Raw genomic sequence first — 111463 nt, 5'->3', positions numbered from 1 at the left:
TTGCTGCAGTCTCGAGTGCCCGAACGGCATCCGGTTTGCTCTCGCTGTCGATCCACGGTCGGATTCGGCCACGGGGAATTTCCAGCGCGCTCGAGACGGCGTAGGAGCCTTTGTTTGGGTGTTCGCTGGCGTAGCGCATCACCGCCTGGTAGTCGAGCACGGCGGCCCAGCCGTCCTCGTATGCCCCACCGTCGTAGGTGCGCGCTAACGCGCGCCGATCAACGAGTCCGGTCCGGTCGTTTATATCAGATTGTTTTTTCGAGAGTTAATAACAATTTCTCCAAACATGGCAAAATAAGGAATCGCAAGACGGCGTTGCTTCAAGCGGGTGCTGTAGGTGTTCTGTCCGTCCCTGATTATCATTGGTGAAACCCTTTTCAGATAGTGAGACAGACACGATCCCTTATCTATAAGTATTCCCGGTTATCTGGTAAGTATCAGCACCAAAGGGAACGGAAAGGAAGAAAGACGCACAGGGGCTGCGGTTCCAATCCCCCACTGGCGTCACTTCACGGGTATCAGATCTCGAAGAATAACTCTTCCGGCCGTTCAGGGGTGCGTGCATACAATGGATATCGAAAAATACGGTAAGAAACTCATCGGAAACGATGAGGAACGGGCAGTATCGCCAGTTATTGGAGTCATCCTGATGGTTGCGATAACCGTCATTCTCGCGGCTGTGATCGCAGCGTTCGTGCTGGATCTTGGACAGCAAAGTGAACCTGCACAGGCAGCCGTTGATGTTGATGGTGCGGGCGACGATGCTACAATAACTGTCAGTAATGCAGACAGAGTTGATGATATCGTGGAGGGAGGTGCCTCAGAATGTGACTTCAGTGATATTTCAGAGCCGGAAGTTGGAGAGTCTGAGGATATCGGCTCTTGTTCTGATGATAACCGCCTCGTTGTCGTTGCCGAATATAATGGAAATAGTGAAATTATTCTTGACACGGAGATCTAATAAATGAATACAAATACGGAGGACAAACGTGCTGTTTCGCCAGTAATCGGCGTGATTCTGATGGTTGCGATAACAGTCATTCTCGCGGCTGTGATTGCAGCGTTTGTGCTGGACATTGGACAACAAAGTGAACCACCTCAAGCGAATATTGATATCTCCGAGGACGAGGGAGACCTTGATATTACCGTCCAAAACGCAGATCGTGTAGATGATATTGAGGTGCGAGGCTGTGAGCAAGATACCTTCTCACTTGTTGACGGCTCGATATATGAGTCCTTATCTTCGGATTTTGATGTTGGCTCTTCGGCAACAATAGCTAATGACGATGGTCCTGGAGATATTGATCAGTTTGACGATGATCCGAGCGATGAAGGTTGTGCTGGTGAAGACCTGAATTTTGTCGCGACGCATAACGGACAAGATCAAATCATTACCACCTTCGAGTACGAAGGCTAAGGTAGTTTCTTTTCATCAAATTTCTTTCAGAATATGATAACCAGTGCTCGAGCCCTCGAGACGACGTATCTTCCACAGAATCTCGAGCACTGCGACGGGTAGATCAGTCAATCGCGGCGGTGCTCAAGAGGCAATCAAACTGCTCGAGAAGGCCACCCACCGAGCGCTCACAGATCGAACTTGAGGACATCAATACGGTTCACGACCGAAGCCAGCCGTGAGCTGCAGCAAAATCACATCGAGCATTGCAGGCGCACAAGCGATTGCTGTACAATATTGTCGAGGGCGCGATTGGCGTGACCGAACTGCACGCGACGTACGAAGAGCGCGCCAGCAAGCCGAAACCCGCCCGAACGCGACGGCGCTATCTGTCGACGCTCGTCGAAAAGTACGGCATTCTCGAGACTCCGCAGCTGGGAACGGTCTCGAGATTCCGGATTCAGAGACGGTGAACGGGAACCAAGGGGTGAAACCGATGGCGGGCTCGGTAGACAGTACTGCTCAGTTTGTCCCTGCCGTATCATCGTCAGACGAGGGGTCAATCTCAACAGACCTGGATATTTTAGAAAACTCCGTTCCACCGCATCGACATCCATCTGGCGTTCCAATTGGGACAATAGTCCCATCGGGATGCTCGAGAGCCGCGTACACAGTTCCACATGCGATGCAGGTAGCAAGAAAACGTGTCTGCTCGTCACAACCAGTCATCAATGAAACGGAGTCAAAATGAACTCATGAAATTGTTGTGGTCCTCAGAGTGACAATAACCACGAATACGTTTACTGCTGGTGCTGACCATGATTGGTCATGGTAGTCGCGAAAAACGACGGATACGGTTACTTCATTAAAACGGTCGCCTGTGATCGGAGTCTCCTTGTGCCCGAATTATATCCCTCCCGTCACTCTCACCTCCACTGTTCGAGAAAGTCACCCATTGCATGACTCGAGGCTGGCGCACACAGATCACGGGTATTATGCTACCACCACCGAAATCCGCTCTCTATGACGGTCGTCCTCGCGGGTGTCGGTGCAGATAGTACGAACCTCGGCACGCTCGGGCCGCTGTACGATAATGGGCGTTTCGAGTACATTCCGATCCCTGAGAAAACCCACGAGACGAACGAGTCCGAAACGCTTGGGACATGGACACTGAGTGCGAGCGACGGGACGGCAGCGGATCTGACAAATCGAATCGAACCACAGCCAGTCCGTGGCGAGCAAGAGTCCGTGACCGGCGACGACCTCGAGACGTGGCCGCTTCACCGGGATCCGAATTTCGAGGCGCTCACATATGGCGAGCACCGCACCAGTGGCTACGTTTCTCGGCTTCGAGCGCTCGAGGCCGGTGACGTCGTCGGCTTTTATGCCGGATTACGCCGACCGGACGGTGACCGTGCTCACCGGTATCTGATTGGCTATTTCACTGTTGGTCGCGTCGACGTGGTCACCCCTGACCAGCCTCTTGACGAGTGCGAGTCGATCTTTGAAGCCCATCCTGAAAACGCACATACGAAGCGCGCTCGAGCGGGACGACCCTACCTCGAGAAGCCGGTCGTCATGATCGATGGGCGCGAGCCGGGTGGACTTTTCGACCGGCATCCGATCAGGCTGAGTGAGTACTACGTCAAGTCGGGAAACGAACGAGCACAGTACTATCTGCGCGACGAGATTAGCGAGACGTGGGACGTTCGTGAGGGTAGCAAGAACATGATGTACAAACCAGCGTACCGGTGTGGTCTCTCGGGTGAAGCGTTCCGTGACCGTGTTGGTCCGCTCGAGGGGCGTACCGAGAGTGATGCAGTCATCTGAGCACTGTCTGGAGGGGGTGTTCTCGAGTCAATTGTCGACGGCGATACCTGCGTGGGACCGGTCGGTTTCTTGTACTAATCGGTCGAATTGGTGGGTGTGACTGACGACAGCTCTCGCGCCCGCCACGACCGGATTACGCGCCACGGGACACCGGGTGCTCGTAACTCGCTTGCGTTCTGGACGGACGCAAAACACCCGCTTCGGATTGCGATCAACTACATCTTCGTCTGGCTCGCCCGAATTTCACCGAGCTTGCAGGCCAGACGCTGGTTCCTCCGACGAATCGGCGTGACGGTTGGGACAGGCGTCTCGTGGGGACTCGAGGCGACCCCGGATGTGTTCTGGCCGGAACTAATCACGCTCGAGGACCACGCAATCGTCGGCTACGATGCGACCATTCTCTGTCACGAGTTTCTGCAGGACGAGTACCGCACGGGCGAAGTCGTGATTGGCGAGCGAGCGATGATCGGAGCGGGCGCGATCATCCTTCCGGGCGTCGAGATCGGGGCGGATGCAAGCGTTGCGGCGAACTCGCTGGTGACGACCGACGTCGAACCGGGGGCGACAGTTGCGGGTGTGCCGGCTGAGCCGATGAGGAGCGACTCGAGCAATCGTGGGGTTCCTGACGACACAGTCGACGCTGACGAGGAGTAGCCGGGAGAGCAGAGAGAAAGTGCAGTCGGTCGCTTAGATTACAGCGACGACCAGGACTTGCGGGCCGTGTTCACCGAAGTGATGCTGGCGATCCACTTAGCGGCGATCATCTTTTTGAGATTCTGTGCGGCAAAGCCGCCGAAGGTATCGACGGGCAGAGACATGCCGAGAGCCGGCTTGACTTGGTGGGCAACGGCTTTGTCACCGACGGAGACGACGGTCCCTTTGTCCTCGTATTCCCAGGTCTTGAGCGGACGGTTCTCGATTGCACGGGCGATGTTCTCACCGGCGACGTCTGCGGCTTGCCAGGCAGCCTGTGCGGTTGGCGGGGCTGGCTGGTCACCCTGATCGACGATTGCGGAGTCACCCACTGCAAAAACGCGTTCGTTCGACGTCTGGAAGTTCGCTTCCGTCGTGACGCGGTTGTGTTCGTTCTCGAGGTCGACGTCGTCCATTGCCTCGCGGCCGGTAATGCCGCCGGTCCAGACGAGCACGTCGTGCTCGAGTGGCTCACCTTCGTCGAACTCGATTGCGTCTTCGTTTGCTTCGGTGATTGGGTCGTCCGTGTGGATCTGGACGCCGGCGTCCTCGAGCAGGTCGCGAAGGGCCTGCTGGATCTCGGGGTCGTTGCCGGGGAAGATCTCCTCGAGTGCTTCGACGAGGTGAATGTCGATTGGGGCGCGGTGTTCGTCGCGGAACTCCGCGATTTCGCCGGCGGTCTGAATACCGGAGAGGCCAGCGCCACCGATGACGACCTGTGCGGGTTCGCCGCGGGTCGCCGCTTGGCTGGCGTCTGCGATGGCTTCGTGAATCTCGAGGGCGTCGTCGAGGCTCTTGAGCGTCAGGGAGTGGTCCTCGAGGCCGGGGATGCCGTAGTAGGCGGTCTGGGTGCCGAGTGCAACGAGGACGTAGTCGTAGTCGACACTGTCGCTGTCTGCGAGTTCGACGACCTGTTCATCGACATCGACTCCGACGACGTCGTCCTGGATGAACCGTGTCGAGGGGTCAGCGATGTCGCTGACGGGGAACGTAATGTCCGAGCGAACGTCGGGATCACGAATCGCGCGGTGGGATTCGTGAAGAACAAGGTGATAATCAACGTCGGCGATCCACGTGAGTCGGGCGTTGTCGTCGAGTTCCGACTGCAGTTTCGATATCGCACCAGCACCAGCGTATCCGGCACCGAGTACGACGACGTTCTCAGTCATACTGTATAGTCCGAAACCCTCCGATACAAAGGTGTTGGAACCGGTCACGAACGGTCCATGTTAGCACAAGGCACGTAGTTTGTACGCCTTCCGATGAATAGGGTGACCCCGCGAACCGCGTACTGGGCCTCGCTCACACTACAGAATCCGCTTTCCAAATGCACTTGCGGTCAGTTCGGCAGCCACCGTCGCCGTTTCGTTCGCTTCGTCGAGAATGGGGTTTACCTCGACGACATCCATCGATCGTACCACGCCGTCTCGGTCGTGACGTTTCGAGACAGTCTCGAGTGCGCTGTGGGCTTCCCGGTAGGTGACGCCGCCGCGGACGGGTGTGCCAACGCCGGGGGCTTCCTTGGGATCGATCCAGTCGAGGTCGAGGCTGACATGAATGCCATCAGTCTTCTCAGTCGCAACCTCGAGGGCGTCTTCGACGACAGCGGTGATCCCGCGTTCGTCGATATCAGACATCGTGAAGGCAGTCATCTCGCTGTCACGGACCAGTTCGCGCTCGCGCTCGTCAATACTTCGGAGGCCAACGTAGGCGATGGACTCCTCACGGATGCGGGGTGCGTGTGCCCACTCGAGGTCGCCGAAGACGCCGCGTCCGAGAACAGCGCCGAGTGGCATTCCATGGACGTTTCCGCTCGGTGAGGTCGCAGGCGTATTGAGGTCTGCGTGAGCATCGAACCAGATCGCCCCGAGGTCGGCGGTCTGTGCTGAGCCAGTCATCGACCCGATGGCAATCGAGTGGTCGCCACCCAGTACGAGCGGAAACTCGCCGTCGGCGAGTGTCTGTGCAACGCGGTCAGCGAGACGCGTACTGGCATCTTCGATTGCCGGCAGGAACTTTGCGTTCGTGACGCCTGCCGTATCGTCGTCGGGATCGAGTTCTTCGGCTCGAGAAAGCTGGATATCGCCACTATCGACCGGGACGACACCCGCTTCCTCGAGTTCGTCACTGAGGCCCGCGTATCGGATCGCGGATGGCCCCATGTCGACGCCACGCCGGTTTGCCCCATAGTCCATTGGTGCGCCAATAATTCGGAGACGATCAGTCATACCATAGACTATGGGGCCGGCCGCTTTGGTCGTGGTGGTCCCCTCACCGCTACGACCGTTTGCTGTGATAGACGACAGATTTAGGGTTAGACAGGGCTAAACATCGGCTATGATGCTGAGCGACGTGATGGAGGATTACCTCAAAATCATCTATCAGCTCCAGCGGTCCACAGACGACCGCATCAAAACCTCCGAAATCGCCGAGGAACTGGATGTCACGTCGCCCACCGTGACCAGCATGCTCGACAAACTCGAGGAGCGTGGCCTCGTCGACCGCGAAAAGTATCGCGGCGTCACGCTCACTGACGAGGGCGAAACCGTTGCCCTCGAGGTTGTTCGTCACCACCGCCTGCTTGAGGCCTATCTTACTGAACACTTAGATTACGACTGGTCGGAGGTCCACGACGAAGCCGATCGACTCGAACACCACATTAGCGAGAACTTCGAGGCTCGCGTGGCCGATGCGCTCGATCAGACCGAGGTCGATCCACACGGCGCGCCGATTCCGAGCGCTGATCTCGAGCCACCTGAGCGAACAGAGGGTGCGTCACTGATGGAATTTACCGCCGGCGAGACGGTCGTCGTCGAGGAAGTCGCCGACCACGATGCGGATGTCCTCTCGTATCTCGCTGACCACGGCGTCGAACCGGGCGTCACACTCGAGATTGTCGAAGTGGCCCCATTTGGGATGCTAACAGCACGAGCACTCGACCACGACGAATCCGTGTCGCTCCCCGAGGACGTCGCCCACCACGTTCGCGTCTCCCGAGCCAACGAACTCGAGCACTAACTTTCGGGATTCGACAGTTGTGTTCTCTTTCGACAGAACGTAACGTTTAGACTCAATCTAACCGAAAATCGGTTGAAAAGGTATATGTTTAGCACCGTCTAAACTACTCGCAATGAGTACTCGAGGAATTATCACTCGAGGTGTCCGCGTCGATGGCTGATCAGTGGCTAGACCGGATACCACGATGGCTGTTGGCGCTCGGTCCGGTGGCTATCCTTGCAGTCGTTTTTACGCTTCTGTATTATGTAACACCGTTTGACGCGTTAGCAGCCGGCGATGCGAGCACCGCGGAGATCCTGTTGATGCTTACGGTTATCGGCGCAATTGCGGGCATCATCCCCGTCGCCATCGGCATGCTCTGGTTCCCGTTCATCCGCGATCTCGATGCACGGTACTTGCACGCGTTCATGGCGCTTGCGGGCGGTGTCCTCGCGTTCATTGCCTTCGAAATGACCGAAGACGCCCTCGAGCACGCCGTCGATTCACAGCACACGACGGCCGCACTCGGTCTCGTCGTTGTCGGCATCGGTGCAACGTTCGCGGTTATGTACGGCGCGAGCAGGTGGCGACAGCGAACGATGGCCGCAACTGAAAAGAGCGGCCTCGAGGTCGCGTATCTCGTTGCCCTCGCGCTCGGCCTACACAGTATCGGTGAAGGCCTGGGGATTGGGACCTACTTCGTCCTCGATGAGCCAGTACAGGTCTTGCTCTTGATGCTCGCGTTTATCATGCACAACGTGATGGAAGGGCCAACAGTCGTCGCTGCAGTCGCTCGCGACCATGAGACCCCGCCGCTTCGACATTTCGCCGCGATGGGCGCTATCGCTGGCGGCCCGGTCATCCTCGGTGGCTGGATCGGCAGTTTCGCACAGTCGAATCTCCTTGCAGCCCTGTTTTTCGCCATCGCAATCGGAGCCATCTTGCAGGTGCTCATCGAAGTCGCCGACCTCATCCGCTTCGATGCTGAAGCCGTCCTCACACGGATCAACGCTGCCACGTTCGCCGTCGGCTTTGCCCTCATGTTCATCCTCGAGGATGTTCTCACTGAGATTATTCTCGAGGGCTGGCTGTTCCCAGCGTAACCAGCCGACTGCATGTGGTTCTCACCCAATCAGAACGAAAAGAAACACCTTACTATTCCCGCTTCCGATATCACAATCCGAACCGTAACTCGGCTTCACCCGTCGGGTTTAAGGAAATCAAATACGAATAATTCACCATGTCATCAATTGAACTGACGCCGAGTCAGAAGAAAATCCTCCGCGCACTCACAAATCTACACAAGGAGTCCGAGGACGCGATCAAAGGGGAGGATATCGCAGAACAGGTCGACCGAAACCCCGGGACGATCCGCAACCAGATGCAGAGTCTGAAAGCCCTCCAACTCGTCGAGGGTGTCCCCGGCCCCAAAGGTGGCTACAAACCAACCGCCGCCGCCTACGAAGCCCTCGAGATCCAGCAGATGGACGACCCAGCATCCGTCCCACTCGAGCACGAAGGCGAATCCGTCGACGACGTCATCGTCGAAGAGATCGACCTCTCGAGCGTCCATCACCCCGAACTCTGTCGCGCAGAGATTCACATTCAGGGCACAATCGACGGTATCTCCGAAGACGACGCCGTCGTCGTTGGCCCAACGCCACTGTCGAAACTCGTCATCGAGGGACGACTCGATGGCAAGGATGACACAAACAACATCCTCATCCTTCGAATTGAGGATATGATCGCCCCCGGTCCAGGCGAAACCCCAGACCACTGATCGCGTCGGAGAGATTCGACTCGGACTTACCGAAGTTTAGATTCGTCTCTCTAACTCTTTCTGAATCGGTCGTATTCGAATGCCCCTCGAGAAACGCAGTCTAGCTATACGTATCTGAACGACGCGCAGGTAGTCACTGCGTGGCAGTGACTACTCGTCGCTGTCGTCTGTGTCCCCAGTCTCGCCGTCACTGTCAGCGTCAGCCATCGACGCCGCAGGGATAACGTCGACGCTCGAGACCGCATCGCCAGCCTCGACGTCCATGACGATCACGCCCATCGTGTTCCGGCCGACCGTCGAAATTTCGTCGACTCGCGTGCGGACGATCTGGCCACTCTCGCTCATCATCACGAGCTGGTCGTCGTCGTCGACGGCTTTGACGGCCGTGACGGGTCCGTTTCGCTCGCCTGTCTTGATGTCGATCAGTCCCTTGCCGTATCGTGACTGGGTGCGGTACTCGGTGAGGCGGGTCCGTTTGCCGTAGCCGTTCTGCGTGACGGTTAACAGCGCCTGCCCGTCGTCCTCGTCGGTCGCGACGAGGCCGGCAACGGCGTCGTCATCCTGGAGTTTGATTCCGTTGACACCGCGGGCGGTTCGGCCCATCGACCGCACCTCGTCTTCGTCAAAGCGGATCGTCATCCCGTGTTCGGTGCCGATGACGAGGTCTTTCGATCCGTCTGTCACGTCGACGTCGACGAGTTCGTCTCCCTCCTCGAGATCGGAGGCGATAATCCCCGTTGTTCGGATGTTCTCGAACTCCTCGCCAGCGGTTCGCTTGACGTAGCCGTTGCGGGTGACCATCGTCACGAACTCATCGGACTCGAGGGCGTCGGTGTCGACGATGGCGGTGATGTCCTCGCCAGCGTCAAGGTCAAGGATGTTGACAGCCGATTTCCCGCGGGCAGTTCGGCCCATCTCGGGAATTTCGTAGGTCTTGAGCTGGTAGACTTTGCCCTGGTTGGTAAAGCAAAGCAGGTAGTCGTGGGTGTTCGCTCGGAACACCGTGGTGACCCGATCGCCCTCTTTGACGTCCGCGCCGATGATGCCTTTGCCGCCTCGACCCTGGGGGTCGAAGGCCTCGATTGGCATCCGCTTGACGTAGTCGTCTTCGGTCATGACGACGAAGACCTCCTCTTCTGGGATGAGGTCTTCGTGGGTGACCGTCCCCTGATCTTCGATAATCGAGGTTCTGCGGTCGTCGTCGTACTCGTCTTTGATCTCGCGGAGTTCGTCTTTGATGACCGAGAGCAACTCCTGCTCGCTCCCGAGAATCGCGTTCAGGCGCTCGATTTCGGCCTGAACCTCGTCGTACTCGTCTTCGATTTCGGCGGTCTCCATCGACGTGAGGCTGCCCAGTTGCATCCGGACGATGTGTTCTGCTTGGGCCTGCGAGAAGTCATAGGCTGCTTTCAGTGCGTCTTTCGCATCAGAGCGTGTCTCGCTGTTGCGAATCAACTCGACCACGTCGTCAGCGTTCTCGACGGCCTTCAGACGTCCCTCGAGGATGTGTGCGCGGTCTTCGGCTTCACTGAGATCGTACTCGCTGCGTCGGCGGACGACTTCGCGCCGGTGGGAAACGTACTCTGCGAGTGTTTCCTTGAGCGAGAGCACCTGTGGCTGGCCATCGACCAGCGCGAGGTTGATGACGCCGAAGGTTCGCTCGAGATGGTTCTCGAGCAGTTTGTTCTTGACGACCTCGACGTTTGCCCCGCGGGTACACTCGACGACGATACGGACGCCGTCGCGGTCGGATTCGTCGCGCAGGTCGGAGATGCCCTCGATTTCGCCGTCGTTAACGTCTTCGGCGATGCGCTCGACGAGGCGAGCCTTATTCGACTGGTAGGGCAGTTCCGTGATGACAATGCGCTCGCGGCCGTTTTTCCACTCTTCGACTTCGAACTCGGCGCGCACGCGGATGCGTCCACGGCCGGTCTTGTACGCGGAGTAGATGGCGTCGCGGCCGACGATGTTCGCGCCAGTTGGGAAGTCGGGACCCTTGACGTGGTCCATCAGATCCTCGACGGTCGCGTCGGGGTCGTCGATCAACTCGATGGTCGCGTCGATGACCTCGCCTAAGTTGTGCGGCGGGATGTTCGTCGACATCCCGACAGCGATCCCCGAGGAGCCGTTTACGAGGAGGTTCGGAAACGCCGATGGAAGCACGTCAGGCTCCTGCAGGCGGTCGTCGTAGTTCGCCGAGAAGTCAACGGTATCCTTGTCGATATCCTCGAGTAGTTCCTCGGAGATGGCCGACATTCGCGCCTCAGTGTATCGCTGGGCGGCTGCCGGATCGCCGTCCATCGAGCCGAAGTTCCCCTGGCCATCCACGAGCGGATAGCGCATTGAGAACTCTTGGGCCATGCGCACGAGCGTGTCGTAGATTGCGCTGTCGCCGTGTGGGTGGTAATCACCCATCGTCTCCCCGACAATCGAGGAGGACTTGCGGTGACTCGAGCCACTCGAGACACCCATCTCGTGCATCGCATAGAGGATACGCCGGTGAACGGGTTTGAGACCGTCCTCCACGCGCGGGAGCGCACGACCCGCAATGACGGACATCGCGTAGTCGATGTAGCTCTGTTCCATCTCATCTTCGATGCGGACGTTTTCGACCGCTCGAGCCTCTACATCTGTCGGATCGGGTACGTCTGAACTCATGTACTCACCTCACTCATATGTCAATCCACTCTGCTTCGGGTGCGTTCTCTTTGATGAACTGTTTTCGTGGCTCGACGGCGTCTCCCATCAGCACGGAGAACATCTTGTCCGCCGCGGCCGCGTCCTCGATTGTGATCTGCTTGAGGATGCGGTTGTCCGGGTTCATCGTCGTCTCCCAGAGCTGTTCGGGGTTCATCTCGCCAAGTCCCTTGAATCGCTGGACCTGTGTCGGATTGCCGTCGCATTTCTCTTCGACGATCTCGTCGCGTTCGGCGTCAGTCATCGCATCGTAGGTTTTCCCACGGTAGCGAATGCGGTACAGGGGCGGCTGAGTCGCATAGACGTAGCCACCCTCGAGCAGTGGGCGCATATGCCGATAGAAGAACGTGAGCATGAGCGTTCGGATATGTGCCCCGTCAACGTCGGCGTCAGTCGCCATCACGATCTTCTTGTAGCGGACGTCTTCGACATCGAACTCATCGCCGATCCCCGCACCGATTGCGGTGATCATGTTGCGAATCTCCTCGTTCTCGAGGATGCGATCCAGTCGGTGTTTCTCGACGTTCAGAATCTTCCCTTTGATCGGGAGGACGGCCTGGAACTCCGGATTGCGGGCCTGTTTGGCGCTGCCACCGGCGGAGTCACCCTCTGCGATGAAAATCTCTGCTTCGTCGGGATCTTTGGTCTGACAGTCTGCAAGTTTGCCCGGCAGGGAGGTCGAATCGAGTGCCGACTTTCGGCGTGTCAGTTCCTCTGCTTTCTGGGCAGCCATGCGGGCCTTTGCCGCCTCGACGGCCTTCATAACGATGGCCTGGGCGGTGTCTGGGTGTTCCTCGAAGTACGTCCCAAGTCCCTCGTGCATCGTACTCTCGACGATGCCACGAACTTCCGAGTTGCCGAGTTTCGTCTTCGTCTGCCCCTCAAACTGCGGGTCCGGATGTTTGATCGAGATGACCGCAGTGAGCCCCTCGCGGATGTCCTCGCCTTTGAGGTTATCCTCGAGGTCAGAGAGCAAGTCGTTCTCGCCGGCGTAATCGTTGATAGTCCGTGTGAGGGCGGTTTTAAAGCCGGTGAGGTGGGTCCCACCCTCGCGTGTGTTGATGTTGTTTGCGAAGGCGTGAATCGAGCCCTGCAGTTCCTCGGTGGCCTGCAGTGCGACCTCGACCTGGATGTTCTGGTCTTCGCCTTCGAAGTAGATGATGTCGTCGTGCATCGCCGAGCGCGTCTCGTTTAAATACTCGACGAACTCGCGGATGCCGCCGTTGTACTCGTAGGTCTCCGAGACGAACTCGCCCTCGTCGGTCGTCTCGCGTTCGTCACAAAGTGTGATCCGAACGCCAGAGTTGAGGAAGGCAAGTTCGCGAAGCCGGTTCGACAGCGTCGAGAACGAGAACTCGTCGGCCTCGAAGATTCCGTCGTCGGGCCAGAAACGAATCTCGGTGCCGGTACCTTCGTCGGCATCTAGCGATCCAACTTGTTCCATATCGCCAACGGGTTCGCCCGCCTCGAAGGCGTGATTGTAGATCGCCCCGTTGCGTTTGACTTGTGTCTCAAGTCGTTCCGAGAGCGCGTTGACAACACTCACGCCGACGCCGTGGAGGCCGCCGGAAACCTGGTAGGACTTGTTGTCGAATTTCCCACCAGCGTGGAGGACCGTCAGGATCACCTCGAGCGCCGGGCGGTCGTACTCTTCGTGGGTGTCGACGGGAATCCCACGGCCATCGTCTGTGACGCTCACCGACTCGTCCTCGTGGATTGTGACGGTGATTTCGTCGCAGTAGCCAGCCAGTGCCTCGTCAATCGAGTTGTCCACCACTTCGTAGACGAGATGGTGGAGTCCTCGAGAATCGGTAGAACCGATGTACATCGCCGGCCGTTTCCGAACGGCTTCCAGGCCTTCCAGGACCTGGATTTGTCCGGCGCCGTACTCGCTATCCTGGGACATACAAAACCTGTATCCGGGTAGTCGCTACCCACCTATAAAGGTTCGCGTGTACGCGCGAGCGCGCGAACCGCCAGCGCCAGATAGAACTCATCGTAGCGGTTGCAAGGGTAACAACAGACTGGGAAGGCCTGTTCCGTTCGACTACACATACGTAACTGTTGTGGATAGTCCAGTCACTTCACAATTCTCGCCCGCTTTAGGGGATGGTGGCGAGTGCGCTTGACTAGAGGCGAATTTCAATGGCAACTGGAAGTGGTCGACAACCGGCAGAACGCACGCTCGATGCGAACCTCCTCGGCAGCAACGTCTCGTTCAACTACTCCGAAACCTGGCTGGCGTACTCCATCTTTGGACTTCGACTCGTCATGGCCTGGGTCTTCCTGCAAGCCGGCCTCGAGAAGTGGGCCGAAGGCGGCTGGGGCGACCCACTGGCGTGGTCGTCAGCCGGCTTCCTGAACAACGCAGTCGCCGATGCAAACCCGCTTGCCGGGCTGTTCACCTGGTTCGGCGAGTTTGCAACCATCGTTGATCCAATGGTGATCTTCGGACAGATCTTGATTGGGCTGGCGCTCCTGTTCGGACTCTTCTTCCGATTTGCCGCGCTGATGGGTGCCGTTCAGATGCTGTTTTTCTGGACTGCTGCCTGGCAGGGCGGCCTCATGGACGGCTTCCCGGTCGACAACGGCTTCTTCATTGACAGCTCGTTTGTCTACATGCTGTTGCTGTTCGGACTCGCTGCCTGGGGTGCCGGTCGAATCCTTGGCATCGATGCAACGCTCGAGCAGTCCGATATCGTTCAGCAGAACCCGTGGCTGCGCTACCTGTTAGGGTAAGTGCTGGTCACGCTTTCGTGAGAGACAGTCGAATTCGGACATCCCAATGTGGTTTGGCGTCACTGCTATGGATAAGCCACCACTACGGATAGATGCGGCAGGACGTCACATCATCACTGCGCCATACACGCATTCTGTCCTGCCACCGACTTACTCGCCCTCGAGCAACAGCGACTCACAGAGGGCGTCCGGGCCCTCTTCCTCGAGTAGCCGTCGCTGTTTCTCGGCCCCGCTGTCGCGTTCGTAGACGTCTTTGATGCCGTCGATACCGAGGCGCTCACACTCTCGGTCGACGAGTTCGCCCAACTCGAGTGTGCCCTCCATCTCGCGGTCGAGCAGGGCTGCGTCGTGGCCGTAGCGGATGGCTCGCCACTTGTGTTCGTCGAGCAGTTCTCTGCGGTGGGTCTGAGCATAGCCCGACGCGCCGTCTTCGTAGTCCTCGGCGAGCGCCTCAACCAGTGCGTGGGCGTACTCGACGAACGCCATCACAATGTCGGGGTCTGCCTGTCCATCAGGCGTGCGCAGTTCGACTGTGCCGTGGGCCGTATGCGGGCGCACGTCGTACCAGAGTTCGCCCCGGTCGTTGATCGACTCTGTCTCGAGCATGCGACGTTCGAACCGGTCGAACGCGTCGAAATCCTCGAAATAGGTCGGCATGCCAGTGTTCGGTAAGGCCTCGAAAATCTTCGCGCGGGCGGACTCGAGACCAGTGTCGAACCCGTTCCAGTACGGTGAGTTGGCCGACAGCGCGAGCATGATCGGGACGTACCACCGCAGTTCGTTGGCGATCCAGACCGCCTTATCGGCGTCATCAACGCCGACGTGGACGTGGACGCCCGCGGTCGTGTTCCGGTGCTGTGGGTACTGAATCCGGTCGAGTTGTGCCCGGTAGCGTGGTTTTTCGGCGTGCTCGAGTTCGCGCCACTTCGCAAGTGGGTGCAAGCCGGCGGCCGCGATATCGTAGCCGTGGTCGTGGGCGTGTGTGAGCAACGCCTGTCGGATCTCGAGCAGTGCGTCGCGGGCGTTCTGTGGGTCTTCGATCAGAGGTGTCTGGGTCTCGATGACGAATTTAAACAGTTCGTGATCGAGTTTGCCCTCGAGGATTTCGGGTGGGTCGTGTTCGTAGACGAGTTCGTCGGTGCCGCTCGTGGGGCGGCCGCGCTCGTCGACGATAAAACACTCCTCTTCGATGCCCAGCGTCCCCATGCGCGTAAACGATTCTCGAGACCCGCGTTCCATCAGTACGGGCTTTCGTCGCCGGGAGTAAATACGGTTTGGAGTCGGCAGCGTGAGAGTGCACGCTCGGAACGTGCACCCACGGACTTATCCGCCGCTCTCGAGTAGACTATCAGACAGATGTCGAGAGATCGCGCTCCCGGCCGGCAGACGGGGCCAGCCACCAGTACGACCAGACGCACCTGGTACGGCTACGGGAAACTCTCTCGCACCGAAAAGAGCGGATTCGGACGATTTCTCCACGACTGCTCGTCGATCTTCGGTGATATCTCGATGCCGGCCCTGCCGATGTTGCTGGTCGTCTTGCTGAATCCCGATCCGAGCGGCTTCGGGCCGGTCGGCGCTGCAATCGTCACCTGGGCGACGCTGATTCTCGTCGGCACGCTGATCCGTGGCGGCTGGATCAAACCGTTCGCAACCGACACGCTCGGCTGGGTTTCAATCACACCAGTGCTCGTCCTCGTCAGAATCGTCTATTTCAATTCGGCCATCGCACTGGCCGTCTTCGGGAGTACGTCGCTCGCAGCGGCGCTCGGAATCGAACCACTTGTGCTCGTTTTCGCTGCCCTCATCAGCGCCGTCGCGGCACTCGCGTTTCCTCGAGTCGGCGAGTCAGTGTACCGTCGCGTTCGCGATTGAGCGTAGCGTGTTGTTGAACCGGCGAATTCACCAGTGCCCAGGTACGGACAGCAACTCCGATCAGTCGTCGGCCGGCTCCGGCGCACTCGAGGCAGCCGGCTGGAACGTACCGAGCATCTCGCGCAGGTCGGCTTCGGGCTCGCCGATTGGCTGCAGGCCGAACTCGGCGGTGAGCATGGACACGATTTCGGGGGTGAGGAACTCGGGGACTGTTGGGCCGAGGCGGATGTCTTCGACGCCGAGGCTGAGCAGGCCGAGCAGGACGGCGATAGCTTTCTGTTCGAACCACGAGAGCACGACGTTCAGCGGCAGGTCGTTGACTTCGCAGTCGAAGGCATCGGCGAGTTCGAGTGCGATCTTCACCGTCGAAATCGAGTTGTTACACTGCCCGAGGTCGATATAGCGCGGAATCTCTGTGCCGGGGACGGTCCCCATCTCGAGGTCGTTAAATCGGAACTTACCACACGAGGTCGTCATGACGACGCAGTCTTCGGGGATCATCCGAACCAGTTCGCGGTAGTAGTCCCGGCCGGGCGTTGGGCCGTCACAGCCCGCGACGACGAAGAAGTGACGCAGTTTGCCCGATTCGACGGCGTCGACGATGTCGTCGAGTTGATCGAGGACGGGTTCGTGGTGGAAGCCAGTCGTCACCGTGCCCTCTTGGTCCCAGTCGGCCGATGGGAGCGAGATGGCTTTCTCGATGACTGGTTCGAAGTCGTAGCCCTCGAGGGCGTCGACGCCCTCGAGGCCGGTGAGCCCGGTGGTGAAAAAGCGGTCGCGGTACTCCTCTCGAGGTGGCTGGACGCAGTTGGTCGTGCCGACGATTGCGCCGGGGAAGTCCGCAAAGAGTATTCGCTGGTCGTGCCAAGCACCGCCGACGTTGCCCTTCAGGCTGTCGTAGTCGGCGAGTTCGGGGTAGCCGTGGGCAGGCAGCATTTCGGAGTGCGTGTAGACGTTGATTTCCTCGGGGTCGTCTCGCTGTTCGATCTGCTCGAGCAGTTGTTTCAGCCCGTAGAGGTCGTGACCAGTGACGAGAATGGATTTCCCAGAGACGTTGTTCTGTGGCACCTCGACCGGCGCAGGTGTGCCGAGTTCCTGCGTGTGAGCCTCGTCTAACAGTTCCATTACGTCGACGGCGGCGTCGCCGGCCCGCAGCGCGAGGTCAACGTGGTCGTCCATGCTGAAGTTGACGTTCGTCAGCGTCGAGTACAGCGCCTCGTGGACGTAGCCGTCGACGCCGGGGTCGCGATAGCCCATATCGCGGGCGTGGGTTGCATACGCCGAGATGCCTTTCAGTCCGTAGATAACGAGTTCCTGCATTCCGTTGAGGTCTGGTTCCTTGCCACAGACACCAACGGTCGTACAGCCGCCGTCGGGGGTTTGTTCGCACTGATTGCAGTCCATACTCGAACGCTGACCCGGTTATAAATCAAGGGAGTCAGCGATTCCCACGACGCAGTAGCACCCGGGAAGACGTTCGCCCACGAGTATTTATACCACCGTGTCATGACCGGTGTTCACATAGGCCATAATATGCAGTACGGCCGTGATTTTGGCTCTCGAGACGCCCTCTTTCTCACCCTATCGCGGTCGCGCGACGATCCCCAGGTGGTCCGCATGGTAGGCCCCGAGGCGTTCCGACTCGAGGATTCCGTAGCCATCCGCGCTCTCAAGTTCGTCCCGTACTTCGGCGAAAATCTCGCTCGGATCACGCGTGACGTCCTCGCTGCGGGCTTTGACGGCGAGCAGGAGTCGGCCATCCTCGGCCAGGAACTGCTTGTTCTCGAGGGCGACGCGTGCCTGTCCGCGGGTCGCGACGTCCTGGATGAGGACGTCGACGTCGGATTCGACGACGTGCGCGTAGCTCTCGGGTTTCCGGGCGTCTTTGAGCAGCGGGAAGAGCCGTGGGCGTGAGTCAGCCGCCTCGAGCAAGTCCCGTGCGGGCCGGGCAGCGAACTCGACGGCGTACGTCGGGCCGGCGAAGTCCGCGACGTGGCTCACTGTCGTGCCGCTGGCCGCACCGAGGTAGAGGACTGTCTCTTCGTCGCCACCCTCGAGTCCGGTGTCCATCCCCAACTCGAGCATCGCGCCGAGTTTGGAGCGGTTCGGATTCCAGGCGCGCCACTCGCCATCGGTCGGCTCGCCATACACTGGTTCCCCGCGGGTTGCGAGTCGTTCCCTGCCGTCGATATCGCGGCGTTCGACACCCTCGGGAAGTACAGGCTCACTCATCGGACTCACCTCCCTCGGCACCGCTTTCACCTACTGTTCGGGCCTGAATCGTCTCGATTCGGTCGATGAGTTCGCCCTCGATTTCGGGCTTCAACTCGCCTGAGTAGTGGTCGACGCGGGCGGCGATGGTGAGTTTGCCCGCGACCGCTCGCGCCGCCGAGCCACGGTTTTCGGGGTGAGTGCCCCGAACGGCGTCGTGCATGTAGATAATCCCGTGTTTCGGCGAGGGTGCGTGCCCTCGAAGATGCGCGAACAGTGCGTCTTCCGCGCCAAGCACCTGCACCGTCCCGCTTGGCTTCTTCGCGAGTTCTTCGAGGCCGCCGGCCAGCGAGAGGAGTCGCGCGCCAAGTACGGGATCCGCGAGCGCGGTGAGATTCGGCGCGACGCTTGGCATCTGTTGTTCGACGTACTCGCGAACGTCGTCGGCTTCGTCTGCGAGAGCAACGATGCGCTCGGCCAGCGAGACGAGTCGCGCCTGTTCGGGCGGAACGTCGTCTCGAGCGGCCAGTTCCCGGGCGTACTCGATACCCGTTCCGGCCTCGCTGTCGACGCTGCCGCCCCACTCGGCGAGGCGCTCGGCGAGTTCGTTCGCGGTGCGCTCGCAGTCGTCCATCGTTCGGACCGCGTGGACGATCTGGCGGTCGTCCGCCCCTTCGCGCTCGCGAACAGTAGCGCGCGTTGCTGCCGTTGTCGCCGCTTTCAACTGCTCGTAGTACTCGTCCTCGTCGGCTGCAACACCCGACTCGAGGGCGTGTGCGGGCCAGTTCTCGGGGCTCGGACTCGAGCCATCTCGGACCGCCATCGCGGCGGCATCTCGGGCACTGTCGCTCGAGGGATCGCCATCAATCGCTGCGAACCAGCCCGCATCGGCGGGCGTCTGCTTGGTCATACCTCGGGTGTAGTCACCCGGCTGGTATATGCGTTCCCGAACGGAGAAGCGGTCGTGTCGATGGGTGGGTCAGCGACCGAACAGGCGCTCCCAGAGGGACCGCGAGGTCGGGCGCTCGGCCATAATCACCGAACTATCGACCTCGTTGACCACGTCGTAGGCGAGCGTGCCGCGGAACAGCCGCGAGAGCAGTCCGCGTTCGGTCGCACCGATAACGAGCAGTGTGTGCTCCTCGGCGGCGGCGGCGATTGCATCCTCTACGTCGCCGGAGGTGTCGATCCGGATCGACGCATCCTCGAGGTCGTGCTCGTCAGCCCATTCCTCGAGGAACGCTCGCCCTGCCTCGCCATCGGCGTCGGTGTCGACGACGTGCAAGAGCGTAATCTCGGAGCCGACCTGATCGCGCAGGTGGCGCGCCAGTTCGGCGCTCAGATCGGAGTCGGGACCGCCCGCAGTCGGAACCAGCACGCGCTCGGTCTCGAGGCCGCGGTCGTTGAACACGAGGAAGTCACACGGCAGGTCGTGTGCGAGTTCGTCGAACGCACCTTCGACGCGGCCGGCGGACCACGAACGGCCTGGTCCCCAGCCCATGACAACGGTGTCTGCGTTCTCACGGCGTGCAACGTCGAACACTTCCTCGACGGAGCGGTGTGAGACGACCGTTCGAATGTCGACCGGTACGTCCATCGTTTCCGTGCTCTCTTGGACTTGCGACATCAGTTTCTGGGACTCGGCGTCGATGCGCTGGATGTGTTCAGAGCCTTCCTGTAGCGGCGTCTGGTCGGGGACTTCCACGATGTGGACTGCCTGTACGCGGCCGTCGTTGGCTTTCGCGAGGACGCTTGCAAGCGAGAGCAGCGTTGACTCAGTTCGCGGGTTCGAAACGGGAACGACGACCGTGTACTCGTCGTTCCCCTCGGGTTTGACGGCGCTTGCCGCCGATACGGCAACATCCGGCATCTCTTCCGAGCGATCCAGAATGTAGGTGCCGAGGATTCCCGACAGTTCGGTTTCGGAGCGTGCGTACGCGAAGTACCAGATGACTGCAAAGACGACGAACGCGCCGGCGATGAGCGTCGGGGTGTTGTCCATGAAGTAGATCAGCGCAAGCGAGAGGATGAATCCCGCAATCGGCAGATACGGATAGAACGGCACCTCGAAATCAGGGTCGTACTCCGGCGGATTCGTCTCCCGGAAGACGATCAGCGAGGCGTTGATCAGCGCGTAGACGACCAGATGTAACACGCTCGCCGCACTCGAGAGAATTTCGACGGTTTCGCCGAGGCCGATGATGAAGACGATGATCATGGCACCGGTGACCGCAATCGAGCGGTACGGCGTCGCGAATTTCGGGTGAATCTCGTTGAGCGAATCCGTGACGATCTTGTCCCGGCCCATCGCGAAGTTGATCCGGGCTGATGCCAGAATCGAGGCGTTCGCACTCGAGGCGGTCGCAAGAAGCGCGGCGAGCGTGATCGAGGTAACCCCAACGCCAAGCAGTGGGAGTTCGAACCCAAAGATCGGGAGCTGGTAGTCGAAGACGATCTCCGCAGCGTAGGACATCGGCGCGTCTTCGACGGTATCGAGGAAGAAGTCCTCGTGGGGAATCAGGCCGAGCAGGATGGTGACGAGAATCGCGTAGATGGCCATCACGATAGCGACGCTGCCGATGATGGCGATTGGGAGGTTGCGGCCGGGGTTTTTGAGTTCCTCGCCGATTGTTGCGATTTTTGCATAGCCCAGATAGGAGACGAACACGAGGGCCGCGCCGGGGAGAATCTCGCCGACGCCTTCAGGTGCGTAGCCGTCCTCGGCGGCAACGGTGGCCCAGTCGAACGAGAAGAAGCCAACGATGGCGAAGATCGTGAGCAGGCCGAGCAGGATAGTCACAATCGCGGTTTGGATTCCGCCGGTCTCTTTCGCGCCGATGTAGTTGACGCCGACGAACACGGTGCCTGCGATGATGGCGCCAATCTGGATTTCGGTGAGTGCGAACGGACCGAGTGCAATCGTTGGGAGCAATGCGAGTTCGCCGATCCCAGGAACCGAGACCACGACGCCGTCTAGCATGTCGGCGAGGTAGCCACCGAATCCGATGCAGTAGAACGCCGAGGCGAACGCGAGTCCGATCCAGTCGCCCATTCCGGAAATCGAACCAAATAGTGGTCCGAGCGCTCGATTGATGTAGTAGTACGCGCCGCCGGCTTTCGGCATTGCCGTCCCGAGTTCGCTCACCGAGAAGGCGTTGATCATGGCGATCATGCCGCCGATAATGAACGAAATGACGACGACTGGTCCGGCCTCTTGGGCAGCGATACCGGGCAAGACGAAAATACCCGCCCCGATCATCGTCCCGATACCAATCGCGAGCGCCGAAACCAATCCAAGGTCTTTGGCGAGGTCTTCGTCGCTCATACTGTTCTCCATCCCGTCTGCTGACCTATTACTGACACTTGTGTCCCTTTCATACTAATATGGTAGACGATTGACTCACGGTTCGGTCTGTATATCAAACCGAAACGGGACCTCCCCCTTAACTGGTTTGTTTATCGCTCGAGAGAGTATTCTTCTCCACGACAGGTTTCAATTCGAATGTCTGGTGTAGGAGATAGGATTGGTTCCTGTCGGTGTTAGTGAACGAATTCGAGGAACCGTTTAGTCGCATCGCCGCTTCCCGAGATGATAAAGATGTCATCCTCCCGGATTTCAGATGCTGGGCCGAGATTGATCACCAACTCACCACCACACTCGGTGGTTCTACCTCGAGTGTCTCGTGGCCTATCGGAACAGCAAACAGCGAGAGGGCAAGAGATCCGTGGCTGCTATCGTGACGTGGAGAACGGCTTCCGGGGCGATCCCAATCCGTTGAGTACACCATTCACGGAAGGACCAATCTCTCGGGGTTGTCGAGGAAGAAGACCTCGATAACGCTTTCTAGGTGTTTAATGTTAAGTCGTATTAGACTGGTCGGTCGGTCGCGGGAGCACGATGACCGGAACGCTGTTCGTTGAGACGAGTTTCTTCGTCTTGTTTCCGGTCAAGAGCCGCGTGAAGGTCCCGCTTGGCCGCGGGATGAACGTGATCGCCGTCGCATCCCGTTCCTCGACGGCGGCGATGATTTCGTCAGTGATGTTCGTCGCGTAGCGAAGGTCAGTCACCAGGTCGTACTCAGTTTCTTCGAATGTGTCTTCGGCGATTGCGAAGATTTGCTGGGCCTGCTCTTGCCGCGCCTCGAGCGGTGCCTTGTCGGGTGCACCGCTGCCCTTCTCAATGATGTGGACGACGTAGAGCGTTGTCGCGTCGTCGTCAAAGTGCGAACAGATCGCGCCGCAGGTAGCGCGGGCGTCGTCTTCGTTTGCGACTGGGACGATCACTCGGTGGAGCAGCGAAGCGGGCATCCAATCACCCAGTCTGCTCCGTTTGCGAACGGTTCGGTGCTCGAGGTAGTACGGATTGTTCGATTCGATGCTCCTTGCCGAAGTTATTATAGTCCATATGATAGTATATGGGATAATGCAATAAATAGGTTTGCAAATTTCGAAATCAAAAAATATAGTTGAGATGAATTTTGAAACCCTATGGAAAGATCGATAGCAGCCAGTGGAGGAGCGCCAGTTAGAGCAAGCGTACGAACGATTCGACTCTCTCACATGAGAGTCAACAGATTTAAATTAGAGCCTAGGTCAGTAAGAGAGTATATGAACGCTCTTTCGAAATCGAAATTAGAATCGTGTTATTTACGGTTCTGTTCGATCCCTTGTCCTGGGGTGAGTGAACGTGTCTGATCAGGAACTCGCTCGAGACCTTGGTTTTCTCGAGGCGTACACGCTCGGGCTGGGAACGATGATCGGGGCGGGAATCTTTGTGCTTCCGGGTATCGTCGCCGAGAGCGCCGGCCCGGCGAGTATGGTTTCGTTCATGATCGGCGGCGTCGTTGCCCTGCTTGCGGCGCTCTCGTTGTCGGAGCTGGCGACAGGAATGCCTCGAGCCGGCGGCAGTTATTATTACATCAACCACGCACTGGGCAGTTTCTTCGGAACGATCGTCGGCTGGGGTATGTGGGCTGGCCTGATGTTCGCAACGGCGTTCTACATGCTCGGATTCGGCCAATACCTGCTGGACCAGCCTTCGGACGCGCTCGCGGTCGTGCTCGCTGGACTGGTGATGGCGTCGCTGCTTGTCGCCATCAACTACCGCGGAGTCAAGGAGACGGGATCGCTCCAGAACGTTATCGTGATCGTCCTCGTCGGGCTCATTCTCGCGTTCATCCTCATCGGGCTTCTGAACATCGACACCAGTCTGCTCGATCCGTTCGTCCGCGAGGGTGAAGGATGGCCCGTCGTTGCTGCGACTGCCGGCACCGTCTTCGTCACGTTCATCGGCTTCGAAGTGATCGCGACCAGCGCCGAGGAGATCAAAAATCCCGGTCGCAACCTCCCGCTGTCGATGATCGCCGCGGTCGTTACGCCGACGATCCTCTACGTGCTCGTCATGCTCGTAAGTACTGGAACCCTTCCAGTACCAGAGCTGGCCGCCTCGGACGTCCCGGTTGCCGACGTCGCCGCGACGGCAGCGAGCGCGTTTGGATCGCTGACGGTCGCCAACTACACTGTCGAGTTCGCTACCGTCGGCTCGGTCGTTATGATCACCGGCGCGATTCTGGCGACAATCTCGTCAGCGAACGCGTCCATCCTCTCGGCGGCCCGGGTCAACTTCGCGATGGGTCGGGACAAGATCCTGGCGAACTGGCTCAATCAGATCCACGAGCGGTATCGGACGCCGTATCGGGCGATCCTCACGACAGGCGTCGTCATCCTCGTGCTCATCGCGAGTCCGCTGCCGATCGACACGCTCGCTGATGTGGCGAGTTTCATGTTCCTCATTACGTACGCACTCGTCCATGTCGCCGTTGTCGTTCTACGGCGTGCGGATCCCGACGAGTACGAACCCGACTTTCGGATCCCGTCTGTCCTCTACCCAATCGTGCCGATCCTCGGCTTTATCGCCTGCCTGGCGGTCATGACCCAGATGACGCTGACGGTCCAGGTAATCGGCGCCGGCGTCGTTCTCGTCGGCGCGGGCTGGTACCAGTTCTACGCGAAGGACAGAGCTATCTCAACGACGCTCATCGGCGAGGCCGTTGCGCCCATTGAATCCGACATCCCCGAGAACAACGTCTACCGTGTCGTCGTTCCCGTTTCGAATCCCGAAACCGAACGAACGCTGATCAGGTACGCCGCGGCGAGCGCTGCGAGCCAGAATCGACCCGGCGAAATCGTCGCCGTCAACGTCCTCGAGGTGCCGCCCCAGACCTCACCTGCCCAGATCGAACTCGAGGAGGAACGCGTCGACAATCAGCAGACGTTGTTGGAGAACGCCCGCGACGTGGCCACGGATCTTGATGTCGGTGTGCGGACTCGCGCTATCGTCGGTCGGGACGCCGGCGACACGCTGCTGTCCGTTCTCGAAGAGGAGGATGCCGATCACGCGTTGCTCGGGTGGGCCGGCGAACGTCGCCGTCGCGACGTGCTCTTTGGGTCGACGATTGATCCGCTGCTCGAGCGGGCTCCCTGCGACGTGACGTTGGTCAAACAACCAACGGAATCGCCGGGGGACATCGTCACGCTCGCCGGCAGCGGACCGAACGCGCCACTCTCTGCACGACGCGCTCGAGAACTGTCTCGGGCGTTCCCCGAGAGTACGCTTACGCTGTTGAACGTTCAGGCCCCGCCGGACGACGACGGGATCGATCCAGCGGCTATCGGCGAGCAAGCAATTGAGGCCGTCGCAGACAACGCGGGACTTGAGGCTGGAGACTACGAGCCGCGCGTAATCATCGCTGGCGATGGTGAAGATGTCCGCGAGCGACTGATTAGCGAGGCTGCATCCTACGATACGGTCTGTGTCGGGGCGACGGGGACCAGCCCCGTTGCACAGGCGCTGTACGGAACGATTCCAGAACGAATCGTTGATGCGAGCGACGGGACAGTGTTGATGGCTCGTGGCGAACACCGTTCGCCGCGGACGCTCCGACAGGCCGTCGTCGCGCGTTTAGAGGGGTAAGTTGATGGACAAATATTGTAGACTTACAAGGTGGCAACCCGTGAAGAACAAACGATGCGTGTAGTCATCGTCGGGGCAGGCGAAGTCGGGCGCGCAATTGCACATAACCTCGAGGAGGCCCACGATGTCGTCGTCATTGACCGCGACTCGACTCTCGTCGAGGACCTCACCTACTCGCTCGACGTCCTTGCCCTTCAGGGCGATGGAACCGAACGCGAAACACTCGAGGAGGCAGGCGTCGACCGTGCGGACCTCGTTATCGCCTGTACGGACCACGACGAGGCAAACGTCGTCGTCTGTGGAACCGCAAAAACGATCAGCGACGCGTTTACGATCGCTCGCGTCAGGCAACGAACGCTGCTCGAGACCTGGGAAGGTTCACAGGGGGCGTTCGGTGTCGACTTCATGGTCTGTACGGATCTGCTGACCGCTCGAGCGATTACACGGATTACGGACTTGCCGGCAACACAGGATGTCGATACGTTTGTCGGCGGACTCGTCCGAATGGCGGAGTTCGAAATCGACGCCGAGAGCCCGGTTGCAGGGTCGACAGTCCACGAAGCCGACCAGTACGACTCGTTGACATTCGCCGGCGTCTTCCGCGGGGAGGAGATGATCGTCGCGACTGGCGATACCGTCCTCCAACCGGGAGATCGCGTCGTTGTCATCGGAAGTGCGAGTGCCGTGACCGAGTTTGCCAGAGATATCGTCCCGGCGACGGCAGACAACGGAAACGAGATCGTCATCGTCGGTGCCAGCGAAATCGGCTTTCAGGCGGCCCGCGAGTTCGAAGAACACGGGTACCAGCCACGGCTCATCGAGCAAGACTCCGACCGTGCCAGAACGGTCGCAGAGAAACTCCCGAATACGATGGTACTCGAGAGTGACGCGACCGATGTCGAGTTTCTCGCTCGAGAGCACATCGATGAGGCCGATCTGGTCATTTCGGCACTCGACGGCGACGAGAAGAATTTGTTGGTGTCGTTGCTCGCACGCCGACTCGGTGTCGGTCGAACCGTCGCCGTTATCGAGAACCTCGAGTATGCGGAACTGTTCGAAACCGTCGGCGTCGACGTGGCGATCAACCCACGAGAGGAAACTGCCGAAGAGATCGTTCGGTTTACGCGTGCCGACCACACGGAGAAAGTCGCCATGCTCGAGCACGACCGGGCAGAGGTCATCGAGTTCGAAGTGCACAACGAGAGCGTGCTTGCTGGAACGCCGATTGTTGAGGCCGTGACTGACCTTCCGGACGGCGTCGTCATCGGGGCGATTTCTCGACGAGGGAAACTCATCACGCCTCGTGGGGGAACCGTGGTTCAGCCAGGCGACCACATTGTCGTCTTCGTTGATGCAGCCGTTCTCGAGGACGTCATTGAGGCGATCTGAGTGCGACGACACTTACACGTCGACTGGCGGGCCGGGCTGAGCCTCGTCGGAACGCTACTGGCGTTGCTCTCGCTCGCGTTCGTCGTTCCGATTCTGGTTGCGCTCATCTATGGTGAAGCGGATCTGTGGGTGTTCATCAGTTCGATGGCCGTCACTGCCGGATTCGGTCTCCTCCTTCGGCAACTCGATTCGGAACCGAACCCGGGTGCTCGAGAAGCGTTTCTCGTCGTGGCGCTGACCTGGCTGTTTGCAGCCATTTTCGGCGCACTGCCGTATATCCTCGCGGGAAATGGGGCTATCGCTCATCCCATCAATGCGCTCTTCGAGAGTATGAGCGGCTTTACGACGACTGGCGCGACTGTGATGGATGACATTTCCTTCGACACCCACTCGCGGTCGATTATGATGTGGCGCCAGCTCACCCAGTGGCTCGGCGGCATGGGGATCATTGTCCTCGCAGTCGCGATTCTCTCGCAGATGGCCGTCGGTGGGGCGCAGTTGATGGAAGCTGAAACGCCGGGACCGGGCGTCTCGAAACTCACGCCGCATATCGCCGAAACCGCTCGCGTGCTCTGGATCGCCTACCTCGCGCTGACGGTGATATACATGGCGTTGCTGTACGGTCTCCATCTGCTTGGCTACGCGCCGAATATGGACCTCTACAACGCCATCGCGCACGGCTTTACAACCCTTCCAACAGGCGGGTTCTCGCCGGAGGCACGCAGCATGGAAGCGTTCTCACCGATAGTGCAGTGGCTCGTGATTCCGTTCATGTTCGCCGCGGGCGTCAACTTCGTTCTCTGGTGGCACGTCATCTCCGGCGATGCGCGAACGCTCTTGCGAGACAACGAGTTCCGACTCTATCTCGGAGCGACCTCCGTGCTGACCATCATCACGACCGTTGTCCTGTTTGTCTCCGCTCTCGAGACGCCTGAGACTGGACAGATTGGCGGCAACCTCGAGCGGTCTGCACGATACGCGGCGTTTCAGATCGCGTCGCTGATCAACTCGACAGGGTACGCAAACATGGACTTCGATGCCTGGAGTGGCCCTGCGAAGGGGCTGTTGTTGTTTGCGATGTTTATCGGCGGCTCGGCGGGATCGACCGGCGGCGGGATCAAGATCCTCCGCTGGCTGGTGATCCTCAAGTCACTCCGGCGTGAGATGTTTACGTCGATTCATCCCGAGGCAGTTCGACCGGTTCGGATGAACGGACACGTCCTCGATGAAGATGCAATTCGTGGAATTTACGCGTTCACGCTGTTGTACTTCGTGATCTTCTTCGTTGGCGTTGGACTATTCGCTGCGGACGCCGCACGGGTCGGACTCGACCTCGAGTTACTGGACGTGATCAGCGCATCGATTGCGACACTTGGAAATATCGGACCGGGACTCGGTGAAGTCACCGGTCCGATGGGTGGCTACGGTGAGTTCCCGGTGACCTCAAAGCTTCTCATGATTGGTCTCATGTGGATTGGCCGGCTCGAACTCTTCCCGGTGCTCGTGTTGCTGACAAAAGCCTACTGGACGGACTGAGTGCCGTCTTCGTCGCTCGTTTCACCAAACTGTCGTCCGACCAAGTGCCAAAAAGAGAGTTGAATCGCTCGAGTCGCAGTTAGACGCCGAACGTGGCCCGAAGCATATCCCGCGTTCCGGGGCCGAGCCCGACGGCGACGACGGTAATCATGAGCAAGATTGCATATCGCGGGCTATCCTCGAAGACCTCCTCGTTGAAGATCCAGATGACGACGACAGCAGCCGCGAGCTTGACGAACAGGAACGGCCACGCTTCACCGGTGATGTCGACGATTTCCGGTGGCAGAGCCGAGCCCGTAATGTCGACGATTGCCGCGTTGACCGGATGCTTGGGAACGAGGTTGTTCGCATGTCCGAACGCAACTGCCCAATCGAGGCCAATCACGTTCGCGACCCCGTCGACGGCGTGTGCCCAGATAACGACGAATCCCATGAACTGCGTCCCGCGGTTGAGGCCGGGCGCGAATGTGACGATTAGGTACCAGACGATCACCGTCGAGAGCGTCGCCCCGACGAGTGTCGTCAACAGCAGGTACGGGTAGAAGGTTGCGTACTCGTGGACGGCAGCGAGGTAGCCGAGGTAGCCAACCGTCACTGTGAGCAACACTGTGCCAATCCCAAACAGCGGGTACTCATAGCCAGAGACGTACTCCTCGCGCTCGAGCCAGACCGAGACGGTGACGGCGATTGCCGCGATGATGAAGACGACGAAGTAGATCAGCGGGCTGATCAGGAAGCCAGACCACGGGAGTTCGATTGCGAGATCACCTGTGGCACGGTAGGCCGCGACGTTTGCATCTTCGACGACGCGGAGTGCTCCGCCAAAGAGCATGAACGGGAACAGCCCGTAGAAGCCGGCACGGTAGCGCTCGATTCCGAGACGCTTGATGAGGAAGATGATCCCGATAACACCGAGGATCAGCGTCGGGATGTACCCCGCATAGGAGACAAACGTGTAGCCGGGCTCGGCGAACGGTCCGTCGTCGGGACCGGCCTCGGCGGCGTTGATCTGTTCGCCGCCAGCCCAGGCGACTTCGCCCCAGCCATGGGCGTCTGCGACGACCGGTCCCCAGTAATACTGCCAGATGAGATCGACGTACACTCGATCTGGGAATGCAGCCGCTGCAAGCGTTACTCCCACAACGAGCACGAGGACGGCGGCGGCCCAGACACGCTCCGGGCCGTACCGCTCGATATACTCGTACATGATCGATAGGCGGAACGGTGGCTGCTTACCGTTTCCGGTTTCCTGCAGTTTTCGAGACTACGTTGTCGATTCGATTTCCTGCGCTGCTTCGAGTACGTCCTCGTGAATCGCGCCGTTCGAGGCCACTAAGCCGTGGCTATCGTGTTGCCAGCGCTCGCCCTCGAGATCGGTCACGCGGCCGCCCGCTTCCCGAATCAAGGCCACGCCTGCGACCGTATCCCACGGGTTCGCCTGCTTGTTCGTGACGACGCCTTCGAGTGCGCCCGCCGCGAGGAGGCCAAGCTCGAGTTGGGCACAGCCGTAGCGCCGGATATCGCCGAAGCGTTCGACGAGCGCGCGCGTTGCGGCGGCGTACTCGTCGCGGTCGTCGAAGTTCCACCAGAAGGTCGGACAGACGTGGGCAGCCTCCGGGTCCGTACAGTCACTCACTGCAAGCGAGTCACCGTTTCGGAACACGCCTTCGGGACCCACTCGATACGTATCGGACAGCGCCGGACAGACCGTCGCCGCCGCGACCGGTTCGGCGTCGACGACGGCTGCGACGGCCGTTCCAAACGCTCGCACGCCGTCGACGTAGTTGTTCGTGCCGTCGATGGGGTCGACGATCCAGGCCGGTCCCTCTGCGGGCACCTGCTTCAGTGCATCTTCTTCCTCACCGACGACCGGATCGTCCGGGAACGTCTCGCCGAGAATCTCGATGACGCGCTCCTGTGCATCCCGGTCGCTCTGGGTGACGACGTCCGTTTTCCCGTCTTTGTAGTCGATATCCAACTCGCCCCGGAATGAGTCGAGTGCGATTTCGGCACCCGCTTCGGCCGCCTCGAGTGCGACGGTCGCCCGTCGCGTCGCGTCGTCGTGTTCGCTCATGGCACAACTGCGAGTCCGGGGCGAAAAGACCTAGCGATTCGCGATGTGAACGGTTAGCACGCATACTCGAGACGCGCATCATGCTCGAGGTCGCCAGTCGGCCCGTCGGCGTCGACCGGCTGCTCGAGTTTGTAGACGGTCACTGATTCGGCTGACTCGCCGTCCGCCGCCACCTGCTCGCAATAGTACGCAGCCAATGGCTCGTACTGTGATGCGGGCGCATAGCGCAGTTCCGAGCCGTAGCGTTTCCAGAGCACGGACGGGTCCCGGTCGGCGGCGTCCGGTGGTCGATCGATCGCACCCGACTCGTCGGTGAGTGTTCCAACCGTCTCGCCGGATTCGAGGTCTGCCTCCCAGGCGTACCACCAGTAGCCCTCCGGTGGATTCGGCGCGAAAAACGCCCAGCTTGCGCCCTCGATATCGTCGTCGATTGCTGCCGTAACAGGTTCCGGCGTCTCGAGAAAGCCAAGCGCAATTGCCTGCCAGCCCACCACGGCGACGAGTCCACAGACGAGCGCCATGGCCACAGCGATACGCCCGGTGCGACGGAGTGTTGCTGGCACGTGCTCTGCAATCGTCGGTTTCGCCGTCGTCGGTGTGGACTCGAGCGCGCGATAGCGCGCCGGAACGTGTGCCTCGAGTGTGTCCTCGAAGCGGTCCCAGACGTCCGGTGGAAGATACAACAGCAGGATGGCGACCATCACGAACGGGAACGCGCCGAGACGCATCGTCACGCCGAGCCCGAGTTGGGCACCGATGAACGCGCCCGCGAGCGCGAGGCGAAGCCGCCCTGTGGTCAGTAGCAGCAGCGGTGAGACAGTTAAAAGCGCGACCCAGGCCCAGTTTGCCGCCGTGAGCAGCGCCGAGAAGTCTGTGAGGAACGGACCGAGGAGGACAACGTACTGCTCGAGATGGAAAATCCGCTGGACAGCGGTGCCGGTCATCCACGCCTCACTGCGGAACTTGAGAATCCCATTTACTGCGTAGATGCCGACGAAATGGACGAGGATGACTGCGGTTGCGACGGTACAGATGCGGCTACTCTCAGGCTCGGTTTGCCGGTCTCCGCGCCGACAGGCGTCCACCGACCAACGAGCCCCAAGCGGAAGGAAAAGGCCCAGCAGCAACACAGAGAGCATGATCGTATCGCCGCCGTTGAGCACGTACGGGTTGCGCGCGAACACCGACGCGAGCAAGACCGCAGAAATTGCCGTCGCGAGGCGGGTTCGATACCCCACCAGCAAACAGCCAGCCGCGACTGCGGCTATTCCGATTAGCAGCCCTTGCACCCAGAGCGACCCCGACAGCGCGTGCAGTGACAGCGCCTCGAACGTCGGAAACGACTGCGCGAGCGCATCTCGAGGCAACGTTCCCTGATCAGTGTAGAACGTCCGCAGTCCGGGCAGTCGAATCAACAGTAAATCCGCGAGGACGATTGCCCCGAGTGCAATGCGGAACGCAGCGAGGGCGCGCAGGTCGATTCCGAGACGGGCGCGGACGGCAGACCGGAGTGAGTGAGCCGCCGCTCGAGCGGGAGTCGGCGGTGTTTCATTTGCAGTGTCTGCTTGCCCAGCCGTCATGTGAACCTACGTCCAGCGTATTCGCGTTGCTGGCGGCGTTCTCACTGTCTGAGTATATGTTTTCTCCTCGAGTGGCGAGCCTCTGACTATGGGGTTGTGCTGTGAGAATTTGCGAGGGAAGATCGCATCGTGCTGATCTTCCGCATCTTTGACGGCGTGGTTTCGCCGTATACGATGCGAGGGGAGGGAATCGAACTACCTCCGGGAACCTGCGCGAAGCGCAGAACCCCGGCGTCATTCGATCCCTCCGTGCATTTTCGTTCGGCGCGGTATGCGCCTCACTGCAATGCGAGGGGAGGGAATCGAACCCACGAACGTCTACACGAGCGGATCTTGAGTCCGCCGCCGTTGGCCGCTTGGCTACCCTCGCACGCGAGTAGTGATTGGAGGTAATTGCTTGAATACTCTGCGATTTTCCGTCGGGTCCGTCACCGGTTACGCCGACGAAACACGCTGCCACACTCGAGTCCTGTGCGCTCGTAGCGCCGGTCACAGTTGAGACACTGATAGTCGCCCGCGATGTGTTCGTACAGGCGCTCGCCACACGTTCGACAGTTGCCGTCGGGATGGTGCATTCACTCGAGGACCGAGTGCGCGCTGGCGTAGTGGTTGCCCTGCACTGGTGCTCGCGTTATATACTCCTCAAGCGGCGAGCGCCACGATTCGGCCAGACAGCGAACAGTATACCCGTCAGGCACCACAACGGTCAGGTATGGACGACCACACCAGCGACCCAAGCGTCAACCCACCACCGCGGGGGCAGACGCCCGCAGGGTGGCTCGAGGCTGACGAGCGCTGGACACACGCAACACTCCGACAGGCAATCGTCCACGGCGTCAGGCTGTTTAACGACGGCGCATACCACGAGAGCCACGACTGCTTCGAACTCGAGTGGTACAATTATGGCCGCGGCAGCGAGGAAAGCGCCTTCCTCCATGGCATGGTCCAGGTCGCCGCGGGCGCGTACAAACGGGTCGACTTCGAGAATAGCGCGGAACGAAGTTCCGCGGACCGTCCGAGCGGGCAACGCCCGCGAGGAGACGACGCCGGCATGCGCTCGCTGTTCGAAACAGCCTTGCAGTACTTTCAGGGCGTACCCACGGACTACTACGGCGTCGACGTTCTCGAGGTTCGCACGACACTCACGAACGCCCTCGAAGAACCCGAACGCGTCGACGGGTGGCAGATTCCACTCGATGGCGAGCGCCCCACAGCTCGCTCAGTCGACTACGACTACATTCACGCACTCGAGGAGTGAGCATCTCGCTGCCCAATTCGTGCGAGACATCAACACACAACCTTTCCTGACGGTGTGAGAAACCGAACGGCCTTTTGCGTCGCAGGCCGTTGTGCTGTCTATGAAAGTTGCACAGCTCGGGTCAGGAACGCCGGAACTCGCGGTCGTCGCTGGCATTCACGGCGACGAACCCTGTGGCGTTCGCGCCGTCAAGCGGCTGTTAGACGAACGGCCAACTGTCGAACGACCGGTCAAACTCGTCATTGCAAACGAGAAAGCCCTCGAGCGACAGGTCCGGTTCGTCGACGAAGACTTGAATCGTGCGTTCCCGGGCGATCCCACTGCACAGACACACGAAGGTGAGCTTGCACATCGACTCGTCGAAGAACTCGAGGGCTGTCACACGTTTTCGATGCACTCAACGCAGAGTCACGCCGAGCCCTTTGCCATCGTCAACGGGGTCAGCCAGACTGCGAAACGGATCGTCCCGCAGCTTCCGGTTGCGGCGATGGTCGAAACCAGTGACTTCGCCGAAGGCCGACTCTTCACTGAAATCAACACCATCGAAGTCGAGTGTGGCTTGCAAGGCTCGGAGACGGCCGCCCAGAACGCGGACCGACTCACTCGAGCGTTCCTGACGGCGGTCGGTGCACTTCCCGGTGATACGATGCGGCGCGATCTGCCCGTGTTTCGGCTGACCGATGTGATCCGCAAAGCCGACGCTGACACGTACGAAGTGTTCGTTGACAACTTCGCTAAGGTCGCCCCCGGCGATCCGTTCGCTGCAGCCGACGGCGAGAAACAGGTCGCCCAGGAGGCGTTTTACCCCATTCTCATGTCCTCACACGGCTACAGCGAGGTCTTTGGCTATGCCGCCGAGAAACTCGAGGTTCTGACGTCGCCAACAGCGGCTGACTGAGCTGACCCACTAATTTGTCTCCGAGATACGCACAAGTTTCCCCGCGTGGGGAGCATTGATAGGCAGACGATTCCTTCTCGTGTATAATGACTGCAACACTGCAGCTCTCACTGTTCGTCGGAATGGTGGCGGAGCTGTTCCCCAATGGGGTGAGCCACTACGCGATCGGTGGCCTGCTGGTTGGACTGGGAACCGCCGTTATCTATTTCGGCACAGGTATCGCCGCTGGCGCAAGTACGTTCCTCGAGTCGACACTCTCGTACGGCTCGAGTCTTTCGCGCTTCCAACAGTATCGTCCCTCGCGTGACTGGCGCGTCGTCTTTACGCTCGGCATCGTCGCCGGTGCGGCCGTCTATGCGCTGACCTTCCAGTCTGGACTTGTCTCGAGCGGACTCCACCAGTCCGCCACGACGGGGCAACTGTACGATGTCGGCGGAATCACGCTCTGGTTGACCGACGTCGATCCCTGGCGGCTGTTCCTCGGCGGAATTCTGATCGGAATCGGCACCCGCGTCGGGAAGGGCTGTACCTCCGGCCACGGCGTCTGTGGCGTCGGCTCGGCCTCGAGTGCGTCGTTCGTCGGCGTTGCGACCTTCCTGTTGGTGGCAATCGGCGTCGCCCAACTGGTTGCAGCACTGGGGGTGAGTCCATGAGCGGGATTCGAGCCGCGCGAGAATCCCGGCACAGCGAGCGGGGAGTGAACGCGAGAATGAGCGAGCGACCCGCGAGCCGCGAACACCGACAGGAACGGAGGCGTGAGCGATGAGCGCCGAGCACGAGCAGCATCCGCTGTTCATGCCGCTGGTGTTCGTCGGCGGCTTGATCTTCGGCTTCGGTCTCGGCTTTAGTCACATGGCCCAACCCGAGGTCGTGCTCAACTTCCTGCAGTTCGAGGACTTCGGCCTGCTGTTCGTCATGGGCGGCGCGGCGGTCATCACGGGAATTACTTTCTTCGGCATCGGATTTGTCCGGGGTACGGCCCCGCTGACCGGCAGCACCTACGCCCGTCGGCTGAAGACCCTCGACAGGAACGTCGTCCTCGGCGGCGGCATCTTCGGCGTTGGCTGGGGCCTGTCGGGCATCTGCCCCGGCGCAGCCTACGCGAGCCTCGGCGTCGGAAACATCTTCATCCTCTATGGCATCGCCGGCATGTTCGTCGGCGCGTACATCCAAGGGTTCGTCCGCTCGACTCGAGCCGATGACGAGGCCCCGGCGACGGCAGCCGACTGACCGGACGGCTTTTTGCTGCGACTGATAATCAACTGGTGAATGGACTTCGAGACGTACAAGAAACACCTCCGCACTCGAGTCCTCCTTCTTTGCCTGCTAGCCGTCGCCATCGTCGGTGCTCGCTGGCTTGGGCTGCTCGAGGGAACGGGATCGCGTTTACCGGGTCCTGGGGCCGGTGCACCAGTGCTGGCGGCCCTGACGGTCGCGGGCTGGCTCGTCATCGCCGGTATCGGTGCAGTTGGGCTGTATCGATGGCTCCGGTCATAGCGCTGAGTCTACAGTAGATCAGTGCACAGGTCGTTGTTCAGTATTATTCGCGATACTCGCCAAGTAATACATGTTGACATATAGAAGTTCTCTCTGCCTCCATGCGGAAACGCTAGAGGTGTAGATCAAACGAATAGTTAGAGAATGTCGGTGATTTCGCGCATCGATGAAAGACGAAATGTCGGTTCTGGGTTCGGATTCGAAGACACATCTTTCTCCGGCACCCATGCAGTCTGCATCCCGGCACGTTGGGGACCAACAACATCACGATCATGCTGATTCCCCACGTAGATAGATCGTTCAAAGGAAATTCCGAGTTCGTCTAGAGCAATCTCGAATGGTTCTGGATCAGGCTTCGATTTGATTCCAGTCCCGGGCCCGCAGCAGACAGTAACGTCAAAGGCATCCTGGATACCAAGCGTCTCTACTTTTGCGAGTTGTGTCTCTTCGGAACCGGCAGTGATGAGTCCAACAGCATACGTTTCTTGGACATACTCCAATACCTTGTTTGCACCGTCTCGGAACGAGACAGCGGTCGGATCAAGTACCTCGAGCGTCGCCTCAGCAAGTGTGGGCGCATAACTCGGATCAGCACTGATGTTCCGACAAATAGCGCGATAGACATGTTCATACTGTTCTCTATCGGAGTTAGCTTTTGGAAGTGAGCTGTAATCGACTGCATAAACATCATCTAAATCAAAAAACGCTGGAGCCTCTACCCGGTCAAATACTGCTTTATAGACCTCTTCATCGGACTGGTCTCTCACACAAAGCGTTCCATCGAGGTCGAAACAGACGGCCTTAATATCGCCCATCACCCCAAACATCAATAAGATAGAATCTAAATCCACTGGATCGCTGATGGACTACTCACAGATCAAGTGAACGAATGGCTCGTTCGCGTGCTGTGCATTCAGTTTGCACATTATACTAGTACACACACGGCATAAACTCCTAACAGGCTGGTTCCCGAACAGATCGTATGGTCGACAAAAACGTCGTCCGTCGGGGTTACGACGGTCTGGCGGAAACCTACGCCACCGAGCGCGATCCCGATGACCGAGAAGGCGAGCTACTCGAGACCCTCCTCGAGCGCCTCCCTGACGCTGCTCGGCTTCTCGACGTTGGCTGCGGACAGGGTGATCCGGTACTCCGTCGGGTAAACAGTGAGCCAGATCTCGAGACGGTTGGGATCGATCTGTCACGCGAACAGTTACGATTCGCACGCGACGGTGCGCCCACCGTGGCGCTCTCGCGTGGCGACATGACAGCGCTGCCGGTCCAACCAAACGCGTTCGATGCCGTGACGGCCTTCCACTCGGTGATACACGTCCCGGAGGACGACCATCAAGCGGTGATCGACGAGTTCGCGCGCGTGTTGCGCCCCGGCGGATTCCTGCTGCTGACCGAGGGAACCAACGACTGGCAGGGCTCGAATCCGGACTGGCTCGCAAGCGGCGTCGAAATGCAGTGGCATATCGCTGGTGCGGAGCGGACGCGCGAGCAGCTACGGAACGCCGGGTTCGAGATCCGTGATGAGTGGCTCGTCGGTGACGAACTCGCCGACGAGGACGCAAACTGGACGGTGTTTCTCGCGCGACTCGAGGACTCCTGACTGGCTCACGCGTACCGATGCGAGACACCCGATGGTGAGACGACGCAAAGTCTATCCCTCTGACGTCCATACAGATGGGCATGGACTTCCCACCGAATCAGGGTCTCGACCAGGACGAAGTCACCGAAGAAGTCGAACAGGTTCTCGAGGAGAACGACGTTGTCCTCTTCATGAAAGGCACTGCGCTGATGCCTCAGTGTGGCTACTCGCGCAAGGCACTCGGCCTGATCGATCACCACCGCGACGACTACGAGACGGTCGACGTCCTCGAGTCGCTCGATGAGTATCGAACGGCACTCAACGAACACAGCGGCTGGGAGACGATTCCACAGACCTACGTCGACGGCGAGTTCGTCGGGGGGTCTGACATTCTCGAGGAACTCGAGGAGCGAGACGAACTCGCGGCGACGCTGAACGCGGAGTAGCCCGCGCGCAATTGAACGGTTTCTCGCGATTATACAGTCACACGGTCGGTTCGATCCTGGATTTCAATGACCCCAATATCGCTTGCGTAGCTGGTATTCCGCCTCGAGAGGAAAACGCACTCTAATTAGTGACTTAAATTTATCCGGGGTGGAGGGCAACGCATTTAATAGCAGATCATATAAGTCACGCCCACGTATTCAGAACCAAGCGACCGTCGCCGCAACCTTCCCACTATGTCAACAGAGGAATCCAGACACGTTTATCGGCTGCATTCGACGCTCGAACTGCCCCTCGAAGACCTTCGAGAGCATATCGACGAGGCGAGTTATCCAGAGGGAATCGACGACGTGGAACTCACGCGGCGAAACAACACCCTCATCTTGAAAGCCGTCGCCGAAGACCAATCGGTTAGCAAGTACACACCAACGGCACAGCTGAAGGCTAGCGTCACCGAAAACCGGGTCTATGAGGAAGACCCAGACGAGCGACGCCAGTCCTTTAGCTGGGATGAAGAGGAAGAAGAGGAAATCGAGTCCGAACTCGTCGAGTTCGCCGCGTTCAAAGGCGACCGCGAGACCGTCCTCCAGAACTCCTTGCTCCAGTACGAGATGTTCCTCGTGCTCTGTACCATCGCGGAGGCCGCTGAAAAGGGCACGCTGACCGCCATTTCGGAACACGGCGGCACGCTCGAGGCGACCCGAATCGTCGACGGCGAACCGCGCCCGGCAGACATCGAGGTCGTCGAGGGGCCACGCGACCACGGCTCAGGAGACGGCGGTGTCAACTGGCGCGACAACAAGTTCATCAGCGACTAACACCGCATAGACCGGTTCTGGTGTCTCTCCGGACACCACACTACTTCGTATTTCGAGTCACAACACTAATTCTTGATCACCGGCCTGAAGAGAGCTCACATCGGCTCGAGAATACGGTCGTAAACGGCCGGATACTCGCGGAGTCGTGCGTGACTGATGAGTACGTAGCAGTATGCTTGCACTCGCTCGCGCCACGCACTCCAGTTGTCGCTGTCCCAGGAGTCGCGACGAATCGTCGCGACCCGTAGATCCATGATTCCCCGCTCGGCCAGTTCAGCGAGAAGTGGGCTGGGATCTGACCCGATCTCCGATTGGTAGGTCGACCGCGCACGGCGTTTTCCGTCGAAGACGTGGCCAGGATCGAACGACGATTGCCCCGGCTCGATCACGAGATCGTCGGCTGCGAACTCGTGGGCACGCCAGTTGACGAGCGCCTGTGCCAGTTCGAGTGTGATGAGCGTTCGGGATTCTGAACGGAGTCGCTCCCATGGTGGGGAGACGCTCGGAAAAGACCAGTGTGCAAGCTCACTGTGTGCGTATTCATAGGGGCCGTACGTCTCGATATCGTCATCAACGTACCGCGACTCGACGTCGGCCTCGAGATCGGCGGCGAGCGTCCGCAGGTGATCGCCGTACTCGCTGCCGGCATCGCCAATCTCGTCTGCCAGCAGGTCGTGGTAGCGCTCGGCGGTTTCGATGGCGAGTTCTGCCTGTCGTACCCCAGCCGTAATATCACCAATTTCGCGCGGCTCGTACGCTGTACTGTCTGGTGGATCTGCATCTTCATCATCACGAAACGCCTCGAGGTCGGCCCAACTGACGTGATGCTCGCTCAACTGCAGTTCCGCTTCGATTTCGGCGTACCACGCCAGATCGCGTTCGGGGTCGACGACAGGGTAGGGCTCGAGCGCCTCGAAGACGGCGTCGATCCGATCGTACACGGCGAACGAGCGTTCCGCGAGTGCCTCGAGGTCCGCTTCGTCGCGTATTGCTCGTGCTTTCCCCAGTTCCTCAGCGGCGAACTGCATGCTGTAGGTGACCTCGGACAGGGCGTCGTGGGCGTTTCCATCCTCGAGTGACTCGGTGGCGCGCTCGACGCCGGCGCCGATGCCGCGGAGGTGGTACTCGTCGCTATCGATTCCCTCGCGAAGCGTCGTCGTTTCCTCGACGGTCTCCTCGAGCAGCGAAATCGCGTCACGAGCATGGTCGTCGGTTACTGGGGGGTGCCAATGTGAATTCGCCGGTGGCGGCGTTGGGTATGCGTTTGTTGCCCAGTCAGCAACCACATTTGGGAGGGCAGTCGGGCGCAGGAGGCCAACGGCGACGGTACCACCGCTGCCGAGGATGCCGGCACCGGCAACGCCGCCGAGAAGTTGTCGGCGAGTTGGTGAGGGAGGAGTGGGGACCATCACCACTGACTCATCAGCCCGGTGTAATGTGCGTTTCGCTGTCGTCTATCGATCACAGCAGTGTCGTACGTCTGTACTACAACTGGGCAAGCGAGAGTAGTGAGTTGCAACAGGGAGGTAGCAGTCTCTTTCGACTGTAAGCTGACCCAACGCGGTATTTAGGGAGTGAACTACCGCGACAATCCGACCGTTACGTAGCGAAAAACTGGCCGCCGTTGTCCGCTCTCGAGCGGTATGCTGCCCCCGATAGCAGTAGCACGCTGATAACGATATAGCGCGTTTTGGAAGGGATAGATGTCATGAGCTACGAGGTGATACGACGTGCGCTGTCTCTTCTTTAATAACACGCCGGCACACGTCCATCTGTACAAACACACGGTCACTCAACTCGAGGATGATGGACACGATGTACTCGTTCTCGCGCGTAACGACGAGTTCACCGAAACCCTGCTCTCGTATCACGACGTGCCCTACGAGACCTACGGTGATCGCTCGGAGTCGCTGCACTCGCTGGCCTGGGAACTGCCGGCGCATCTGGCCACAATCGGCACGCAAGCCCGCCAGTTCGATCCGGACGTGATCTTTGGAATCGGCCCGTATGCGGCCTACACGGGGACGATCACGCGAACGCCGGCGATTGCCGTGCTCGACTCCGAGCCCTCGCTTGATCACGTCGTCTCCCGGCCGTTCGTCCAGGCGTTTCTGACGCCGGCTGCGTTCCAGAAGGATCTCGGGGCGAAACACTACGAGTTCGAGGGGTTCAAAGAATCCGCGTATCTCCACCCTGACGTGTTCGAGGCGGACAAGTCGGTCCGTGACGATCTGGGCGTCGATCAAGACGAATCCTACGCTATCGTCCGATTCAACGCCTTCAACGGCCACCACGACGTTGGGCGACAGGGCTTTTCGATCGAACAGCGCCGTGAGTTGCTCTCGGAACTTGCCGACCACGCCACGATTTTCGTCTCCGATGAAGGCGGTGACCTCGAGTTCGAGGACTTGCCGGCGCGGAAATTCGATCTCCACCCGGCGCGGATGCACGACGCGCTCAACGAGGCCGCTCTGCTGGTCGCGGATACGCAGACGATGATCACGGAGGCGGCGCTCCTTGGGACGCCCGCGCTCCGGTCGAACTCTTTCGTCGGCGAGGACGATATGGGCAATTTCCTCGAACTCGAGAAGCAGGGGCTCGTCGAAAATATCGGTGAGTTCGAGGCGGTCCTCGAGCGCTCACAGGAACTGCTTGCGGATGAGTCAGCTCCCGAGCGGTGGGAGCAGCGGCGAAACGACTACGTCGAAGACATGGTGAATCTCACGGACGTTATTTCGGACGTTGCACTGGCGTACAGCGACACGAACACTGAGCCGGTTCAAGTCAACCTCTCACCACGGGGGGTCAACTGATGCGGGTCTGTTCGGTCGTCGGCGCGCGCCCGCAGTTCATCAAGGCCGCCACAGTGTCTCGAAAGATCCGCGACGTCGGTGAGGAGGTGCTGGTTCACACCGGCCAGCACTACGACAAGGAGATGTCCGACGTCTTCTTCGACGAACTCGACATCCCCGAACCAGAGTACAACCTCGGCGTCGAATCCGACACCCACGGCCGACAGACGGCGCGGATGATCGCCGAACTCGAGCCGGTGATTGAAGAAACCGATCCCGACGCTATCTTGCTGTACGGCGACACCAACTCGACGCTCGCCGGGGCAATCGTCGGCTCGAAACGCGATGTCGCAGTCGCTCACGTCGAGGCAGGACTGCGAAGCGGTAACCGCGATATGCCCGAGGAGATCAACCGGATTCTGACGGACCATGCCTCCGACATGTGCTTCGCGCCGAGCGAGGACGCTGTCGGGACGCTCGCAAACGAGGGGATCGTCGATGGCGTCCACTGGACGGGTGACGTGATGTACGATGCAATCCTCGCCGCACGCGAGCGCGCCCGTGATAGTTCCTCCATTCTCGAGGATCTCGGCCTCGAGGAGGACGAGTTCATCCTAACGACAGTCCACCGGGCGAGCAACACGGACGACCGGGGCAATCTCGAGGCGATTCTGGACGGGCTTGCGAGCGCACCCGTCCCGGTCGTGTTCCCGGCACACCCGCGAACGGTTGACCGGCTTGAGACCTACGGCCTCTGGGAGCGCGCGAACGAGGACCTCGAGATTATCGAGCCACAGGGGTATCTCGACTTCGTGCGCCTGCTCGATGGGGCTGAACGGATCGTGACCGACTCCGGCGGCGTCCAGAAGGAAGCCTTCTTCCTGGAGACGCGCTGTGTCACGATGCGCGAGGAAACCGAGTGGACTGAAACGGTTGACTGTGGCTGGAACCAGCTTGTTGGCCCGAATGCAGACCTGATCCGTGAGGCACTCGTGACTGACTGGAAACTCGACGCGCGCCCACAGCCCTACGGCGACGGGTCCGCCAGCGAGCGCATCGTGGCCCTGCTGCAGGAGGCACTCGAGACTGACGACGCAGACCAGCAGATCGAAGCCCCGTCGCTCGATTGAGGAAACTCGAGTCAGGTCGCCCCATCATTGGCAGCCATGAAGTTGTGGTGTGCCCCAATATTGCCGCCTCTGTTGTCCGCGTGAGAACGGTGAGTCCCTCGACAGTGACGCGAGTCTCTGTTCGCTGTGTTATACACTATCGTCACACACGAACGCTCGATTAGGCACCAGAGAACCCGCTGTAGTGCAAAAGGAATGAACTCGAGTTCGCGATTCAGGGTACGTCTTTCGCCGAGTGAGAACAACCACCACCGTTTTCGTCCCGTCTCAAATTCCGTCAGAGGTTTCCGCTCCCCCAAACGGTTTAAGTGTGGTAATTATATCTAATTACACGAAATGACCGAGAACTTCCCCGACTACGTCGACGTCGACTACGACGATGGCACCGGCGAAGATCCCGCGGACTATCCGCATATCAACGATAAAATCGAGAAGGCGATCGAGGTCACCCGCCAGGGTCTCGAGCAGTACGAGAACCCGGCCGTGATGTGGACCGGCGGGAAGGACTCGACGCTCGTGCTGTACTTCGTGACGCAGGTCGCCGAGCGCTTCGATCTCGAGGTTCCGCCCGCAATCTTCATCGACCACTACCAGCACTTCGACGACATTCACGACTTCGTCGACTCCTGGGCTGACGAATGGGGTCTCGAGGTCGTCTACGCGCGCAACGAGGACATCGGCCAGTACGTCGAGGCCAACGACTTAGAGCCGGGCGACGACATCCCAATCGACGAACTCTCCGACCACAACCAGCACCACGTCGAGAACATCCTCGAGTACGAAGAGGACACGTTCCCGTTCCTGCTCGACACCTACGCGGGCAACCACCTGCTGAAGACCGTCGCGCTCAACGACGCACTCGAGGAGCACGACATCGACGGCATTCTCTCGGGCGTCCGCTGGGATGAACAGGAGGCTCGCGCCGACGAGACGTTCTTCTCGGAGCGCCACGACCCGGACATCTACCCGCCACACGACCGTGTCCAGCCCATCCTGCAGTTCGACGAGGCTGCGGTCTGGGAGGCCTTCTGGGACTTCGTCGTCCCGGACACCGTCGACGAGTTCCCAGACGAGGGCTACGTCCCCGAAGGCAAAGACGACCTGCCGGATGACCTCGAGCCTGCGGACACCCCAGTCTCGCCGAAGTACTGGGAAGGCTTCCGCTCGCTCGGCAGCGAGATCAGTACCGAAAAGACCGAAGAAGACCCTGCATGGTTGCAGAACCTCGAGGAGACGACCGAGCGCGCAGGCCGCGCCCAGGACAAAGAGGACCTGATGGAGCGTCTGCGCGACCTCGGCTACATGTAGACTCGAGGCGGTACGGCCTCACTGAGTACCTCGACAGGGTTTGATTTTCGCGCCAGCACAGGTAGCAAGCGTTTCTGATGGACGATTACCGACAGCTATTACGCATTCCGTTCAGACACATTTCGTGTGTACCGAAGACTGTTCGTGGCGACGATACTACTTGGCTTTTTCGTGCGTCTCGGCGAGGTTATCGTCGCGCTCGGTCCGTCGAACCCGTTCTGGAACTGGCTCGAGGCCAGTTGGACCGTTGCTTGGCTCAGTGTTCTTGTCGTGGGCCTCTGGTGTTATCGAGCCGATGATCGGATCACGTTCGATGGGGGCATTCGCACGCGATCTACATTTATCGGTGCACTCTTCTGTGGAACAACTATTGGCTACAGCGTCGGTGCGGCGCTGCTCATTGGTTTGGGCTTCGAAGGGCTGATACCTGTCGGTGAGGTGATTACGGGTGCATTTCTCGGCGGGTACATCACACTTGCTGGCATGGCTGGCGTGACCGCCCACGCTGTGGCGAACGATGTCCCTTTTATTGGTTCTCGGTTTCTAACCTTCAGCGGCATTCTCGCGCTCATTGCGGCGATCTCGACGGTGTTTGGCTACGGGCAGGGGTGGTCAGACACCTGGTCGACACTCCTTTTCAGTGTGTACATGTTCAGTCTCGTCCGGCTGCAACGACAGAGTGAATCCAGCGACTCGAGGCGTCAGCGCCTCAGTGATTGACTCACGCAGGTTTGCGTTTTTGCGTTCACACTGGTAGTCAGCGCCAGCCGTTTCACGAATCGACAGCTACTATACATTACGTTCCGACAGTTCGTGCGTGTACCGAAGGTTGTTCGTGGCGACGGCGCTGCTCGCGTTTGTCGTGCGTCTCGGTGAAGCCGCTGTTGCGCTCGGCTCGGGCCACCCGGTCTGGCACTGGCTCGAGGCCAGTTGGACCGTCGCCTGGATCGGCGTCGGCTCCGTGGGTGTCGGGTGCTATTGTGTCGGGGATCGGATCGACCTCGAGGCGGGCCGACGGACTGCTCTCGTTTTCATCGGTGCGTTCATCGGCGGGCCAATCATCGGCTACGGTGTCGGTTCAGCGCTGCTCATTGGTGTGGGTCTCGAGGGAGCGCTGACGCCGGTTGGAGCACTGATTACCGGTGTATTCCTCGGGTTGTACGTTCTGTTCGGCGGAATGGCTGGCGTAACTGCTCGCAACGTCATGAACGGCGACCACGTCGTCAATGCACGCCTTCTAACCAGCGCTGGCGTTCTCATGTTCATCGTGGCGGCGGCAACGATGTCCGAGTACGGCTACGGAACGTGGGCTGACGCCTGGTTTTTCATCCTCTTGAGTTCGTACCTGCTCGGGCTTGCCGGGCTGCAACGTCACAGCAGAACCGTCGACTCGAGCCCACAGTAACACGCTAGCCCACGCCACAAAAAGAATCGCAGTCGCTAGTTCGTCGCGCGGTACTCGCCGTGTTTGACGCCGATTGCGAGCATGATCGCACCGAAGATTGCCATCGACGGCAGGACCATCATCATGATCGTGTCCGTCGTCATCGGTGCCATCGGCGTCAGTTCCGGCAGCGCAAACAACGTGCCGACGCCGACGACCAGTACTGCAACGAACGCCGCGATCGTTTTCGGGAGGTCAAGTGCCATAGCAGACGCTTGGGCGTCCTCGAGTAATTATGTTCGGAAAACAGACGCTCTCGAGACCGAACGTCTTCGGTTAGTTCGACGGGCGAACCAGATTCGCCAGCGAGACGAGGATACCGAGGAACCAGCCCAGCGCGAACGAGAAGCCGAGCCACATCGCTGCGTACGCTGCGCCCTCGAGTTCGAAGTTTGCCCAGAGGAATTCGTTGATACCACCAATGGCGAGCGGGTTCGCAAGCAGCCAGGCGGCGAACTGATAGCTCGGCTCTAAGACGTAGGGCTCGAGAGCGGGCGTGACGAGCGCGGCGACGACCGGCGGGAGGAACAGCGCGGTCATCCCGAATGGGTACGCAAAGACGACGGTCGTGATGCGCCCGCCGACTTTGGCGAACATGGAGGCGATGGCGGCCGACAGTGTTGCGACACCGCTTGCGGCGGCGACGGCGATGACGGATTCGATCGGAATATCGACTTGCTCTATGTAGGCCATCGCGCCCCAGATAAGCGTGAGCAGCCCCCAGCCAACCAGTGCCATGCCAGTGACGCCGGCGATACCGAGTCGCGTCCGCGTCGAATCGAGTTTCGATGCGTAGTAACGCGTTCCCAGCCCGACGACGGTCAGGGGATACATGAGTAGCAGTCCAATCGTTCCAAGGATACTCCAGAGACGGTAACCGATTTTCTGTGGAAGCGTCTCAGGCTCCCATTTGCCCATGACGGAGTGGCCGCGGCCGCGTTGCCTGGGGAAGACGATCTCCATCCAAGCACCGTGTAACCGCTGTAAGTCGGTCTTAACCGCGCCGACGATCCCACCACCGCCACGATTCCGTGTGCGGGTGGACATACGCAAGCCAAACTGCCGGTGTACCGTAAACTTTCCTTCTCTTTCAGCACCGACAACACGTTGACGAATCGATCTCGAGAACCGAGTAATCAGGGATTAGCGGCTGATTCAGGGGGTAGTTCAGTTCCAGGGAGCAAACGACGGGTCGACTTCGCGGCTGGTCTCATCAATCGCGTCGATCCGGTTGATGTCATCTTGCTCGAGGTCGAGCGTCAGGGATCGCCAGTTGTCTCGGATGTGCTCCGGCGTGACCGACTTTGGGATGGCAGTCACTCCCTTCTCGTGCAGCCAGGCGAGACTGACCTGCGTTTCGGTGACGTTGTGTTTGGCCGCGATCTCTTGAATCTCAGGCTGGTCGACGATCGACCCGCGGGCAAGCGGGCTGTAGGCCACGACCTCAATATCGTAGTTCGCACAGGCGTCGCGGATGTGTTCCTGTGGCAACAACGGATGACACTCGACCTGATTCGCCAGAATCGGCGCATCACAGAGAGCAACTGCCTGCTCGATCTGTTCAGGTTCGAAGTTACTGATGCCAACGTTTTCGATCAACCCCTCGTCGTATAGCTGATCGAACGCCGACAGCGTCCCCTCGGGATCGTACGCACGGGACGGCCAATGGACGTACAGTAGGTCGACTGACTCCACACCGAGGCGATCGACGCTTTCGCGTGCCGTCTCGAGGATGTCCTCGTGTGCGAGATTCGAACTCGAGACTTTCGTTGCAAGGAAGATGTCGTCGCGGTCGACGTCGGAGGCGGCGATTCCCTCGCCAACGGCGTCCTCGTTGTCGTACCCCTGTGCCGTGTCGATGTGTCGATAGCCACACTCGAGGGCGGTCTGGACGGCTGCAGTACAGTCGTCGTTGCTGGCTTGCCACGTTCCGAGTCCGAGCATCGGTATGGTACTCGCGGTTGGACACATCGTCGAATCGATCGAATCGACGTCATCGGGCGTCATGTGACGGACAATGTCGAGGCACGCGAAAAGCAGTTGGGGTTGCAGATATCCACGAGTGATTTTTCTGTCGCTGTTGCTGTCTGTAAGCAGTCACTCTGAGCGTGCAGCGACAAGGTGAGTGTGAGACGCGCTCGTTATCACGATCATTGCCAATTCCTCGTTTCTATCCGATCAATCGAAACGAACGAAAACAACACCACGGATTCAACAAGTGATTGCTGGACATACGGCCAGGTTGTGAGTGGATAGGTCGTCTATGAATTGCTCATCCGTGGTACAATAGAACAAACTACACTGACAGTATTCTCAGTGTCTGTTCTTTACTATATCCACTCGAGTTCCGAAACTTATTAACCGCGGAGTGTGGCCCTACGTAGCAATGACACGGACCCTCGAGATGGAGACGGACCGAGTCCACGAACAGATCATTACCGAGGTCGCGGCGAAACGCGACACAGACCCGACTGCGCTTCCACCACTGTTCGATGCGGTTGACCCCGACGCACTGTCAGCAGTCTTTAGCCCAACTGCAACCGGCACGGTACGGACCGGGCGCGTTGAGTTCTCGTATGCGGGCCACGACATTGAGATCGTCTTCACCGAAGACGGCCCAGCGCTTTCGATTAACTGATCAACGACTCCGTCTCGAGTGGACGGGGGTGGGACCCTAGGCGTGGATCAGTATCGCAATCGGCCGCTAGCTGTCCTGTACATTCCGTATCGCCACTTCGGTGTGGTGACTGCGAGAGCAATTAGTGATCGATTTCTGGGCGCTGGAACGTCGTTTCGTCGCCGACTGGCTCGGCGATCGCTTGTTCAATCTCCGGTGTCTCGAGAATTGCATTTCGATGCGGCTCGTCGATGTGAGTGAAGTAGTATGTTTCAGCGCAACCGGCGACCATTTCTGAGAATTGTTTGTCGTCGTCGTGGACGACCGAAACAAGATCACCGGTCACCGCGACCACTGTCGAATTGGAGGGCTTGTACAGGGCGTCCCGCAACTGACCAGCCGTACAGTCGGCTGGCAGTTCGACCCGGACGCCGTCAACGGTGACCCAACGGGTTTCCATACATGACGTACGTACGAGATACCCTATACCATTGTGCCCGCAGCTACAGGCCGGACCGATAGTTTGTGGGTACCCAAGAGTTGCCATTTGACGCGTGAGTATTTCTGCCCTCACAATAGTTAGGGTGCTTGCGGCCGGAGAGAGACGCGTGAGCGAGAATCGCGTCGTTCAGGGGCGAATGGTCACAGCACAGAAACTCGCGGAACTGATCGAAGGCGACAGCATCATGGAAGTCGACTCGATCAGCGAACCCAATCGGGACTGTCCCGACTGTGGGGGCGATATCCTCGAGGTCACGTACATGCCCTCAGTCACGGAGTTAGTCACTGGCTGGAAGTGCCAGGAGTGTGACTGGGCCGAGACGGACCGAGACTAAGAGGTACCACTATAGTAACAACTGCACCTATTTACACACTGATCGCCGACCTGTCTGGCGATCAGGTGTGCAATGACTTGCAGTGGCTACTATAACTGCTGTTCTCACCCGAGTAACTCGAATACGATGACGACCGCCGCGAGAAAGACGTGCTCACCGTCGATAACGAAGCCGTAGAACAGCGGCCCGCGCTCGGCGGTCGCAAAGGGAATGTAACAGGCGACGTAGACGTTCATCGCGAGGACAACGAGTAACGCACTCGAGAGCGTCGTCAGTGCAACGACGGCGATGACCGCCGCTGCAACCACGAGAGTGCCAGCCTGTGCGAGTCGCCGCGTTCGGGGGACGCCAACCGTGTTCGGCACCGTTGCAATCCCTTCCGCGCGGTCGCCCTCGATGTCTTTGATGTCGAAAACGACCGCTGCAATCGTGATCATCGCGGTGATGTAGCCCGCGAGAAACAGGATTTCAGGCGTCCAGAGGCTGTCGTAGTAGTAGCCGGCTCCCAGGGGGAGCAGCCCCCAGGCGACGCCGACGAAGAGGTTCTTCACGAGCAGGAGTCGTTTGATGCCGCCAATGGAGTACAACACCGCGGCGACGAGTGGCAACAGCAGATAGATCGCCCCTGGAACCCCCAGGACGACCGCAACGCCAATCGTGCCGAGATAACAGCAGACGCCAATTCCCAACAACAGCCGCCCGTAGCGTTTCGTGAATGCTGCCCGATCAGGGACATTTACCTCGTCTTCCTCGAGATCGGTGAATCGGTTGACGGTGTAGACGAACAGCGTCGCAGCGAAGACGATAAACAGCGGAATCGGCTCGAGTGGCAGGTCCGCCAGCACGACCGTCGTGACGACGACGCTCATCGTCGCCAGCGAAATAAAGAGGTTGCTGTGGACCAGCACACGACAGAACGCCTCGAGTGACGAACGCCAGCGCCGCGCTCGTGACTGTGCGTGCGTGGTCGTCACCGCGGGCCAGCCTCCGAGTGGTGGTGAGACGGATGTGACATCGGATGGGGAGAGCCGAGCGGTCGCGTACCGACCGGACGGGAGCGGCCTCGAGTCGCCCCCATCGCGCGGTTCAGTCACGTCTATGGGCGCACTCGAGTCAAACCCTTCGGTCGGGGCGACAGCTGCTCGAAATCTGGATGGTCTTTCGTGTGTGATTCGACGCGCTAGCGCGAGCGTCGGTGTCAAACGGCACGATAGACTTCGCAGAAAAATTGTTGATTCGAGTCCTCATCAGTGTACCTTGTGGACAAACTTTCACGACTGGGCGCGTTCACCCGTCGCATGGTTTTGATTCGGCAGAAATCAATGGATCGGTGAATTGGTGTCTCGACAGTTTCCTCACCGAAGTTCATGCACGTCGATGGATTCCGCTCGCGAGTGGAAACTGGCAGGATTTAAGCAAGGTCGGAACGGCCCTTCGAATGGCATGAAATTACACGAGTATCAGGCGAAGGAGGTCTTCGCCGATGCCGGGGTTCCGACGCCGGCATCACAGCTCGCCTCTGACGTCGACGGCGTCGTTGCCGCGGCCGATGAGATCGGGTATCCAGTCGCAGTCAAAGCGCAGGTACAGGTCGGCGGCCGGGGCAAGGCCGGCGGTATCAAACTCGTCGACGACGCTGACGAGGCACGAGAGGCAGCCGACGACATTCTCGGCATGGACCTCAAGGGCTACCACGTCGAGCAGGTCCTCGTCGAAGGCGCAGTCGATTTCACCGACGAACTCTACGTCGGGATCACGATGGACCGCGGCGCGGGCAAACCCGTCGCGATGGTCTCGACCAAAGGTGGCGTCAACATCGAAGAAGTCGCCGAGGAAGATCCTGACGCAATCGCACAGGAACACATCGACCCCTCCTTCGGGATGCACCCATACCAGGCCCGGAAGGCCGTCTACGACGCTGGCGTCGACCAGTCGATCGCCCGCGACGTCTCGAGTGTCCTGACGACGCTCTACGAACTGTGGGCCAACCGCGACGCCTCCGATACCGAGATCAACCCGCTGATGGTCACCGCAGACGACGAGGTCATCGCGGCCGACGCCGTGATGAACATCGACGAGGACGCACTCTTCCGTCAGCCAGAACTGGCCGAGATGGAAGAAGAAGCCGCAAGCGGCGGCGACGATCTCGAGCAGAAGGCAGACGAGTACAACTTCGACTACGTCCGCCTCGAGGGCAACGTCGGGATTATCGGCAACGGTGCCGGGCTTGTCATGACGACGCTCGACCTCGTCGACCACTACGGCGGCGAGCCAGCGAACTTCCTCGACGTCGGTGGCGGTGCAAAGGCCGACCGGATCGCGAACGCGCTCGATATGGTGTTCTCCGACGAGAACGTCGACTCGGTCGTCTTCAACATCTTCGGCGGCATCACCCGTGGCGACGAGGTCGCCAAGGGGATCAACGAAGCACTCGAGCAGTTCGACGACATTCCAAAGCCGGTCGTTGTCCGACTGGCCGGAACGAACTGGGAAGAGGGGATGGAAATTCTGAACGAGGACCTCGTGACGGTCGAACAGACCCTCGAGGATGCGGTTCAGCGGTCTGTTGCATACGCTGATGAGGTGAGCGAATAATGAGCGTACTAGTCGACGACGACACGCGCGTCGTGGTACAGGGAATTACGGGCGGGGAAGGCAAGTTCCACGCCGAACAGATGATGGAGTACGGCACGAACGTCGTCGCCGGTGCGGTCCCCGGCAAAGGCGGGCAGGAAGCCGCTGGCGTGCCGGTCTACGATACGGTCCACGAAGCCGTCGAAGAAGAGAACGCCGACACGTCGGTCATTTTCGTCCCGCCAGCGTTCGCGGGCGACGCGGTCTTCGAGGCACTCGACACGGATCTCGACCTCGCCGTCGCGATTACGGAAGGCATTCCGACGCAGGACATGGCGCGCGTCAACAAGCGCCTCACCGAGACGGACACGCGACTTATCGGTCCGAACTGTCCTGGCCTCATCACGCCTGGCGAGGCCAAACTCGGTATCCTCCCTGGAAACATCTTTTCGGATGGGAACGTCGGTCTCGTCTCCCGCTCGGGGACGCTGACCTACCAGGTCGTCGATAACCTGACCAATCGCGGCATCGGTCAGACCACCGCCATCGGTATCGGTGGCGACCCAATTATTGGAACGGACTTCGTCGACGCCCTCGAACTCTTCGAGAACGACGACGAAACCGAGGCAATCGTCATGTGCGGTGAGATCGGTGGCGAAGACGAAGAGGAAGCTGCCGCGTTCATCGACGAGCACGTCGACACGCCCGTCGCTGGCTTCATCGCCGGCCGAACGGCACCGCCAGGGAAGCGCATGGGCCACGCCGGCGCAATCGTCTCCGGCTCCGGTACTGGGACGGCAGAGAGCAAGATCTCAGCACTCAACGACGCTGGCGTCCCTGTTGGCGATACGCCAGAAGAAGTCGCGGATCACATCGAAGAGTTCCTCGGCTAACGCAGCCGATACGCAGCGAGCGTTCGTTTTCGCTCGACTGTTTTCTGTCCTCGAGACAGAGACATCTCCAGAGAGCGTTCTGACGAGCACTCAAAACAAACGAATCCGCGATGTCCATGACCAGCGTGGGCGAGCAATTAAAACGGGGAGAGCGCAGCGAGGACGCGCCGGATGAAGCCGGGCTTCGAGTCCGGCTCGTCTTCGGACTCAGAATCTGTCGCTTCCGCAGCGTCACTCGAGGCGGGTTCATCAGCCCGCGTAGCCTCGAGCGAGGGGATTGCGTCGGGATTCTCCGACTCCGCGTCGGCGTCTCGGTCCGAGATTGGGGCCGTCTCATTGTCACCTTCTGTCGACTCAGTGCTGGATTCTGCGGCCGAATCGGCTGTAGTCGCCGATTCTGACTCCTCGTCCTCGAGAATTTCGGCCGTCATCGCTTCGGGTGTGGTCGCCTCCGCAGTGTCTGCCGTGTTGTTCTCGTCGTCCGACTGAGCGGGCGCTGGCTCGTCCGTTTCTGTATCAGCGTCGGCGACGCCATCGGGATCGACCCAGAGGAACTCCTCGTCTTTCGTGCGGCCCGTCAACAGGAGTTCCTCGAGTTCGTCCTCGTCCGCGAGCAAAGCGTCATCGATGTCCGAGTCGGAGTCGTCGACCGGCTCGTCCGCGCTCGCGATGATATCCTCGGGCGTCTCACCCTCGAGTACGTCATCGCTTCCGTCGTCGGTTGTGGTCGTCTCGGCATCGGCTTTGAGCTGGCCGAAGACGCTCGCTGCGGTTTGATCTTCGACGCCGTCAGTGCTCTCCGTGGTCGCCGACGTGGCATCGCCGTTCGAGGGACTGGATTGTCCCTGGCCAACGGCCGCTGCAGCGTGTTGTTCGTCTGCGATTGCCCCAAAGAGGTCGTCGGCACTCGCGCCGATATCGACCCCACCATCGGTCGAACGCTCCCCAATCGTGCTGTCGGTCATGGACTCACTCATAGGAGCTACATAATCCCACGTAATTAACTTTTGGAATTTTATCACTCACGCATCATTAGTAGTTTTCTATATGAGCGTAACGGCCGGATCGGTGCGTATGGGTGACCAACTGTGTACAAACCGGTGTAACAGCGTGAACTTGCACAGAACTGTCCAACCTCTCCCCTCGAGTAGGTTCCAATCGGTGAATACGTTGACTCCGTAACTATTATACTGCCGTCAACAGGTGTGACTAGCGTGGTTTACGAGACTGGAAATACGACGGTTGATGACGCCCTCGAGCGCGTACTCACTGGTGATCGCCTCGATCGAACTGACGGTGTTGCGCTCCTTGCCCAACCGGTTGACGCGCTTGCTGAAGCCGGCGGTGTCGTTCGAGATCGATTCGGCGATGGCACCGTTGACGCTTGTTCGATCGTCAACGCGAAGGCGGGAAACTGCGCCGAAGACTGTGGCTTCTGTGCCCAATCAGTCCACTTTGAGACTGGCATCGACACCTACGATTTTCTTGGTCCTGAGAAGATTCTCGAGGCCGCAAAGCGCGCTGAAGCCGACGGCGCACAGCGTTTCGGGATCGTCGTCGCCGAGAAAGGCGTCTCGAAGGAACACCGGCCCGAGGAGTGGCAGGAGGTCCTCGAGTCGATTCGCCTCGTCCGCGATGAGTGTGCCCTCGAGATCGACGCCTCGCTGGGGATCCTCACCGAAGAGGAAGCCGAGATCCTCGCCGAAGAGGGAATCGAACACTACAATCACAACATCGAAACCTCGCCGCGGTACTTCCCCAAAATCGTCGACACCCACAGTTTCGAGGACCGAGTGAAGACGCTCGAGGTAGCCAAAGACGCCGGGATGGACCTCTGTGCCGGCGTTATCCTCGGGATGGGCGAGACACCGACGGATCGCGTCGAGGCGGCGATTGCGCTCCAGGAGATCGGCATCTCCTCGCTGCCGGTGAACATCCTCAATCCCGTCCCGGGAACGCCGCTGGCCGAACAGGGCGTCGAGATCACCCGCGAGGAGATTATCAAGACCGTCGCGGTGTACAAACTGCTCCATCCCGAGTCTCGAGTGCGCCTGACGGGCGGTCGCGAGGTCAATCTCACACCCGACGAACAACATCTGCCCCTCGAGGCCGGCGCGGACGGCCTCCTTACTGGTGACTATCTCACGACCGAAGGCCAATCGCCCGCCGAAGACCTCGAGATCATCGAGCGCGCGGGTCTCGAGCCGAATCGGTCGGTCAACGAGTTCGACCCTGCGGTGGTGAAAGAGCGCCACGAGAGACAGGACGAGACAGTCGCGACGAGCACGACCGCAGAGTCGGGCGACGACTGAGACGGTTACTATAGTGACTATCATGCACGAAATCACGTTTGCCGTACTCGGAACCGGTGGTATCGGCCGACGAGCACTCGAGGTCAGCCAGCACAAAGAAGCGCTGACGCCGGTCGCGGCATGCGACCGCCACGGTGTCGCAATTGACACTGACGGACTGGCAGTCGAGGAGTTGCTGGCGGCGACGGAGGGAAACATCGACAGCGGCCCCGATGATGCGGCTACGGATGGCGGTGAGACGGCCACAACGGGCGCTCACGTCAAACAGCACGGCACCCAGCGCGGCGTCGTCGCCTCCGAACAGGCGACCGCAACCGATGATCCCATTCAGGCAATCATCGACGCGGGCGCGGAGATTGATGCGGTGTTGCTTGCGCTGCCGAACTACGAACACGACTTCATCCCGCGAACGGCAGACCGGTTCATCGAGGCCGGCTACTCGGGCGTTCTGATCGACGTGCTCAAACGCTCGCGCGTGATCGGCATGCTCGAGGACCGCCGAGAGGCTCTCGAGGCTGCTGGCGTGACGTTCATCTGCGGTGCAGGCGCAACGCCGGGCTTTCTCACTGGCGCGGCCGCACTCGCCGCTCAATCGTTCGTCGACGTCGAATCCGTCGACATCTGGTGGGGCGTCGGCCTGAAATCGGGCTACGAGGACAACCGCGGCACCGTCCGCGAGGACATTGCCCACCTCCCCGGCTACGATATCGAGACCGCGCGCGACCTCTCCGACGCCGACATTGAGGCAATCATCGACGAGCACGACGGCGTCCTCGAGTTCGAAGACATGGAACACGCAGACGACGTGCTCCTCGAGCGCGCGGGAATCTGTGACGCTGAGGATGTCACCGTCGGCGGCATCCTCGATGTCCGACGCGACGAAAAGCCGACGACGACCACGGTGTCGGTGACGGGGACGACCTTCGACGGCGAGCGGGCGACGAACACGTTCGAGTTGGGCGACGAGACGAGCATGGAAGCGAACGTCAACGGCCCCGCACTGGGCTACCTGAAAGCTGGTGTCCGACGGCATCGAAACGGCGAGTACGGCGTCTTTGGCCCAGCGGAGTTACTTCCTCGGTTCTGATCGAATCAGGTCTCAGTGCGATCGGCAAACGAGAACCGTGAAAGTGATACCACGGCAATGACTCCCTTCACGCGAATGGAAGACCGCGGGTTCGACCTCGAGGGTCGGCGCTCCACGCTCGAGGAACGCGAGTTGAAACGAACGCTGTCGCCCGTCGACCGGGTTGCCGAGCGGGGCTACTTCGCAGCACCCTCAGGAAGCGATCTGCCGGTGCTCGACGCCGACGAGGCGCTCGTGTTCGGTTCGAACAACTATCTCGGATTGGCTGCCGACCAGCGCGTCCAGGACGCTGCCCGACAGGCCGCCGCGACCGTCGGCACAGGCGCGGGCGCGAGTCGACTCGTCACCGGCGATACGATGGTTCACCGCGACCTCGAGCGTCTGCTCGCCGAGACGAAATCGGCCGAGCGCGCGCTGGCGTTTTCCTCCGGCTACGCTGCAAACGTCGGCACGCTCACCGCACTCGAGCCCGACGTGATCTTTTCGGACGAGTTGAATCACGCGAGTCTGATCGACGGTTGTCATCTCTCTGGCGCCGAAACCGTCGTCTACGACCACCGCGACATGGCGGATCTGCGCTCGAAACTCGAGGCGCGGGCCGAGCGCGCGCCCGGTGAAACCGAATCCTGGCTCATCGTCACCGATACCGTCTTCAGCATGGACGGCACCGTCGCGCCGCTGACTGCGATCTGTGACCTCGCCGAGGAGTTCGGCGCGTGGGTCATGGTCGACGAAGCACACGCAACTGGGCTCTACGTCGACGGCGGCGGCGTCGTGCAGGCTGAGGGCCTCGATGATCGTGTCCAGATCCAGATGGGGACACTCTCGAAGGCACTCGCCAGTCAGGGCGGCTATGTCGCAGGGAGCACCGCCTTGATCGAGTGTCTGGTAAACGACGCTCGCTCGTTCGTCTTCTCGACGGGGCTCACGCCGCCAGCCGCTGCAACAGCCAGCGAGGCGTTACACCTTGCGCGCCACACTGACGCCCGCGAGCGCCTCTGGGAGAACGTCAGTCACCTCCGGGATGGCCTCGAAACGATGGGATTCGACGTCCCCGGAGACTCCCAGATCCTGCCGGTGATCGTCGGCGACCGAAGGGATGCACTAGCGCTCGCCGCGGGCTTGCGAGAACGCGATATCGTTGTCCCCGCGATCCGCCCGCCATCAGTTCCGGAGGGGACGAGTCGACTCCGTGTCACGCCGCTTGCCACGCACGATCAGTCCGATATCGTGGCCTGTCTCGAGGCATTTCGTACCGTCGGTGAGGAACTCGGACTGCTGTAACGATGGCAGGGCACAGTGAGCACTCGAGCAACGCCACCCCACCGGTCGCCGTCGTCGGCACCGGAACCGGCGTCGGCAAAACCGTTCTAACTGCGGCTCTTACACGATACGCTCGAGAAGCGGGAATCAACGCTCGAGCGATCAAACCCGCCCAGACGGGGCATCCGCCCGACGACGATGCGGCGTTCGTCGCCGAGGCCTGTGGCGACAGCGACGCGGCGACGTGTTCACGGTACCTCGAGCCAGCGCTCGCGCCGCGGGTCGCAGCCGAGGTCGCCGACGAACAGCTTTCCTACGAGGCAATTCTAACAGCCTGCCGGGCCGAATGCGAGCGGCCCGAACGCGCGTTCGTCGAAGGAATCGGCGGCCTCCGCGTTCCACTCGCCGGCGACCACGAGGTGATTGATCTCGTTTCCGATCTCGAGGCCAGCGCCGTCGTCGTCACCCGCTCGGGACTGGGCACGCTCAATCACACCGCGCTCACGGTCGACGCACTCGAGCACCGCGGCATCGACGTTGTCGGCATCGTCTGTAACGAGTATACCGGCGAGACGCTCGCCGAACGGACGAACCCCGACGAACTCGAGCGCATGACTGGCTATTTTGTTGAGACAGTGGCGCCACTCGAAGGTGATCCAGAAACGCTCGCAGACGGGGTTATTGAGGCCCTCTCGAGTGATTTTCTCGCGCGAGTCGCGAGTGTCTCTGACTGAGACTGATAGCCGAATTGGTCGACCGGAGCAGGTAGTCCAAAACCATATAGTGGCGTGTCATGAATTACCAATACAGGTGTACGTGTGATCGAAGCCGCTACCCCGATTCTGAACGGACTCATCGATTACGAAAAATTTGTTGAACTCATGGAGCCGTTCGTTCTCACCGCTGTGATCGTGACGCCGATCCTCCTTGGTGCGCTCTACGTCGGTGCGCGCTCGCTTCTCCGTCGCTACCTCAGACGAGACTCGAGTGCAAAGAGCGGTCCCTACGAGCCAAAACTGCGGTAACCGATGATAACAGTCGGTTTCCGGGCGGTTTCCGGGCGGTTTGCGTGCGGCTCGACTACATAAAGTCGCTCAGACCCGACTGATCCTCGTCCGGTTCAGTCGGTTCTGGCTCTTGCTTTGACTCACTCGAGCCATCCCCGGCCCTGTCGTCCGTTGACGCACTCGAGGCTGCAAGCGTTGCCTGTCCGTCGGCCTCATCCTCGCTGGTATCGGCTTCGTCAGTCTCGTCGTCCGCGCTCGAGTCCTCGGTGTCGCCGGTATTGAAGAAGGCAGAGCCGGAGTGTTCGACGGCGAGTTCGGCCTGTTTCTCCTCGGCGTCCGCGACGATAGACTGGACTTTGTTCGTGTCTTTGCCGCTGCCGGTGATGAACGAAACCTCTGACTCATCGAGGTCGTAGGTTGCAGTCATTTGCAGAGTGAGGTCGCGATTCTTGCAGTGGTGAGTCATCGCCGACAGGTAGGGCAGAATCTCGCGGCGAGCCGTTGCGACGCTTGTCCCCTCGCGCTCGGCGATTCGCTCGGCGATGCCATCGCGCGTGTTCCGTGTGCCCTTACTGCGGCCGAGCTTCGACCAGTAACTCGGCGGACCATAGCGCGTCCAGCCGCCTTTTGGCTCGCGACGGGAGGCTGCAACACCTGCGGTCATGTTGTCCGTTGCGTACCGCCAGAACGAGTAGTTCTGACTCGAGCGCACGCGGCCGAGCCAGCGGTCGGCGTTCGCGAGAAAGCCGTAGGCGTCAGCCAGCTCCGCGCCGTGGTAGTCTTTCGGGACGTTGTCTTCGATCCAGTTCAACATCTCGTCTGGATTCTCGTCGACGTCGTACGATGCATGGAGTGCGCCCTGTGCGTCCTCGTTTTTGATGACGGTATCGAGGAACTCGAAAATGCCTTCTGTCGTGTCGCGGTCGCCCGTCACGACATCATCGACGGTCAAGCGGCCAGTGTCATCGGCGACCGCTTGCAGGTCGTTAACCGCCGAGCGCAGGTCGCCGCTCGTCGCATCTGCGATTTTCTCGAGGGCGGCGTCTTCGTACTCAATGCCCTCGCGTCGGCAGATATCCCGCAGAACGGGGACAATCGAGCGCTTGGAGACGTCGCGGAACTCGATTGTCTCGCAGCTATTGCGAAGCGAGTTGCTCATATCGTAGAACTCGTTCGCAACGAGGACGATTGGCTGGTTCGCGTCTTTGACGACTCGAGTGACCTCTCTCGAGCCACCGTAGTCTGCGTTGCCGTGGAAGTTGTCCGCCTCGTCCAAAATTACGAGTCGGCGTCCGGCACCGCCCGCGGTGAGCGTCCCGCTCTTTGCGGCTTCACCCGCAATGCGCTCGATGACGTCTGCCTGACGGTCGTCACTGGCGTTGAGTTCCATCACCGGCCAGCCCATGTCGTTGGCCAGCGCGTGGGCCGCTGAGGTCTTCCCCACGCCGGGACTGCCGTGGACGATCACTGCCTCCCCGTGGTCGTCCCAGGTGTTTGCCCACTCCTCGAGTTTGTCGCGGGCTTTGTTGTTCCCGCGTACCTCCGACAGCGTCGTCGGGCGGTACGTCTCGGTCCAGTCGCTCATTGGCTGTGCTTGGTGGGAGTCGTGTTTAGTGGTTGCGGAGCGTCACTCCTCGCTGACCGTTTTCAGGTCAAGACGGGACGTAACATTTGCATACGTATCGTCACTCGAGGCGATGGTGTCGCCGTTTGATTCGACGAGGTGCAGTGCGTCGAACGGTGTGAATCCGTGGTCCTCGACGTACGTCGCCGCTGTAACGACCGTCTCCACGTCACCGCGCACGTCGACGAGGGTGCCAGCATTCGAAACGACGCGTTCAGTGTCACGGTCCTCCCGGTAGGCAACCATCAGGAGTTCGATTAGTGTGAAGTGTGATGTCCACAACTCGTCTCGGTGTTCTTGATAGACTGTCTCAGCGGCCTCGCCGAGCCAGTCGTCGTCCTTGATGAGCGCAAGAAGGAAGTCCGTCTCAGCGTACATCTACCGTCCAGCCTCGTCGATGGCAGCGTCACGCGCTTCGTCTCGGAGCTCGTCAGCCGACTTGTCGACGTCTGCAAATTCGTCTCTGAGTGCCTCGAGCGGATCGTCAGCGATTGGAACTAGTTTGATGCCGTCAGGAAGCTGAACGACGTGATATCGGTCTCCATATCGCTCGCGGATCTCCTTTGGAAGGGTGAGTCGTCCTCGGTCATCAAGCGCTACATCTGACATACGTCAGTGTACTGTGGGAATCAGTAAAAATCTTCCCTCAAGTTATGAGCATACCCATTTGCCGTCCACGTTGCTCGAGACAGATGTGATTATCCTTCGACGGTCGCTTGGGCTTCGTCGACGTGGTCGTACTTGTCCTCGAACTCCTGGATGAGTTGGCCCATCTTCGCGTACCAGTCGTTGAGCGTTCGCTGCATCTGACCAGCGATCTGGTTTGGATCTGTCGGGTAGTAGACGTGATAGTACCCACCCTGATCGTAGTTGATCTGTTCTTTCTGGATAAAGCCACTCTGGAGCAGTCGCTGAATCGACCGATATGCCGTCGAGCGCTCGCGGTCGACGCGCTCGGCGACTTCGTCAATCGTGAGTGGGTCGTCGCTTTCAACCATCACGCGAAAGCAGTCCTTATCGAGTTGCTTTAGTCCGTGAATACACTCCAACAGCCCTTCACACTCCATATCCTGCTGGAGCAGTTCCGCCATCGATTGTGCCATCGGTATCACGCAGTAGTCGACGCATCGATATAAGGGTTATGTGAATATTGTGCAATTGCGTTGGACAGGCGAACGAGCGCGTCATACTGCTGATTTTCTCTCGAGAACGCGATTATTCGAGACAGGTCACGACGGTCTGCAACTGCAGCGCCACAGTAGAGTTCGGGTCATCACTTCTCGCATCCTGTAGAGGCTGGACAGTCCGTCCGCCAGCGGACGACGAGACCGATTGCGGCCAGTGTCACGACGGTCACGAGGACTTGGCCGAGTCCAGCGCCCGCCGCAGCCGTCGTCCCACCGCCGGCAACGGCGGCTGTACCGGGCGCGAGACAACAGAGGCTCGCAGCGCCCGCGAGACCAAACAGCGAACGGCGCGACATCGTCTCCGACATACTCCACACTCCGCTTGCAAGGCCGATAGGTCTTCGGGATGCTATCTGCGATCAATGAACTGCTGCCGAGTGCGGGCTCCTGATTCAGTTCGCTGCGCAGTTGTTCGGCCCTAACTCGAGTTCTTCGACGTCGCCGCCAGGCTGGGTTTTCCCCCAGTTGATCTGTTTAATCTCGTTGAAATTCGCTGGCTCGTCGGCCAGACTGTCGACGATAGTTTCGACGAACGACTCCTCGTCACCATCTGCGACGTAACTCAGGAGTTCGTTGGTCGCCTCCGCTCGCAACTCGCCGAGATCAGTCGCAAGCGGCCGGACCGACTCATCGTTAAAGTGCCCCGGAAGGACGACAGTATCATCCGCCAGCTCCGTCACCTGCTCGAGACTGTCGAAGAGGTTGCTCGCGGCCGTTCGGATCGCCTCTTCGTCGCCGTCCTCGAGGTCGGGACGGCCGACGCTGCGCAGAAAGAGCGTGTCGCCGGACAGCAGCGCATCGCCAAACTGCAGTGAGACGCTACCGGGTGTGTGTCCCGGCGTGTGATGGACATCGAGTGACCGTTCACCGACTGAAATCGAGTTGCCGTCTGCTAACTCCGTGAGTCGCTCGAGGTCGCCGGTATCGTCGTCGTGGAGGTAGTACGGGACATCGAGTTCACCTGCGAGTTGACGCGCCCCCGAGACGTGGTCGGCGTGGGCGTGCGTGTCGATGACGCCGGTAATCTCGAGATCGCGCTCGTCGGCCGCGTTCAGGTACCGATCAATGTATTGGCTCGGATCGACGACGACAGCCTCGCCGCTGTCGGCGACGAGATACGAGACGCAGCCAGTTCCTGGGCGGACGATCTGGACGATACCGTCAGCCGCATCGACGTCGTACTGGCGATGGACGCGACCCCAACCGTTCATGCCATCGTCGACTGACTTCGCGTCGAGGCCCTGCTTGCGAAGAAACTCGGCGGCGCGTGTTGAGGTAATCCCGGCGACGCAGATTGTCGCGATTTCAGTCTCCTGTGGCAGCTCCTCGAGCCGGGACTCGAGGGTCGAGAAGTCGTACTCGAGGAGTTCGTCGTAGATGGGAATGTTGGCACTGTCCTCGATCTGCCACTCTTCGTACTCGCCTTCGTTTCGGACGTCGAGAACGAACAGTTCCTCCCCGTTCTCGAGGCGCTGTGCAACGGTTGATGGCTCCAGGTTGTTATTGCTCATAATACACAAGATTATTGTCGGAACACGCTTAAATTCGTTGCCTGAACGGGTTGGGACCTGCGAACGTAACTCCATCTCGGAACGTAATCGGAGGGTGAGTGGCGACGTCTCGATCAGTGGCCGGAACACCCAGCGCGTATGAATACACGATCAGCGACTGGAAAGCAGATGCACTGTGAGCGAACATGACTGGAAACTGCAGCGGGTGACGCACACGACGGAGTTATAGTAACAACTGAAACTGTTTGCCACTATTCGCACAGCCATCGTACGAGTAGGTGTGTACTGACTGTCAGTGGCTACTATCGCTCAAATCAGGGTTTCGAAACCGGTGTGATTGAACGAGGGGTACACAGAGTATACCTGTTCGTGAACAACGGCATGAGGAAGACAATACTGTAGTAGGCCGAGCTATCGATAATCGCTCAACAGGTCTGAAATAGGTAGAAATCAAGCATATTTGTGGCTGTCATACTCGACAATTGTTTGATTACTGTGCAATGACCGGTATCCTTTTCAGGGTTGGAATTGTATTGTGTAGTAGCTCCAATATAGAGCGGGATTTACTATGAGTGCTGACTACGATATCACAGAGACCCTCGACGTCAAAGGACAGTCTTGCCCAATGCCAATCGTCAAATCAAAACAGGCGATCGATGACCTCGAGAGCGGTGATGTCTTGGAGGTCGTCGCGACGGATTCGGGGAGCATGAGCGATATCCGGGGGTGGGCCGAGGGGACCAATGGCGTTGAACTGCTCGAGCAGGTCGAATCTGATGACCTGTACACACACTACGTAAAGAAGACGGACTAACATGAGTACAGAGACGCCAGCCGACGACACGGACGCACATCCAGGCGGGAGCATCGAGGTTGATCCTGCCGAACTGCAGGCGCTGCGAGAGCGCGTCGACGAACTCGAGGCCTCACTCGCAGACGCCGGAGAGGATGACGACGGCAAGAAGATGACCATCGTCGCCACGAAGGGGACGTTCGACATGGCCTACCCGCCGTTGATCCTCGCGAGTACAGCGGCGGCGTTCGACTGGGAGGTCATCGTCTTCCATACGTTCTGGGGGCTGGACATCCTCCACGAGGAGAAATCGACGACCCTCAAACTGAGCGCCGTTGGCAACCCGAATATGCCGATGCCGAACGTTCTCGCGGCACTCCCCGGCATGGACCGGATGGCGACGCGCATGATGGAAAAACGAATCGACGAGAACGGCACGCCAACTATCGAGGATCTGATTGCTCTCTCGCTCGAGCAGGGCGTCGAACTGCAGGCCTGTCAGATGACCGTCGACCTGATGGACTACGACGAGGATGACTTCTACGACGGCGTCACCACGGGCGTCGGCGCGGCAACGGCACTGCAGCATATGGCCGAGTCGGACGTGCAACTCCTTATCTGAGGCATCTCTCTGTAACCGAAACGTTGTTTGTGTTGATATACTGAACTGCGTGTATGTCCCTCCCCGCAACTGCCATCTTCTGGCTCTCCCTCGTAGGCATGCTTGTAGTCGCTGCCGGAGTCGCCTTCGCGGTTGGCTCGCTGTACGGGCTGTTCGCCCGCCGTACCGACGACGAAACCGCGGCTCGAGGCGCACTCTTCGTTACAGCATCACTGGCGGCCGTCGTGGGGATCACGAGTTGGGTTTTCATCCCCGCCGGGCTAGCTGTGACGACGCCACTTGATGATGAGAGGGTACTCGGGCGTCTTTTCGCTGTCCCCCTCAGCGCCCTCGCAGCGGGTGTCGTGAGCGCAAGTACGTTTATTGGCCTCGCACGGCGCTATCCAAATTTTCCCAACGTCGACTCACCGTGGCGTGCCGGTCGTCGATACGGGCGCTTTATCGCAGGAGCGTTCGCTGTTGCGTTGCTGTCTGTCACGCTCGCTGGCCCGGCAATTAGCGCCGGACTGGTTGGCATCACCGTATTCCTGTTTGCGTTGCTGATCGGGTTCTGGATTGCCAGTCCGATTTTCCAGTCAGTAACGACCACCACTCGAGCCCCGACCGACGACGAACGGGTACGACTCGACCCACTCCTCGAGCGAGTCGACCTCGAGCCCCGAGGCGTTCGCGTCATCGAGGGCGGTGACCGCTACATCACCGTCGAAATTCTTGGTGCACCCGGCGGCCGCGTGTTGTTCGTGGACGAGGCCGCGCTTTCCTCGCTCGAGGATGGGACGCTGGTGGGAACGCTCACAGCCAGGCGCGAGCAAGCGGCACACTACGAGACGCTCGTATCGCTGGTTGCGTTCGTCGTCGCAACTATTCCGTTGCTTGCGGGTGTCACCGGTACGGTATCGCTCGTTGTCGGTGTGGGGACGACTGCCGTCCTCATCATCGGTGCTACCGCGTTGTCTCGTCGCGTGCGATGGTACACTGACGCCCGTGCTGCAGACCGAATCGGGGCGACTGAACTCGCCGATGCGTTCGAACAAATCGCCGATGCAGCCGGGCTGGATCTGGGAGATCCTGACGATAGAAACTGGCTGTCGACACGTCCGCCGCTTGCAGCGCGAATCGCACGCCTCCGTGAACGCGACGGACTCGAGGCTGGCAGCGACGAGCACCACGGCTAATTGACCACGGCCCCAACGGCCGTCATGAACGTCGCGATCATCACTGTCGGCGACGAACTCTTGGCTGGAACGACGACCAACACGAACGCCGCGTGGCTGGCGAGTCAACTCACCGACCACGGCAGCACCGTCACGCGCATTTTGACGATTCCTGACGAGCGCGACCTCATCGCCGACTACGTCTCGCGTTGGCACGCAGATGACGCGTTCGACGCCATCATCGTCACCGGCGGCATCGGTGGCACGCCGGACGATGTCACCGTCGAAGGCGTCGCCGACGGCTTGAACCGCAACCTCGTTGTCGATGAGTCGATCCACGACGGCCTGCTCGAGAAGGCGGCCACCTTCCGCGAGGAGAACCCGGAACTGGTCGCCGAGTACGACCTCGAGATCGATCTCGAGGCGGCGGCCTCGCTGCCTGCGGACGCAACACCGCTCGTCGTGGAGGAGGCCTGGGCACCGGGCTGTGTCGTCGACGATGTCTACGTCCTCGCGGGTATTCCGGACGAGATGAAAGCGATGTTTCATGCGGTCGAGGCGGATTTTGGCGGGAACGGCACTTCGCGCACGATCTACACGCCAGCGCCGGAAGGCTCCTTACACGACGTGCTCGAGGGTGCGGGCGAGCGATTCGATGTCGACGTCGGGAGTTATCCACGCGGTGAGACGCGGCCGGGTCGGATTCGCGTCTCCGGAACTGAGCCGGAGATCGTTGAGGAGGCCATGGCGTGGGTTCGCGAGCGCGTCGAGACAACTGCAGCGCCTGCATTTGATGATGGTGAGAACTGACTTTTCGAACAACCCGGTAGTACCAGCCTGGCGTCTGCAGCCAGTATCCGGTAGCTACTTGACTCGACCGGGCCACCGACGCATATGAGCGGACGTGGGCCGAAGCGCGAACTCGCAGAGAAGATTGCGGGCGAAATCACGCTCAGTGACGACCCCGGAGCCACGTTGCGCAAGTGGCGAACCGATTTCGATGTCTCACAGACCGATCTGGCCGCAGAACTCGAGGTCTCCTCGTCGGTTATCTCTGACTACGAAAGCGGTCGTCGAGAGAGCCCTGGCATCGCTGTCGTCGGCCGATTGGTGGAAGGACTGCTTGCGATCGACGAACGCCGGGGCGGCGACCGCATCCGACAGTACGGGCGCGTTCTGTCGGCCGGCTTCGATAGTGATGTTGTGCTCGATTTGCGGGAGTATGCGACCTCAGTCTCACTCACACGGCTGCACGACGAACTCGAGGCGACGAGTGTCACGACGGGCGAGACCGATCACGTCAGTGGTCACACGGTCGTCGACAGCATCGAAGCGATTACGCGACTCTCGAGTGAGGAGTTCTTCCGGCTGTATGGCCAGAGTACAAATCGCGTGCTTGTCTTTACGAACGTCACCCGTGGTGAGGGTGTCGGGATTGCCCTGCGTGTCCTCAATCCGACGCCAAACGCCGTCATCTTACACGGTCTCGAGGAGGACGAACTCTGGGAGCACGCCCAGCAACTCGCACGGATCGACGGCTACGCGCTCGCGACGACGACCGTCCCGCTCGAGGACCTCCTCGAACGGCTTGGCTCGCTCGAGTAACCGATGAATCGGACGGATCGTGGGACCCTCGCGTTGCTGGCGGGATATCTAGTGACGTTCGCGATTACGTACGCGCTTGATAGCATGGTCCTTTGGCTCGTCTGGGCGACCCTGATGGTGGTGCTCGTCGGGAGCGTGATGGTGTGGTACAATCGGTGAGAGAGGTTACTTTCCAGCTACCGGACGTCGTCCCGCTGGTTCGATAGTGTCGTCACATGAGGGTGTATTCGACCAGATTGTCTTGGCACGACTCGGCGTTCTCAATTCAAATAGGCAACAAAATGATGGTGTCCTATCCATTGACATTCACCATAGACAGACTTGAGCGAACTCTGCTTGTCTTCTACTTGAGTCACTACTGACACTCACGGCCCGGTCTAAAGTGCTAACTAGGGTTGGACTCGAGGAGCCTTCGGGAGTCGATCTGGTTGTGCCTGATTGTACGATCCGACATCTATGAGTGTTGTTCCCACACAATCAGTCATCGTTGATTGTGGATAATTAATATTCACGTTGATTGTCCCATAGAACTTTGTCGGGCACTCACCAACACACAGCAACGACCGCTATGAGTCAAATTGAGTTAACGAATCGACAACATCGCACTCTCGTGACCTTGGTCAACAAGTATCAGGAGTCGTCGGACCCGATCACTGCTGACACACTTGCTTCCGCACTTGATCGGGATTCGGGGACGCTTCGGAATCAGATGCAGTCGTTGAAATCCCTCCAACTCGTCGAAGGAATCCCCGGCCCTCGAGGCGGGTACAAGCCGACTGAGGCGGCGTTCGAGGTTCTCAACCGAGCCCAGTTCGATGAGCCAGAGACCGTCGTCCTCGCCCAGAACTACGATCGACTGGATATGACCGTCGACACGATCAACCTCACTAACGTACACCACCCTGACCTCTGTCGCGCACACGTCCGTTTCCAGCAGTCGATTCAGGACGTTGCAAAGGGTGATGAGGTCATCATTGGCCCAACGCCCGTCTCGAATCTCGTCCTCGCCGGCACTATCGTCGACAGCGATACGACAACAAACACGCTCATTGTCGACATCGTTCAGTTAGAAGCACCGCTAACGGCTGAGTGACGCGACTGTATGCCAGCCGATTCAGACGGTCCAAAGGCGACCACAACTCGAGGCGACGGCCAACGCGACCGCCGTTCAGACCCAGTCGTCCTGTTCGATATGGACGGCGTCCTCGTCGAAGGCGATGGATCGAACGCGACCGTCCACGCTCGAGCGCTCACAGACGTCCTCGAGGACCCGGAAATCGACCTCGATCACGCCCACCTCTCGGATCTGTCGGCCGAAAACCGCGAGACGCTCGAGGCCTACGAGTATACGCCAGCATTCGAGACAGTCTGTGAATCAATTGAGATCGATCCAGCCGACCTCTACCGACGGCGGGAAGCGTACAGTGCAGACCGTATCGTGGATCGGATTCGGGCCGGAACGCGTGGACTGTACGCAGACGTCGATGCGATTTCGGAAGTCCAGAACCAGTGTGTGACCGGCGTCGTCAGCAGCAACTACGATGCTGTCGTCGCGTTTGTCCTCGAGCACTTCGAACTGGATTCGTTCGCGTTCGCTCGAGGCCGAAGCCCAGGCGTCGACGGATTCTACCGCCGAAAGCCAAATCCGTACTATCTCACCGAAGCGCTCGAAGCACTCGATAGTACCGAAGGATACTACGTCGGCGACCGCGCTTCTGACCTCGTCGCGGCCGAACGGGTTGGCCTTGAGCCGGTGCTCGTTCGCCGACCACACAACGAAGCGCTCGAGCCTGCTCTCGAGACGTATATCGAAATCGAGACGCTCGCAGAGCTGTCAGAAGTAGTTTGATATGGTCGCTGTACTGTGTTTTAGTACAGCAGTGCGTCGTCGTTTTCGACCATGTACAGCGTCCGCGCTGCGATGTTGACCGCGTGATCGGCAACGCGCTCGAGGTCACGGATTGTCAACAGAGTTCGTGAAACGGCCTCGAGCGAGGCGTCTGCACCCCGGTCGGTAGCGACGAGGTCGCGGACAACCTGTCGACTCGCCTGCTCGCAGTGGGCATCAATTTCGTCATCCCGGCTGTCAATTTCGTGGGTGGCCTCGCTGTCGCCGGTCGCATACGCCTGCATCGCGTCCTCGACGAGTGCCAACGCCTCGGTGCCAAGCCGTTCGATATCAATATCCGAATATCGGTCCGTATGTGGGGCGTACTCGGCGAGATTCACGGCGAGATCACCGATTCGCTCGAGGTCGGTGATGATCTTGAACGATGAGGCGATCAGCCGAAGATCACTGGCGACTGGTTGCTGCAATGCCAGCAGATCGATACAGTCACTCTCGATATCGAGGTATAACTGGTTGATCTCGTGATCACCGCTGATCACTCGCTCGGCTCGTTCAGCGTCGGTGTGTTGGTACGCCTCAAGTGCACGTCGGAGTCGTTGGCAGACAATGTCGCTCATCTCGAGGACGGCGTCACAGAGTTGCTCGAGTTGGTGTTGGTAGTCAGTTCTGGGCATGATTAGCCAAATTTACCGGTGATGTAGTCTTCGACGCGGTCGTCTGCTGGGTTCTCGAAAATCGTCGCCGTCTCGTCGAACTCGACGAGTTCGCCGCCGGTGAGGAAGACGGCTGTTTGATCGGAGATTCGAGCCGCCTGCTGCATGTTGTGGGTGACGATGATGACCGTATAGTCTTCGACGAGTTCGTCGATCAGATCCTCGATTTTCGAGGCGGCAACGGGGTCGAGCGCCGAGGTCGGTTCGTCCATCAGGAGCACCTCTGGGTCAGGCGCGATGGCTCGGGCAATGCAGAGTCGCTGTTGTTGCCCGCCCGAGAGGTCAAGTCCCGATTCATCGAGTTGCCCGTTCACTTCGTCCCACAGCGCTGCGCCACGAAGTGCCCGTTCGACTGCTGCATCAAGGTCTACTTCGTCGGCTTTCCCCTGGACGCGCAAGCCGTAGGCGACATTGTCATAGATCGATTTTGGGAACGGGTTCGGTGACTGGAACACCTGCCCAATCGTCCGGCGCACGGCAACGGGATCGACGTCATCGTCGTAGACGTTTTTTTCGCCAAAGTAGAGGTCGCCCTCGACGCTCGCGGCTGGAATGCGGTCGTTCATACGGTTAATCGATCGCAGGAACGTCGACTTTCCACAGCCGGAAGGCCCGATCATCGCGGTCACTCGATTCTTTGGGATCTCGATTGTAACGTCATCGAGCGCCCGGTCATCGTCGTAGTAGACGTTCAACTGTTCTGCACGGACGATTGTCTCCGCATCGTCAGCTGACAGTGAGCGTTCGTCAACGGAGATGTCGGTCTGGATGATCGCGTCGTCTGTCGTCTCAGTCGTTCGATCGCTCGATTCGTCTGTCGTCGGTGTGCTCGAGGTGTTCTTAGACATTACTGATCGACCCTCCATCGGCCTCATACCGCTTGCGCAGATAGCCTGCGAGAGCGTACATCACGACCAAGAACGTGAGCAAGACGACGATGCCGAGTGCCGCCAGCCCGTTGAACATCCGGTCGGCCTGGTAGGTCCAGCTGTAGATCTGGGTCGGCATCGCGCTGAATGACGCGAACGGGCCGTCCGGGTACCGGGTGGCATGAAGCATCGTGCCGACCATAATTAGCGGCGCTGTCTCGCCGATTGCGCGGGCAAGCGCCAGAATCGTTCCGGTCAGGATGCCGGGCATTGCCTGCGGAAGGACGACTCGGCGGACAGTCTGCCACTTTGTCGCGCCCATGGCGTAGGAGCCGTCACGGACGCTCGCAGGCACTGCCCGAATCGACTCGATTGAGGCGACGATGATGATTGGCACGACGAGCAAGGCAAGCGCAATTGCTCCGGCGAGGATGACCGATCCCATGCCGGCGTCGTTGACGATCAGCGCGAGGACGAGCAGCCCGTAGACGATCGAGGGGACACCCGCGAGGTTCGCGAGATTAGCCTCGATCAGCCGTGTTGTCCGGTTCTCCGGGGCGTACTCGACGAGATAGAGCGCACAGCCGACGGCGATGACAAACGCAAGGATCGCCGTCAGTGCCATCAGCCAGAGCGAAGCGATGATCGACGCGCCGAAACCAGCCTGTCCAGCCCGGGAGGACGACGTGCCGGTCAGGAAGTTCCCGATGTCGATATCGAAGTTCGAAAATGCCTGAGCGGACTCCCAGATCACGTCGGCGATCAGTAACACCAGCATGACCAGCCCGAACAGCGAGGCGATCACGAGCAGTCCGTGGAACAGCCGGTTCACCAGTTTTTCCCTGCTGAGATCGACATCAGCGAGGAACTCCGTCTCGCGTTTCGTACTCATCGGTACTCCTCCTGGTATCGGCGTTTCATCCAGTCATTAAGCAAGTTCATCGAGAGCGTCATCAGGAACAACAGCAAGCCGACCGCGAACAGACTTTGATACTCGACGGTGCCCACCGCGGAGGTGCCACGCGCCATCGAGACCAGATAGGCAGTCATCGTCATGATCTCGGCGAACGGATTCGCCGTGAGATTCGCGTTGAACCCCGCAGCGAGCGTAACGGCCATCGTCTCACCGATCGCCCGCGAGACGGCGAGGATGTACGACGCGAAAATTCCCGACACCGCCGCCGGGAGGACGATCCGCGTCGAGACCTGATACTTCGTGGCCCCGAGGGCGTAAGCCCCGTTGCGCAGGTCATCGGGAACGGCCTGCATCGCGTCCTCACTAATCGAAGACACCATCGGAATCGTCATCGTCCCGACGACGAGCACCCCGGCAAGCAGGCTGTAGCGACCGACGCTGACGCCCATCATTGCCTCCGCTGCTGGCTCGAGAAGCCCTGGTGCGAGAAACGCGATGGAGTCGAGCAACGTACCGGCTGGGTTGACTACGTTCGAGGCGATTCCATCCACAATGACTGGAGTGAGAAACGAGACGGCGAAATACCCGTACACGATGGTCGGGACGCCTGCGAGCACTTCAAGCACTGGTTTGAGCTTGTTTCGAGTCCCGGTCGATGCGTACTCAGAGAGATACAGCGCTGTTGCGGTCCCAATTGGAATCGAAACGAACGCGGCACCGATCGTGATTGCGAGCGTCCCCCAGACGATTGGAAGGACGCCGTGTGCGGGCGTCGAGTGGTCGGGCGCCCACCGTGTCCCGGTAAAGAACTCGGTGAACGTAATCGTTCGGGCGAACGAGTCGCCGTCGAACAGTACCTCGCTGATTCGCGCGCCAAAGAAGTAACTGGCCGCGTTATCGAACAGGACCAGGAAGATGGCGACCGTCGTCACGACGGTGACTGCCGCACAGCCGAACAGCGCCCGTCTGACGCGTCGGTTCTTTTCGTGGGCAGCCTCGAGGCTGTCGTCGCCGGAGATTCCCGGTCCGGGTTGCGTTTCTGTACTCATGAATAACTGAAGGGGGAACGATCAGCAGGTTGGTTCAGGGGTCCTGTCGCTCGACAGTGAGGTCATCGGGGTCGTAATCAATGTCCGCGAGGACCGACTCGAGTTGGTCGTGGTTCTCCACGATGTGTTCGTCGGGCGCCCGGTAGAAGCCGACCTCCTCGGCGAATTCGTGCTGGTTGTTGATGTAGAAGCGGGCGAACGAGCCGATCAGGTCCGGCTCCTCCTCCAGCGAGGCGTGGTTGAAGTAGAAAAAGAGCGGCCGGGCAAGTGGGGAGTACTCGCCGCCCTCGATGTACTCCTCTTCGGGTGGGTAAAACTCGCCGTCCATGTCGCTCTCGACGTCGACCGTCTGGAGGGTTCCATCCTGGTCTTGCAGGCTACGGAGGTGGCCGACGCCACCCCAGCCCAGCGCGTACTCGTTGTCCTCGACGGCGTCCCAAATCTCGTCGGTCTGACTCGTCGCGGAGTAGTCATCGCGGATGTTTCCCATCTCGCCGTTGATATTCTCGGTGAAGTAGTCGAACGTCCCAGACGCTGAGTCTCGAGCGTGAAGCGCGATGTCTTCGTCCGGCCAATCGTCGCGAACGTCGCTCCACTGCTCGATATCGGACTCGAACTCCCAGATCTCATTGAGTTCGTCAAGCGTGATTTCGTCACACCAGTCGTTGTCCTCGTTGACCCCGACCGCGAGGGTGTCCTGGCCAACAGTGTAGCTCGTGTACTCGACGTCGTTCTCTTCGGCAAGCTCGATCTCCTCTTCGGTGATCGCGCGGCTCGCACTTTGGAACGCCGAGTTGGCACGGGTGAACTCCTGAAAACCGGCACCTGTCCCCTCGGGTTCGACGTTGACACCGACGCCCGAGTACTCCGCCTCGAAATCTTCCGCGGCGACCTGTGTGATCGGCGCGACCGTGTTCGATCCTGATGCCTGAATTTCTCCCGAAAGGCCGTCCCCGTCGTCACTTCCGAAACAACCGGCCAGACTCGCTGCACCGACGCTTGCGACCGTTGCAATCGCCGCTCTTCGCGTCATCCTATTCCCCGTTGGCTGTTGGCTGGGTGCCATCACCCGATGCTACCGACGGTGTATATAAAAACGGTTCTAATATCTATATATTTGGGTGGGTAAGTATATATTCTTGGCCATATTTGGACGTTCGGCACTATAGCGCTATGGACGACTCTATAGCCCCCGAGGACGGGCGTTGCTCCGGGAATTATCACGCCAGTACAGCACACGACGAATACGCCATATGATCGACTCGAGCACCGCTACGTGGGACGAACAAATCGCAGGACAACACTCGCGAGAATGTCGAACACGCCGAACGTGATTGCAAGTAGTCCAAGTAACTCGGGTCCGATTCCGACGCCAACCGGCGTCAGTGACTCGAGGAGGCCGATTCCACCCACTGCAGCCAGCCCGATACCGGCTTGTGTCCCAGCCATGCTCGAGCTATATAGGAGAACGATTATTCCACATCCGAAAACAAGCGTTGAGAGGACTGAAAACGAAAGAATTGCCGTTCCGACGACGAACAGTACCCCGCCGCAGATAACGCCAATACCCGATTTTCCGAGCCTACTGACACCATCTGACGACGCATCGGCCATACTGGGCGTTGCTGCTCCGGTGAGAAAAACGGTTCGTCTTTGCGCACGGACTGCGGTATATAGAACTATATAGCCACTATATCGATCTGTTCTCCGACTGCGGCGATCTCCGGCACCGGGTCACCGAAACGCCCATCTGCTCACCGCGACCATGGGAGTGCTGCACGAGCAATCCTGTAATCACGCAATTTGATCTTCGTACTCCTCTGCCGAAAGCAGGTCCTCGAGGTCGCCATCGGGCTCAATCTCGAGCATCCAGCCCTCGCCGAAGGGGTCTTCGTTGACCAGTTCAGGCGCCGAAAACAGGTCTTCGTTGACGGCGACGACGTCGCCGCTGACCGGCGCGTAGAGATCGGAGACGGCCTTGATGGACTCGACAACGCCGAACTCCTCGTTTTGGGTGACGCTGTCGCCTTCATCCGGGAGTTCAACGAAAACCACGTCGCCGAGTTCGTCCTGTGCGAAGTCGCTGATCCCGACGCGGACGATGCCGTCGGTTTCGTGTGCCCACTCGTGCGATTCAAGATACTGTCGATCGTCTGGAATGTCAAAGCTCATTATTGGGTCTCGATGAACGGTGTTGGTTCAACTCTTGCCTTTTTCGACTGGCCGCGGACAACGACTTGGAGGGTCGTTCCCGGCTCTGCGTACTCAACCGGCACGTATCCGAAGCCAATCGCCTGCTCGAGCGTCGGGCTCATCGTCCCGCTGGTGACGGTGCCAATGACCCGGCTCTCCATGTTCGTAATGTCGTAGCCGTGGCGCGGAACGCCGCGGTCGATCAACTGAAAGCCCACGAGTTGCTCCTCGAGGCCGTCCTCACGGGCGCGCTCGAGGGCATCGCGGCCAACGAACTCCGTCTCGAGGTCGACGGTGAAGCCGATACCGGCCTCGTAGGGCGTTCTTGGATCCGATTCGTGATCGAAGTCCTGTCCAGCGAGTATGAGGCCAGCTTCGATGCGCAAGGTATCGCGTGCGCCGAGTCCGCAGGGCTGGCAGTCAAACTGCGACCAGATTGACTCGGCTTCGCTTTCGGGGACAATCAGTTCGAACCCGTCCTCGCCGGTGTAGCCCGTACGAGCGACCCAGCAGTCGACGCCATCGATAGCTGCGTCCATCGCCTCGAACCGCGAGAGATCCGTGACCGGATCGTCGGTGACATCACCGACCAGTTCGGCGGCGTTCGGTCCCTGGACCGCGAACATCGCGTACTCGTCAGTGCGGTTATCGACGGTTGCCTCGAGGTCCCACTCGTTGCGGTAGTCGATCCAGCGCTGATGGGTCGCCTCGTCAGTACCAGCGTTTGGCACGAACAGATACGTTGGCTCTCCCTCACGGTCGTCGCCGTCGTGTTCGGTGACAGTATTCGAGTCGCCTGTCTCGACGGGCGATCCATCTTCTTCGTTCGGGAGTCGGTAGATGACGGTATCGTCGATGATGATGCCGTTCTCATCGGTGATCGCAGCGTACTGGGAGTCGCCGACCGCGAGTTCGCTCACGTCGTTCGTCGTGAGCCGTTGCATCAACGCCGTTGCATCGGGCCCGGTGACGTGAATCTGACCCATATGCGAGACATCGAAGATGCCGGCGTCTTCGCGAACGGCTGCGTGTTCCGTTCGGATCGAATCGAACTCGACGGGCATATCCCAGCCGCCAAACTCCGTAAACTTCGCTCCACGCTCGTCGTGGATCCCACGTAACGGCGGCGTCTGAAGCGGCATAGTCGGGTGGACACTCCCGGGATAGTAATGTCTTTTCGTCACCGACCGCCGTACTCGCCGACTTGTCACTCGAGTGGTATTACAAAAAGAACCGCCCCGGTCTCAGCGTCCGCGCTCTTCGATCTCGAATGCGTACGTGGCGCTGCCGTTGCTCGCGTGTACTCGGAGCCCGAGATGTTCGTCTCCCTCGAGGTCGAGGGTGAGGTCACCGTTTGCGTCCACTGACTCCTCATAGGACTGCTGATCCGGCACGCTGCCGTCCGTGTTGAGGTACAGCGTCACATCTGCACCGCCGGAACTCTCGAGTGAAATCGTCGCGCCACAGGGTGAGTCGGTGCGGAGCGCGTAGGTGTATCTGTCACTGTCGCCCTGCCAGCCCCCCTCGAGTTCGCCATCGGCACTCGCACCGTCGGTTTGGTCCCCACAGTTGGGCGTTTCGTCGTCGTCGCCATCACCACCTGTTTCGTCGTCGTCGCCATCACCACCTGTTTCGTCGATGATTTCCTCAGGTGAGAGTTCGTCTCCCTCGAGTTCGACCCACATCACATCGGGTTGCTCGAGATCAATCGAGTGGATTGGGCCGGTGACGGTGAACGCGTCACCGTGGCCCCCGCCAGTAATCCCGCCCGCTCGAACGGGATCGCTATCGTCGTCGATGAAATCCTCGCTCGTGTAGGTGCCACCTTCGATGCTCCCGCCGGATGGACTCTCGTAGGGTGCCTCAGTGAATTCTACGGGACCGTCTGCCGTGAATTCGTAGCCTGCGTTACTGGCATCTGTCTCCGTAATGAATGCCAGAAGTCGCTCTGTTGGTTCGTCGCTCGAATCATCATCGTCGTCACTGCCGCCAGTTTCCTCGATGATTTCCTCGGGCGTCATCTCCTCGCCGTCGAGTTCGACCCACATCACATCCGATTGCTCGAGGTCGATATCAGTGACTGCACCATCAACGTCGAAGGCATCGCCGTGGCCACCGCCCGTGATCCCACCTGCATGGACAGTGTCGCCGTCTTCGTCGATGAAGTCCTCACTGGTGTAGGTGCCACCCTCGATGTTTCCGCCGGACGGACTCTCATAGGGTGCGTCGGCAAATTCGACTGCGCCTTCGGCGGTAAATTCATAGGCCGCGCTGTTTGCCTCTGGTTCGGTGATGAACGCCAGAAGTCGACCCGCTACGTCATCTTGCTCATCCTGATCGTCTTGCTCATCGTCGTCGCCTTCGTTCTCTTCATCTTCGTTATCGCCGTCGGTTCCATCCGAGGGCGTCTCTCCGGTATATCCCTCGGGAACGGTCGTCACTGCCTCTCCCGCGTCGACGCGACCATGGCCCTGTGCATTCGAGGAGAGGCCAACGTCGACAGCTGTCGACTGCAGGTGTGCGCGCAGTTCAGCACCCGTGAGGTCAGGATAGGCCGATAGCACCAATCCGGCGACGCCGGCGACGACCGGCGCTGACATCGACGTACCCGACATTCTGGTGTAGTTGTCCCAGGGAACCGCCGAGATGACTTGCGAACCAGGTGCAGCGAGGTCGATTGCGGGTCCGTAGTTCGAAAACGAAGCGAGCGAATCGTTGCTGTTCAGCGCAGAAACCGCGACAACCTCGTCATACGCCGCCGGGTACATCGCGCCATACGCACTCGAGTTTCCTGCTGCGCCAACGAGCAAGACATCGTTGTCAGCCGCATACTGACAGGCCGCCGCAAGTGTTCGGAAGCCACTCGAGGAACCAAGCGAGAGGTTGATTATGTCAGCACCAGCGTCGACCGACCACTGGATCGCATCGGCGATATCAGAGAGCGACCCTTGCCCGTTTTGATCGAGGGCTCGAGCGGAGAGCATCGAACAGTTGCTGATTCCAGCGTGGCCGGTGCCGTTATCCGTTCCGGCCGCGGCGATGCCACCGACGTGGGTGCCGTGTTGTTCGTTCCCAGAGACTGGGTATGGGTCGCTGCCACGGCCAACGAAAACGTTGCCGTGGTCAGAGACGCTGTCGTCCATGTTGTCGGCCAGCACCGGGTGGTCGTACTGAATGCCCTGATCGACAATCGAGATAACGACGTCGTCGCTCCCATACGTCGTCTCCCACGCTTGTTCGCAGTTGACCTGCTGTGGTGCGTGTTGCTGGCCATAGTAGGGATCGTTCGGCTGACTGAGCGCCTCGAGTGTGGCGTTCTCTTCAGCGTACTCAATCTGGTCGATATCCTCGAGTGTGTCGATAATCGTTTCACGTGCCGATTCGGGTGTGGATTCGGGAAGCGAGATGACGGCGTAGTGAATCGTTTCGTTCGTGTGTTCAATCCAGGCGTCGCCAGGAATTTCGGGGCCGACTTCGGCTTCGATATCCGAGACAGATGAAGAGACACCAATGAGTAGTTCGTCTTCTTTGGGGCCGGGATCGCGACCGTCGTCGTCTGCGCTGACGAGTCCAGTCGAGGCGAGTAAGCCAACCATCGAGGCCGATCCTGCACCCGTCAGAAACGAGCGGCGGTTGTATTCAGTGTCGTCGTGAGCCTCCCCATCGTGGGGATCGTTCTGTGCCATGAGACGACAGTCATCAGATCCTGAATGTAGTAAACGTTTATCGAACTCGAGTTCATTTATTCGAAATAATATTCGAACTAGATCTCTAGTACCAGAAATAAATTAGTAATAAAGCGTGACTCTGTAAACGCCAGTGACTATACAGGGAGGATTTCGCGATACAACCCGACAACAGTTTCCGCGACGTATGCGACGTGCTCGCAGTCCACTTTGGCGGGGGAAAGCCAACTCATGGGGCCGGCGAATACGCTTCAGACCGTCGATTTCGGCCATCTGATCTGGCGCGCGACACACCACTCGAGTGCGACAGACAACAGGCGTTCCGTCACATCTATTTCCCGGCCCCGGCAACCTGCTGGCATGCTTGATCAGGTTCGCGCCCGTCTCGGCCTCGAGGCTGGGACGCAGTCGGCGCCATCAGTGGGCCTCTTCGTCGACGGGCCAAACGTTCTTCGAGACGAGTTCGACGTCGATCTCGATGACCTCCGAACGGTAGCCCAGGATCTCGGCCGCGTCGGCGTTATCCGACTCTATCTCGACGAACACGCCACGCCGGGACTCATTCAGGCCGCTGAAGCCCGCGGTTTCGAAGTGATCGTCACTAGTGGCGATGTCGACGTCAAACTCGCCGTCGACGCAACTGCACTGGGCAGCGCCGGCACCATTGACCGCCTCGCAATCGTCTCGAGAGATACGGACTTCAAACCAGTTCTCGAGCATGCCGGAACCACGGGTATCGAGACGATCGCGATTGCACCAGGGTCGTACGGCCGCTCCGATGCGCTCCGAAACGCGGCGGACAAGGCGGTCACAATCGACGAGTAACGATTACCGTACACGAACTACAGACTCGTTCCTCCGCTCGCGTGAACCGACTCGAGTCTTTAAGCCGACACCTCTCGTTCGACACGGTATGGACATGGTATCACACCACAGTCGAGAGACTGCCTACGACTGGGTCGACCAGGGTGGGAACGGGCCGACGCTGTGTTGTATTCATGGCAGTGGCGGTCGCCACGACGTCTGGTCGTCCCAATACCACCTGACTGATCGGTATCCACTGGCCGCCGTCGATCTAAGTGGCCATGGCGATTCCGACGATATCGACGCATCAGCGGGGTATTCGACGCTCTCGGCGTACGCCGATGACACGCTTGCCGTTGTCAACGATACCGATGCCGACGTGCTCGTCGGCTCCTCACTCGGTGGTGCAGTCGCAGTACACGTTTTGCTCGAGCGCTCGTATACTCCCGATGCGGTCGTCCTGACGGGAGCCGGCGCACGACTCGGCGTCCTCGAGGATTTGCTTGCGTGGCTTGCGACCGACTTCGAACGAGCCGTCGAGTTTCTCCACGGCGAGGACCGGTTCTTCCACCAGCCAGCGCCGGAGCGACAGGCAGCCTCAAAAGATCGATTTTACGACTGCGGGCAGGCTGTGACGAACCGCGACTTTCGAACCTGCCACACCTTCGACGTTCGTGACCAACTCGAGGCGATCGAGGTCCCAGTACTTGCCGTCTGTGGTGAGTACGATCAACTGACGCCACCCTGGTACCACGAGTTTCTGGCCGACGAAATTCCGGCCGGCGAGTACGCCGAACTCGAGGATGCAGCCCATCTCGTGATGGTCGAGCAACCGACTGCGTTTAATGACACCGTCGCCGACTTTCTCGAGCGAGTGTGCTGACCACCGGCAACCGGTCTCTCACTCGACTGTCGTCCCTGGCTCCTCGCCCTCGAGAAACGGCCCGACGTCTGCGAGGCCGAAAATCGACGCCGGTGCCTCGAGTTCGAGGAGTGTCTGGACTTTTGCAGCCATGCCGCCAGTCACGTCGGTCGACTCGCTTTCGCCGAGGACGGACGCAACGTCGTCGAATGCTGTGATCTGCTCGATTACGGTATCGTCGTCGTCCAACACACCGGGAACGGTTGAGCAGAGCCCAACGCGGTCTGCCTCGAGTGCTGTCGCCAGTTCGGTGACGAGTTCGTCGCCACTGATAACGGTAACGCCCGCACCTGCATGAGCGACGAGGTCGCCATGAAGGACAGGGACGAACCCCTCCTCGAGCAGCGTTTCGACCTGGCCAGTTGGCAGCGTCAGGTCGCCGTCGGCGTCGCGGTGAGCCGTCGAGAATGGATGGACCGGGACCGCGGGCACATCGTGGTCGGCCAGTCGGGTGAGGACGAAGCGGTTGAGCGTCGTCATCGCGCCGTGGATGTCAAAGACTGCATCCGGGTCGTGACTCCCGTCGGTCGTCGTCACGCCGTGTTCGCTTGCGTTGTGGTGACCGAAACTCCCCCCGCCGTGGACAATCACGAGGTCTTCGTCGCGTGCAGCGCCCGCGCGGGCGTCGGCGATTGCCGCGGCGGCCCGGTTCAAGGCGTTGCCGTCGAGCGTTTCGGGCCGGTCTTTGTCCGTAATCGCGCTGCCGCCGAGTTTCAGGACGATCATTCGAGTCGCTTCACCCCTGTTTCGGCGAGTTCGGCGCGGAACGCGTCCTCACAGCCGGGTGTAAAGGACAAGGCAGTTTCAGTTTCGGGCGTCGGATCGAGCGCGACGATACAGCCGCCACCGCCTGCCCCGGTTAGTTTCGCGCCGTGGGCGTTCGCGTCCCGGGCCGCCCAGACCATCGAATCGAGCGATCTCGAGGAGACACCAAGCGCCGACAGGAGGCCGTGATTGAAGTTCATCAACCGCCCGAGTTCCTCGAGGTCGCCTGCAGCGAGTGCGTCTTCGCCGTTGCGGACGATGTCGCCGATGGTTTCGACGGTGTCGGCCGCGAAGTCGTACTCCTCGCGCAGGTCGCGAACGCCCGCGACCAGTTCGCCGGTGTCGCCCGCGCCGCCGTCGAACCCAATGACGAGTGGGAGGTCGGGAGCATCGATTGCCCGACAGTCGTCACCCTCGACACGAACCGCGCCGCCGGTCGCCGAACAGAACGTATCCGCACGGGAGGCCTGTCCCTCCTGTACGGCGTGTTCGGTTCGGTAGGCTCGCTCTGCGATTTCGTCGGTCTCGAGTGTCACACCAAGTTCTCGCGTCGCCGCGTCGATGGCGGAGACGACGACTGCCGCCGACGAGCCAAGGCCCGCGCCGAGTGGAATGTCACTCTCGATCGTCACGTCGAAGCCAATCTCGTCCTCGCCGGTCACGTCGCGGACCTGCTCGATCGCGCCGTCGACGTACTGGGTCGCTGCCATCAACAGCGATTCCGGCGCGTCGACATGGGGGTGTTCACCGGTCGTGCCCCCGTATTCTACCGTGAAGCCGTCCAGACTCAGATCATCGGCGTGAACGCGCAGTTTGCTGTCAGTTCGTTGCTCGGCGGTGACCCGCGCCCGTACCTCGATTGCACACGGGACCGCAGGCTCGCCGTAGACCACCGCGTGCTCCCCGAACAGATAGACCTTCCCGGGAGCGCTCGAGACTGCCATACCCGGGCGTTCGGCCGACGACGGTTAATAGCTATCTTCTCGGACGTGTGGCTTGTCCACACGCCCCGAATCAAACCAATATTCGAGGGTGTTATCCCTGGGTGGTTCTGAGCGACGGTATGAATAGACGAACGTATCTCGGAGTACTCGCAGGAACCGCGGTCGCCGGCACGGCTGGCTGTCTCGGCGACGACGATGAGCCAACAGACAACGGAGACGATTCGAACGACACGACTGAGAACGGGAGCGACGGCAGCGACGCCGAAACGGACTCCGTTGGCGAGTGGGTCGACGACCATATCGAGTTCGGCCTCCCGCCGTTTCAGGACGCCGAAGACCTCGAAGAACAGTACGCCGGCACCTTCGAGTGGCTCGCAGACGGCTTCGACGGCGTTGATGCGGTCGAAGGCGTCCCGACGACGAGTTACGCGAGCGTGGTCGAAAGCGTCGTCAACGGGCACACCGAACTGGCGAATCTCTCGCCGTTCATTTTCGTCCTCGCACAGGAAGACGATATCCACCCGCTCGCGATCAACTGGTCTCACGGCTCTGACTCGTATCACACCTACATCGCCACGCGAGAAGACACCGGCATTGAACACATCGACGACCTCGAGGGCACAACAATCGCAATGGTCGATCCGATGTCCGCAAGCGGCGGGATGTTCCCACGCCACCGCCTAAACGAAGCCGGCCTGCACGCGGGCGACCTCGAGACCGAACCCGAAGACTTCGATATTCAATGGGCCGGCAGCCACGACGCCGCTCTGCGCGTCTTAGAAGAAGGCCACGTCGACGCTGCAGCCTACGGCGACTTCGAGCACCCAGATGACGACGACATCATCAAAATCGCCGAAAGCGATCCGATTCCGTTCGACGTGATCGTCGCCAAACCGGACACACCCGAGGATGTCCAAGACGAACTCGCCGAGCGACTGGTTGACACCCCTGAAGACGCACTCGAGGATCACCGCGTCGACGAGTACGGTGAGTTCGATCCGGACCTGTACGATCACGTCCGCGACATCGCCGAGGAGATGGGCCTCGACATCGAAACGCTCGACGAGGCCGAGGACGAAGACGACTAATACGCACGCACACAGCCACACGTATAGCAATGCTCACCGCAACCGGCCTCACGAAACGCTACGGCGACCACGAGGCGGTCGCCGACATTTCGTTCGAGCTCGAGCCCGGCGAGTTAGCGATTCTCATCGGCCGCTCCGGGGCCGGCAAAACGACGCTACTTCGCTGTCTCAATGGCCTCGAGGAGCCCGATTCCGGACGCGTGAGACTCAGCGGTGAGCAGATCAACCCAACTGACGCTGCACTTGTTTTTCAGGAAGGTGCCCTTCTCGACACCAAAACCGCACTCTCGAACGTCCTCGATGGCGGACTCGGGCGCGAACCAGCCTGGCGAGAACTCCTTGGCTGGCACGACCTCGCAGAAAAACGCGGCGCACTCGAGCGCCTCCATGCGGTCGATCTGGCCGGCTACGCGGACCGTCGCGTTGGCGACCTCTCGGGCGGCGAACGCCAACGCGTTGGCATCGCTCGCGCGCTCCAGCAGGAACCCCGTGTGTTGCTCGCAGACGAACCCGTCGCCTCGCTCGACCCCGAAACTGCGCGTGCCGTCCTCGAGCGCCTCGAGACAGTTGTCCGCGAGCAGAATCTGATTGGCTTGGTGAGTTTGCACCAGCCCCAACTCGCTGACGGACTCGCTGATCACTATCTCGGCCTCGCAGACGGGCGACTGACACTCGATGCGACGGCAGATGAGGTCGATCCCGAGCGTCTCGAGGGGGTGTACGAGTACGATGTCACGGCATGAGCAACGAGCGAACGGCGAGCCTGGTGTCGACGAGGAGTTCGACCGAATTCAAAGCCGCTGGCGACGACGCATGCTCGGTCACGTCGCTGCCGTCGTGGGCCTGCTTGCACTCGTCGTCGCAACCGCCCGCTGGCTTGGGTTCGATCTGGCCTATCTCTGGGCACACCGCAACAACCTCCGAGATGTCTTACTCGAGGAGATGCTCGCACCGAGTGAGCTGTGGCCTCAGCTGCAGGGTGACGCCTCGACGCTTATCCCGGCGACGCTCGAAACGCTCGCTATCGCTGGCGTCGGCACCGCGCTCGGCTTGCCCCTCGCGTTCTGTCTCGGGATTCTCGGTGCGAGTAACGTCACGCCGAAACTCGTCAACGAACCCGTTCGGCTCTTGCTCGGCGGCGTGCGAGCCGTCCCGAGCATGGTCTATGCACTCTTGTTCGTCATCCTGGCCGGGATTGGCCCCGTTGCCGGCGCACTCGCCATCGCCATGGGGACCATTGGCGACCTCGGCCGCCTCTTTGCCGACGAGATGGAAGAGATCGACAGCCGGCCAGTCGAGGCCGTCGCCTCGAGCGGTGCCGGCTTGCTTGCGACAACCTCCGCCGCCCGAATACCGCAGGTTGCAACCGCCTACGTCGCCTGGACGCTCTTTTATCTTGAGCTCAACGCACGCAAGAGTTCGGTACTCGGTATCGTCGGGGCTGGCGGTATCGGTTACCCGCTGATCATGGCCTTCAACGCGCGCAACTACACGCGAGTGATGGCGGCTATCGTCGCAATTCTCGTGCTCGTAGTGGGTGTCGAGTTCGTCGCGAACCGACTGCGGGATTTACTCGATGCAGAGCGCCGGACATCACACTAGCCCACGACAGAATCTCGAGACGCTGGACCGCTCGAGCGGACCCGTGTAGTCGGATTTAAGCCACCGTCGTCCAAACCCCGAGCCATGTCGCTCGTCCTGCCGAACGAACTCGTCGTCGACCACTTTCTCCCGACAGTGCGGGCGATGCTCGCGACGCGTCTGTCTGACCGCGGGCTGACCCAACAGGAAATTGCAGACGAACTCGGTGTCACACAGGCCGCCGTCAGCAAGTACGTCAGCGGCGAGAGCGGCGGCGACGACCGCTTTCGCGACCACCCAGAAACCGTGGCCACCGTCGACCGTATCGCCGACGGCCTTGCCGGCGGCGAGATGGACAGCTACGACGCACTCGCCGAACTCCTCTCGCTTATCCGCTCGCTCGAGGACCGCGGCCCGATCTGTGAACTCCACGAAGAAGAGATGCCCGAACTCCGCGGACTCGGCTGTGATCTGTGCGTTCGCGGACTTGATCCAGACGTTCGGGCCGAACGCGATGTCCTTGCGACTGTCCGCACTGCTGCCCGAACACTCGCCTCGATTCCGGGGATGGCCGCCTACATCCCGAATGTCGGCACGAACGTCGGCATGGCCCTGCCCGACGCCCACGACGAAACCGATGTGGCCGCTATCCCCGGGCGCATCTACGCGATGAGTGGTCGAATCGAAATACCTGCCAATCCAGAATTCGGCGCATCAAAACACGTCGCCACGGCCGTCCTCGCAGCCAACACAGTCGATCCCAACATTCGAGGCGCACTTAACGTCGCAACCGACGACGACCTCCTCGAGGCCGCCCGCGAGGCCGGACTCGAGCCACTCGAGTTCGATGCAGACTACGAGGACCGACGAGCGCATCTCCTCGAGCGATTTCGCGATCACGGTCACGTTCCGCGAGTGGCCTACCACCGCGGCGCGTTCGGCATTGAACCCACCACGTTCATCTTCGGCGCGACAGCCCGCGAAGCAGTTGACCGACTCGAGACACTGCTGGCTAGCGACGCTGAGTAACGAACGTGTGGTGAAAACGACACTCGAGTCGGAATCTGTTGGGACCAGTCTAAAGCAGTCCAAGCAGGAGACGCACTGGGATACCGATCGCAAACAGCGCAATCAACGCTGCCGTTGCGAGCAAGACCGGCGTCGGCATGTGCTCTTCTTCGAACTCGAACAGTAAATCGACCATACCCCGGATTCGGATGGCCAACAGGTAACTCCTTCGCTCGGCGGAGACGGTTCACTCGCTGGTACAGTGGACACTACTCGAGTTGAGAAACAGCGAAAATGAACGCTCAAATCGAATCGAAACGCCGGTCTTAGACCATACTCTCGAAGTCCTCGAGCGAGTACGACGGCTCGGCACCGCGGCGGTCGAGGACTTCGTTTGCGAGCAACCAGTAGACGACCGAAAGGGCCTTGCGACCCTTGTTGTTCGTTGGGACAACGAGGTCGACGTTGCTGACTTGGTTGTTCGAGTCACACATTGCGATAACTGGGATCCCAACGGTGATCGCCTCTTTGACGGCCTGGGCGTCACCAATCGGGTCAGTGACGACGACGACATCGGGCTCGATGTAGCCGGCGTACTTGGGGTTGGTCAGCGTTCCGGGGATGAAGCGGCCGGTGCGGGCGCGTGCGCCCACGGCTTCGGCGAACTTCTCTGCCGGGAAGCGGCCGTACTGACGCGAGGACGTGACCAGGATCTGTTCCGGGTCATAGTTCTCGAGGAAGTCCGCGGCCGTTCGGATGCGGCCGTCGGTCTTCGAGACGTCGAGCACGTAGAGACCGTCGGTTCGGACGCGGTGGATGAACCGCTCCATGTCGCTGGTCTTTTGCTGGGTACCGATGTGGACACCGGCACCGAGGTAGTCCTCGACGGGGATGAGCAGGTCGGCTTCCTCGTCGGACATTACGTCGTCGTCGAGGGTTGGACCGGCGTCTTCGTCCGTCGCTGGTTCTTCCTCGGCCTCGTCGGCCGCGGTGGGCTGTTCGTCTGCTGGCTCGACATCCTCGTCGGGTTCGGCGGCGGGGCCAGCCCCTTCGGCTGGCTCCTCGTCGATTTCCTCCTCGGCGGCGTCGAGCCCTTCTTGGGTTGCGTTGTCGTCTGTCATGTCGCGTCGTCTGCGATTCTGATGAGCTCGTTGAGCTTTGCGGTTCGCTCGCCGCCGACAGCACCAGTCTTGATGAAGGGTGCATCGGTCGCCACGGCGAGGTGTGCGATGGTCGTGTCTTCGGTCTCACCCGAGCGGTGGGAGATGACCGACTCGTAACCATTCTCGGTTGCGAGTTCAATCGCGTCGAAGGCGTCAGTCAGCGTGCCGATCTGGTTTGGCTTGATCAGGATGCTGTTTGCTGCACCCTGGTCGATGCCGTCCGTGAGTCGCTCGGTGTTCGTCACGAACAGGTCGTCACCACAGATCAGCGTCCGGTCACCGACGCGGTCGGTGAGTTCAGCAAAGGCCTCGTAGTCGTTCTCGTCGAGTGGGTCCTCGACGTATGCGAGGTTGTACTCGGTGACGAGTCCGGCGATGTAGTCGATCTGTTCGTCGGTATCGCGGCTGATGCCTTCCGACTCGTACTCGTAGGTTTCTGAGTCTGCGTCGTACATCTCCGCAGCTGCGACGTCCAGTCCGAACTCGATCTGGAAGCCAACCTCATCTTCGACCAGCGAGACTGCTTCCTCGACGACCTCGAACGCCGCTTCGTCGTCGATCGACGGGGCCCATGCACCCTCGTCACCCTTGCCCGATGGAACATCTCGCTCCTCGAGCAAATCGGCGACGGCGGCGTGGACGGCGGCGTTTGCGAAGACGGCGTCTTCGACGCTTGGTGCGCCAATCGGTGCGGCGAGGAACTCCTGAATGTCCGTCGCGTCGGCGGCGTGTTCGCCACCGCCAACGACGTTCCCAAGTGGAACTGGGAAGTTCTCACCACGGAAGGCACCACCGAGGTGCTGAAACAGCGGTGCGCCGAGGACATCGGCGCCGGCTTTTGCGGCGGCCATCGAAATGGCAACCGCGCTGTTCGCACCAATCTTCGAGAAGTCGTCGGTGCCGTCCGCAGCGTGCAAGAGCGAGTCGACCTCGCGCTGGTTGCCTGCGTAGGCTTCTCCGACAAGTCGAGGAACGGCGTGTTCTCGAGCGGCAGCGATTGCCTCGCCTGGTGGTTTCTCGATGGCTTCGTACTCGCCGGTGCTGGCACCGCTTGGTGCGGCACCACGGCCAAAGCCACCGCTTTCGGTGACGACGTCTGCTTCGACTGTTGGATTCCCGCGGGAATCGAGGATACGTCGCAGTCGAATGTCTGTGATGAGCGTCATTGGTTTGTCCCCCGATTGACGGTAAACGGCAAGACGCCGGCATCGTACTCTTCGGCGGCGATCAGGATCGGTTGGGATTGCTCCGTCTCGATCAGGACCGGCGCGCCGTAGGAGACCTGCAGCGCCCGTGCGCCGAGGATGCGTGCTTTCTCGTAGCGGTTGTGGTGTTGCTGTTGCATAGGTGTCGCTACTGATACGGTGAGACGACGTCGACGAGGTCAGTGTGACTGACGAGCATGCGCCGACAGCAAAAGCGGTCGACGCCAAGCTCGTCAAGTACTTCCTGCGGGTCCTCGTCGCCCTTGTTCGCTCGTTCGTCGAACTCTTCCCAGTGTTCGCCGACGACGTTGCCACAGGTGAAACACCGAACCGGTACCATCATTGTTGAATCACCTTAGCGGTAGGACTTCTGGTAGCGCGCCCGAGCGCCTGGGCCGCCCCATTTCTTTGGTTCGGACTGGCGAACGTCGTTAACCAGCAGCGAGCGATCGAACTCCATGTACGCATCGCGAAGTTCTGCATCGTTCGTATGCTGGACGATTCCACGTGCGATGGCCGTTCGGACAGCGTCTGCCTGTCCGCTGATACCGCCACCTTCGACACGGACATCGATGTCCATCTCGTCGCGCAGTTCGTCACCCGCGATACGGAACGGCTCGAGCATCTTGAGCCGTGCCATCTCGGGGTCGACCAGTTCGACTGGTTGCGAGTTAACTCGCACACGACCCTCGCCCTCGCTGACGGTAGCGCGGGCAACGGCCGTCTTTTTCTTTCCACTCGTGTTTGTTACCATGTGACGTTAGCACCGAGTTGGTCGGACACTTCGCCCAGCTGGACGAAGCGGATGTTCGAAAGTCGATCCAGCGACGTTCCCTCGAGGACCTCTGCGTCCTGTTCACCCTCGTATGGGTTGCCGACGTAGACGCGGACGCTCTCGAATGCCTCGCGACCGCGTGGCTTCTTGTAAGGGAGCATCCCGCGAACAGCACGCTTGAAGATCGTATCCGGTCGCTTTGGATAGTACGGTCCGCGGTCGGAGCCGAGTTGGATTCGCGTGCGATAGGTGTCGAAGATGTCTTCCTTATCGCCGGTGATGATCGCATCTTCAGCGTTAACGATCGCGATCGTTTCCCCATCGAGGGCGCGCTGGGCGACCTCGCTGGCGACACGACCGAGAATGCAGTCACGAGCGTCGACGACGATGTCGGCGTCGAACTCGGATGCGTTGACACTCATGCAATCACCCGGATCTCTGTGCCATCAGGATTTTCTTCGAGCAGTTGCTCGAGCGGTACTGACTCACCAACCTGTTCGATCTTCGTCTCGGCCGACGACGAGAAGTCGACGGCAGCGACGGTGACCGATTTCTGTAGTGCGCCCGAACCCAGCACCTTGCCGGGAACGACGACTGTCTCTTCTTCGCGTGCGTATCGCTCGATGCGGCCCAGGTTAACCTCAGCGTGGGAACGCCGGGGCTTCTCGAGTCGATCAGCAACATCTCGCCAGACGTCGGCGTCCGAACTGCGGGACGTCGACTTCAGCTCGGCGATGAGATCGTTGAGCCTCGGATTAGTCTTGGTACTCATTGATTTCCTCCAAATAGTATCGATGTGGATGTCGATGAACGCGCCGAGTACGGACTCGACGCTGAAACGGATTTGATTTCGGTTCCGCAGAAGTGGAAGTGATGCAGGGAGCAGGATTTGAACTGCTGGGAGACGGCATAACCGCCCCGACTCCCGTCGCCCAAACCTGCACGGTGCATTTTCACGGCTCGTCGTGCAGACGAACCGGAAAAGTGCAGGGAGCAGGATTTGAACCTGCGGACTCCTACGAGACAGCGCCCTGAACGCTGCGCCGTTGGCCTGACTTGGCTATCCCTGCGTGCACTTCCGTCTACCCGTCGCCCCTTCAAACCCCTTTCGATTCCAGTCCCTACACGCGAGTGTGTCGTTGCGGTCCCGTTGCTCACGGTGGCCGCAGTGGACAGACTCGAGGTGGGTGCTGGAGTTGGGGTGGGGCGTCGGGTCATGTATTATAGCTGTACTGCCTCTTCGAGTTCGCGTGCGCGCGTCTCGATTGAGTCGGCGGCTCGCGTGACGAGTTCGTCGACTGTCGTGGAGCCGTCGGTTTCGACGTGGAAGACGAATGCGTTCGGGACGTCTTCGACCGTTACCTGTTTGCCGGGGTAACGATTCGAGAGGTCGTGATTGAATTCGCTCGTCGAGACGAGTTCGCCGTCGTCTTCGATGACGCCGCGAACGATCTGACTCTCTTGGGCTTCGAACTCCGGCAGGTCGTCCCCGACCGTCACACGCTGGAGGTGGCTGTATCCGACTGCGACACCACCCTGGTGTTTGGCGTGCGATTTTCCGTGGTCGAGTACGGCGTCGGCTTCGGCCTCGAGTCGCTGCCCGTCTTTGAGGTTGATAATCGGCACGTTCTGCTCGGCGGGCTGGACGAGGTCGTCGCTGGACTCGAGGTCGCCCGAGTAGGCCGTGTTCGGGCCTTCGACGTCGATCGAAAGCGTGATCGTGGCGTCGTCACCGAACTCACCCTCGGGGGGTGTCGTCAGTGGGACGAGCCCCAGGCGAAGTGCAAGTTGCTCGTCGAACATAACCGACGAGTTCTCGACGAAACGGACTTCATCGATCGACATCGTCGGCACGTCTGCGACCATCGCACGGCGGATGCCGTTGGCGAAGGCGGGTGTGACGCCTCGGACGAGGAAGCGTGCCTCACGATCCCCGCGTTCGACGAACTCGACGTCGTACTCTGCACTCATGGTCTAGTAGCCGCCCTTGCCTTTGGGTGCGCGCGATCCGTCGTGTGGGATCGGCGTGACGTCTTCGATGCGCCCGATTTCGATACCGGAGCGTGCAAGCGCACGAATCGTCGCCTGAGCGCCGGGACCGGGGGATTTCTGCAGGTTTCCACCGGGGCCACGGACGTGCACATGCAGGCCCGTAATGCCGGCTGCTTTGACCTCCTCTGCGATGGACTCAGCCATCTGCATCGCCGCGTATGGCGATGCTTCGTCGCGGTTCTGCTTGACCGCCGTCCCACCGGAGGACTTGGCGATCGTTTCCGCGCCCGTGAGATCCGTCACGGTCATGATGGTGTTGTTGAACGATGCGTGCACGTGGGCAATTCCCCACTTGTCGTCGTCCTGGCTCATGGTTTATTGTCCCTCCGCTCGTTCTGGGTGAAGTTCGTCCGCAAGCGGGCTCGTCTCGTCGAACGCGACGAGATCTTCCTCATCAATGTCGACGACGTAGGATGGCACCTGGTGGCGCTGGCCGTCGACAACGACGTGCCCGTGAATAATGAACTGTCGAGCCTGCTGGGGCGTGTTTGCGAGGCCCTTGCGGTAGACAACCGTCTGGAGTCGGCGCTCGAGAACGTCTTCGATCTCGAGCGAGAGGATGTCACCGAGTTCGTCTGCTTCGTCGAGGATGCCAACGCGCTTGAGTCGACCGAGGAACTCCTCGGAGCGCCGTTGGACAGTCTCGTCGCCCTGTGGCTGGCCGAGCAGGTCTCGAGCCTCGCGCCGGTAGGAGCGAAGTTCGGACTGGGCTCGCCAGAGTTCTTCTTTGTTGGAGAGGCCGTAGCGGTCGAGCAGCGAGTGCTCGGAGGCGATTCGCTCACCCTGGTATGGGTGATTTGGCGTCTCGTAGTTCTTGGTGTCCGTTCCGAGTGGCATTATTCGTCACCCTCGTCGCCGGCAGCTTCTTCTGCCTGCTCTTCACGGATCTCTTCGACGTTGACTCCGATGGTGCCCTCCGTACGACCGGTGGACTTGGTTCGCTGGCCACGGACCTTCTGGCCGCGCTTGTGGCGAACGCCTCGGTAGGAGTCGATCATCTTCATCCGGTTGATGTCGTGCTGACGAGTCAGCTGCAGATCGTTCCCGATCTCGTGGGTTGTTTCGCCGGTGTAGAAGTCGTTCTGGCGGTTGTTGAGCCAGTTCGGAACTTCGTCGGCGTAGTTCTCTACCAGGGTCACGACCTCATCAATGACGTCGTCGTCGAGTCGACCGAACGTTGCCGTTCGATCAACACCCGCTTCCTGTGCGATGAGTCGGGCGGTCCGGTGACCGATGCCGTTCATCTCCGAAAGCGAGCGCTCGACCGACTTCGTCCCGTCGAGGTCGGTTTGACCGATACGGACGAAGTACTGAAGGTCTTCGTCGTCTTCTTGCTCTTGAGGTTCTTCCGCGCTCATATGTTGGGTATGTGTGTCTGGTCTGCGTGCGTTGCAAACGACTGACGGAAAGCGTCAGTCCAACTGACGAACACCCATCGAACACCTACTCATCGGTGAGTAGTGTGGTGGATCGTTTGTCAGTAGTGTATCCGACGTCGTGGCGGGGATTCGAACCCCGGAGGCTTGACGCCACATGGTTAGCAACCATGCGCCTTGGGCCGCTTGGCTACCACGACACCGTGTGCTTGTATCATCGCCCTCTCGGACTCGAGGATCACTCCTCTACACGTATCGCACCCAAATCTACCGCCGACGGGTACTTAAGCGCAACGAAAGGTCCCGACACCGATGATGCGAACCATGTGGTCAAGAGGCACACTTCTCTCGTTTACTTCACCTCGAGTAAAATATCGACTCAGCAGCTGTTCGACGGCCGTCACGGCTAGCGATTACCTGAACAAATTCCTCGAAGTAGTAACTTATTACTACTGACCTACAAGTGGTGGTAACTAGTGTCACGAAACACGCTCCTCCTTCGATTGCTCGCTGCGGTCGGTGCAATCACCGCAATTGCGCTGGCTGCCGCGACCCTTGAGTCCCCGATCGAAAGTGGCGGAAACGGTGGTATTGGTGACGGTGACGGTGGTGCACCAATCGAGCCAGAGCCGATGGACCAGTCTGATCCGGGCGTTACCGATATTCCGGTCGTCCTCGAGTATCTACTGTACGCGCTTGCAATCGTCCTTGCACTCGCGTTCGTCTGGTATTTGCTTGCCCACCGTCGCGATGCAGTCCGATTGATTGCTGCCGCATTAGCTCTCTGTCTCGTCATATTTGGACTCGTCTACGTGTTCACACAAGGCGGTGGAATGGATGTTGAGCCGCCAGCCCCACCCGAGCAGCCAAACGAAACCGGTGGCGGCGGTGATGGTGGTAGCGGCGACGGAGACGGCAGTTCGTTCTCTATGGGGCCGTTACTATTCGTCCTCGGTATCATTACCGCAATCTTCGTCGGTGGCCTGTTCGCTACTCGAGGAACGGATGACACCGACGAAGTCGAACCGGCCCAGGCAGAACCGGAACCAGCCGGACACACCGACGCCGCGGCGGTCGCAAGCGCGGCTGGCCGTGCTGCAGACCGGATCGACACCGCCGATGGCGACGACGTCGACAACGAAATCTATCGCGCTTGGCAGGAGATGACCGAGTCACTCGAGGTCAGTCGCCCCGAATCGAGCACACCGCGAGAGTTCGCACGCGCTGCAATCGATGCCGGTCTCGAGCGCGAACACGTCGATGAACTCACGCGCCTGTTCGAAGATGTCCGTTACGGCGACGCCGAGACGACACCCGCGATGGAAGAACGCGCCCTCGAAGTGCTTCGACACATCGAAGAGACGTACGCCGAAGACGCCGCCGACGAAACCGCGGCGTCCGGGGGTGACCAGCCATGAACTATCGACAGCTTGCGCTTCTTGGTGGCCTTCTTTTGCTGGCCGGTGCAATCGGCGTTGCCGTTGGGGCGATCACGCTATCGCTCCACGACGGGCTCATCATCCTCGTCGGGCTGGTCGCACTCGCCGTTGGTCTCAAATCGCTCCTGGGACGGCGTGGCGCTCGAGTGAGCACTACCCCACCAGAACCGGAGCGACGGGCTGGCGTCCCCGCACCTGGTGAGACCATCTCGGATGCGATCGGTGAATTTCGCTCGATGACCTCGGAGTACAGCGTCGGGAGCCGGCGAATCGCCAGTGGGCTTCGTATCGCCGCCACAGGAGTCCTTACCCGCTTTGAAGGCCACTCTCGAGAAGCCGCCGAGGCCAAACTCGACGATGGGACGTGGACGGACGATGCAGCAGCCGGCCAGTTCCTCGCCCCCGAACGCCATCACGACCGGTCGCTTCGAGACTGGCTGCCGAAGCGACTGCGCCGACAGGAGTCGTCGTTTCAGTCCGCCGTTCGTCACACCTCCGCAGCGATTGCAAACGTCGGCTACAACAGCGAGCCACTCGAGGGAGACGGCGACGGGAGTAACGACGATGCGTCGCCAGACTCGCTTCCGATCTACCGTGGCCGACGAATCGACACGCAGACAGCCTCGAGAACGTCGACAGCCACTATTGATGGGGTCGAACTCCGCGAGCAGCGCTCGACGGAGTATTGGACCGGCATTGGCGTTGTGGCCCTGTTTGCCGTCGGAATCGGTGCTGTCGCCGAAGCGCCCGCCGTTGCACTCGCTGGCGTCATCGGCGTTGGCTACGCCGGCTTCGCACACGCGTTCGAACCACCCGAACTGGAGATAGACATCGAGCGAGCGCTGAGCGTCACCGATCCCGAACCCGGCGAGGAAGTCGACATCACTGTCACGCTCACCAATGAGAGCGGTCGGTTCATCCCTGACCTGCGATTTATCGACGGTGTCCCACCCGGACTTGCCGTCACACAGGGCTCGAGTCGGCTTGGAACAGCACTTCGCCCACAGGAATCCGTGACGCTCGAGTATACGGTCCTCGTCCAGCGTGGAACGCACACGTTCGATCCGGCGCTGGCGATCGTTCGCGACCTCTCGCGCTCGCGCGAGCGCGAGTACCTCGTTGAAAGCGAGACAGCAATCGTCTGTGAGCCAGTGTTGCGTCCGGTTGGGACCTCGGTCCCGCTGCGCTCGACTGCCGCCTCGTTTTCGGGGCGGCTCATGACCAGCGACGGCGGCTCCGGGACGACGTTCCACTCGGTTCGTGAGTACCGGCCGAACGACCCGCTCTCGAGAATCGACTGGAATCGCCACGCAAAGACGGGCGAACTCGCCACGCTCGAGTTCCACGAGGAACGCGCGGCCCGCGTTGTGGTGCTCGTCGATGCACGGAAAACCTCGTTCCTCGCGCCTGATCCCGACGCGACCCACGCCGTTGATCGCTCCGTCGGAGCGGCTAGCCGAATCGCCGCGTCGCTGCTTGCAGAAGGCGATACTGTCGGCCTCGCCGCACTCGGCCCTGTGAGCCGAACTGGCGACCGTGACGCTGACGCAGATCCCTGCTGGCTCGCTCCGGCGTCGGGGCGCGACCACGAGGTCCGCTTACAGGACTTGCTCGCGACGCATCCGCAGTTCGACGCTACCCGGCCCGAATCGGAGAGTCGCTGGCTCCCACAGCTCCGGACCCTGCGTCGACGCCTCTCGGCGGAAACGCAGATTATCTTCCTCTCGCCGCTGTGTGACACCGGCTCGGTTACCATTGCCCGCCAACTCGAGTCGCGGGGTCATCCTGTCACCGTCGTTAGTCCGGATCCAACAACCGAGGAGACAGCGAGTCAGCAACTCGCTGCGGTTGCTCGGCGTGTCCGACGATTCGACCTGCAGCGAATCGGCATTCCAGTCATCGACTGGCCCGACGACGAGTCAATTGATGAAGTCTTTGCACGACATGCAGGTGGTCGTCGATGAGCGACGCACAGGCGGTTAGCACGTCAGAACAGACCTCACCTGAGACGACCGAACCCTCCGATACCGGCATGCCCGAAACTGAGACATCCACTGCGTCGGCGACCGATACCGACGAGACGGCGACAGACGGACGCATCACGCTGACGCACAAACCGGCGCTGCTCTCGAGTGGTGTCTCCATTGTCGCCGCCCTCGTCGCGACCGTCGCAGCCGGGCTTGGCTCAATGACAGGGCTCGCATTCGCTGCAGTGGGGGCACTCGCTCTCGGTATCGGTCTCGCTCTCGGCAACCGAACCGCTGTCGACGCCGGCGCAGTTGCCATCTTCTTCGGCGTCGTCGCAGCCGGCCTCGAGGCAGTGGTCGTCACGCCGACAGTCCTCGGGACGATTGCGGTTGTCCTCGCCTGGGACCTCGCACACGCAGCGATCGATATCGGCGAGCAACTGGGCCGTGAGACGCCAACCCGCCGGCTCGAGGCGGTGGCTATTGTCTCGAGTATGCTGGTCGGATTGTTCGCGGGCACGCTCGGCTATGCCGTGTTTATCGCCGGTGCTGGCGGCCAGCCGGTTGCGATGGTCGTGCTGTTGTTGCTGGCGGCCGCACTAATCACGATTGGACTTGGGAAGCGGCGCTCGGGTTCGGGCTCGGGTCACTCCCGACATACGGAGCGATCACGGCGGTACTAACAGACGGACGCGGGATTCACACCGAGATCATGCGCCCGCAAACTCTTCGATATACTTGTCGTTGACCTCCCACTCTCCAGCGTCGTTTTTGACCATGTACTCGCCGTAGTAGGGGACCCGACTCGAGACAACTGCACGAAAGGCCTCGCGAATCTCGGGTTTCGTCATCTCGCCCATCGGTTTGAGGTCGTCGTTGCGATTCAGACAGCCCTTCAAGTACCCTTTGTGCGTCACGCGCACGCGATGGCAGTTCGCACAGAAGGTTGGATTCTCGACGGGGTCGACGATTTCGACCATGCCGCGGCCCTCACCGTCGTCGTGTTCGATCCAGTAGCGTTTTCGGTTGTGCATCTCGCGGTACTCGATCTCTGTGGCCTGTTTAGCAAGCCAGCCGTGAACACGCTCGATGTCGATATTCCACTCCGGCTTGCCGGTGAGTTCCGGCATGTACTCGATGAGCTGGAGTTGGAGTCCCTCGTTTTCAGCGACGTGGTTGACCATTTCTGGGACGTAGCCCGCTGTGTGCTCGAAGACGACCATGTTGAGTTTGACGGGGTCCAGCCCTGCGTTCAGGGCTGCGTCGACACCCTCGAGAACTTTGTCATAGGCACCGCTTTTCGTGACCGCAGCGAAATCCTCGGGATCGAGGGCGTCCTGCGAGACGTTGACCCGCTCGAGACCGGCGTCGACGAGATCCTCAGCGCGACCGGGCAGGAAGGTGCCGTTAGTCGTCAGTGAGACCTCCATTTGCTCGGGCGTGCGCTGGATAATCTCTTCGAGATCCTGGCGCAGCATTGGCTCGCCACCGGTGAACTTGACCGAATCCACGCCGAACTCGGCGGCGACCTCGAGAAACGTGACGACGTCGTCAGTGGACATCTCGTCGTCCTGTGGGTCCATCGGCCCGCGGGTATCACCCAATCCCTCGTTGTGACAGTAGACACAGTCAAAATTACACCGATCGGTAAGCGAAACGCGGACGCCGGTGACCTCGCGTCCGAACTCGTCGGTGAGCATGTCACGCAGTTGCAGGCGGATCCGCTTAAACTCGCCGGGTATTTCCACCCCTCCGTAACCGATTTTGGTTTCGAACTGGGGCGCTCAAGAGGGCTCGAGACCACCTCGAGTCCGGCACAAGACCTACGCCCGTTACGATCGAACGCCCGTGTATGGACGAGGACATGCTCGCGGATCAGCGCCGACTCGTCGACCTCATCGAGGACGAGGGCTGGGACGTTACCGACCTCGAGATTTCGGCCTATGACAGTCCGTGGTCCGACGAAGACGACCCCGAAGCGACGATCACGATCACGGCGCGAAAACCCTACGAGGGCGACGGGAACGAATCAGCGGACGGCGACGAGGACGAAGACGACGGGAATCCGTTCCGACTGAAGTGAGTACTGTCACTGTGAGGGCGTCGCCGCGCCGAGAAACTGGAACGGATCGCTCGCTTCCAGTTGGTCGGACACATCGCCCGCGAATACGGTCGACTGATCGGGCCCTAATCGAAGCACGCGAGCGTCAGCACCCGCCTCGAGATCGAGTTCCTCGAGTGAGACCCAGAACGCGTTGGGCATGAGCGCCGATTCGAAATAGTAAATCTCGTCGGTGTGATCCGCGACGGTTCGCCAGCGCGTCGAGGAGATGTGTGGCTCGTCAGGCGTACTGATGCCGTAGGGGACCGAGACGTTTCGAATCACGCTCAACACGCTCGCGGTCGCAGCGCGACGGTCATCGGTCTGTGGAATCGAATCGACGTAGAACCGCGCTCGAGCGAAGCGGTCAGCTGGGCGGTTCGTCCCTGGAAGCATGACTGTGCCGCCGATGTCGTCCCAGTATTCGACAAGCGCGCGTTGTTTGTCGAACGTTGGTGAGTTGGTCATCACCTGATACTCGCGGCTGTGGTGGATCACCAGTTCGCCGTCAACATACTCCATAATCGCGCTGTCGCCGGTCGCATCCGACAGCGAGAGATGCAGCGCAGCCAGTCGGTCTTCGCCCGGCACCTGCTCGGTGACGACAGCAAATTCCTCGCTCTCGACGTGGTCGACCGCCTCCGCGACGGTCGCGAAGTTATCGAGCATGTACTGCGCCCACAGCGAAATCGAAATGGCTGGCGTCTCACCGTCCCAATCCGGATATTCCGATTCGGGGAGCCACAGCAGATTGGCAACCAGTCCAGCGTCGTTCATCCCGTCCGTCGTCGCGATGTCGTACGCCGTCGCGACCACGCTGCCGTAGTCGGCCGTCCAGGTCAGCGACGCTGGCCCGACGTTGCCCTCGCGCTCGAGGCCGCGCGGAAGCGCCCAGATGTTGGTCCCGATATCTTCTTTCCAGTCCATCGACCGAGCGGTGAGGACGCGCCCGTCAGGCCCGAGATAGGTAAGACGCGTACACATCAGTCCGGACCCTCCTCGAGTGTGTGCGTGTGGCTGCGTTGTTCGCGCATCACCACTCACACCTCACCGATGGTGATAAACATTTCACAGGAACAGCTAGTAGACCGGTGAGACAGACTCTCGCAATCACTGATGACTTATCCGAATCGCTCGAGTCTGCTCACGTTCGGCGACGACGCACGTCAGCCCTTGATGTTACAGACCGGGAACGTCCGTGCGACCTTATCACCGATTCCGAGCGCGTCCGAGACGCGGACGACTTCGTCAACGTCCTTGTAGACGCCCGGCGCTTCCTCGGCGACCGTCGCGCCCGACTGGGCCTTGACGTAAATCTGGTCCTGTTCCTCGAGTTCATCCTGCACGTCGCCACCCCAGAACTCGTTTTTCGCTTGCGTGCGACTCATCAGTCGGCCCGCGCCGTGGGCGGTCGAGCCGAACGTGAGGTCCATCGAATTCTCGCCGCCACGGAGGACGTAGCTACCCGCGCCCATGCTGCCAGGGATGATGACTGGCTGGCCCACGTCGCGGTACGCGGCCGGTACTTCGGGGTGACCGGCCGGGAAGGCTCGAGTCGCGCCCTTTCGGTGGACGAACAGTTTGCGCTCCTCACCCTCTACGGTGTGCGTCTCCTTTTTCGCGATGTTGTGAGCCACATCGTACAGGAGTTCCATCTCCATGGCTTCCCACGAGCGGTCGAACACGCGCTCGAAGACCTCTCGCGTGCGGTGCATGATGAGCTGGCGGTTGACCCACGCGAAGTTGATCGCCGCGTTCATCGCTGCGTAGTAGTCCTCGGCGAGTTGTGAGCCGGCAGGCGCAGCCGCGAGTTCCTTGTCCGGCAACTGATTCAGGAGGCCCTGATGTTGCTGTTCGATCTTTCGCAGATAGTCGTTACACGTCTGATGACCCAGCCCGCGCGAGCCACAGTGGATGAGGACGACGATTTGGTCCTCCTCGAGCCCGAACGCCTCGCCCACCTCGTCGTCGAAGACGTCAGTCACGCGCTGGACCTCGAGGAAGTGATTCCCCGAGCCGAGCGAGCCGATCTGGTTCTTGCCGCGGTCCTTGGCTTTCTGGCTGATTTTCGAGGCGTCGGCTTCCGCTCGGACCCCTTCATCCTCGCAATGCAGCAGGTCACCCTCGACGCCGTGGCCGTTCTCGACGGCCCACTCGACGCCGCGCTCTAAGATTTCTTCGACAGTGTCAACACCGGCTTCGACGATGCCGCCGCCGCCCAATCCTGACGGAACGTTCGCAAACAGCGAGTCGACGAGTTCCTCCTCGCGGCCCTGCAGGTCGTCATAGGTGAGGTTCGTCCGCATCATCCGGACGCCGCAATTGATGTCATAGCCGACTGCTCCCGGCGAAATACAGCCGTTTTCGGCATCGAGTGCACCGACCCCACCGACGGGGAAACCATAGCCCTGATGGCCGTCGGGCATACAGATCGCGTAGTTCGTGATGCCGGGCAGATGGGTCGTGTTCGTGATCTGCTCGAGCGTTTTATCATCCGAAATCTCCTCGAGGAGTGCCTCGCTCGCGAGGACGCGTGCAGGAACGCGCATGTCGCCCTCTTCTTGGACCTCCCAGACGAATTCACGCACTTGCTCGAGCGTGATACCGTCAGCATCGAACGTGTTGCTCATACGCGGTACTCGAACGGCGACGATGAAAGATGTTCGTCTCTCCGTCGAACAGCGATCGTTCAGCGGTCATTCCAGCAGACCAGCACCAGCCCACCTCAGTCGGCCGATGCGTCCGTCGGCGTCGCATCCACGTATTCAGACTCGGTTTCGAGGCGCTCGAGTTTGCCATCGAGTGCGTAGGGACCACTGCCGGTGATCAGAAGTGCAGAGGCCATTCCAAAGAGAGCGACGTGGGCGAGGACAGGATCGTCGGGCAGTGCAAAGAGGGTGAGTGTAAACATCGTAATGGCTGTCGCCGCGCTTGCGCGGGTGAAAAAGCCGAGGATAAGCGCGATGCCGAGTGCCGTTTCGGCAAGTCCAGCGCCGAGTACCCACAGTTCTGGCGCGACGGGAATCACCGCAGTCAGGTCGTAGCGGTCGACAACAGCGAGTGCGAGTCCCGGCTGGAGGATCTTCTGGGTCACGCCGAGGAAGATGAACGTGGCACCGAGTCCGAGTCGGACGACCGTCGGGAGCAGGCGCTCGTAGGGATCGATCCGAGACTGAAACGCGTCCGCCCAGTCGTGAACCGGGTCCAGTTTCCGGTACAGTGTCCCTCGCGTTCCGACGACACGCTGAAGGACGTGATCAGCACTCGGCCGCCCGCTGCCAAGGAGTGCGAGTGCTGCGAATCCACCGATGAACTCGAGTTGGAGCAAGAGCGTCGGCCAGATGGCGAGCCCGACGAGGTAGGTCACCAACCCACCGAGTGCAACGAGTCGCGTCGCGAGTCCGAACAGCAGCAAAAAGCCGAGACCGACCTGCAGAAGTCGAAGGTCGACCTCGAGTGCGGGGCTGATGAAGTAGCCGCTAAAGCCGGCCCCAATGAGGGGAATGCCAAGCGAAATGCGCAGCAACCAGGGAACGTACTCGATGTACTCTCGCATCGCAAAGCGAAAGGCGGCGATGTCTTGTTGGAGTGGGCGAACGGCGAGGTAGCCGCCGATGACGGCGAGGACGACGAGTCCACCGGCGAGCAGCGGCCCGACGACGAACGGATCTGTCAACCCTTCGGCGAGAAACTCCTCGAGGCCCACATCCTGTTCGTCGTCGACGACGTATTCTTCGTGTGCGCTCGCGGGCGATGTTGCGACCAGCAGACTCGAGAGGGCGATGAGGCTCACAATCCAGACGCGAGGGAGCCGTCGGGACAGCCGTCTACACTCGCGAAGGGACGAGGGACGGGACCGAGGCTGCAAGCGAGTGGATTCGATCACTGTTGGTCGTACGCCAACTGGACTGAATAAGCTTCGTCCGGCGGCAGCGCCTGTCACCGTGTGAATCCACGTTAGACATCAAAGACGACGTAGGCAGACCAGCCATCGCCCTCATCGACGCGCTCGAGTTCCATTTCGGAGTACGTTACTGCCTTAATTTCGCGGGCGTCGAGTGCTGACAGCGGGACGCCACGAGCACTGGCCTCGAGTGTCCACTCCTCGCCAGTCGTGTCGTCTTCGTCGGCTGAACCGTGCTGGATGGCGTCGACACGGTGGGACACTGGCAACTCGAGGCGGACATCTCGCAGGTAGATCAGTTCGTCGAGGTAGTCAAACAGCAGGGCTTCGCGGCTCTCTGCGGTGACCGCGAGGGAGAATCGCTCACCGGTCTCGACCAGTTCGTCACACGAGGCCGCTGCAAGCCCGTCAGCAACGGCCGCGAAGACATCCTCGAGTGAGTCGCCGGTTGCGGCGACTGCGATGTCTGCCGTGTGGTCGCGGAGTTCGTACGCCATTGCTGCTAGTTCGCGGACCGCTCCCGTATGTTCGTCGGTTCTGCTGACGCGTACAGAATATATCGGAAAATCGGGATGTTGCGGCCTGTCGCCGGTGGAATTATATTGGCGACAGTGTTAGGAAGGAGTAGTGAGCGTCAATATCGACAGTCGCGTCGTCGCGCCGGGGAGCGACGACTTCGTCGACGATGCCTGGGACCTCAAAGAGCAGATCAACAGGCAAGAAGGCGTACTCAAACAGCGACGCGACTTCTTTTCCGATGCCTATCGACGCTCGACGGTTCATTGCTATCTGCAGGACAGTGATCTCATCGGATTTGCAGCCGTTCGACGCGACGGCTATATTCTCTTTCTGGCGGTCGACCCCGGCTACCGTGGGGAAGGAATCGGCAAACGCCTCGTTGCTCGCGTCGCCGATGATCACGACACGATCACCTGTCACGCCCGCACGAGCAACGAAAACGCACTCCAGTTTTACGAACACCTCGGGTTCGAGATTAAACGCCGCATCGACAACTACTACGAAGACAGCGGCGATGCCTACTACCTCAAACTCGGCTCTGATGTAGGAATTACGGACCGTCTCTCGGATCTTATCCGGCGATAGTCACCGCCGCCCTCGACGGAACCAACCCTCACAAGATCCGACATTCGGCAGGGTTATACGGACCCACCCACGACTACTCGAGTCGTATGGAGGAGCGAACGCGAGCCTACCTGCGGGGGCGGTTTCGTGACCACTATCGTCGAACGGAGATCACGCCACCACCTGCAGCCAACGAACGCGAGTGGGGCTTTATCCCCTGGACCGAGGGACCAGACACGACCATGGTCCGTCACCGTTCGCTACTCGAGTTGGGCGACCTCTCGGAGTTTCTCGTCCGAAAACGACCACGTCACGTCTACTTCTCTGCGGGGCGCTTTCGCGACCCCGGCGCAAGTTCGATGCATGCCAAAGATTGGCAGTCCGCCGACCTCGTCTTCGACTTAGACGCCGATCACCTCCCGAACGTCACCCTCGGCGAAGACTCCTACGCCGAGATGCTTGCGACATGTAAGGACGCGCTCATGCGCTTGCTCGAGTTCCTCGAGGACGACTTTGCGTTCGAAGACTTACAGATCGTCTTCTCGGGCGGCCGCGGCTATCACGTCCACGTTCGCGATACGAACATTCTCGAACTCGACCGCGAGCACCGCCGCGAAATCGTCGACTACGTCCGTGGGATCGGCCTCGAGTACGAGGAGTTGATCGACACCGAAACCGTCGCCGGACTCGGCCGAAAAACGCCCACAGAGCGACGGACGCTACAGATCGAGGGCGGGTGGGGAAAGCGAACCCACGAGCACTTCATGACGTTCGTCGACGACCTGCTCGCGATGGACGAAGACGACGCCCTCGAGCGCTTACAGGAGTTCGACGGCATCGGCGAGGGGAAAGCCACGGCGACGCTCAACGCCGCCCGAAACAATCGCGACGGCCTCGAGTCGGGCAACGTCACCGTCCACACGGCTGTTTCCCAACTGGCCGAGCGATTCACGAAGACGGCTGTCAAACGGGATAACGCACCCATCGACGAGCCGGTTACGACCGATACGAACCGCCTCATCCGCCTGCCGGGTAGTCTCCACGGTGGCAGCGGCCTGAAAACGGTTCGCCTCGAGCGCGACGAAATTGCGGCGTTTGACCCGCTCGTTGATGCGGTTCCGGAGACGTTCCGGGGTCAGGAGATTGCCGTCGACGTGACCCGCGGCGGCGAGGTCGAACTCGGAGGAGATAGTTTTACAATCGCCGAGGGTGACCAGTCACTCCCAGAGTACGTTGCCGTCTTCTTGATGGCTCGCGGCAGGGCGGAGAAGGAAAAAGAATGAATTTAGACGAACTACGCTCGGTCCAGAGCAAGGAGCGCCAGAAAGACAGTCTCCAGAATCTGCGCCCCTCGTTCTACCAGGAGGTCGGTCAGTATATTGCCGATCTCGAGGATGAACGCGATCAGGCTGCCGAGCGCGCGACGGACCCCTTCTCCTCGCCGGAAGTAAGCCACCTGACGGACGAAATCGAGACGGCCAAAGACGTCGTCGAGGCCATCTACGAACGCCGGATGGGCAAACTCGTCAAACAGGCCAGCCTCTCTGCAGCCGGGATGGCAGCCAACGACGAGGGACTGACAGCCGAGGAAGCCGACCTCTTTGATGACCTCGTCGAACGCATCGAGTCGAACAAAACGCGCGTCCTCGACGTTCTCGAGGGCATGGAGCCGGCGGCCGATGCTGTCGACGCGCCCTCCGAACGAGAGTTGGGAACCGAAACCGACCGTGGGGCTCATACGGACGAGCCACCAGTGCCACCAAGCGCAGGGTCAACAGGCGACAGCGCCCACGGACATGTCGAAAGCGAGGACGCCCAGTCCGAAACGACACCGCCGGTACCGCCACAGGAATCGGAGTCACACGACGATAGTGTCCCCCCGGAGCCACCAGCAGACGCCTCGCCAGCGGCCGAGGCCTCGAGTGGCGTCTCACCGGCTGATGTCATGGGTGGAGCACCCGACACGTCAACGACCGAATCGGTAACTGACGGGGCTGGCAGCGACGACGCAGCGCCAGCCGACGGCCCCGCACCGGAGCCGCCGTCACCGGACGAGGCTGGCGTGACTCCGACCGAGGACGCCTCGACAGCAGTCGACCGCGTCACCGTTCGGATCACGCGCGATATCGGCCCCATTCTCGGCATCGACGACCGAGAGTACACCCTCTCGAGCGATGACATCGTGACCCTGCCCGAGCAGAACGCAACGCCGCTGCTCGAGCAGGATGCGGCTGAATCGCTCGAGTAATCCACAACAATTACTCGGTGGCTCGCAAAGACACCAGTATGCTCGATATCGGCGATGATGCCCCCGCGTTTGAACTTCGTAACCAGCATGGCGAGACGATTCGACGGTCCGATTTCGATGGACAGCGACTCATCGTTTACTTCTACCCGCGGGCGAACACCGACGGCTGCACCACCGAAGCCTGTGAGTTCGACGAGGCGCTGGCACAGTTCGACGCACAGGACGTCGCAGTGGTCGGCATCAGTGATGATCCAGTGTCGGACCTCGAGTCGTTCGCCGATGCGTACGACCTCTCGTTCGACCTGCTTTCGGACGAGGACGGCGCGGTTTCGACGGCGTATGACTCTTATGGCGAAAAACAGATGTTTGGAAACACCTTCGATGGCGTCTTTCGCAACACCTACGTCGTCGACCCCGACGGCCAGATCGAAGCCGTCTACGAGAATGTCTCGCCGGAGGGCCACGCCGATGCGGTCTTGTCGGCACTCGAGTCGGCGTAATCGCTGAGTGATTTCCAAGCGGTTACCTACGTCGGAGCGAAATCGCAGTTATCGGTGACGCCATGGTGAGACGCACGTGACACTGTCGACGCTCGAGGAGAACGATCGTTCGATTGCAGTGTTTACAATGCTCGGTCATGCGAGCGTGCACTGGTTCGAACTGGCGATTCCCCTTTTGCTGGTCGTCTGGCTCGATGTCTTCGAAGTGAGCGTTGCCCTCATCGGATTCATCGTCGCGCTTGGCTACGCCCCGTTTGGACTCGGCGCGTTACCGGCGGGCGTACTCGTCGATCGCTACGGCCCAAAACGGCTGATTCTGTGTTGTCTTGCTGGTATGAGCGTCGCGTTCATCACGCTCGCGTTTGCGACGTCGATCTATGCCATTGCGGTGAGTCTCCTTCTGTGGGGACTGCTCGCCAGCATCTATCATCCGGCCGGGTTGGCCCTCATCAGCACAGGCGTCGACGAACGTGGCACCGTCTTCGCCTGGCACGGCATCGCGGGGAATCTCGGCATCGCACTCGGGCCGTTCGCAACCGCGACCCTGTTGCTCGTTTTCGACTGGCGACTCGTTGCCATTGCACTCGCCGTCCCCGGATTGCTCGCGACGCTGTATGGCCTTCGAGCCGAGTTCGATCCGACCGCCGCCCTCGAGGCCGATTCGACAACTGCCTCGAGTGCAACACACGAAACGGACTCTCCGGCTGCATCGTCACTGTTTGAGAGTTCGCGAACGCTGTTTGCCAGTTCGTTCGTCCTTGTGTTCGCGATCGTCACCTGTGTTGGCCTCTACTACCGCGGCGTACTCACGTATCTCCCGGAACTACTCAACGGACTGCCGGCGCTGGCTGCCGTCGACCCACCGGGTGAACTGGCGGAGCTCTCGCTTGGCGACTATTTCTACGTCTGGGTGCTCGTCGCGGGCATGGGCGGACAGTACGTTGCCGGGCGACTGACCGATCGGATTGCCGTCTCGAGGGGCGTCGCGATCGTTTTCGTGGTGTTGGCAGTCCTTGCAGTGGCGTTTCTTCCGGTTTCTGGCAGTGGTGTGTGGCTGATCGTGCTTTACTGTGGTGTGCTCGGGTTCGCATTGTTTGCGATTGAGCCGTTCTATCAGGAAGCCGTCGCAGTCTATACGCCCGCAGAGACGCGTGGGCTCTCCTACGGCTATACGTACCTCGGGATGTTTGGGCTGGGGTCCGCGAGCATCGCCGTCGGTGGCGTCCTCCTCGAGTCGGTCTCTGTGCGGGCGCTGTTTGGATTGCTGGCAGTCTACGCACTAGTTGGTGCGATTATCGCGGTTCGACTGGTTCGACGACCAGTGGTCACCACAGCGACTGCATCGCCCAACTCACCGGATGAGAGTGACTGACGATTGTGATCAACCGAGTACGCTCGAGGATTCGATGTCGGCCACGTATACGGTGTTATAACTGTACACTGGGGCAACTACAGACGGCTCACAGGTGCACTGATTGTGACTTCTACCGGACTGTCCGATACAGTGGGAGAAAACGGGTGAAAGAGACATACGGCGCCAGGGTATACCTGACACAATGACCGTTGATCTCGATCGCACCGACAAAGCGATCCTTCACATCTTGCAGGATGATGCTCGAAACGTGACGACGGAAGCGATCGGCAAACAGGTTGGCCTCGCCGCGAGCACGGTTGCCAACCGTCTCTCGACGCTCGAGGACGAGGGCGTGATCGAGGGCTACACACCAGTTATCGACTACGAAACGGCTGGATTCGAACACCACATGCTGCTCGTCGGCACGATTCTCGAGGACGACCGCGAGCAGACGATTGAATGCATCGCCACCGTTGATAACGTCATTTCGGTCACTGAACTGATGGCAGACACCGATAACGTCCATATTGAATTGATTACACAAACGCAAGACAGGGCCGAAGAGGCCGTCGCAGAGCTGAATGAACTTGGAATTGAAATATCAAACACAGGGGTTGTCGTGGCTGAAAGCGGCCAATCGTTCAACCACTTCGGTGAACAATATACCAAGTAATGCCTGTAAGCCGAATATCGGCCACCATATCCGCTCTGAGGGGAGAATTTGGGCGTTTCTAGTGTGAAATCCAAAAATTTTATTATTTCCGACACTTTTAGGGCTTGGATGACCGTATCTGGGCCAATGTCAACACAGCGTCCGGCTTCCGACCCGTCCGACTCGTTGGTCAAGCGAATCGTCGATGGCGTGTCTGTAGTGCATGGGACACAACCGTTTCATCCTGCAGAACCGTTGTACCATGCTGTCGATCCGGACGCCTTACAACGCCTCGTCGAAGATCCCTCGACAACCGACCTCGAGATCACGTTCGAGTACCAAGCGTGTCGCGTCACGGTCGACGGCGATGGCGCTGTGACTGTTTCGCCAGTACAAAAAGAGCACACAGATCTCGAGTGAGCGTGTCCCTTATCGGTTCTGATCAATGCTCGGAACAAAAGTGTGAGTCAGGACGCTCACGACGATTGGCGAGGCGTTACTGGAACGTTCGACCGAGTTGATCTTCTTGTTGTGGCTCGGCCGTGTCGAACTCCGCTTCGATCTCTTCGTATTGCTCGCGCGTCTCTGGCGTTACGCTTGCGTTGACCTCTTCGAGGGCGTGCTCGAAGTGATCCGTGCTGATGCGGACGTTACCGATCGTCTCGGTCATCTCCTCGGGATCGACCGAGTTGATGAACTCGCGGCTGGCAGCCATCGACGCCTCGCGACAGACTGCTTCGATGTCGGCACCCACGTAGCCTTCCGTCTCGCTGGCGAGCCACTCGAGGTCGACGGCATCGGCCAACGGCTTGTTGCGGGTGTGGACCTCGAAGATCCGCTTGCGCCCGTCTTCGTCTGGCACCGGAACGTGGACGTGGCGGTCGAGTCGGCCGGGGCGCAACAGCGCGCTGTCGATCAGGTCTGGCCGGTTGGTCGTCGCGATGACGACGACGTCCTCGAGTTCCTCGAGTCCGTCGAGTTCGGTCAGGAGTTGTGAGACGACGCGCTCGCCGACGCCGGAGTCGGTTTGTCCCTGGCCGCGTTCGCCCGCGATGGAGTCGATTTCGTCGAAGAAGATCACGGTCGGGGCGTTCGACCGGGCCTTCTCGAAGACCTCGCGGACACCCTTCTCGGACTCGCCGACGTACTTGTTCAGCAGTTCGGGGCCCTTGATCGAGATGAAGTTCGACTGAGCCTCGTTGGCGACTGCTTTCGCGAGTAGCGTCTTCCCCGTGCCGGGTGGGCCGTACATGAGGACGCCCTTCGCGGCCTGCATGTCCATCTGCTCGAAGACCTCGGGGTAATCGAGTGGCCACTGGATCGTCTCGCGCAGACGTTCTTTGGTGTCTTCGAGACCGCCGACATCGTTCCAGGTGATGTCCGGGACCTCGACGAAGACTTCTCGCATCGCCGAGGGCTGAATTCCCTTGATGGCTTCTTTGAAGTCTCCCTCGGTCACACGCAGGGTCTCGAGAACTTCGGCGTCGATCTCGTCTTCCTCGAGATCGAGGTCGGGGCGGATCCGACGGAGGGCGTTCATTGCGCCCTCTCGAGCAAGCGACTCGAGGTCGGCACCGACGAAGCCGTGGGTGTTCTCGGCGTAGCGGTCGAGATCGATCGAGTCGGTCAGGGGCATCCCGCGGGTGTGGACCTGCAGGATCTCCTTCCGGCCGTCTTTGTCGGGAACGCCGATCTCGATCTCGCGGTCGAAGCGACCGCCGCGCCGAAGTGCGGGATCGATATCGTCAACCCGATTCGTTGCAGCGATGACGGTGACACGCCCGCGTTCTTCCAAGCCGTCCATCAGCGAGAGCAGTTGCGCGACAACGCGGCGTTCGACGTCGCCACCGGCCTCTTCGCGCTTGGCGGCAATGGAGTCGAGTTCGTCGATGAAGATAATCGCGGGAGCGTTCTCTTCTGCTTCTTCGAACACTTCTCGCAGCTGCTCTTCTGACTCACCGTAGTACTTCGACATAATCTCCGGGCCGGAGATCGTCTCGAAGTGGGCATCGATTTCGTTGGCGACTGCCTTGGCCATCAGCGTCTTCCCGGTCCCTGGTGGGCCGTGCAGGAGGACGCCCTTTGGGGGCTCGATTCCTAACTGCTGGAACAGTTCGGGGTGGCGCATCGGCAACTCGATCATCTCGCGGACCTGATCGAGTTCGTTGTCCAGACCACCGATGTCCTCGTAGGTAACGTCCGGAACGCCCTCAGGGGACGCGCCGGGGCCGCCGGAACTGACCTGTTCGGCCGGCGTCTCCGAAATCTCGATGTTCGTCGAGTCGGTGATGACAACCGTTCCGCTCGGCGACGTACTCGCGATTTTCAGCGGCACTGACTGGCCGGAACTCGACATTGGCCCAAACGAGAGCGAGAACGGCACCGTCTGGCCCTCTGTAACGGCCTGTCCTGAGAGCTTATCGCGCACAAGCGGGCCGATATCGCCACGAATCCGGAGATTTTGTGGCAGTGCAACGGTGACCGATTGTGCAGGATTGACGTCCGCGGGTTCAATCTCAACGCGGTCATCGATCCCGACGTTGGCTTCCTGTCGAAGCCGGCCGTCGATCCGTACAATCCCGCGCCCTTCATCTTCCGGATACCCCGGCCAGACCCGCGCGACCGACTGGCTGTCACCACCGCCGTCGATGACGATGTAGTCTCCGTTCTCGAGATCGAGTTCTCGCATGGAGACGCGGTCGATTGCGGCCAATCCGCGGCCAGCGTCTTTCTGTTTGAGTGGTTTAACGGTGAGTTTCATAGATCGCCCTCCAGTTCGACAGTGAGGACGCCGTTTTTCATAAACGTGTGCGCGTCGTCTGCACCGTCGGGGAGTTCGAACTCGTACTGTTCGTCGTCAGCGACCACGATAATGGTGCCGTCGGCCAGATCGACCGAGGTATCAACAGCAGACGTGCCGAAGTCGACCGCCAGCACCGTCCCATCACCGTAGTCGTAGCGCCGGGCAATCTGCCCGCCGTTCCGAGTGAATTGCTCGAGAGTCATGGTTCAACTAACTCAAGGTAAGCTGCGCTACTATAAAAATCTTCTGCCAGAAAATCGCATGACGTAGGCGGGGTAGCGTAGAAACCCGCTGTTTGCGGTTCACAGTGCATCCTGGCTGGTTAGCCATAGACTGGGATGGCCACCGGACAGAAATCACGCTCGAAGACGGTGGCTTTTCACGCCGCGCGCACCCACACCTGCGTATGCTCGAGGCCGACACACCCGTTCTGGACAATCATCTGCATCTCGACCCGGACAATCACCGCGGCATCGACGCTGTCAAAGACTTCGCGCGGCTTGGCGGCACTCACCTCCTCGTCGTCAACAAACCCTCCTGGCACCTCGAGGTCGACGCCGACGCCGGCGAAGACTTTCGGCCCGTCTTCGAGCGTACCCTCGAGATTGTCGACGAGGCCTCGGCGGAACTTCCAGGGCGCGCCTGGCCCGTCCTCGGCGTTCATCCGGGCCTGATTTCGCGATTGGTCGACGAGCGCGGCTACAGCCCCGAGGAGGCCCGCGAAATCATGCAGGGCGGAATCGACCTCGCTGCCGAGTACGTCGCTGACGGCGACGCGCTCGCGTTAAAATCTGGCCGCCCGCACTACGATGTCTCCGACGCCGTCTGGGACGCTTCGAACGCCGTCATGCGCCACGCGTTCGACCACGGCGGCGACCTCGGCTGTGCGGTCCAACTTCATACAGAGGCCACCGAGGACCTCACCGCGGTCGCCGACTGGGCCGAAGACGCCGGCATGGAGCGCCACCAGGTCGTCAAACACTACGCCGAAGGCCGACTCGAGGGACCTACTCCAAGCGTCATGAGCGAGAAAGACCGCCTCGAGCGCGCGGCCGAGCGCGGCGACCCCTTCCTGATGGAAACCGACTACGTCGACGATCCCGGCCGACCCGGTGCCGTCCTCGGCCCAAAGACCGTCCCGCGCCGCGTTCGGTGGTTGCTCGAGGAGGGCTACGAGGACGCCGTCCGGAACGCCCACGTCGAGACGCCCCAGCACGTGTATGGGATCGATACTGTGGCCACGCTCGAGCGCGAGTGAACAGGCACTGTTTCCGAGTGGCGGTCCACGAGATATTCCCCTCCTCGAGTCTTGAGGCAGTGTAATACGGCACCGCACCACCGTTCAATCGCTGTGCGAGACTGTCTGTCGAGGCGGCTAGTGTAGAGAAAGGCATTTCAAGCGGCCGGTGTAGGTGTCTGTATGAGCAATCCCCCGACCGAGTTCTACTCGGAGGAACGCTGGCAGAACTGGATCGACCGCATCAAAGACGAAGAGATCGATCCGGAAGACGAGTCATCGGCGCGGCTGCTGTTGAATCTCCAGGACGATACGGCAATTGCGATCGCCAAGATCGTCGCCGCCTACGACGACGGGGATATCGACCAGGAGGAAGCGCTCGCAGAGATCGAAGACGTTCGCGGAATCGTCCTCAGCGAAGTCGATATCGAAGACGAGGAGAAACTGATCCTCGTCGACGGCGTCCAGACCAGCCTCGTCTGTGTCTTTTTCGCCGCAGAAGAGTACATCGCCACCGGCCCCGCCGACGAAGGTACCGTCGGCGACTACCTCGCTGCTGCCGCAGACGCCGAAGCCGAAGAAGACCTCGATGCCGCACTCGGTTACGCCGCACAGGCCGGCACCCTCATCGTCGACGGCGACAAACTCGACATGCAGGTCGCTGAAGACTTAGAGTACGGCCTCGTCACCGAATGGATCAACGGCCTCGACAGTCTCCAAAGCGCAATGAGCGACCCCGAAGTCGTCGAAGAAGACGACGAATAACGGCCACGGCGTGCTGTCACCGGAAGGACTCGTTTTCAATTCATCGCTCGAGTAGTTGAACATATCTAAAAGCCGACAGACGTATACGTAGCGACGACTATCCTGTTTTAGAATGCGTCGTGGGGACGACCGGGCCGTGACGGTCCAGATTGGGGCAGTGTTACTGCTCGCTATTTTATTTTCTGCGCTAGCGCTGTATCAGATTAATGTCGTTCCTGATCAAAATGCCGAGGTTGAGTATAATCATAACGAACGTGTCACTGGAGAGATGGTCGAACTCCGTGATGCGATGCGAGACACTGATCACGAGAGTTCTCAGGGTGTACCGATTACACTCGGCGCACAGTATGATACGCGAACAATGGCCGTTAATCCGTCAGATCCAACTGGGACAGTCCGAACGGTCGAGCCGGA

122 protein-coding genes and 3 tRNA genes (2 of these 125 running past the window's edge) are annotated in these 111463 nt (G+C 60.1%); 63 read left to right on the top strand and 62 right to left on the bottom strand.

What is annotated here, in order from left to right; translation table 11 throughout:
• Window positions 1–244 carry the beginning of a hypothetical protein gene (locus G6M89_RS10455; protein WP_165162106.1) on the bottom strand. Its footprint begins 554 nt before the window's first position, so 244 of the gene's 798 nt are visible here — the first part of the coding sequence; its start codon is at window positions 242–244; its stop codon lies beyond the left edge, outside the window.
• A 324-nt stretch (window positions 245–568) separates the two neighbouring features.
• Between G6M89_RS10455 and G6M89_RS10450 the strand changes: the two genes are divergently transcribed.
• The 5 genes from G6M89_RS10450 to G6M89_RS10430 all read left to right on the top strand — a co-directional run bounded on the left by G6M89_RS10450 (window position 569) and on the right by G6M89_RS10430 (window position 3880).
• Window positions 569–961, top strand: a complete 393-nt coding sequence (locus G6M89_RS10450) for a type IV pilin (RefSeq protein ID WP_165161731.1) — start codon at window positions 569–571, stop codon at window positions 959–961.
• Window positions 962–964: 3 nt separating this feature from the next.
• The gene (locus G6M89_RS10445) at window positions 965–1417 is read left to right on the top strand and encodes a type IV pilin (RefSeq protein ID WP_165161730.1); all 453 of its coding nucleotides are present in this window, start codon (window positions 965–967) and stop codon (window positions 1415–1417) included.
• A gap of 263 nt (window positions 1418–1680) precedes the next feature.
• Window positions 1681–1869, top strand: coding sequence for a hypothetical protein (locus G6M89_RS10440; protein WP_165161729.1), 189 nt, complete (start codon window positions 1681–1683; stop codon window positions 1867–1869).
• A 550-nt stretch (window positions 1870–2419) separates the two neighbouring features.
• Window positions 2420–3226: a hypothetical protein gene (locus tag G6M89_RS10435; RefSeq protein WP_165161728.1), complete on the top strand. Its 807-nt coding sequence runs from the start codon at window positions 2420–2422 to the stop codon at window positions 3224–3226.
• 96 nt (window positions 3227–3322) lie between these two features.
• Complete coding sequence (locus tag G6M89_RS10430) at window positions 3323–3880, top strand: acyltransferase (protein WP_165161727.1); 558 nt, start codon at window positions 3323–3325, stop codon at window positions 3878–3880.
• Between the two features lie 38 nt (window positions 3881–3918).
• Here the strand turns inward: G6M89_RS10430 and G6M89_RS10425 are convergent, their stop codons facing one another.
• The gene (locus G6M89_RS10425; RefSeq protein WP_165161726.1) at window positions 3919–5088 is read right to left on the bottom strand and encodes an NAD(P)/FAD-dependent oxidoreductase; all 1170 of its coding nucleotides are present in this window, start codon (window positions 5086–5088) and stop codon (window positions 3919–3921) included.
• Between the two features lie 138 nt (window positions 5089–5226).
• The gene (rocF, locus tag G6M89_RS10420) at window positions 5227–6147 is read right to left on the bottom strand and encodes an arginase (protein ID WP_165161725.1); all 921 of its coding nucleotides are present in this window, start codon (window positions 6145–6147) and stop codon (window positions 5227–5229) included.
• A gap of 109 nt (window positions 6148–6256) precedes the next feature.
• Here rocF and G6M89_RS10415 point away from each other — a divergent pair, with 109 nt between their 5' ends.
• From G6M89_RS10415 to G6M89_RS10405, 3 genes are all read left to right on the top strand, one after another.
• Window positions 6257–6937: a metal-dependent transcriptional regulator gene (locus tag G6M89_RS10415; RefSeq protein WP_165161724.1), complete on the top strand. Its 681-nt coding sequence runs from the start codon at window positions 6257–6259 to the stop codon at window positions 6935–6937.
• A gap of 152 nt (window positions 6938–7089) precedes the next feature.
• Window positions 7090–8019: a ZIP family metal transporter gene (locus G6M89_RS10410; protein WP_165161723.1), complete on the top strand. Its 930-nt coding sequence runs from the start codon at window positions 7090–7092 to the stop codon at window positions 8017–8019.
• Between the two features lie 137 nt (window positions 8020–8156).
• Window positions 8157–8696, top strand: coding sequence for an Rrf2 family transcriptional regulator (locus tag G6M89_RS10405; protein WP_165161722.1), 540 nt, complete (start codon window positions 8157–8159; stop codon window positions 8694–8696).
• A gap of 150 nt (window positions 8697–8846) precedes the next feature.
• Here the strand turns inward: G6M89_RS10405 and gyrA are convergent, their stop codons facing one another.
• On the bottom strand, window positions 8847–11354 hold the full coding sequence (gyrA, locus tag G6M89_RS10400) for a DNA gyrase subunit A (RefSeq protein ID WP_165161721.1): 2508 nt from the start codon (window positions 11352–11354) through the stop codon (window positions 8847–8849).
• Between the two features lie 13 nt (window positions 11355–11367).
• Window positions 11368–13299 (bottom strand): DNA topoisomerase (ATP-hydrolyzing) subunit B, encoded by a 1932-nt coding sequence (gene gyrB, locus G6M89_RS10395; protein WP_165161720.1) that lies wholly within the window; start codon window positions 13297–13299, stop codon window positions 11368–11370.
• Between the two features lie 239 nt (window positions 13300–13538).
• Between gyrB and G6M89_RS10390 the strand changes: the two genes are divergently transcribed.
• Entirely contained in the window at window positions 13539–14132 is a 594-nt protein-coding gene (locus tag G6M89_RS10390) for a DoxX family protein (RefSeq protein WP_165161719.1), read from the top strand.
• A gap of 150 nt (window positions 14133–14282) precedes the next feature.
• Here G6M89_RS10390 and G6M89_RS10385 read toward each other — a convergent pair whose 3' ends face one another.
• On the bottom strand, window positions 14283–15371 hold the full coding sequence (locus G6M89_RS10385) for a glutamate--cysteine ligase (protein WP_165161718.1): 1089 nt from the start codon (window positions 15369–15371) through the stop codon (window positions 14283–14285).
• Window positions 15372–15488: 117 nt separating this feature from the next.
• Here G6M89_RS10385 and G6M89_RS10380 point away from each other — a divergent pair, with 117 nt between their 5' ends.
• Window positions 15489–16007, top strand: a complete 519-nt coding sequence (locus G6M89_RS10380; RefSeq protein ID WP_165161717.1) for a hypothetical protein — start codon at window positions 15489–15491, stop codon at window positions 16005–16007.
• Between the two features lie 60 nt (window positions 16008–16067).
• Here G6M89_RS10380 and hcp read toward each other — a convergent pair whose 3' ends face one another.
• From hcp to G6M89_RS10355, 5 genes are all read right to left on the bottom strand, one after another.
• Window positions 16068–17411, bottom strand: a complete 1344-nt coding sequence (gene hcp / locus G6M89_RS10375) for a hydroxylamine reductase (protein ID WP_165161716.1) — start codon at window positions 17409–17411, stop codon at window positions 16068–16070.
• Between the two features lie 177 nt (window positions 17412–17588).
• Window positions 17589–18239 (bottom strand): fibrillarin-like rRNA/tRNA 2'-O-methyltransferase, encoded by a 651-nt coding sequence (locus G6M89_RS10370; RefSeq protein WP_165161715.1) that lies wholly within the window; start codon window positions 18237–18239, stop codon window positions 17589–17591.
• Entirely contained in the window at window positions 18232–19128 is an 897-nt protein-coding gene (locus tag G6M89_RS10365) for an NOP5/NOP56 family protein (RefSeq protein WP_165161714.1), read from the bottom strand. Before G6M89_RS10365 ends, G6M89_RS10370 begins: the two co-directional genes overlap by 8 nt.
• 69 nt (window positions 19129–19197) lie before the next feature.
• On the bottom strand, window positions 19198–21543 hold the full coding sequence (locus tag G6M89_RS10360; protein WP_165161713.1) for an amino acid permease: 2346 nt from the start codon (window positions 21541–21543) through the stop codon (window positions 19198–19200).
• Window positions 21544–22076: 533 nt separating this feature from the next.
• Entirely contained in the window at window positions 22077–22526 is a 450-nt protein-coding gene (locus tag G6M89_RS10355) for a universal stress protein (protein WP_165161712.1), read from the bottom strand.
• A gap of 379 nt (window positions 22527–22905) precedes the next feature.
• Here G6M89_RS10355 and G6M89_RS10350 point away from each other — a divergent pair, with 379 nt between their 5' ends.
• The 3 genes from G6M89_RS10350 to G6M89_RS10340 are packed head-to-tail and all read left to right on the top strand — an operon-like array spanning window position 22906 to window position 28116.
• The gene (locus G6M89_RS10350; protein ID WP_165161711.1) at window positions 22906–25191 is read left to right on the top strand and encodes an amino acid permease; all 2286 of its coding nucleotides are present in this window, start codon (window positions 22906–22908) and stop codon (window positions 25189–25191) included.
• 54 nt (window positions 25192–25245) lie between these two features.
• Window positions 25246–26580, top strand: coding sequence for a Trk system potassium transporter TrkA (gene trkA / locus G6M89_RS10345; protein ID WP_165161710.1), 1335 nt, complete (start codon window positions 25246–25248; stop codon window positions 26578–26580).
• On the top strand, window positions 26581–28116 hold the full coding sequence (locus G6M89_RS10340; protein WP_165161709.1) for a TrkH family potassium uptake protein: 1536 nt from the start codon (window positions 26581–26583) through the stop codon (window positions 28114–28116). It begins immediately after the preceding gene.
• Window positions 28117–28195: 79 nt separating this feature from the next.
• Here G6M89_RS10340 and G6M89_RS10335 read toward each other — a convergent pair whose 3' ends face one another.
• The 5 genes from G6M89_RS10335 to G6M89_RS10315 all read right to left on the bottom strand — a co-directional run bounded on the left by G6M89_RS10335 (window position 28196) and on the right by G6M89_RS10315 (window position 32345).
• Complete coding sequence (locus tag G6M89_RS10335) at window positions 28196–29323, bottom strand: DUF63 family protein (RefSeq protein ID WP_165161708.1); 1128 nt, start codon at window positions 29321–29323, stop codon at window positions 28196–28198.
• Window positions 29324–29380: 57 nt separating this feature from the next.
• Entirely contained in the window at window positions 29381–30190 is an 810-nt protein-coding gene (locus G6M89_RS10330; protein ID WP_165161707.1) for an inositol monophosphatase, read from the bottom strand.
• Window positions 30191–30243: 53 nt separating this feature from the next.
• Window positions 30244–31770 (bottom strand): HTTM domain-containing protein, encoded by a 1527-nt coding sequence (locus G6M89_RS10325; RefSeq protein ID WP_165161706.1) that lies wholly within the window; start codon window positions 31768–31770, stop codon window positions 30244–30246.
• A gap of 287 nt (window positions 31771–32057) precedes the next feature.
• Window positions 32058–32140, bottom strand: a tRNA-Leu gene (locus G6M89_RS10320).
• Between the two features lie 58 nt (window positions 32141–32198).
• Window positions 32199–32345: a hypothetical protein gene (locus G6M89_RS10315; protein WP_165161705.1), complete on the bottom strand. Its 147-nt coding sequence runs from the start codon at window positions 32343–32345 to the stop codon at window positions 32199–32201.
• Between the two features lie 137 nt (window positions 32346–32482).
• Here G6M89_RS10315 and G6M89_RS10310 point away from each other — a divergent pair, with 137 nt between their 5' ends.
• The 5 genes from G6M89_RS10310 (at window position 32483) to G6M89_RS10290 (ending at window position 35423) form a co-directional block, all read left to right on the top strand.
• A complete protein-coding gene (locus tag G6M89_RS10310) occupies window positions 32483–33028 on the top strand; it encodes a DUF309 domain-containing protein (protein ID WP_165161704.1) in 546 nt (181 codons plus the stop codon).
• A gap of 100 nt (window positions 33029–33128) precedes the next feature.
• Complete coding sequence (locus tag G6M89_RS10305) at window positions 33129–33926, top strand: succinylglutamate desuccinylase/aspartoacylase family protein (RefSeq protein WP_165161703.1); 798 nt, start codon at window positions 33129–33131, stop codon at window positions 33924–33926.
• 86 nt (window positions 33927–34012) lie between these two features.
• A complete protein-coding gene (locus G6M89_RS10300) occupies window positions 34013–34579 on the top strand; it encodes a YeeE/YedE family protein (protein ID WP_165161702.1) in 567 nt (188 codons plus the stop codon).
• Window positions 34580–34688: 109 nt separating this feature from the next.
• Window positions 34689–35156 carry a DUF6691 family protein gene (locus G6M89_RS10295; RefSeq protein ID WP_165161701.1) on the top strand — a complete coding sequence of 156 codons (468 nt, stop codon included), beginning with the start codon at window positions 34689–34691 and terminating at the stop codon, window positions 35154–35156.
• A gap of 39 nt (window positions 35157–35195) precedes the next feature.
• Window positions 35196–35423: a hypothetical protein gene (locus G6M89_RS10290; RefSeq protein WP_165161700.1), complete on the top strand. Its 228-nt coding sequence runs from the start codon at window positions 35196–35198 to the stop codon at window positions 35421–35423.
• A gap of 137 nt (window positions 35424–35560) precedes the next feature.
• Here the strand turns inward: G6M89_RS10290 and G6M89_RS10285 are convergent, their stop codons facing one another.
• Window positions 35561–36274: an HAD family hydrolase gene (locus tag G6M89_RS10285; RefSeq protein WP_165161699.1), complete on the bottom strand. Its 714-nt coding sequence runs from the start codon at window positions 36272–36274 to the stop codon at window positions 35561–35563.
• 131 nt (window positions 36275–36405) lie between these two features.
• Here G6M89_RS10285 and G6M89_RS10280 point away from each other — a divergent pair, with 131 nt between their 5' ends.
• The 3 genes from G6M89_RS10280 (at window position 36406) to G6M89_RS10270 (ending at window position 38279) form a co-directional block, all read left to right on the top strand.
• Complete coding sequence (locus G6M89_RS10280) at window positions 36406–37038, top strand: class I SAM-dependent methyltransferase (RefSeq protein WP_165161698.1); 633 nt, start codon at window positions 36406–36408, stop codon at window positions 37036–37038.
• Between the two features lie 80 nt (window positions 37039–37118).
• On the top strand, window positions 37119–37463 hold the full coding sequence (locus G6M89_RS10275) for a glutaredoxin (protein WP_165161697.1): 345 nt from the start codon (window positions 37119–37121) through the stop codon (window positions 37461–37463).
• A 234-nt stretch (window positions 37464–37697) separates the two neighbouring features.
• Window positions 37698–38279 (top strand): hypothetical protein, encoded by a 582-nt coding sequence (locus tag G6M89_RS10270; RefSeq protein WP_165161696.1) that lies wholly within the window; start codon window positions 37698–37700, stop codon window positions 38277–38279.
• Window positions 38280–38374: 95 nt separating this feature from the next.
• Here the strand turns inward: G6M89_RS10270 and G6M89_RS10265 are convergent, their stop codons facing one another.
• A complete protein-coding gene (locus tag G6M89_RS10265) occupies window positions 38375–39688 on the bottom strand; it encodes a hypothetical protein (protein ID WP_165161695.1) in 1314 nt (437 codons plus the stop codon).
• 321 nt (window positions 39689–40009) lie between these two features.
• Here G6M89_RS10265 and G6M89_RS10260 point away from each other — a divergent pair, with 321 nt between their 5' ends.
• The 5 genes from G6M89_RS10260 to G6M89_RS10240 all read left to right on the top strand — a co-directional run bounded on the left by G6M89_RS10260 (window position 40010) and on the right by G6M89_RS10240 (window position 44914).
• Window positions 40010–41092, top strand: coding sequence for a hypothetical protein (locus tag G6M89_RS10260; protein ID WP_165161694.1), 1083 nt, complete (start codon window positions 40010–40012; stop codon window positions 41090–41092).
• A complete protein-coding gene (wecB, locus tag G6M89_RS10255) occupies window positions 41092–42201 on the top strand; it encodes a non-hydrolyzing UDP-N-acetylglucosamine 2-epimerase (RefSeq protein ID WP_165161693.1) in 1110 nt (369 codons plus the stop codon). Before G6M89_RS10260 ends, wecB begins: the two co-directional genes overlap by 1 nt.
• Before the next feature lie 336 nt (window positions 42202–42537).
• On the top strand, window positions 42538–43509 hold the full coding sequence (locus G6M89_RS10250; RefSeq protein ID WP_165161692.1) for a phosphoadenosine phosphosulfate reductase family protein: 972 nt from the start codon (window positions 42538–42540) through the stop codon (window positions 43507–43509).
• Window positions 43510–43635: 126 nt separating this feature from the next.
• The gene (locus G6M89_RS10245) at window positions 43636–44229 is read left to right on the top strand and encodes a hypothetical protein (protein ID WP_165161691.1); all 594 of its coding nucleotides are present in this window, start codon (window positions 43636–43638) and stop codon (window positions 44227–44229) included.
• A gap of 97 nt (window positions 44230–44326) precedes the next feature.
• Window positions 44327–44914 carry a hypothetical protein gene (locus G6M89_RS10240; protein WP_165161690.1) on the top strand — a complete coding sequence of 196 codons (588 nt, stop codon included), beginning with the start codon at window positions 44327–44329 and terminating at the stop codon, window positions 44912–44914.
• 35 nt (window positions 44915–44949) lie between these two features.
• On the opposite strand, the gene G6M89_RS10235 is transcribed toward G6M89_RS10240, so the two are convergent.
• The 3 genes from G6M89_RS10235 to G6M89_RS10225 form a co-directional block, all read right to left on the bottom strand.
• Window positions 44950–45159, bottom strand: coding sequence for a hypothetical protein (locus G6M89_RS10235; RefSeq protein ID WP_165161689.1), 210 nt, complete (start codon window positions 45157–45159; stop codon window positions 44950–44952).
• A gap of 70 nt (window positions 45160–45229) precedes the next feature.
• Complete coding sequence (locus tag G6M89_RS10230; RefSeq protein ID WP_165161688.1) at window positions 45230–46000, bottom strand: hypothetical protein; 771 nt, start codon at window positions 45998–46000, stop codon at window positions 45230–45232.
• A 120-nt stretch (window positions 46001–46120) separates the two neighbouring features.
• On the bottom strand, window positions 46121–46960 hold the full coding sequence (locus tag G6M89_RS10225) for an aldo/keto reductase (protein ID WP_165161687.1): 840 nt from the start codon (window positions 46958–46960) through the stop codon (window positions 46121–46123).
• Window positions 46961–47339: 379 nt separating this feature from the next.
• On the opposite strand from G6M89_RS10225, the gene G6M89_RS10220 reads away from it, so the two are divergent.
• Window positions 47340–47591 (top strand): HalOD1 output domain-containing protein, encoded by a 252-nt coding sequence (locus tag G6M89_RS10220; RefSeq protein WP_165161686.1) that lies wholly within the window; start codon window positions 47340–47342, stop codon window positions 47589–47591.
• A gap of 121 nt (window positions 47592–47712) precedes the next feature.
• Here G6M89_RS10220 and G6M89_RS10215 read toward each other — a convergent pair whose 3' ends face one another.
• Entirely contained in the window at window positions 47713–48030 is a 318-nt protein-coding gene (locus tag G6M89_RS10215; protein WP_165161685.1) for a hypothetical protein, read from the bottom strand.
• 148 nt (window positions 48031–48178) lie between these two features.
• Here G6M89_RS10215 and G6M89_RS10210 point away from each other — a divergent pair, with 148 nt between their 5' ends.
• Complete coding sequence (locus G6M89_RS10210) at window positions 48179–48406, top strand: DUF5795 family protein (protein WP_165161684.1); 228 nt, start codon at window positions 48179–48181, stop codon at window positions 48404–48406.
• 104 nt (window positions 48407–48510) lie between these two features.
• On the opposite strand, the gene G6M89_RS10205 is transcribed toward G6M89_RS10210, so the two are convergent.
• A complete protein-coding gene (locus G6M89_RS10205) occupies window positions 48511–49380 on the bottom strand; it encodes a UbiA family prenyltransferase (RefSeq protein ID WP_343162642.1) in 870 nt (289 codons plus the stop codon).
• Window positions 49381–49849: 469 nt separating this feature from the next.
• Here G6M89_RS10205 and sucC point away from each other — a divergent pair, with 469 nt between their 5' ends.
• Together sucC and sucD are read left to right on the top strand one after the other, a co-directional pair.
• Window positions 49850–51001 (top strand): ADP-forming succinate--CoA ligase subunit beta, encoded by a 1152-nt coding sequence (gene sucC / locus G6M89_RS10200; RefSeq protein ID WP_165161683.1) that lies wholly within the window; start codon window positions 49850–49852, stop codon window positions 50999–51001.
• Window positions 51001–51873, top strand: a complete 873-nt coding sequence (sucD, locus tag G6M89_RS10195) for a succinate--CoA ligase subunit alpha (protein WP_165161682.1) — start codon at window positions 51001–51003, stop codon at window positions 51871–51873. Before sucC ends, sucD begins: the two co-directional genes overlap by 1 nt.
• Before the next feature lie 137 nt (window positions 51874–52010).
• Here the strand turns inward: sucD and G6M89_RS10190 are convergent, their stop codons facing one another.
• On the bottom strand, window positions 52011–52838 hold the full coding sequence (locus G6M89_RS10190; protein WP_165161681.1) for a hypothetical protein: 828 nt from the start codon (window positions 52836–52838) through the stop codon (window positions 52011–52013).
• A gap of 249 nt (window positions 52839–53087) precedes the next feature.
• On the opposite strand from G6M89_RS10190, the gene bioB reads away from it, so the two are divergent.
• From bioB to G6M89_RS10165, 5 genes are all read left to right on the top strand, one after another.
• Entirely contained in the window at window positions 53088–54185 is a 1098-nt protein-coding gene (gene bioB / locus G6M89_RS10185; RefSeq protein WP_165161680.1) for a biotin synthase BioB, read from the top strand.
• A 22-nt stretch (window positions 54186–54207) separates the two neighbouring features.
• A complete protein-coding gene (locus G6M89_RS10180; RefSeq protein WP_165161679.1) occupies window positions 54208–55272 on the top strand; it encodes a transcriptional regulator in 1065 nt (354 codons plus the stop codon).
• Between the two features lie 75 nt (window positions 55273–55347).
• Window positions 55348–56556 (top strand): 8-amino-7-oxononanoate synthase, encoded by a 1209-nt coding sequence (locus G6M89_RS10175; RefSeq protein WP_165162102.1) that lies wholly within the window; start codon window positions 55348–55350, stop codon window positions 56554–56556.
• 2 nt (window positions 56557–56558) lie between these two features.
• Window positions 56559–57269 carry a dethiobiotin synthase gene (gene bioD, locus G6M89_RS10170; protein ID WP_165161678.1) on the top strand — a complete coding sequence of 237 codons (711 nt, stop codon included), beginning with the start codon at window positions 56559–56561 and terminating at the stop codon, window positions 57267–57269.
• A gap of 84 nt (window positions 57270–57353) precedes the next feature.
• Window positions 57354–57560 carry a hypothetical protein gene (locus tag G6M89_RS10165; protein WP_165161677.1) on the top strand — a complete coding sequence of 69 codons (207 nt, stop codon included), beginning with the start codon at window positions 57354–57356 and terminating at the stop codon, window positions 57558–57560.
• Window positions 57561–57615: 55 nt separating this feature from the next.
• On the opposite strand, the gene G6M89_RS10160 is transcribed toward G6M89_RS10165, so the two are convergent.
• The 6 genes from G6M89_RS10160 to G6M89_RS10135 form a co-directional block, all read right to left on the bottom strand.
• Window positions 57616–59127, bottom strand: coding sequence for a replication factor C large subunit (locus tag G6M89_RS10160; RefSeq protein WP_165161676.1), 1512 nt, complete (start codon window positions 59125–59127; stop codon window positions 57616–57618).
• Between the two features lie 42 nt (window positions 59128–59169).
• Window positions 59170–59544: a PIN domain-containing protein gene (locus tag G6M89_RS10155; protein ID WP_165161675.1), complete on the bottom strand. Its 375-nt coding sequence runs from the start codon at window positions 59542–59544 to the stop codon at window positions 59170–59172.
• Window positions 59545–59775 carry an AbrB/MazE/SpoVT family DNA-binding domain-containing protein gene (locus G6M89_RS10150; RefSeq protein ID WP_165161674.1) on the bottom strand — a complete coding sequence of 77 codons (231 nt, stop codon included), beginning with the start codon at window positions 59773–59775 and terminating at the stop codon, window positions 59545–59547. It lies immediately after the preceding gene.
• Between the two features lie 89 nt (window positions 59776–59864).
• Window positions 59865–60269, bottom strand: coding sequence for a helix-turn-helix domain-containing protein (locus tag G6M89_RS10145; RefSeq protein WP_165161673.1), 405 nt, complete (start codon window positions 60267–60269; stop codon window positions 59865–59867).
• Window positions 60270–60439: 170 nt separating this feature from the next.
• Complete coding sequence (locus G6M89_RS10140; protein ID WP_165161672.1) at window positions 60440–60661, bottom strand: hypothetical protein; 222 nt, start codon at window positions 60659–60661, stop codon at window positions 60440–60442.
• 84 nt (window positions 60662–60745) lie between these two features.
• Entirely contained in the window at window positions 60746–61864 is a 1119-nt protein-coding gene (locus G6M89_RS10135) for an MBL fold metallo-hydrolase (protein WP_165161671.1), read from the bottom strand.
• 568 nt (window positions 61865–62432) lie between these two features.
• Between G6M89_RS10135 and G6M89_RS10130 the strand changes: the two genes are divergently transcribed.
• The 8 genes from G6M89_RS10130 to G6M89_RS10095 all read left to right on the top strand — a co-directional run bounded on the left by G6M89_RS10130 (window position 62433) and on the right by G6M89_RS10095 (window position 67887).
• Window positions 62433–62678: a sulfurtransferase TusA family protein gene (locus G6M89_RS10130; RefSeq protein ID WP_165161670.1), complete on the top strand. Its 246-nt coding sequence runs from the start codon at window positions 62433–62435 to the stop codon at window positions 62676–62678.
• 1 nt (window position 62679) lies between these two features.
• Window positions 62680–63279 (top strand): DsrE/DsrF/DrsH-like family protein, encoded by a 600-nt coding sequence (locus G6M89_RS10125; RefSeq protein WP_165161669.1) that lies wholly within the window; start codon window positions 62680–62682, stop codon window positions 63277–63279.
• Between the two features lie 53 nt (window positions 63280–63332).
• Window positions 63333–64454 (top strand): peptidase, encoded by a 1122-nt coding sequence (locus G6M89_RS10120; protein ID WP_165161668.1) that lies wholly within the window; start codon window positions 63333–63335, stop codon window positions 64452–64454.
• 24 nt (window positions 64455–64478) lie between these two features.
• Window positions 64479–65243, top strand: coding sequence for a molybdopterin-binding protein (locus tag G6M89_RS10115; RefSeq protein ID WP_165161667.1), 765 nt, complete (start codon window positions 64479–64481; stop codon window positions 65241–65243).
• 84 nt (window positions 65244–65327) lie between these two features.
• Window positions 65328–66038, top strand: a complete 711-nt coding sequence (locus tag G6M89_RS10110; RefSeq protein WP_165161666.1) for a helix-turn-helix domain-containing protein — start codon at window positions 65328–65330, stop codon at window positions 66036–66038.
• Window positions 66039–66041: 3 nt separating this feature from the next.
• Entirely contained in the window at window positions 66042–66197 is a 156-nt protein-coding gene (locus G6M89_RS10105; protein WP_165161665.1) for a hypothetical protein, read from the top strand.
• 409 nt (window positions 66198–66606) lie between these two features.
• Complete coding sequence (locus tag G6M89_RS10100; protein WP_165161664.1) at window positions 66607–67131, top strand: HTH domain-containing protein; 525 nt, start codon at window positions 66607–66609, stop codon at window positions 67129–67131.
• Window positions 67132–67140: 9 nt separating this feature from the next.
• Complete coding sequence (locus G6M89_RS10095; protein ID WP_165161663.1) at window positions 67141–67887, top strand: HAD family hydrolase; 747 nt, start codon at window positions 67141–67143, stop codon at window positions 67885–67887.
• 20 nt (window positions 67888–67907) lie between these two features.
• On the opposite strand, the gene phoU is transcribed toward G6M89_RS10095, so the two are convergent.
• From phoU to G6M89_RS10050, 9 genes are all read right to left on the bottom strand, one after another.
• Window positions 67908–68561 carry a phosphate signaling complex protein PhoU gene (gene phoU, locus G6M89_RS10090; protein ID WP_165161662.1) on the bottom strand — a complete coding sequence of 218 codons (654 nt, stop codon included), beginning with the start codon at window positions 68559–68561 and terminating at the stop codon, window positions 67908–67910.
• 2 nt (window positions 68562–68563) lie between these two features.
• Window positions 68564–69448: a phosphate ABC transporter ATP-binding protein PstB gene (pstB, locus tag G6M89_RS10085; RefSeq protein WP_165161661.1), complete on the bottom strand. Its 885-nt coding sequence runs from the start codon at window positions 69446–69448 to the stop codon at window positions 68564–68566.
• Window positions 69441–70361 carry a phosphate ABC transporter permease PstA gene (gene pstA, locus G6M89_RS10080; protein ID WP_165161660.1) on the bottom strand — a complete coding sequence of 307 codons (921 nt, stop codon included), beginning with the start codon at window positions 70359–70361 and terminating at the stop codon, window positions 69441–69443. Before pstA ends, pstB begins: the two co-directional genes overlap by 8 nt.
• Window positions 70358–71434 carry a phosphate ABC transporter permease subunit PstC gene (gene pstC, locus G6M89_RS10075; RefSeq protein WP_165161659.1) on the bottom strand — a complete coding sequence of 359 codons (1077 nt, stop codon included), beginning with the start codon at window positions 71432–71434 and terminating at the stop codon, window positions 70358–70360. The genes pstA and pstC overlap by 4 nt, the downstream gene beginning before the upstream one ends.
• A 34-nt stretch (window positions 71435–71468) precedes the next feature.
• The gene (locus G6M89_RS10070; protein ID WP_165161658.1) at window positions 71469–72500 is read right to left on the bottom strand and encodes a substrate-binding domain-containing protein; all 1032 of its coding nucleotides are present in this window, start codon (window positions 72498–72500) and stop codon (window positions 71469–71471) included.
• 206 nt (window positions 72501–72706) lie between these two features.
• On the bottom strand, window positions 72707–73048 hold the full coding sequence (locus G6M89_RS10065) for a hypothetical protein (RefSeq protein ID WP_165161657.1): 342 nt from the start codon (window positions 73046–73048) through the stop codon (window positions 72707–72709).
• 180 nt (window positions 73049–73228) lie between these two features.
• On the bottom strand, window positions 73229–73606 hold the full coding sequence (gene gcvH, locus G6M89_RS10060) for a glycine cleavage system protein GcvH (protein ID WP_165161656.1): 378 nt from the start codon (window positions 73604–73606) through the stop codon (window positions 73229–73231).
• The gene (gene gcvT, locus G6M89_RS10055; RefSeq protein ID WP_165161655.1) at window positions 73606–74769 is read right to left on the bottom strand and encodes a glycine cleavage system aminomethyltransferase GcvT; all 1164 of its coding nucleotides are present in this window, start codon (window positions 74767–74769) and stop codon (window positions 73606–73608) included. Before gcvT ends, gcvH begins: the two co-directional genes overlap by 1 nt.
• A 102-nt stretch (window positions 74770–74871) precedes the next feature.
• Window positions 74872–77313, bottom strand: coding sequence for a S8 family serine peptidase (locus G6M89_RS10050; protein ID WP_165161654.1), 2442 nt, complete (start codon window positions 77311–77313; stop codon window positions 74872–74874).
• 360 nt (window positions 77314–77673) lie between these two features.
• Between G6M89_RS10050 and G6M89_RS10045 the strand changes: the two genes are divergently transcribed.
• Both G6M89_RS10045 and G6M89_RS10040 read left to right on the top strand, forming a co-directional pair.
• The gene (locus G6M89_RS10045; protein WP_165161653.1) at window positions 77674–78138 is read left to right on the top strand and encodes an NYN domain-containing protein; all 465 of its coding nucleotides are present in this window, start codon (window positions 77674–77676) and stop codon (window positions 78136–78138) included.
• Between the two features lie 88 nt (window positions 78139–78226).
• Complete coding sequence (locus G6M89_RS10040) at window positions 78227–79000, top strand: alpha/beta fold hydrolase (protein ID WP_165161652.1); 774 nt, start codon at window positions 78227–78229, stop codon at window positions 78998–79000.
• An 18-nt stretch (window positions 79001–79018) separates the two neighbouring features.
• Here the strand turns inward: G6M89_RS10040 and G6M89_RS10035 are convergent, their stop codons facing one another.
• Together G6M89_RS10035 and mvk are read right to left on the bottom strand one after the other, a co-directional pair.
• A complete protein-coding gene (locus G6M89_RS10035) occupies window positions 79019–79765 on the bottom strand; it encodes an isopentenyl phosphate kinase (RefSeq protein WP_165161651.1) in 747 nt (248 codons plus the stop codon).
• Window positions 79762–80748, bottom strand: a complete 987-nt coding sequence (mvk, locus tag G6M89_RS10030) for a mevalonate kinase (protein WP_165161650.1) — start codon at window positions 80746–80748, stop codon at window positions 79762–79764. Before mvk ends, G6M89_RS10035 begins: the two co-directional genes overlap by 4 nt.
• Window positions 80749–80867: 119 nt before the next feature.
• On the opposite strand from mvk, the gene G6M89_RS10025 reads away from it, so the two are divergent.
• The 4 genes from G6M89_RS10025 (at window position 80868) to G6M89_RS10010 (ending at window position 84446) form a co-directional block, all read left to right on the top strand.
• A complete protein-coding gene (locus G6M89_RS10025) occupies window positions 80868–81836 on the top strand; it encodes a phosphate/phosphite/phosphonate ABC transporter substrate-binding protein (protein WP_165161649.1) in 969 nt (322 codons plus the stop codon).
• A 29-nt stretch (window positions 81837–81865) separates the two neighbouring features.
• Window positions 81866–82579, top strand: a complete 714-nt coding sequence (locus G6M89_RS10020; protein WP_165161648.1) for a phosphonate ABC transporter ATP-binding protein — start codon at window positions 81866–81868, stop codon at window positions 82577–82579.
• Window positions 82566–83438, top strand: a complete 873-nt coding sequence (gene phnE / locus G6M89_RS10015; RefSeq protein ID WP_165161647.1) for a phosphonate ABC transporter, permease protein PhnE — start codon at window positions 82566–82568, stop codon at window positions 83436–83438. Before G6M89_RS10020 ends, phnE begins: the two co-directional genes overlap by 14 nt.
• An 84-nt stretch (window positions 83439–83522) precedes the next feature.
• Window positions 83523–84446, top strand: coding sequence for a thiamine-phosphate synthase family protein (locus tag G6M89_RS10010; protein WP_165161646.1), 924 nt, complete (start codon window positions 83523–83525; stop codon window positions 84444–84446).
• 49 nt (window positions 84447–84495) lie between these two features.
• Here G6M89_RS10010 and G6M89_RS22560 read toward each other — a convergent pair whose 3' ends face one another.
• From G6M89_RS22560 to G6M89_RS09945, 14 genes are all read right to left on the bottom strand, one after another.
• Window positions 84496–84621 (bottom strand): hypothetical protein, encoded by a 126-nt coding sequence (locus G6M89_RS22560; RefSeq protein ID WP_255488185.1) that lies wholly within the window; start codon window positions 84619–84621, stop codon window positions 84496–84498.
• A gap of 130 nt (window positions 84622–84751) precedes the next feature.
• Window positions 84752–85546 carry a 30S ribosomal protein S2 gene (gene rpsB / locus G6M89_RS10005; RefSeq protein ID WP_165161645.1) on the bottom strand — a complete coding sequence of 265 codons (795 nt, stop codon included), beginning with the start codon at window positions 85544–85546 and terminating at the stop codon, window positions 84752–84754.
• Window positions 85543–86754 carry a phosphopyruvate hydratase gene (eno, locus tag G6M89_RS10000; RefSeq protein ID WP_165161644.1) on the bottom strand — a complete coding sequence of 404 codons (1212 nt, stop codon included), beginning with the start codon at window positions 86752–86754 and terminating at the stop codon, window positions 85543–85545. Before eno ends, rpsB begins: the two co-directional genes overlap by 4 nt.
• Window positions 86751–86933: a DNA-directed RNA polymerase subunit K gene (locus G6M89_RS09995; protein WP_165161643.1), complete on the bottom strand. Its 183-nt coding sequence runs from the start codon at window positions 86931–86933 to the stop codon at window positions 86751–86753. Before G6M89_RS09995 ends, eno begins: the two co-directional genes overlap by 4 nt.
• A gap of 8 nt (window positions 86934–86941) precedes the next feature.
• A complete protein-coding gene (locus tag G6M89_RS09990; RefSeq protein ID WP_165161642.1) occupies window positions 86942–87136 on the bottom strand; it encodes a DNA-directed RNA polymerase subunit N in 195 nt (64 codons plus the stop codon).
• Window positions 87137–87148: 12 nt separating this feature from the next.
• Window positions 87149–87547, bottom strand: a complete 399-nt coding sequence (locus G6M89_RS09985) for a 30S ribosomal protein S9 (RefSeq protein WP_165161641.1) — start codon at window positions 87545–87547, stop codon at window positions 87149–87151.
• On the bottom strand, window positions 87541–87990 hold the full coding sequence (locus G6M89_RS09980) for a 50S ribosomal protein L13 (protein WP_165161640.1): 450 nt from the start codon (window positions 87988–87990) through the stop codon (window positions 87541–87543). The genes G6M89_RS09985 and G6M89_RS09980 overlap by 7 nt, the downstream gene beginning before the upstream one ends.
• Complete coding sequence (locus tag G6M89_RS09975; RefSeq protein WP_165161639.1) at window positions 87987–88340, bottom strand: 50S ribosomal protein L18e; 354 nt, start codon at window positions 88338–88340, stop codon at window positions 87987–87989. Before G6M89_RS09975 ends, G6M89_RS09980 begins: the two co-directional genes overlap by 4 nt.
• Before the next feature lie 213 nt (window positions 88341–88553).
• A tRNA-Leu gene (locus G6M89_RS09970) sits at window positions 88554–88638 on the bottom strand.
• 151 nt (window positions 88639–88789) lie between these two features.
• Window positions 88790–89539, bottom strand: coding sequence for a DNA-directed RNA polymerase subunit D (locus tag G6M89_RS09965; RefSeq protein ID WP_165161638.1), 750 nt, complete (start codon window positions 89537–89539; stop codon window positions 88790–88792).
• 3 nt (window positions 89540–89542) lie between these two features.
• Entirely contained in the window at window positions 89543–89932 is a 390-nt protein-coding gene (locus tag G6M89_RS09960; RefSeq protein ID WP_165161637.1) for a 30S ribosomal protein S11, read from the bottom strand.
• 3 nt (window positions 89933–89935) lie between these two features.
• Window positions 89936–90457 carry a 30S ribosomal protein S4 gene (locus G6M89_RS09955; protein WP_165161636.1) on the bottom strand — a complete coding sequence of 174 codons (522 nt, stop codon included), beginning with the start codon at window positions 90455–90457 and terminating at the stop codon, window positions 89936–89938.
• Entirely contained in the window at window positions 90457–90978 is a 522-nt protein-coding gene (locus tag G6M89_RS09950) for a 30S ribosomal protein S13 (RefSeq protein WP_165161635.1), read from the bottom strand. Before G6M89_RS09950 ends, G6M89_RS09955 begins: the two co-directional genes overlap by 1 nt.
• A gap of 135 nt (window positions 90979–91113) precedes the next feature.
• A tRNA-Ser gene (locus tag G6M89_RS09945) sits at window positions 91114–91196 on the bottom strand.
• Between the two features lie 276 nt (window positions 91197–91472).
• On the opposite strand from G6M89_RS09945, the gene G6M89_RS09940 reads away from it, so the two are divergent.
• Genes G6M89_RS09940 through G6M89_RS09930 form a run of 3 tightly spaced genes read left to right on the top strand, consistent with a single transcriptional unit; the run spans window position 91473 to window position 95085 of the window.
• Entirely contained in the window at window positions 91473–92414 is a 942-nt protein-coding gene (locus G6M89_RS09940; RefSeq protein ID WP_165161634.1) for a DUF4129 domain-containing protein, read from the top strand.
• A complete protein-coding gene (locus tag G6M89_RS09935) occupies window positions 92411–94399 on the top strand; it encodes a DUF58 domain-containing protein (RefSeq protein ID WP_165161633.1) in 1989 nt (662 codons plus the stop codon). The genes G6M89_RS09940 and G6M89_RS09935 overlap by 4 nt, the downstream gene beginning before the upstream one ends.
• Window positions 94396–95085 (top strand): hypothetical protein, encoded by a 690-nt coding sequence (locus G6M89_RS09930; RefSeq protein ID WP_241175289.1) that lies wholly within the window; start codon window positions 94396–94398, stop codon window positions 95083–95085. The genes G6M89_RS09935 and G6M89_RS09930 overlap by 4 nt, the downstream gene beginning before the upstream one ends.
• Window positions 95086–95112: 27 nt before the next feature.
• Here G6M89_RS09930 and moaA read toward each other — a convergent pair whose 3' ends face one another.
• On the bottom strand, window positions 95113–96102 hold the full coding sequence (moaA, locus tag G6M89_RS09925; protein WP_165161632.1) for a GTP 3',8-cyclase MoaA: 990 nt from the start codon (window positions 96100–96102) through the stop codon (window positions 95113–95115).
• A 152-nt stretch (window positions 96103–96254) separates the two neighbouring features.
• Here moaA and G6M89_RS09920 point away from each other — a divergent pair, with 152 nt between their 5' ends.
• Window positions 96255–96485, top strand: coding sequence for a hypothetical protein (locus G6M89_RS09920; protein ID WP_165161631.1), 231 nt, complete (start codon window positions 96255–96257; stop codon window positions 96483–96485).
• A 6-nt stretch (window positions 96486–96491) separates the two neighbouring features.
• On the opposite strand, the gene G6M89_RS09915 is transcribed toward G6M89_RS09920, so the two are convergent.
• The 4 genes from G6M89_RS09915 to G6M89_RS09900 form a co-directional block, all read right to left on the bottom strand.
• Window positions 96492–97487 (bottom strand): linear amide C-N hydrolase, encoded by a 996-nt coding sequence (locus tag G6M89_RS09915; protein ID WP_165161630.1) that lies wholly within the window; start codon window positions 97485–97487, stop codon window positions 96492–96494.
• A 182-nt stretch (window positions 97488–97669) separates the two neighbouring features.
• On the bottom strand, window positions 97670–99133 hold the full coding sequence (locus G6M89_RS09910; RefSeq protein ID WP_165161629.1) for an RtcB family protein: 1464 nt from the start codon (window positions 99131–99133) through the stop codon (window positions 97670–97672).
• Window positions 99134–99228: 95 nt separating this feature from the next.
• Entirely contained in the window at window positions 99229–100299 is a 1071-nt protein-coding gene (locus tag G6M89_RS09905; protein ID WP_165162099.1) for a DoxX family protein, read from the bottom strand.
• A gap of 161 nt (window positions 100300–100460) precedes the next feature.
• Window positions 100461–100904, bottom strand: a complete 444-nt coding sequence (locus tag G6M89_RS09900; RefSeq protein ID WP_165161628.1) for an archease — start codon at window positions 100902–100904, stop codon at window positions 100461–100463.
• 130 nt (window positions 100905–101034) lie between these two features.
• Here G6M89_RS09900 and G6M89_RS09895 point away from each other — a divergent pair, with 130 nt between their 5' ends.
• The 7 genes from G6M89_RS09895 (at window position 101035) to G6M89_RS09865 (ending at window position 106664) form a co-directional block, all read left to right on the top strand.
• Window positions 101035–101511, top strand: a complete 477-nt coding sequence (locus G6M89_RS09895) for an N-acetyltransferase (RefSeq protein WP_165161627.1) — start codon at window positions 101035–101037, stop codon at window positions 101509–101511.
• A gap of 86 nt (window positions 101512–101597) precedes the next feature.
• The gene (gene priS, locus G6M89_RS09890) at window positions 101598–102773 is read left to right on the top strand and encodes a DNA primase small subunit PriS (RefSeq protein WP_165161626.1); all 1176 of its coding nucleotides are present in this window, start codon (window positions 101598–101600) and stop codon (window positions 102771–102773) included.
• Window positions 102770–103738 (top strand): hypothetical protein, encoded by a 969-nt coding sequence (locus G6M89_RS09885; protein WP_165161625.1) that lies wholly within the window; start codon window positions 102770–102772, stop codon window positions 103736–103738. The genes priS and G6M89_RS09885 overlap by 4 nt, the downstream gene beginning before the upstream one ends.
• Before the next feature lie 38 nt (window positions 103739–103776).
• Complete coding sequence (gene bcp, locus G6M89_RS09880) at window positions 103777–104238, top strand: thioredoxin-dependent thiol peroxidase (protein ID WP_165161624.1); 462 nt, start codon at window positions 103777–103779, stop codon at window positions 104236–104238.
• Window positions 104239–104365: 127 nt separating this feature from the next.
• Window positions 104366–105610 carry an MFS transporter gene (locus G6M89_RS09875; RefSeq protein WP_165162097.1) on the top strand — a complete coding sequence of 415 codons (1245 nt, stop codon included), beginning with the start codon at window positions 104366–104368 and terminating at the stop codon, window positions 105608–105610.
• A gap of 184 nt (window positions 105611–105794) precedes the next feature.
• A complete protein-coding gene (locus G6M89_RS09870) occupies window positions 105795–106265 on the top strand; it encodes an Lrp/AsnC family transcriptional regulator (protein ID WP_165161623.1) in 471 nt (156 codons plus the stop codon).
• A gap of 126 nt (window positions 106266–106391) precedes the next feature.
• Window positions 106392–106664 carry a HalOD1 output domain-containing protein gene (locus tag G6M89_RS09865; RefSeq protein ID WP_165161622.1) on the top strand — a complete coding sequence of 91 codons (273 nt, stop codon included), beginning with the start codon at window positions 106392–106394 and terminating at the stop codon, window positions 106662–106664.
• Between the two features lie 76 nt (window positions 106665–106740).
• Here the strand turns inward: G6M89_RS09865 and G6M89_RS09860 are convergent, their stop codons facing one another.
• Together G6M89_RS09860 and G6M89_RS09855 are read right to left on the bottom strand one after the other, a co-directional pair.
• A complete protein-coding gene (locus G6M89_RS09860; RefSeq protein ID WP_165161621.1) occupies window positions 106741–109005 on the bottom strand; it encodes a CDC48 family AAA ATPase in 2265 nt (754 codons plus the stop codon).
• The gene (locus G6M89_RS09855; RefSeq protein ID WP_165161620.1) at window positions 109002–109250 is read right to left on the bottom strand and encodes an Hsp20/alpha crystallin family protein; all 249 of its coding nucleotides are present in this window, start codon (window positions 109248–109250) and stop codon (window positions 109002–109004) included. Before G6M89_RS09855 ends, G6M89_RS09860 begins: the two co-directional genes overlap by 4 nt.
• A gap of 203 nt (window positions 109251–109453) precedes the next feature.
• Here G6M89_RS09855 and G6M89_RS09850 point away from each other — a divergent pair, with 203 nt between their 5' ends.
• The 3 genes from G6M89_RS09850 to G6M89_RS09840 all read left to right on the top strand — a co-directional run.
• Window positions 109454–110305, top strand: a complete 852-nt coding sequence (locus G6M89_RS09850) for a TatD family hydrolase (protein WP_165161619.1) — start codon at window positions 109454–109456, stop codon at window positions 110303–110305.
• 162 nt (window positions 110306–110467) lie between these two features.
• The gene (locus G6M89_RS09845; RefSeq protein WP_165161618.1) at window positions 110468–111049 is read left to right on the top strand and encodes a DUF2150 family protein; all 582 of its coding nucleotides are present in this window, start codon (window positions 110468–110470) and stop codon (window positions 111047–111049) included.
• Window positions 111050–111161: 112 nt separating this feature from the next.
• On the top strand, window positions 111162–111463 hold the beginning of the coding sequence (locus tag G6M89_RS09840; protein ID WP_165161617.1) for a CARDB domain-containing protein. 2053 nt of this gene lie beyond the right edge of the window; the window shows 302 of its 2355 coding nt (coding positions 1–302); the start codon lies at window positions 111162–111164; its stop codon lies beyond the right edge, outside the window.

Source organism: Natronolimnobius sp. AArcel1, from assembly GCF_011043775.1.
Lineage (GTDB): Archaea > Halobacteriota > Halobacteria > Halobacteriales > Natrialbaceae > Natronolimnobius.
Note: the sequence above shows the minus strand (reverse complement) of the source record. Positions and strands in the feature narration are given on the sequence as shown.

Excerpts from the sequence above, each read along its gene's own strand:
- G6M89_RS22560 (WP_255488185.1), bottom strand. The coding sequence starts at position 84,621 with ATGGTCGATTTACTGTTCGAGTTCGAAGAAGAGCACATGCCGACGCCG.
- G6M89_RS10230 (WP_165161688.1), bottom strand. The coding sequence starts at position 46,000 with ATGTCCACCCGCACACGGAATCGTGGCGGTGGTGGGATCGTCGGCGCG.
- phnE (WP_165161647.1), top strand. The coding sequence starts at position 82,566 with ATGTCACGGCATGAGCAACGAGCGAACGGCGAGCCTGGTGTCGACGAG.
- G6M89_RS10450 (WP_165161731.1), top strand. The coding sequence starts at position 569 with ATGGATATCGAAAAATACGGTAAGAAACTCATCGGAAACGATGAGGAA.
- G6M89_RS10150 (WP_165161674.1), bottom strand. The coding sequence starts at position 59,775 with ATGTCAGATGTAGCGCTTGATGACCGAGGACGACTCACCCTTCCAAAG.
- G6M89_RS10280 (WP_165161698.1), top strand. The coding sequence starts at position 36,406 with ATGGTCGACAAAAACGTCGTCCGTCGGGGTTACGACGGTCTGGCGGAA.
- G6M89_RS10235 (WP_165161689.1), bottom strand. The coding sequence starts at position 45,159 with ATGGCACTTGACCTCCCGAAAACGATCGCGGCGTTCGTTGCAGTACTG.
- G6M89_RS10100 (WP_165161664.1), top strand. The coding sequence starts at position 66,607 with ATGAGTCAAATTGAGTTAACGAATCGACAACATCGCACTCTCGTGACC.
- G6M89_RS09995 (WP_165161643.1), bottom strand. The coding sequence starts at position 86,933 with ATGCAACAGCAACACCACAACCGCTACGAGAAAGCACGCATCCTCGGC.
- G6M89_RS10275 (WP_165161697.1), top strand. The coding sequence starts at position 37,119 with ATGGACTTCCCACCGAATCAGGGTCTCGACCAGGACGAAGTCACCGAA.
- G6M89_RS10305 (WP_165161703.1), top strand. The coding sequence starts at position 33,129 with ATGAAAGTTGCACAGCTCGGGTCAGGAACGCCGGAACTCGCGGTCGTC.
- moaA (WP_165161632.1), bottom strand. The coding sequence starts at position 96,102 with ATGCTCACCGACGAGTTCGGACGCGAGGTCACCGGCGTCCGCGTTTCG.
- G6M89_RS10265 (WP_165161695.1), bottom strand. The coding sequence starts at position 39,688 with ATGGTCCCCACTCCTCCCTCACCAACTCGCCGACAACTTCTCGGCGGC.
- G6M89_RS10435 (WP_165161728.1), top strand. The coding sequence starts at position 2,420 with ATGACGGTCGTCCTCGCGGGTGTCGGTGCAGATAGTACGAACCTCGGC.
- G6M89_RS10025 (WP_165161649.1), top strand. The coding sequence starts at position 80,868 with ATGAATAGACGAACGTATCTCGGAGTACTCGCAGGAACCGCGGTCGCC.
- G6M89_RS10330 (WP_165161707.1), bottom strand. The coding sequence starts at position 30,190 with ATGAGCGAACACGACGACGCGACGCGACGGGCGACCGTCGCACTCGAG.
- G6M89_RS10360 (WP_165161713.1), bottom strand. The coding sequence starts at position 21,543 with ATGAGCGACGAAGACCTCGCCAAAGACCTTGGATTGGTTTCGGCGCTC.
- G6M89_RS09875 (WP_165162097.1), top strand. The coding sequence starts at position 104,366 with ATGCTCGGTCATGCGAGCGTGCACTGGTTCGAACTGGCGATTCCCCTT.
- G6M89_RS10145 (WP_165161673.1), bottom strand. The coding sequence starts at position 60,269 with ATGGCACAATCGATGGCGGAACTGCTCCAGCAGGATATGGAGTGTGAA.
- G6M89_RS10035 (WP_165161651.1), bottom strand. The coding sequence starts at position 79,765 with ATGATCGTCCTGAAACTCGGCGGCAGCGCGATTACGGACAAAGACCGG.
- G6M89_RS10355 (WP_165161712.1), bottom strand. The coding sequence starts at position 22,526 with ATGCCCGCTTCGCTGCTCCACCGAGTGATCGTCCCAGTCGCAAACGAA.
- bcp (WP_165161624.1), top strand. The coding sequence starts at position 103,777 with ATGCTCGATATCGGCGATGATGCCCCCGCGTTTGAACTTCGTAACCAG.
- G6M89_RS10380 (WP_165161717.1), top strand. The coding sequence starts at position 15,489 with ATGTCGAGAGATCGCGCTCCCGGCCGGCAGACGGGGCCAGCCACCAGT.
- mvk (WP_165161650.1), bottom strand. The coding sequence starts at position 80,748 with ATGGCAGTCTCGAGCGCTCCCGGGAAGGTCTATCTGTTCGGGGAGCAC.
- G6M89_RS10325 (WP_165161706.1), bottom strand. The coding sequence starts at position 31,770 with ATGACGGCTGGGCAAGCAGACACTGCAAATGAAACACCGCCGACTCCC.
- G6M89_RS10135 (WP_165161671.1), bottom strand. The coding sequence starts at position 61,864 with ATGAGCAATAACAACCTGGAGCCATCAACCGTTGCACAGCGCCTCGAG.
- G6M89_RS09985 (WP_165161641.1), bottom strand. The coding sequence starts at position 87,547 with ATGGTAACAAACACGAGTGGAAAGAAAAAGACGGCCGTTGCCCGCGCT.
- pstC (WP_165161659.1), bottom strand. The coding sequence starts at position 71,434 with ATGAGTACAGAAACGCAACCCGGACCGGGAATCTCCGGCGACGACAGC.
- G6M89_RS10010 (WP_165161646.1), top strand. The coding sequence starts at position 83,523 with ATGTCGCTCGTCCTGCCGAACGAACTCGTCGTCGACCACTTTCTCCCG.
- G6M89_RS09975 (WP_165161639.1), bottom strand. The coding sequence starts at position 88,340 with ATGAGTACCAAGACTAATCCGAGGCTCAACGATCTCATCGCCGAGCTG.
- G6M89_RS10140 (WP_165161672.1), bottom strand. The coding sequence starts at position 60,661 with ATGTCGGAGACGATGTCGCGCCGTTCGCTGTTTGGTCTCGCGGGCGCT.
- phoU (WP_165161662.1), bottom strand. The coding sequence starts at position 68,561 with ATGCCCAGAACTGACTACCAACACCAACTCGAGCAACTCTGTGACGCC.
- pstA (WP_165161660.1), bottom strand. The coding sequence starts at position 70,361 with ATGAGTACGAAACGCGAGACGGAGTTCCTCGCTGATGTCGATCTCAGC.
- G6M89_RS09935 (WP_165161633.1), top strand. The coding sequence starts at position 92,411 with ATGAACTATCGACAGCTTGCGCTTCTTGGTGGCCTTCTTTTGCTGGCC.
- G6M89_RS09910 (WP_165161629.1), bottom strand. The coding sequence starts at position 99,133 with ATGAGCAACACGTTCGATGCTGACGGTATCACGCTCGAGCAAGTGCGT.
- sucD (WP_165161682.1), top strand. The coding sequence starts at position 51,001 with ATGAGCGTACTAGTCGACGACGACACGCGCGTCGTGGTACAGGGAATT.
- gcvH (WP_165161656.1), bottom strand. The coding sequence starts at position 73,606 with ATGAGCTTTGACATTCCAGACGATCGACAGTATCTTGAATCGCACGAG.
- sucC (WP_165161683.1), top strand. The coding sequence starts at position 49,850 with ATGAAATTACACGAGTATCAGGCGAAGGAGGTCTTCGCCGATGCCGGG.
- G6M89_RS10370 (WP_165161715.1), bottom strand. The coding sequence starts at position 18,239 with ATGAGTGAGCCTGTACTTCCCGAGGGTGTCGAACGCCGCGATATCGAC.
- G6M89_RS10215 (WP_165161685.1), bottom strand. The coding sequence starts at position 48,030 with ATGGAAACCCGTTGGGTCACCGTTGACGGCGTCCGGGTCGAACTGCCA.
- G6M89_RS09885 (WP_165161625.1), top strand. The coding sequence starts at position 102,770 with ATGAATTTAGACGAACTACGCTCGGTCCAGAGCAAGGAGCGCCAGAAA.
- G6M89_RS10410 (WP_165161723.1), top strand. The coding sequence starts at position 7,090 with ATGGCTGATCAGTGGCTAGACCGGATACCACGATGGCTGTTGGCGCTC.
- G6M89_RS09870 (WP_165161623.1), top strand. The coding sequence starts at position 105,795 with ATGACCGTTGATCTCGATCGCACCGACAAAGCGATCCTTCACATCTTG.
- G6M89_RS10415 (WP_165161724.1), top strand. The coding sequence starts at position 6,257 with ATGATGCTGAGCGACGTGATGGAGGATTACCTCAAAATCATCTATCAG.
- G6M89_RS10045 (WP_165161653.1), top strand. The coding sequence starts at position 77,674 with ATGCTTGATCAGGTTCGCGCCCGTCTCGGCCTCGAGGCTGGGACGCAG.
- G6M89_RS10250 (WP_165161692.1), top strand. The coding sequence starts at position 42,538 with ATGACCGAGAACTTCCCCGACTACGTCGACGTCGACTACGACGATGGC.
- G6M89_RS10290 (WP_165161700.1), top strand. The coding sequence starts at position 35,196 with ATGGACTTCGAGACGTACAAGAAACACCTCCGCACTCGAGTCCTCCTT.
- G6M89_RS09845 (WP_165161618.1), top strand. The coding sequence starts at position 110,468 with ATGAGCAATCCCCCGACCGAGTTCTACTCGGAGGAACGCTGGCAGAAC.
- G6M89_RS09960 (WP_165161637.1), bottom strand. The coding sequence starts at position 89,932 with ATGAGCCAGGACGACGACAAGTGGGGAATTGCCCACGTGCACGCATCG.
- G6M89_RS09860 (WP_165161621.1), bottom strand. The coding sequence starts at position 109,005 with ATGAAACTCACCGTTAAACCACTCAAACAGAAAGACGCTGGCCGCGGA.
- G6M89_RS10190 (WP_165161681.1), bottom strand. The coding sequence starts at position 52,838 with ATGACCGACAGCACGATTGGGGAGCGTTCGACCGATGGTGGGGTCGAT.
- G6M89_RS10270 (WP_165161696.1), top strand. The coding sequence starts at position 37,698 with ATGTCAACAGAGGAATCCAGACACGTTTATCGGCTGCATTCGACGCTC.
- G6M89_RS09855 (WP_165161620.1), bottom strand. The coding sequence starts at position 109,250 with ATGACTCTCGAGCAATTCACTCGGAACGGCGGGCAGATTGCCCGGCGC.
- G6M89_RS10160 (WP_165161676.1), bottom strand. The coding sequence starts at position 59,127 with ATGAGCGACTGGACCGAGACGTACCGCCCGACGACGCTGTCGGAGGTA.
- G6M89_RS09920 (WP_165161631.1), top strand. The coding sequence starts at position 96,255 with ATGGACGAGGACATGCTCGCGGATCAGCGCCGACTCGTCGACCTCATC.
- gyrB (WP_165161720.1), bottom strand. The coding sequence starts at position 13,299 with ATGTCCCAGGATAGCGAGTACGGCGCCGGACAAATCCAGGTCCTGGAA.
- G6M89_RS09955 (WP_165161636.1), bottom strand. The coding sequence starts at position 90,457 with ATGCCACTCGGAACGGACACCAAGAACTACGAGACGCCAAATCACCCA.
- G6M89_RS10220 (WP_165161686.1), top strand. The coding sequence starts at position 47,340 with ATGACACGGACCCTCGAGATGGAGACGGACCGAGTCCACGAACAGATC.
- G6M89_RS10065 (WP_165161657.1), bottom strand. The coding sequence starts at position 73,048 with ATGGCCGATGCGTCGTCAGATGGTGTCAGTAGGCTCGGAAAATCGGGT.
- G6M89_RS10110 (WP_165161666.1), top strand. The coding sequence starts at position 65,328 with ATGAGCGGACGTGGGCCGAAGCGCGAACTCGCAGAGAAGATTGCGGGC.
- gcvT (WP_165161655.1), bottom strand. The coding sequence starts at position 74,769 with ATGCCGCTTCAGACGCCGCCGTTACGTGGGATCCACGACGAGCGTGGA.
- G6M89_RS10385 (WP_165161718.1), bottom strand. The coding sequence starts at position 15,371 with ATGGAACGCGGGTCTCGAGAATCGTTTACGCGCATGGGGACGCTGGGC.
- G6M89_RS10300 (WP_165161702.1), top strand. The coding sequence starts at position 34,013 with ATGACTGCAACACTGCAGCTCTCACTGTTCGTCGGAATGGTGGCGGAG.
- G6M89_RS10335 (WP_165161708.1), bottom strand. The coding sequence starts at position 29,323 with ATGTACGAGTATATCGAGCGGTACGGCCCGGAGCGTGTCTGGGCCGCC.
- G6M89_RS10390 (WP_165161719.1), top strand. The coding sequence starts at position 13,539 with ATGGCAACTGGAAGTGGTCGACAACCGGCAGAACGCACGCTCGATGCG.
- G6M89_RS09900 (WP_165161628.1), bottom strand. The coding sequence starts at position 100,904 with ATGGCGTACGAACTCCGCGACCACACGGCAGACATCGCAGTCGCCGCA.
- G6M89_RS10095 (WP_165161663.1), top strand. The coding sequence starts at position 67,141 with ATGCCAGCCGATTCAGACGGTCCAAAGGCGACCACAACTCGAGGCGAC.
- G6M89_RS10020 (WP_165161648.1), top strand. The coding sequence starts at position 81,866 with ATGCTCACCGCAACCGGCCTCACGAAACGCTACGGCGACCACGAGGCG.
- G6M89_RS10105 (WP_165161665.1), top strand. The coding sequence starts at position 66,042 with ATGAATCGGACGGATCGTGGGACCCTCGCGTTGCTGGCGGGATATCTA.
- G6M89_RS10310 (WP_165161704.1), top strand. The coding sequence starts at position 32,483 with ATGGACGACCACACCAGCGACCCAAGCGTCAACCCACCACCGCGGGGG.
- G6M89_RS10295 (WP_165161701.1), top strand. The coding sequence starts at position 34,689 with ATGAGCGCCGAGCACGAGCAGCATCCGCTGTTCATGCCGCTGGTGTTC.
- G6M89_RS09930 (WP_241175289.1), top strand. The coding sequence starts at position 94,396 with ATGAGCGACGCACAGGCGGTTAGCACGTCAGAACAGACCTCACCTGAG.
- wecB (WP_165161693.1), top strand. The coding sequence starts at position 41,092 with ATGCGGGTCTGTTCGGTCGTCGGCGCGCGCCCGCAGTTCATCAAGGCC.
- G6M89_RS09965 (WP_165161638.1), bottom strand. The coding sequence starts at position 89,539 with ATGAGTGCAGAGTACGACGTCGAGTTCGTCGAACGCGGGGATCGTGAG.
- priS (WP_165161626.1), top strand. The coding sequence starts at position 101,598 with ATGGAGGAGCGAACGCGAGCCTACCTGCGGGGGCGGTTTCGTGACCAC.
- gyrA (WP_165161721.1), bottom strand. The coding sequence starts at position 11,354 with ATGAGTTCAGACGTACCCGATCCGACAGATGTAGAGGCTCGAGCGGTC.
- G6M89_RS10130 (WP_165161670.1), top strand. The coding sequence starts at position 62,433 with ATGAGTGCTGACTACGATATCACAGAGACCCTCGACGTCAAAGGACAG.
- G6M89_RS10180 (WP_165161679.1), top strand. The coding sequence starts at position 54,208 with ATGCACGAAATCACGTTTGCCGTACTCGGAACCGGTGGTATCGGCCGA.
- bioD (WP_165161678.1), top strand. The coding sequence starts at position 56,559 with ATGGCAGGGCACAGTGAGCACTCGAGCAACGCCACCCCACCGGTCGCC.
- G6M89_RS09990 (WP_165161642.1), bottom strand. The coding sequence starts at position 87,136 with ATGATGGTACCGGTTCGGTGTTTCACCTGTGGCAACGTCGTCGGCGAA.
- G6M89_RS10445 (WP_165161730.1), top strand. The coding sequence starts at position 965 with ATGAATACAAATACGGAGGACAAACGTGCTGTTTCGCCAGTAATCGGC.
- G6M89_RS09980 (WP_165161640.1), bottom strand. The coding sequence starts at position 87,990 with ATGAGTGTCAACGCATCCGAGTTCGACGCCGACATCGTCGTCGACGCT.
- G6M89_RS10050 (WP_165161654.1), bottom strand. The coding sequence starts at position 77,313 with ATGGCACAGAACGATCCCCACGATGGGGAGGCTCACGACGACACTGAA.
- G6M89_RS10315 (WP_165161705.1), bottom strand. The coding sequence starts at position 32,345 with ATGCACCATCCCGACGGCAACTGTCGAACGTGTGGCGAGCGCCTGTAC.
- G6M89_RS10120 (WP_165161668.1), top strand. The coding sequence starts at position 63,333 with ATGTCCCTCCCCGCAACTGCCATCTTCTGGCTCTCCCTCGTAGGCATG.
- pstB (WP_165161661.1), bottom strand. The coding sequence starts at position 69,448 with ATGTCTAAGAACACCTCGAGCACACCGACGACAGACGAATCGAGCGAT.
- G6M89_RS10405 (WP_165161722.1), top strand. The coding sequence starts at position 8,157 with ATGTCATCAATTGAACTGACGCCGAGTCAGAAGAAAATCCTCCGCGCA.
- rocF (WP_165161725.1), bottom strand. The coding sequence starts at position 6,147 with ATGACTGATCGTCTCCGAATTATTGGCGCACCAATGGACTATGGGGCA.
- G6M89_RS10225 (WP_165161687.1), bottom strand. The coding sequence starts at position 46,960 with ATGACGCCCGATGACGTCGATTCGATCGATTCGACGATGTGTCCAACC.
- rpsB (WP_165161645.1), bottom strand. The coding sequence starts at position 85,546 with ATGACAGACGACAACGCAACCCAAGAAGGGCTCGACGCCGCCGAGGAG.
- G6M89_RS10175 (WP_165162102.1), top strand. The coding sequence starts at position 55,348 with ATGGAAGACCGCGGGTTCGACCTCGAGGGTCGGCGCTCCACGCTCGAG.
- G6M89_RS09865 (WP_165161622.1), top strand. The coding sequence starts at position 106,392 with ATGTCAACACAGCGTCCGGCTTCCGACCCGTCCGACTCGTTGGTCAAG.
- eno (WP_165161644.1), bottom strand. The coding sequence starts at position 86,754 with ATGACGCTCATCACAGACATTCGACTGCGACGTATCCTCGATTCCCGC.
- hcp (WP_165161716.1), bottom strand. The coding sequence starts at position 17,411 with ATGGACTGCAATCAGTGCGAACAAACCCCCGACGGCGGCTGTACGACC.
- G6M89_RS10425 (WP_165161726.1), bottom strand. The coding sequence starts at position 5,088 with ATGACTGAGAACGTCGTCGTACTCGGTGCCGGATACGCTGGTGCTGGT.
- G6M89_RS10070 (WP_165161658.1), bottom strand. The coding sequence starts at position 72,500 with ATGGCACCCAGCCAACAGCCAACGGGGAATAGGATGACGCGAAGAGCG.
- G6M89_RS10040 (WP_165161652.1), top strand. The coding sequence starts at position 78,227 with ATGGACATGGTATCACACCACAGTCGAGAGACTGCCTACGACTGGGTC.
- G6M89_RS09915 (WP_165161630.1), bottom strand. The coding sequence starts at position 97,487 with ATGTGTACGCGTCTTACCTATCTCGGGCCTGACGGGCGCGTCCTCACC.
- trkA (WP_165161710.1), top strand. The coding sequence starts at position 25,246 with ATGCGTGTAGTCATCGTCGGGGCAGGCGAAGTCGGGCGCGCAATTGCA.
- G6M89_RS10115 (WP_165161667.1), top strand. The coding sequence starts at position 64,479 with ATGAACGTCGCGATCATCACTGTCGGCGACGAACTCTTGGCTGGAACG.
- G6M89_RS09950 (WP_165161635.1), bottom strand. The coding sequence starts at position 90,978 with ATGAGCGCGGAAGAACCTCAAGAGCAAGAAGACGACGAAGACCTTCAG.
- G6M89_RS10365 (WP_165161714.1), bottom strand. The coding sequence starts at position 19,128 with ATGACCAAGCAGACGCCCGCCGATGCGGGCTGGTTCGCAGCGATTGAT.
- G6M89_RS09850 (WP_165161619.1), top strand. The coding sequence starts at position 109,454 with ATGCTCGAGGCCGACACACCCGTTCTGGACAATCATCTGCATCTCGAC.
- G6M89_RS10155 (WP_165161675.1), bottom strand. The coding sequence starts at position 59,544 with ATGTACGCTGAGACGGACTTCCTTCTTGCGCTCATCAAGGACGACGAC.
- G6M89_RS10125 (WP_165161669.1), top strand. The coding sequence starts at position 62,680 with ATGAGTACAGAGACGCCAGCCGACGACACGGACGCACATCCAGGCGGG.